This window comes from Pseudomonas guariconensis (genome assembly GCF_024127895.1).
In the GTDB taxonomy this organism is placed as follows: domain Bacteria; phylum Pseudomonadota; class Gammaproteobacteria; order Pseudomonadales; family Pseudomonadaceae; genus Aquipseudomonas; species Aquipseudomonas guariconensis_B.
The window spans coordinates 1-111,998 of record NZ_JAMYBK010000006.1; the positions used below are offsets into that span (position 1 = coordinate 1).

Here is a 111,998-nt window from a genome sequence, read left to right on the forward strand (position 1 = left end):
GCGACCACACATGATGCGGTTTGCACGGACAGTGTGGGAGCCGGCTTGCCGGCGATGGGGCGCGAAGCGGCCCCAAATGACAACTGAAAGTCTTAACTGACCGGCATTGGGCTGCGGGGGCTTACTGCTCACCCTCGTGAGTCAGCTCCAGCACCCGGTCCACCAGCTTGTAGATCCCGCTGGCCGCCTCGCTGATCGACTGGGCGAGCATGTACGCCGGGGTGGTCACCAGCTTGCGCTGGGTGTCCTCGACGATGTCGTGCACATCGCATTCCTCGTGGGTGGCGCCCATCTTCACCACGGCTGCGCTGGTGTCGGCATCGGTACCGATGGTGCAGACCACGCCTGGGCCATAGATCTTCGCCGCCAGGGCCGGCGAGATGCAGATCAGGCCGACTGGCTTGCCGGCCTCGGCGAAGGCTTCGGCCAGGGCCAGCACGTCAGGGTTGACGGTGCAGTTGGCACCCTCGACGGCAAAGTTGGACAGGTTCTTCGCTGCGCCGAAGCCGCCCGGCACGATCAGCGCGTCGAAATCCTCGGCCTTGGCCTCGCGGATGTCCTTGACCTCGCCACGGGCGATGCGGGCCGACTCGACCAAAACATTGCGCGACTCGGGCATCGGCTGACCGGTCAGGTGGTCGATCACGTGCATCTGCGCGATGTTCGGCGCGAAGCACTGCACCTGCGCGCCGCGCTGGTCGAGGCGCAACAGGGTGATCACGCTTTCATGGATCTCGGCGCCGTCGTACACGCCACAGCCGGAAAGAATCACCGCAACTTTTTTCGTCATGCTCATTACTCCAGTGTCGAGGCGCTAAATGTCCTCTAGTTTGGCAGATGTCGCCATAGGGTTCTCTGTGGGCAGCGCCTAATCTTCGTGGACCACCCTGGAGATCGTTGCCCATGGACCTGATCCTGCTGGCCGTACCGTTCTTCTTCGTGCTGATCGCCGTGGAACTGCTCGCCGACCGTGTGCGCGGCCAGCGCAACTACCGCCTGGCCGACTCGATCAACAGCCTGAGCACCGGCGTGCTGTCGACCAGCACGGGGCTGCTGACCAAGGGGGTGGGGCTGGTGACCTATGCCCTGGCCTGGGAGCACCTGGCGCTGCTGCCGCTGCCGGGTACGGCCTGGTGGGTGTGGGTGCTGGCCTTCGTGCTCTACGACCTGTGCTACTACTGGCTGCATCGCTTGGGCCATGAGCGCAACGTCCTTTGGGCCGCGCATTCGGTGCACCACCAGAGCGAGGAATACAACCTCACCACGGCCCTGCGCCAGACCAGCAGCGGCTTCATCTTCTCGTGGATCTTCTACCTGCCGCTGGCGCTGCTCGGCGTGCCGCCGCTGGTCTTCGTCACCGTGGCTTCGCTGAACCTGCTGTACCAGTTCTGGGTGCACACCCGGCATGTGCCCAAGCTGGGCTGGCTCGAGTGGGTATTGATCACGCCGTCCAACCATCGCGTCCACCATGCGCAGAATCCTGTGTACTTGGATCGCAACTACGGCGGCGTGTTCATTATCTGGGATCGCCTGTTCGGCACCTTTCAGGAAGAAGACCCGCGCGAGCCGGTGGTGTTCGGCGTGACCACACCCCTGGCCAGCTGGAACCCGCTGTGGGCCAACTTGCAGTTCTATGCCCAGCTCTGGAACGACGCCCGGCGCACGCGCCGCTGGCGCGACAAACTGCGCATCTGGTTCATGCCCACCGGCTGGCGCCCGGTGGATGTGGCGACACGTTATCCACAGGCCAAGCCCGACCTGGCGCGCTTTCGTAAATTCGAGATTCCCCTCGGGCGGGCGCAGCAGGTCTATGTGACGGCGCAGTTCGCCGCCTACGTCGCCTTGGGCAGTTACCTGATGGACGTGGACGGGCAGGTGCCGGCGGCGGCCCTGGTGCTGGGCTGGGCGGTGATGGTGTTCGGCTTGTTCGCGCTCGGCGCGGCGCTGGAGAACCGGCCCTGGGCCACGCGCCTGGAGCTGCTGCGCCTGGCGTCGAATGCGCTGGCGCTGTACCTGGCCGGCGCCCTGGGGCTAGGGACGGTCACGCTCCTGGCCTGGGCCCTGCTGCTGGGCTACAGTCTGCTCAGCCTCTGGGCCCTGGCCCTCTGCCGCCGCTTTGCGCTCCGCGCGCAGGGTGCGGAAACGCCGGCGCAGCCAGAGCAGGCCGCCCAGCACCAGCAGGCCACCGAGCACCCATAGCTCGTATTTCTTCACGTTGCCCAGCAGGCCTTCGAGGATGGCGCCGAAATGGTAGGCGGCTACGCCCAGGGCCAAGGCCCAGACCGCGGCGCCGATGCCGTTGAGCAGCAGGTAGCGGCGCGGTGAGTAGCCTGACAGGCCGATGGCCACGGGCATCACCGTGCGCAGGCCGTAGACGAAGCGAAAGCTCAGTACCCAGATGTCGGGATGGCGGCGGATATGGTCCAGCGCCCGGTCGCCCATTGCCTGCCAGCGTGGCTTGCGCGCGAGGATGGCGCGGCCGTGGCGGCGGCCCATGAAGTACCAGAGCTGGTCGCCGGCATAACTGCCGAAGAAGGCTGTCAGCACCACCAGGTTGATGTCCATGTATCCGCGGAACGCAAGGAAGCCCGCGAGAACCAGGATGGTCTCACCTTCAAAAAACGTGCCGAGAAAAAGGGCAAAGTAGCCGAAATCCTGCAGGAATTGTTGAAGCATTTTCTGGGGTGCTGGCGAAATGAACGCGCAGCCTACTCCGTCATGCGCGTTCGGGAAAGTGTCCAAATGTGTCTCGACGTGAACAATTCCTACAAGGACAATGGCTGCGGCCACGGGTCACAGGGTTGCCCCAGCCTGTCATCCAAGCGTCATAATGGCCGCTTATAACTGTCGCGCTAGCCCGCCTGCGCGGGCTCAGGAGTCTGCCGTGAGCTTTACCCCCGCCAACCGCCTGTTTCCTGCCACCCGCCTGCGTCGCAACCGCCGGGACGAATTCTCCCGTCGGCTGGTTCGCGAGAACACCCTGACCGTCGATGACCTGATCCTGCCGGTGTTCGTGCTCGATGGCCAGAACCGTCGCGAAGAGGTGCCGTCCATGCCGGGCGTCGAGCGCCTGTCCATCGACCTGCTGCTGGAGGCCGCGCAGGGCTGGGTCGAGCTGGGGATCCCGGCGCTGGCGCTGTTCCCGGTCACCCCGGTGGAGAAGAAGTCCCTCGACGGTGCCGAGGCCTGGAACCCGGACGGCATCGCCCAGCGCGCCACCCGCGCCCTGCGTGCACGCTTCCCGGAGCTGGGTGTGATCACCGACGTTGCTCTCGACCCGTTCACCACCCACGGTCAGGACGGCATCCTCGATGAAGAAGGCTACGTGCAGAACGACATCACCGTCGATGCGCTGGTACGCCAGGCCCTGTCTCACGCCGAGGCCGGCGCCCAGGTGGTCGCCCCCTCGGACATGATGGACGGCCGCCTGCAGGCGATCCGCGAGGCCCTGGAACTGGCCGGCCACGTCAACGTGCGCATCATGGCCTACTCCGCCAAGTACGCCAGTGCCTACTATGGCCCGTTCCGCGACGCGGTCGGCTCGGCGCTGAACCTGGGCAAGGCCAACAAGGCTTCCTATCAGATGGACCCGGCCAACAGCGACGAGGCCCTGCACGAAGTGGCCACCGACCTGGCCGAAGGCGCCGACATGGTCATGGTCAAGCCGGGCATGCCGTACCTGGACATCGTTCACCGGGTGAAGGCCGAGTTCAAGGTGCCGACCTTCGCCTACCAGGTCAGCGGCGAATACGCCATGCACATGGCCGCGATCCAGAACGGCTGGCTCAGCGAGGCCGTGATCCTCGAGTCCCTCACTGCTTTCAAACGGGCAGGCGCCGATGGCATCCTGACCTACTTCGCCGTCCGTGCCGCTCAATTGTTGAGAGGGCAATAAGGCCCTCCAGGAACGTCAGATGAATAATGAAGTGCTAACCCCTGTCGAGATCAAGGACGCCCAGGCGATCCCCGAGGAGATGGTACAGACGCCGCCGGACCTGCCGACGGCTCCGGAGCCCGCCCCCGAGGCACCGGCGCCCGCACCGGCTCCGGCGATCGCCATCCCGAGCCTGGACGACAGCAGCCTGTACATTCATCGCGAGCTTTCCCAGCTGCAGTTCAACATCCGCGTGCTGGAACAGGCGCTGGACGAGTCCTACCCGCTGCTCGAGCGTCTGAAGTTCCTGCTGATCTTCTCCAGCAACCTGGACGAGTTCTTCGAGATCCGCGTCGCGGGCCTGAAGAAGCAGATCACCTTCGCCCGCGAGCAGGCCGGCGCCGACGGCTTGCAGCCGCACCAGGCCCTGGCGCGGATCAGCGACCTGGTGCATAGCGAGGTGGAGCGCCAGTACGCGATCCTCAACGATGTGCTGCTGCCGGAGCTGGAGAAACACCAGATCCGCTTCATCCGCCGTCGCTACTGGACGCCCAAGCTCAAGACCTGGGTGCGCCGCTTCTTCCGTGACGAGATCGCGCCGATCATCACCCCGATCGGCCTCGACCCGACCCACCCGTTCCCGTTGCTGGTCAACAAGAGCCTGAACTTCATCGTCGAACTCGAGGGTGTCGATGCCTTCGGCCGTGATTCGGGCCTGGCCATCATCCCGGCGCCGCGCCTGTTGCCACGGGTGATCCGTGTGCCGGAGGAGGTCGGTGGCCCGGGCGATAACTACGTGTTCCTGTCGTCGATGATCCACGCCCATGCCGACGACCTGTTCCAGGGCATGAAGGTCAAGGGCTGCTATCAGTTCCGCCTGACCCGTAACGCCGACCTGGCGCTGGATTCGGAAGATGTCGAGGACTTGGCCCGAGCCCTGCGCGGCGAGCTGTTCTCGCGCCGCTATGGCGACGCCGTGCGCCTGGAGGTGGCTGACACCTGTCCGAAACACCTGTCCGACTACCTGCTCAAGCAGTTCAGCCTGAGCGAGAGCGAGCTGTACCAGGTCAACGGCCCGGTCAACCTGACCCGCCTGTTCAGCATCACTGGCCTGGACAGCCATCCGGAGCTGCAGTACACCCCGTTCACCCCGGGCATCCCCAGGCTGCTGCAGAACGCCGACAACATCTTCAGCGTGGTGAGCAAGCAGGACGTGCTGCTGATGCACCCGTTCGAGTCCTTCACCCCGGTGATCGACCTGCTGCGCCAGGCCGCCAAGGATCCGCACGTGCTCGCCGTGCGCCAGACCCTGTACCGCAGCGGCGCCAACTCGGAAATCGTCGACGCCCTGGTGGATGCGGCGCGCAACGGCAAGGAGGTCACCGCGGTGATCGAGCTGCGCGCGCGTTTCGACGAAGAGTCCAACCTGCAGATGGCCAGCCGCCTGCAAGCGGCTGGCGCGGTGGTGATCTACGGTGTGGTCGGCTTCAAGACCCACGCCAAGATGATGCTGATCCTGCGCCGCGAGCAGGGCGAGATCGTGCGCTACGCCCACCTGGGCACGGGTAACTACCACGCCGGCAACGCCCGCCTGTATACCGACTACAGCCTGCTCACCTCCGACGATGCCCTCTGCGAGGACGTCGGCAAGTTGTTCAGCCAGCTGATCGGCATGGGCAAGACCCTGCGCATGAAGAAGCTCCTGCACGCCCCCTTCACCCTGAAGAAGGGCATGCTCGACATGATCGCCCGGGAGACCCAGTTCGCCCAGGAAGGCAAGCCGGCGCACATCATCGCCAAGTTCAACTCGCTGACCGACGCCAAGGTCATCCGTGCGCTGTACAAGGCCAGTCAGGCCGGCGTGCGCATCGACCTGGTGGTGCGTGGCATGTGCTGCCTGCGGCCGGGCATCCCCGGGGTGTCGCACAACATCCAGGTGCGCTCGATCATCGGCCGCTTCCTCGAGCACACGCGGGTGTTCTACTTCCTCAATGGCGGCGAAGAACAGATCTTCCTGTCCAGCGCCGACTGGATGGAGCGCAACCTCGACAAGCGTGTCGAGACCTGCTTCCCGGTGGAGGGCAAGAAGCTGCTGCTGCGGGTCAAGAAGGAGCTGGAAAGCTACCTGACCGACAACACCCACGCCTGGATCCTGCAGCCGGACGGCCGCTACGTGCGCAGTACGCCGACCGGCAACCAGAACCCGCGCAATGCCCAGGCGACCCTGTTGGAGCGCCTGAGCAACCCGGTCCTCAACGTACGCTGAGGACGAAGCCGACCCGGTCCAGCCACTGCGCCTCGTTGGCGAAGTCGGCCTGGGTCAGCGGGTGCTGTTCCAGCCAACCGTCGGGGAAAACCACGTCCAGGCTGCCTTCGCCGGCCTGCAGCACGACCTTCGGCATCTGCTGGGTACCGCGGATGTGGTGGAAGAGGATGGCGAAGCGCAGCAGCACGCACAGGCGGATCAGCTGGATGCCTTCGTCGCCGAACTCGGCGAACCGGTCCTTGGGGATGTTGCGGCGGTGGCCGCGTACCAGCAGGGCCAACATCTGCTGGTCCTCGCGGGAGAAACCGGACAGGTCGGAGTGCTCGATCAGGTAGGCGCCGTGCTTGTGGTAGTGGTAGTGGGCGATGTCCAGCCCCACTTCGTGGACTTTCGCCGCCCAGCTCAGCAGGTCACGCCAGTTGCCTTGCTCCAGCCCCCAGGCCTCGGCGACCTGGTCGAAGGCATGCAGGGCCTTGCGCTCGACCCGCGCCGCCTGGCCCTGGTCGACGTGATAGCGCTCCATCAGCGAATTGAGTGTGCGCTCGCGCACGTCCTCGTGGTGGTGACGGCCCAGCAGGTCGTACAGCACGCCTTCGCGCAGGGCGCCCTCGCAGTGATCCATGCGTTGCAGCTCGAGGGCGTCGAAGATCGCCTCGAGGATCGCCAGGCCCGCCGGGAAGATGGCGCGGCGGTCTGGCTTGACGCCGTCGAAGTCGATCTTGTCGGTCTCGCCGAGCTTGAACAGCTTGCGCTTGAGCCAGACCAGGCCTTCGGCATTGACCTCGCCGTTGCCCAGGCCACCGGCCTTGATGGCGGCGCCGATGGCACGAATGGTGCCGGAAGAGCCGATGGCCTCGTCCCAGGTCAGGCGGTGCAGGGCGTTCTCGATGCTCATCAGTTCCAGGCGTGCGCAGGTGTAGGCCTGGGCGTAGCGCGCCGGGGTGATCTTGCCGTCGCGGAAATAGCGCTGGGTGAAGCTGACACAGCCCATCTGCAGGCTTTCGCGCAGCAACGGCTCGAAGCGCTGGCCGATGATGAACTCGGTGCTGCCGCCGCCGATGTCGGCGACCAGGCGCTTGCCAGGGGTATCGGCCAGGGTGTGCGACACGCCCAGGTAGATCAGGCGCGCTTCCTCGCGACCGGAGATGACCTCCACCGGGTGGCCGAGGATGGCTTCGGCGCGCTGGATGAATTCGTTGCGGTTGCGCGCCTCGCGCAGGGCGTTGGTACCGACGATGCGCACGGCGCCGGCGGGCAGGCCGTTGATCAGCTGGGCGAAGCGCTTGAGGCACTCGAGGCCGCGTTGCATGGCTTCTTCGCTGAGCTGGCGCTCCTCGCTGATGCCGGCGGCCAGCTGAACCTTTTCCCCCAGCCGCTCGAGAATGCGGATCTCGCTGTGGTGGGCCTTGGCCACGACCATGTGGAAGCTGTTGGAGCCAAGGTCGATGGCGGCGATCAAAGACAGGTTCTTCGCGGTGGTATGCGGCATGATCTCGATGTTCTCGGTCGATAACCCGGCAATCGTGCCACGATCGTGGACGGACGCCAACGCATGGCATTGCAAGGCTTGATGCAAGGCAAGGTGTGTTGGAATGCTATGACAGCCGTGTGACAGTTTCGATTCGCGGTGTCTTGCACAACTATAGTTACACTCAATCGGCCGTGACTTCCTGTAGGGCGTAGGTGCGGCTATGATGGGCAACGTTTTTTATTGCTTACGACCTTGGAGATTTCCATGAGCGACAAAATCAAACATGTCACCGACGCCAGCTTCGAAGCCGACGTTCTGCAGGCTCAAGGCCCGGTGCTGGTCGACTACTGGGCCGAATGGTGCGGCCCATGCAAGATGATCGCTCCGGTCCTGGACGACATCGCCGCCACCTACGAGGGCAAGCTGACCGTCGCCAAGCTGAACATCGACGAGAACCAGGAAACCCCGGCCAAGCATGGCGTGCGGGGTATCCCGACCCTGATGCTGTTCAAGAACGGCAACGTCGAGGCCACCAAGGTCGGTGCCCTGTCCAAGTCGCAGCTGGCCGCGTTCCTCGACGCCCACCTGTGATGTGAAAAGGCCCCGCAACTGCGGGGCTTTTCTTTTTCCGAGCACTAGACGCCGAAAAAAGCAAGTGTTACATTCGGCCTCGCACTGTTCCTTCAGTGCCCTCTGCACGCCGTCGCCGACGCACTCCTAATTCGAATCAGTACGCGATCCTGTCGCCATCTCGCGGCGCGGCTTCATTAAGCCAGAAGCTTAATTCTCCCTTCTTACATGATTACGTCACTCCCCTTATGAACCTGACTGAACTCAAGCAAAAGCCGATTACCGATCTGCTGGAAATGGCCGAACAGATGGGCATCGAAAACATGGCCCGTTCGCGCAAGCAGGACGTGATTTTCGCCCTGTTGAAGAAACACGCGAAAAGCGGCGAAGAGATCTCGGGTGACGGCGTGCTGGAGATTCTCCAGGATGGTTTCGGTTTCCTGCGTTCGGCGGATGCATCCTATCTGGCCGGCCCTGACGACATCTACGTCTCGCCCAGCCAGATCCGTCGCTTCAACCTGCGCACCGGCGACACCATCGTCGGCAAGATCCGTCCGCCGAAGGAAGGGGAGCGCTACTTCGCCCTGCTGAAGGTCGACACCATCAACTTCGACCGCCCGGAAAACGCCAAGAACAAGATCCTGTTCGAGAACCTGACGCCGCTGTTCCCCAACGAGCGCCTGAAGATGGAAGCCGGCAACGGTTCCACCGAAGACCTCACCGGCCGCGTCATCGACCTGTGCGCCCCGATCGGCAAGGGCCAGCGCGGCCTGATCGTCGCCCCGCCGAAAGCCGGCAAGACGATCATGCTGCAGAACATCGCGGCCAACATCACCCGCAACAACCCCGAATGCCACCTGATCGTGCTGCTGATCGACGAACGTCCGGAAGAAGTGACCGAGATGCAGCGCACCGTGCGCGGCGAAGTGGTCGCCTCGACCTTCGACGAGCCGCCGACCCGCCACGTGCAGGTCGCCGAGATGGTGATCGAGAAGGCCAAGCGCCTGGTCGAGCACAAGAAGGACGTGGTCATCCTGCTCGACTCCATCACCCGCCTGGCCCGTGCCTACAACACCGTCATCCCGAGCTCCGGCAAGGTGCTGACCGGTGGTGTCGACGCCCACGCCCTGGAGAAGCCCAAGCGCTTCTTCGGTGCCGCCCGCAACATCGAGGAAGGCGGTTCGCTGACCATCATCGCCACCGCGCTGGTCGAGACCGGCTCGAAGATGGACGAGGTGATCTACGAAGAGTTCAAGGGCACCGGCAACATGGAGCTGCCGCTGGACCGCCGCATCGCCGAGAAGCGCGTGTTCCCGGCCATCAACATCAACAAGTCCGGTACCCGCCGCGAAGAGCTGCTGACCGCCGACGACGAACTGCAGCGCATGTGGATCCTGCGCAAGCTGCTGCACCCGATGGACGAAGTCGCTGCCATCGAGTTCCTGGTCGACAAGCTCAAGCAGACCAAGACCAACGACGAGTTCTTCCTGTCGATGAAGCGCAAATAAGCACCACCGCACAGTGAACTGGGGCTGCTTCGCAGCCCTTCGCGGGCAAGCCCGCTCCCACAGGGATCGCACGAACCTGGGGGAGCGGGCTTGCCTGCGAAGGGCGCGAAGCGGCCCCAAGTCATTTTTGGCCATTGGGCCCTGAACGGCGCTACACTCTGCAACCCCGACCGATACGGCCAACCACGAGGCTCATGCATGCAGTATCGCGACCTGCGCGACTTCATCCGAGGCCTGGAGCAGCGCGGTGAACTCAAGCGCATCCAGGTTCCGATCTCCCCCGTCCTGGAAATGACCGAAGTCTGCGACCGCACCCTGCGCGCCAAGGGCCCGGCGCTGCTGTTCGAAAAGCCCACGGGCTTCGACATACCCGTGTTGGGCAACCTGTTCGGCACCCCGGAGCGGGTGGCCATGGGCATGGGCGCCGAGTCGGTCGACGAACTGCGCGAGATCGGCAAGCTGCTGGCCTTCCTCAAGGAGCCCGAGCCGCCGAAAGGGCTGAAGGATGCCTGGTCGAAGCTGCCGATCTTCAAGAAGGTCGTGTCCATGGCACCGAAGGTAGTCAAGGACGCGGTGTGCCAGGAGGTGGTGGTCGAGGGCGAGGACGTCGACCTGACCCAGCTGCCAATCCAGCATTGCTGGCCGGGCGACGTGGCGCCGCTGATCACCTGGGGCCTGACCGTCACCCGTGGCCCCAACAAGGACCGCCAGAACCTGGGTATCTACCGCCAGCAACTGATTGGCCGCAACAAGGTCATCATGCGCTGGCTGAGCCACCGTGGCGGCGCCTTGGACTACCGTGAATGGTGCGAGAAGCACCCCGGCCAGCCGTTCCCCGTGGCGGTGGCGCTGGGGGCTGACCCGGCGACCATCCTCGGTGCCGTGACCCCGGTGCCGGACACCCTGTCCGAATACGCCTTCGCCGGGCTGCTGCGTGGCAACCGCACCGAGCTGGTCAAGTGCCGCGGCAGCGACCTGCAGGTGCCGGCCACTGCCGAGATCATCCTCGAAGGCGTGATCCACCCGGGCGAGACCGCACCGGAAGGCCCCTACGGCGACCACACCGGCTATTACAACGAGGTCGACACCTTCCCGGTGTTCACCGTCGAGCGCATCACCCACCGCCGCAAGCCGATCTACCACAGCACCTACACCGGGCGTCCGCCGGATGAGCCGGCGATCCTCGGCGTGGCGCTGAACGAAGTGTTCGTGCCGATCCTGCAGAAGCAGTTCCCGGAGATCGTCGACTTCTACCTGCCACCTGAGGGCTGTTCCTACCGCATGGCGGTGGTGACCATGAAGAAGCAGTACCCGGGTCACGCCAAGCGTGTGATGCTGGGCGTGTGGTCGTTCCTGCGACAGTTCATGTACACCAAGTTCGTTATCGTCACCGACGATGACATCAACGCCCGTGACTGGAACGATGTGATCTGGGCCATCACCACGCGCATGGACCCCAAGCGTGATACGGTGATGATCGACAACACGCCGATCGACTACCTGGACTTCGCGTCGCCGGTATCGGGGCTGGGGTCGAAGATGGGCCTGGACGCGACGCACAAGTGGCCGGGCGAGACTACACGCGAATGGGGCCGCGCCATCGTCAAGGACGAGGCCGTCACCCGCCGTATCGATGAGCTGTGGGATCAGTTGGGAATAGATTGATGCAGGTAACCTTGCAGCCGTCCGGAGCGGTACTGGCACTCGAACCCGGGGAAAGGATTCTGGATGCGGCACGGCGCCTGGGCTATGACTGCCCGAGCAGTTGCCGCAACGGCAACTGCCATGCCTGTGCGGCGTTGTTGGTGGAAGGGCGCGTGCGCCAGGATGGCCAGGTCCGCGATCATGGCGAGCTGTTCACCTGCATCGCCGAGCCGCTGGAAGACTGCGTGCTGCTCTGGGACGGTGTGCTGGCCCTGGGCGAGCTGCCGGTGCGCACGTTGGCCTGCACTCTGAGCGAGTGCGTGGAGGTGGGCGGCGATGTCTGGCGCGTGCGGCTGCGCACTCCAGCCGGCAAGCCACCACGCTATCACGCCGGGCAGTACCTGTTGATCGAGCGTGAGGGCGCGGGCAAGGCGGCCTTCTCCCTGGCTTCGGCCCCGCACGCCGGGCGCGAGCTGGAGCTGCATGTGCTGGTGCGGGAGAACAGTGCCCGCCAGTTGATCGAGCAACTGCAGCGTGACCGCGTGGCACGTATCGAACTGCCCTTCGGTGATGCCCACCTGGCCGAGCTGCCCGATGGCCCGCTGGTGCTGATCGCCGCTGGCACCGGCATGGGCCAGATGCACAGCCTGGTCGAGCACTGCCGCGCCCAGGGTTTCAAGCACCCGGTGCACCTGTACTGGGGGGTGCGACGGCCTGAGGACTTCTACCAGATCGAGCACTGGGACGAGTGGGAGCGCCTGCCGAATCTCTTCCTGCACAAGGTGGTCAGCGACCTGTGCGGTTGGGAAGGGCGCTGCGGCTTGCTGCATGAAGCCGTCTGCGAGGACATCGGCGACCTGAACCAGGTGCATGTCTATGCCAGCGGTTCACCGACCATGGTCTACGCCACTCTCGATGCCCTGGTCGAGGCTGGCATGGATGCCCACCGCATGCGTGCCGACGTATTCGCCTACGCGCCGCGCGGTTGAAGATGAACGGCTCGCCGCAATGGCGTGCCGTGCTTAATAACCAAAGTTGCCAGCGAAGAGTATAAGCCGCTTATTGTTGCTGCGCGGGTTAATAACTTTCACGCGGCTCGAAACAATCGGCACCAATGGTCGGAAGTGTGCACTAAACTTGTGGCGAGGGCTTGAAGTGTCGATGGCGTCTGTCTTACGTTACAGACCAGTTCTCGACGCAGCTCCCATGGCGCCAGGCTCGCCCGCATCCGGGCGAGAGCCGGCATGCCGCGAAACATGGCTTTCTGAATGTCCAGGAGTTGCAGGGCAGCACTTCGATAGTTCACGTTGAATAATGGCGGCAGCGCATGTCGGCACTTGAAAGTTCACCCTGGCAGATCACCTATCCACCGTCGCTCGATTTCGGCCAGCAACTGACCCGCGAGCAATTGCTCAACTCCATGAGAATGACCATGGCGCGCCACGAAGGCGGCCCGGTGTGGTTGTTCGCCTATGGTTCGCTGATCTGGCGGCCGGAATGCAATGCGGTCGAACGCCAGCGAGCCCGGGTGCATGGCTATCATCGCGGCCTGTACCTGTGGTCGCACGAACATCGCGGCACGCCGGAGTGCCCAGGGTTGGTGTTCGGACTCGACCGTGGCGGCTCGTGCAGCGGGTTCGCCTACCGCCTGGACGAGAACGGCCTGGAGGACTCGTTGCTGGCCCTGTGGCAACGGGAGATGCCCTACCCCGCGTATCGGCCTCATTGGCTCAATTGCCGGCTGGGCGATGGCAGCAAGGTCCAGGCCCTGGGCTTCGTCCTGGAGCGGCATCTGCCGTGCTATGCCGGTAATCTGCCGGATACCCTGTTCAGCCAGATCCTGGCCAGTGCCAAGGGCCGCTTCGGCAGTACCCGCGAGTATGTCGAGCAGACCTTGAACGCCTTGCGCCACCACCAGATGCCGGATCGCAACCTAGAGGCGCGGTTTCGACGCTGCCATAACCTGCGCGAGGTCTGACAGGCCGCTTTGCGGCCCGTCGCCGACAACTGAAGGCCCCAGCGCTCAGCGGGTCAATACCACCAGCTTGCCCACCGCCTGCCGTTGCCCCAGCCGCTCGATGGCCGTTCCGGCCTCGGCCAGCGGATAGGTCTGCGACACCAGTGGCTTGAGCTTGCCCTCGGCATGCCAGACGAACAACTGGCGGAAGTTGGCAGCATTGTCCTCGGGCTGGCGCTGGGCGAAGGCCCCCCAGAACACCCCCACCACCGAAGCCCCCTTGAGCAGCGCCAGGTTCACCGGCAAATGCGGAATGGTCCCGCTGGCAAACCCCACCACCAGCAGCCGGCCGTTCCAGGCCAGGCCGCGCACGGCTTGGTCGAACAGCTCGCCACCGACCGGGTCGTAGATCACGTCCACGCCCTGGCCGCCGGTCAGGCGCTTGATCTCGTCCTTGAGGCTCGCCTGGCCGTAGTCGATCAGCTCGTCGGCGCCAGCGGCCTTGGCCACGGCGAGCTTTTCGGCACTGCTGGCGGCGGCGATCACCCGCGCACCCATGGCCTTGCCGATTTCCACTGCCGCCAGGCCGACGCCACCGGAGGCGCCGAGCACCAGCAGGGTCTCGCCGGCCTTGAGCTGGCCGCGTTGTTTCAGCGCATGCATCGAAGTGCCGTAGGTCATGCCGAAGGCGGCGGCGGTGGTGAAGTCCATGCCCTCGGGAATGGGCAGCACATTGTAGAAGGGCACGGCCACCTGTTCGGCGAAGGCGCCCCAGCCGGTCAGGGCCATGACCCGGTCGCCAACCTTGAAGGCGCCGGCCTTCTCGCCCACGGCGGCGACCACTCCGGCAGCCTCGCCACCCGGCGAGAACGGCAGGGGTGGCTGGAACTGGTACTTGCCTTCGATGATCAGGGTATCGGGAAAGTTGACCCCGGCGGCGTGCACGTCGAGGAGGACTTCGTTCCTCTTCGGCTCCGGGCTCGCCACCTCTTCCAGGGCCAGGTCCCGCGCCGGGCCCAGGGTTTTGCACAATACGGCTTTCATCGGGGCTATTCCTTTGCGTGTGGTGGCCGATAAGTGTAGGAGGGGCAGGTGCCCGGTCAACGAGCATGGCCCGCCCTGATGGGCCGACATAAGCCCCGCATCGGTTCGACATTGACCTGAAGGGCAAGCATGAGCCGGGGGCCAGGGCTGCCAAGCAGCGGCTTGGGTTTGGACGATGTGCTGGGTAAGCTGGCGCCAACTGTATTGAGGAGCGAATTCGTGAAAGCGTGGATCTTGATGGTGCTGGCCTTGCTGCTGCCAGCTGCGGCCCTGGCCGAGGACGCCAAGGATGGGCAGCCCAAGGTTTCCTATATCAGCCTGAGCCCGCCCTTCGTCGGCAACTACGCCCTCGACGGCAGCCCCAGGCTGCGTGTGTACAAGGCCGATGTGGCCCTGCGCGTGTCCGGCGATGCCGCAGCGGCGGCGGTCAAGCACCACGAGCCGCTGATCCGCAACCAACTGGTGGCGTTGTTCACCCAGCAGGGCGTGGACAACATGAACAGCGTCGAGGCCAAGGAGCAGCTGCGCCAGGAAGCGCTCAGGCAGGTCCAGCAGGTCATGGAGGCCGAGGAGGGCAAGCCGATCGTCGAGGACCTGCTGTTCAACAACCTGATCGTGCAGTGATCAGGAGGTCAGGCTGCGGCGAAAGCGTGCCAGGGCCACGCTGAAGAACACCAGGCCGATCACAGCCAGGGCCAGGACATCCGGCCACACCACCGCAAGCCCGGCATCGCGGAACAGGATTGCCGCGCCGAGGCTGACGAAGTGGGTCGAGGGCGAGCCCTGCATGACCCACTGTAGCCACTGCGGCATGCTATCCAGCGGTGTGCTGCCGCCGGAGAGCAGCAGCATCGGGATGATCACCGGGATCGCCAGCAGGCCGAACTGCGGAGTCGAGCGCGCCAGGGTGGCGAGGAAAATGCCCAGTGCCGTGCTGGCGAACAGGTACAGGGCGGTCACGCCCAGGAACAGGCCCATGGACCCGGCCAGCGGCACGCCCAGCGCCCCCTTGACCACCACCTCGAGCGATACCCAGGTGCACAGCACGACCACCAGGGCGTTGCTGCCGATCTTCGCCAGCATGATTTCCAGCGCTGTCAGCGGCAGCACCAGCAGGTGGTCCAGGGTGCCATGTTCGCGCTCGCGCAGCAGTGCGGTGCCGGTGAGGATGATGGCCAGGATGGTGATGTTGTTGACGATCTGGATCACCGCCAGGAACCAGCCACCTTCCAGGTTGGGATTGAACAGCGCCCGCGGGCTGATCGTCGCCGGGCTGGCTGCGGCGGTGCCGCCGGCGTAGTCGAGCAGTTCGCGCTCGAAGATCCGGCCGATGTAGCCCGCCCCCATGAACGCCTGGCTCATGGCCGTGGCATCGACGTTGATCTGCAGCTCGGGCGAGCGCCCGGCCAGCAGATCGCCCTGGAAGTTCACCGGCACGTTGATCACGAAGGTGTACTGGCCGCTGTCCATGGCCTGGTCGAGGCGGTCCAAGGCCAGTGGCACGGCGGGCTGGAACTCGGGCGGTTGCAGCGATTCGGCCAGTTTGCGCGAGACCTGGCTGCGATCCTCGTCGACCACCGCCACGCTGGCGTTGTGCACGCCGATCACCGAGCCGGCCGCCGGCATGTAGATCGCCACGCTGAAGGCGTACAGCAGAAACAGCAGCAGCACGCTGTCGTGGCGCAGGCTGGTCAGCTCCTTCAGGCCCAGGCGCAGGGTATGGTGCAGGCGGTGCATGTCAGGCTTCCTGCTTCTTCAGCATGGCCAGGCTCAGGCCGCTGAAGGCGACGAAGAAGCCCAGCAGGGCCAGGCACTGTGGCCATAGCTCGCGCAGGCCGAGGGCCTTGGTGAAGGTGCCGACGGCAATGTCGAGGAAGTAGCCGGCCGGGAACAACTGGCCCATCAGCGCCGCGGCGCCATCGAGCGACGAGCGCGGCACGATCAGCCCGGAGAACTGGATGGTCGGCAGGCTGGTGATGATCATGGTGCCGAGGATCGCTGCGATCTGCGTGCGGGTGAAGGCCGAGATCAGCAGACCCAGGCTGGTGGTCGCCAGCAGGTACAGGAAACCGCCGCAGGCCAGGGCCGGCAGGCTGCCCTTGAGCGGTACGCCGAACAGCCAGCGGTTCATCGCCACCAGCAGCGCCAGGTTGACCAGGCTCACCGCCAAGTAGGGGGCCTGCTTGCCGAGCAGGAACTCCAGGCGAGTCAGGGGCGTGGCGTAGAAGTTGGTGATCGAGCCCAGTTCCTTTTCCCGGACGATGCCCAGGGCCGTGAGCATGGCCGGGATGAACGCCAGGATCAGCGCCATGACGCCAGGGCCGATGGCGTTCACGCTGACCACGTCCTGGTTGTAGCGAAAGCGTGTCTCCAGCCTGACCGGCGCCTGCCGAGGCTGCGGTTGTGAGCTCAGCGCAGCGAGTTGCTCGAGGTTGGCCTGGTGCACCGCCTCCACGTAGTTGCGGCTGGTCTCGGCGCGAAACGGCATGCCACCGTCGAGCCAGGCTGCCACCACCGGCTGGCGGCCGGCATGCAGGTCGCGGCCGAAGCCGGGTGGGATCTCCAGGGCGAGCTTGATCTCCGAGCGCTGCAGGCGTTGGTGCAATTGGGTGGCATCGCGGATCGGCGCCTGCTCGGCGAAGTAGCGCGAGCCGCGAAACGCTTCCAGGTAGGCGCGGCTCTGCGGGCTCTGGTCCTGGTCATAGACGGCGAAGGCAAGGTTTTCCACATCCAGGGAAATGCCGTAGCCGAAGATCACCATCATGAACAGCGCACCCAGCAAGGCGAAGGCCAGGCGGACCTTGTCGCGCAGCAGTTCCTTGCCCTCGCGGCTGGCCACCGCCAGCAGCCGGCGCAGGCTGAAGCCCTGGCGCAACGGGCGTGTGGCGTCCTCGGCCTGCTCCAGGGTGGCATTGGTCGATGCCTGCTGGCCTTGTTCCTGGGCCTGCTCCAGGCAGCGGACGAAGGCGTCCTCCAGCGTCGCGCCGGCGAACTGCGCCTGCAAGGTGGCAGGCGTGTCGCAGGCCAGGACCCGGCCGGCGTGCATCAGCGAGATACGGTCGCAGCGCAGGGCTTCGTTCATGAAGTGGGTGGACAGGAAGATAGTCACGTCCTGCTCTCGCGACAGCTCGACCAGCAACCGCCAGAAGTCATCGCGGGCGGCCGGATCGACGCCGGAGGTCGGTTCGTCGAGGATCAGCACCTCGGGCCGGTGCAGCACCGCCACCGCCAGCGACAGGCGCTGGCGCAGGCCCAGGGGCAGGGCGCCGGAGGGCTGGTCGGCGATGGCCTGCAGGCCGAAGCGCTGTAGCAGTTCGGCGATGCGCGGGGTGCTGTCGGCCTTGGGCAGGTCGAACAGGCGGGCGTGCAGCTCGAGGTTTTGTCGGGCGCTCAGCTCGCCATACAGGGAAAAGGCCTGGGACATGAAGCCGACCCGCTTGCGGGTGGCCAGGTCGCGGGCGTCCACCGGCCGGCCGAGCAGGTTAGCGCTGCCTTCGCTGGCCGGCATCAGGCCGGTGAGCACCTTCATGGTGGTGGTCTTGCCGCAGCCGTTGGAGCCGAGGAAGCCGAAGATCTCGCCACGGCCGATAGCGAAGCTGACCTTGTCCACGGCGGTGAAGTCGCCGAAGCGCAGGGTCAGGCCGTGGGCTTCGATGGCGACCGGCCCATCGTCCGCCTGGCGGGGCGGAATGCTCAAGGGCTCGGCCGTCTCGCCTTTGCCGTCCTGGAAATAGGTGAAGGCATCGTCCAGCTTGCCGCTGGCGGTCACCGCGGCCAGTTCGCGGCTGGGGCCGGCGGCCAGCAGGCGACCGCCGTCGAGCATCAGGCAATGTTCGAACTGCTCGGCTTCCTCCATATAGGCCGTGGCCACCAGCAGGGTCAACTGCGGGCGCTGCGCGCGGACCTGCTCGACCAGCTCCCAGAAGCGCCGGCGGGACAGCGGGTCGACGCCGGTGGTCGGTTCGTCGAGGATCAGCAGGTCGGGCTCGTGGATCAGCGCGCAGCACAGGCCGAGCTTCTGCTTCATGCCGCCGGACAACTTGCCCGCCGGGCGATCGGCGAAGCGCTCCAGGTCGGTGGCGCGCAGCAGGTTGGCCATGCGTTGTTCGCGCTGGGCGCGGCCCAGGCCGAAGAGGGTGGCGAAAAAGCGGATGTTCTCGCGGATCGACAGCTCCGGGTACAGGTTGTTGCCCAGGCCCTGGGGCATGAAGGCGACCCGTGGATAGAGCTGGTTGCGGTGGCGACGTCGGCGGATCGGGCCGCCCAGCACCTGCAACTCGCCCTGCTGCAGGCGCTTGACCCCGGCGATCAGCCCTAGCAGCGTGGACTTGCCGGCACCGTCTGGGCCGATCAGGCCACAGCGGGTGCCGGCCGGTAGGCTGAAACCCAGGGTTTGCAAGGCGACCAGGTCGCCGTAGCGGTGGCTGATGCCCTCGGCCACCAGCGCCGGAGCACTCATTGCAGGTCGGCCGGCCAGTTCACGTCGGCCGTGCGCACGTAGCCGGCGCCCGGCATGCCTGGCTTGGCCTGGGGCACGGCGCTGGGCTCGGTCAGGCGCAGCTTGACCCGAAACACCAGCTTTTGGCGCTCGTCACGGGTTTCCACCTGCTTGGGGGTGAACTGCGCCTTGGCCGCGACGAACGCTACCTTCGCCGGCAAGGCTTGCCCCGGCAGGGCATCGAGCACGATTCGCGCCGGGTCGCCGACGGTCAGGCGACCGGTGGTGGAGGCGGGCAGGTAGAGGTTCATGTACTGGTCGCTCGGGTCGATCAGCATCAGCACGCGGCCGCCGGCGCCCAGCACTTCGCCGGGCTCGGCCAGGCGCAACTGGATGATGCCGTCGATGGGCGCGCGCAGGCTGCTGTCGTCGATTTCGCTGGTGAGCTGTGCCACCTGGGCCTCGGCGGCACCGATGGCGGCCTTGATCGCCGCCAGCTGGGCGCGGGCGGCGACGACTGCGGCGTTGGCGGTGTCGTAGCGGGCCTGCTGCTGGTCGAGTAGTTGCTGGCTGGCGAACTTGCGCTGGTAGATCTCACGGACCCGCTTGAGCTCCTGGCTGGCCAGCAACCGCTCGCTCTGGCGCAACTGCACGTTGGCCACGGCGGCGGCATGGTTCTCCCGCGCCCGCAGCACTTCGGCCTCGGCCTGGCTGCGCTGGGCCTCCAGCGTGCGGGTATCGATGCGTGCCAGCAGTTGGCCGCGGGTCACCCTGTCGCCTTCATCGACCAGCACTTCGGCCAGGCGCCCCGGGACCTTGCTGGCGATCTGCACTTCGGTGGCCTCGAGGCGGCCGTTGCCCATGCTCACGCCTTCGGGCAGGCGATCGTGCAGGGATTTCCAGTAACCCAGGCCGCCCGCCGCCAGCAACAGGGCGAGCAGGGCAGTGGCAAAGAGTTTCGGTGCGTATCGGCTCATCGAGGCTGCGTCCCTGCTGTATTGCACACCCGATAGTGACGCAGGGCCGCGCCGTGCGCCTTGATGTTGGTCAAGCCACTGACGATAGTCGCAGGTTCAGCCCAGCGCGAGGATGGCCGCCCACTGCTGTGGGGTGACCGGCATCACCGACAGGCGGCTGCCTTTTTGCACCAGCGGCAGTTCGGCCAGGGCGGCCTGTTGCTTGAGCAGGCCCAGGCCCAGAACCTGGCCGAATGTCTTCACGTGGGCCACGTCCACTGCGCTCCAGGGGTTCTTGTCGGCACTGGCCTTGGCATCGAAGTAGGGGCTCTGCGGGTCGAGCGCGGTGGGGTCGGGGTAAGCCGCGGCGATGATCCGGGCGATGCCGGCGATACCCGGTTGCGGGCAACTGGAGTGGTAGAAGAAGAACTCGTCGCCTATGCTCATGGCCCGCAGGAAATTGCGCGCCTGGTAGTTGCGCACCCCGTCCCAGCGTGCCTGCCCGAGGCGTGCCAAGGCGTCGATGGAGAGCTCGTCGGGCTCGGATTTCATCAGCCAATAGGCCATGGATGCTGCTCCTGACAAAATTTGAAATAACCTGGCCCACTAAACCGACGGTCGGTTGGCGTCAACGTTTGCGTGTCGTCGCACGTTGTCGGAAAATGCGCCGATTTTAAAGCTAGACGCTCCGGCAACACCAAGAAGGTTGCCGAGCCTGAACAGTTTGCCTTAGGGGGGCATTCATCGATGAACCAACGCAAACCGGATTTGCTCTGGATCCTGGTCTTCATCTTCGGCCTGGGTGTCGTCACCACCGGTTATGCGCAGAGTTTCTGGGAGCGCAAGATGGACGCTGCCTACCAGATGCCGGTCGATCCCGCCCAGCAGCAACGCTGACCCCCTTCGCTGGCGCCGCTCAGTTCGGCGCCAGGTACCAGCCACGGTCCGAGACCGTTCCCTTGAGCGGCACATCCCAACTGGCCTGGGCCAGCCGCTCGACCTTCTGGCATTCATGGGCCAGCCCCAGCAGCAACGGTTTCTTCCACGCCTTGCGCCGCGCCTGATAGGCCAGGCTGCGGTCGTAGAAGCCACCGCCCATGCCCAGCCGGCCGCCTACTTCGTCGAAGCCCACCAAGGGTAGCAGGATCAGGTCCAGTGACCAGATCGGTCGTTGGCGCTTGCGATCGGTCAGCGGCTCGGGGATGCGGAAGCGGTTGGGGCGCAGTTTTTCTCCACGCTCGAAACGCTGGAACACCATGCGCGTGCGCGGCCAGGCGTGCAGCACCGGAAGGTAGGTACGCTTGCCGCGCCGCTGGGCCTCGCGCAGCAACAGGCGCGGGTCGATCTCGCCGTCGTTGGGTAGGTACAGGGCGATGTGCCGGGCACGGCGGAACAGTGGATGCTGGGCCAGTTGGCGGTACAGGCCAAGGGAGGCCTGGCGCTGTTGGGCCGGGGTGAGAGCGCGGCGGGCATTACGGAGCAGGCGACGGAGTTGAGGGCGGGTGAGCGGCGCGGTGTCGGTCATGGCACAGGCGTTCCCAGAGGTGCCGGCCGCCGCTGCGGCCAGACGAATTGCCCGCCGGGAAGGCGGGCAAGGCGGAATTCAGGCTCCCCGATGGAACCGCTGTCGGTGTAGCCCTTGAACCCGAAAGTTCAAGGTGGAGATTGCAGGGGGCGTTAAGGCTTTCCGTCGAGCGGACATGCACACCTGCCCCAGCGTGCAACCCCCGTGGTTGTGCGTATCGGCTCAGGGACATAACCGACTGGCGCATCCCCCAGGGAGTGGCGCCAGTATACCAATCTCAGCCGATTTTGGTATCCGCGTCGTCGGACAGTGCCTGGTCGACCCGCTCCAGCAGGTCGCGTACCTGCTCGCGGGTGGTGCCGTTGCCGGCCACGTCCGGGCGCTCCTGGCGGTGCAGCAGTTCGTGGGTGATGTTCAGCGCCGCCATGACCGCGATGCGGTCGGCACCGATCACCTTGCCGCTGCTGCGGATCTCGCGCATCTTGCCGTCCAGGTAGCGCGCGGCGCTGACCAGGTTGTTGCGTTCCTCGGGCGGGCAGATGATCGAATATTCCTTGTCGAGGATCTGGACGGTGACGCTATTGCTTGAACTCATGAGTCTTGCTCCAGGGCCTTGAGGCGCAGGATCATCGATTCGACCTTGCGCTTCGCGATCTCGTTCTTTTCGATGAGGTGGGCGCGCTCCTCGCGCCAGGATTTTTCCTGAGCTAGTAGGAGTGCATTTTGCCGTTTTAGTTGCTCGACACGCTCGATCAGCAACTCGAATCGGCTCATCAGCGCTTGCAGGTCGTTCTCTTGCGTGGGTTGCACTCGATTCGCTCCATCGTGGACTCACCAGGCGATCATGCCTCTCCCTGGGCCGCGGCGGCCAGTGCCGATGGTCTTGGCGCGCCTGCCGGTGCTAGGATACAAGGTCTTCATTCTAGTCATTGCGCCGTCTGGCGCCTAGCTGCCCATGCCCAATACCCAATCGCCCTACACCGCCTTCGCCACGCTGCTCGCCAGCAATGGACATCCTGTTTCCCCGGCCGAGCTGCACGGCCTGCTGATTGGCCGCAGCTGTGCCGGCGCAGGGTTCGATGCCGACGCCTGGCTGGCCGACGCCGCCGGCCTGCTGGAGAACGATGCCGAGGACGCCGTGCGCAACGCCCTGATCGGCCTGCAGGAAATGGTCAGGGCCGAGCTGACCGGCGAGGACATCACCCTGGTCCTGCTGCTGCCCGGCGACGAGGCACCGCTGGCCGAGCGCGCCGCGGCCCTGGGCCAGTGGTGCCAGGGCTTCATCACCGGCTTCGGCCTGAATGCCGGCGGCAAGGAACTCTCCGGCGAGGCCAAGGAAGTGCTGCAGGACCTGGTGGCCATCTCCCAGGTCCAGGATGCCCTCGAGGAGTCCGAGGACGGCGAGAGCGATTACATGGAAGTCATGGAGTACCTGCGCGTGGCGCCCTTGCTGCTGTATACGGAGCTGGCCAAGCCGGCCGCACCCGCGCCCAAGCCATCGCTGCACTGACACCTGGGGGTAGTCCTGCCCATGAGCCACATCCCGAAGGCCGAGTATGCCCGTCGGCGCAAGGCGCTGATGGCGCAGATGGTCCCCAACAGCATCGCCATCCTGCCGGCCGCTGCAGTCGCCATCCGCAACCGCGACGTCGAGCACGTGTACCGCCAGGACAGCGATTTCCAGTACCTCAGCGGTTTTCCCGAGCCCGAGGCGGTGATCGCCCTGATCCCGGGCCGTGAACACGGCGAGTACGTGCTGTTCTGCCGCGAGCGCAACCCCGAGCGTGAGCTGTGGGACGGCCTGCGGGCCGGCCAGGAGGGCGCGGTGCGCGACTACGGCGCCGACGATGCCTTCCCGATCACCGATATCGACGAGATCCTGCCGGGCCTGATCGAGGGACGCGACCGGGTCTATACGGCCATGGGCAGCAACCCCGAGTTCGACCGCCGGCTCATGGAGTGGATCAATGTGATCCGCTCCAAGGCGCGCCTCGGTGCCCAGCCGCCGAACGAATACGTTGCCCTGGATCATCTGCTGCACGACATGCGCCTGTATAAATCGGCAGCGGAAGTGAAGGTGATGCGCACCGCTGCGGCGATTTCCGCGCAGGCCCATGTGCGGGCCATGCAGGCCTGCCGCGCGGGGCTGCACGAATACAGCCTGGAAGCCGAGCTGGACTACGTGTTCCGCAAGGGCGGGGCGAAGATGCCGGCCTATGGTTCGATCGTCGCCGCCGGGCGTAACGCCTGCATCCTGCATTACCAGCAGAACGACGCCCCGCTCAAGGACGGCGACCTGGTACTGATCGATGCCGGCTGCGAGATCGACTGCTACGCCAGCGACATCACCCGCACCTTCCCGGTCAGTGGGCGCTTCTCGCCGGAGCAGAAGGCCATCTATGAGCTGGTGCTCAAGGCCCAGGAGGCCGCGTTCGCCGAGATCGCGCCAGGCAAGCACTGGAACCACGCCCACGAGGCGACCGTGCGGGTCATCACCGAGGGCCTTGTGGCGCTGGGGTTGCTCAAGGGCGAGGTGCAGGCGCTGATCGACAGCGAGGCCTACCGCGCCTTCTACATGCACCGCGCCGGGCACTGGCTGGGCATGGATGTGCATGACGTGGGCGACTACAAAGTCGGCGGCCAGTGGCGAGTGCTCGAGCCGGGCATGGCGCTGACCGTCGAGCCGGGCATCTACATTGCCCCCGACAACCAGAACGTCGCGAAGAAATGGCGCGGCATCGGCGTAAGGATCGAGGACGACGTGGTAGTGACCAGGCAAGGCTGTGAAATTCTGACCACGGGCGTCCCCAAGACCGTCGCCGAGATCGAGGCGCTGATGGCTGACGCACGCAGGGACGTGGCATGAGCCGGGTCAACCTGGCGATCATCGGCGGTGGCCTGGTCGGTGCCAGCCTGGCCCTGGCCCTGCAGGCCGGGGCCAAGGCCCGGGGCTGGAAACTCCTGCTGATCGAACCCTTCGCCCCCGGCCACAGTTTCCAACCCAGCTACGACGCGCGCTCTTCGGCGCTGTCGTTCGGCACCCAGCAGATCTACCAGCAGCTCGGCCTGTGGCCGGTCATCAGCCAGCGTGCCGAGCCGATCAGCCAGATCCAGGTGTCCGACCGTGGCCGCTTCGGCGCTACCCGACTGGATGCCCGCGAAGAAGGCGTGCCGGCGCTTGGCTACGTGGTGGAGAACGCCTGGCTCGGCCAGTGCCTGTGGCAGGCCCTGGACACCGAGGTGGTCAGCTGGCGCTGCCCCGCCGAGGTCAAGGCCATGCAGGCCATCGCCGGCGGCTACCGCCTGCAACTGGACGACGACACTCACCTGGAGTGCGACCTTGCAGTGTTGGCCGACGGTGGTCGCTCCGGCTTGCGCGAGCAACTGGGTATCCATGTGCGCCGCATCCCCTACGACCAGAGTGCGTTGATCGCCAACATCACCCCTGGCGAGGCCCATGGTGGCCAGGCGTTCGAGCGCTTCACCGAGCAGGGCCCGATGGCCCTGCTGCCGCTGCCGGAAAACCGTTGCGCGCTGGTCTGGACACGCCAGGGGATGGACGCCCAGCGTCTGGTGGAGACCGATGAACGTCGCTTCCTGCGTGAGCTGCAGGACGCCTTCGGTTACCGCCTGGGCGCCCTGCGCCAGGTCGGCGTGCGCCACCTGTACCCGTTGGCGCTGGTCGAGGCCGAAGAGCAGGTGCGCCCTCACCTGGTGGTGTTGGGCAACGCTGCCCACAGTCTGCACCCGATCGCCGGGCAGGGCTTCAACCTGTCCCTGCGCGACGTGCAGTCCCTGGCCGATGCCCTGCTGGATGGCCCTGCGCTGCCAGGTGACCTGGCCACCCTGCAGGCCTATCACCAGCGCCAGCGCCTGGACCAGGCCCTGACCATCGGCTTCTCCGACCAGGTCACTCGCCTGTTCGGCAGCAGCCAACCGTTGCTGGCGGCCGGGCGCAACATCGGCCTGCTCGGCCTCGACCTGCTGCCGCCGGCGAAAAGCTGGTTCGCCCGTCAGGCCATGGGCCTGGGCACCCGTCCAGACCTGCGGGGCAGGGCATGAGCGATTCGCACAGGCTCGCCCGCAAGGCTCGCATGCTGCGGTGGCTGCTCAACCTCTACCCGCCCTACCTGGGTGCCGGCATCCGTGTGCAGCACATCAGCCCGGACATGCGCAGCATCAAGGTGCGCATGAACCTGACCCGCTGGAACCGCAACTACGTCGGTACCCAGTTCGGCGGCAGCCTGTACTCGATGGTCGATCCGTTCTACATGCTGCTGCTGATCGAGCGCCTGGGGCGCGAATACATCGTCTGGGACAAGGCCGCCAGCATCGATTTCATCACGCCGGGCAAGGGCCCGGTGTTCGCCGAGTTCCACGTCGACGATGCGTTGCTGGAGGAGATCCGCCAGCAGACCGCCAGCGGCAAGAAATACCTGCCCCGTTTGCAGGTCGATATCCGCGACGGCACTGGCGAGCTGGTGGCGCGGGTCGATAAAACCCTTTACGTGCGGCTCAAGCCGCAAGCGAGGCACGCCTAAGGCATGGAAATGCGCGCAGATCTGTTGATTGTCGGTGCCGGTATGGTCGGCAGCGCCCTGGCCCTGGCGTTGCGCCATAGCGGCCTGGAGATTCTCCTGCTCGACGGCAGCCCGCTGTCGGTCAGGCCCTTCGACGCCGAGGCGCCGTTCGAACCGCGGGTCAGCGCCCTGTCGGCGGCCAGCCAGCGCATCCTCGAGCGTCTGGGCGCCTGGGAAGGCATTGCCGGGCGACGCGCTTCGCCCTATACGGACATGCGGGTGTGGGACGGCAGTGGCACCGGTCAGATCCATTTCTCGGCGGGTAGCGTGCATGCTCCGGTGCTGGGCCATATCGTCGAGAACCGGGTGGTGCAGGATGGCCTGTTGGAGCGCCTGCACGACAGCGACGTCGGCCTGTTGCCCAACGCCCGCCTGGAGCAGATGCGCCGCTCCGGCGACGAGTGGCTGCTGACCCTGGCCGACGGCCGGCGCCTGCGCTCGACGCTGGTGGTGGCTGCCGATGGCGCCAACTCCGCGGTGCGCCGCCTGGCCGGTTGCCAGACACGCGAATGGGATTACCTGCACCACGCCATCGTCACCAGCGTGCGCTGCAGTGAGGCGCACCGGGCCACAGCCTGGCAGCGCTTCACCGACGAGGGGCCGCTGGCGTTCCTGCCGCTGGCCCGTGATGGCGGGCAGGCGTGGTGCTCGATCGTCTGGTCGACCACTCCGGAGCAGGCCGAGCAGCTCATGGCACTGGATGACCAGGCCTTCTGCCAGGCCCTGGAACGGGCCTTCGAAGGCCGCCTGGGCCAGGTCCTGCAGGCCGACCCTCGACTGTGCGTGCCATTGCGCCAGCGACACGCCAAGCGCTATGTCGACGAGGGCCTGGCGCTGATCGGCGATGCGGCCCATACCATCCATCCGCTGGCCGGGCAGGGCGTCAACCTGGGGTTCCTCGATGCCGCGGTGCTGGCCGAGGAGCTGGAGCACGCCTGCGAGCGTGGCGAACGCCTGGCCGATGTGAAGGTGCTGAGCCGTTTCGAGCGCCGTCGCATGCCACACAACTTGGCGCTGATGGCGGCGATGGAAGGGTTCGAACGGCTGTTCCAGGCCAACCCACTGCCATTGCGCTGGTTGCGCAACAGCGGGCTGAAGTTGGTCGAGCAGATGCCAGAGGCCAAGGCGCTGTTCGTGCGCCAGGCGCTGGGGCTGTCGGGCGACTTGCCGGAGCTGGCGAAAGCCTGAGGCCATTCTCGGGCACGCCCCAATGGCCGTCAGTCAAGCGGTGCTATGTCGTCTTGGGGCTGCTTTGCAGCCCATCGCCGGCAAGCCGGCTCCCACAGGGTCCGAGTCGATCACGAATGATGCCGGCTGCACGGCCATGTGGGACTGGCTTGCCGGCGAAGCGGCCCCAAATGGCGGCTCTTGTCCGCGAACAGATCCATTCTGGAGCATGGGTGTATGACAGGGGCTTTGGGATGCCGTTCAAGAGGCGGGAGCCGTGAAGTGGAACACAACATAGAAGAGCGCGCACAAGGCTAGGCCTGTATACATCAGCAGGCGCCCTGCGTGAGCGCGAAGTTTCAAGGGCTGAGGGAAAACGTCCAAGTCCTCAGCGAATGAACATCCTCAAGCGTGATATGGAAACACGGGACGGAGATAGGACTCCGTATCCATAAGCTTGAGCGTCATGCCTTGCTCAGCTTCACCAATATAAAGCTGGTCACCATCCAAGCTGATCCAGCCACGGTTAGCCACGAAGAGATCAACAATTTTCTCTTTAGCTTTGCGGGAAAGTGGCGCAGCTCATCAGCATCCAACAGCCCTTTTCGTATATGAAGGCCTGCGAACAAGAGCAGACCGCAAACACAACAAACGAGCATCCAGCGGGACCTGACACTGGATGTACCCCAAGATCGTTTTTGCTGTTCAAGCCATGGACTACTCTTAATGACTCCAAGCATGATGTGAAACTCATGAGTGCATGCGACTTGGAGTTTGATAGCGACACCAAGCAAACCTGTGGCGAGGGGGCCTATAAGGAAAACAAGCTGCACCGGGAGCGGCCAGCCGTTAAAGTCAATCATGACTGAACTCATAGATCCATTCACCGGCCAACTCGCCAAGCTCATTCCCAATCAGTCCTCCGGCCAATGAACCACCGCCGACCAGTACGATGCCGCATACCGGAGCTCCGAAGCCGCTAGTTGCAACTGAGAACACGCCACATAGGCCGGCAGTGGCCAGTACGCCAAGCTCAGCGCCGAGTGCCCCACCCCCGAGTCCTCCAGTGAAGTTACCTGCCTCGGTCAGTCGAATCCGCTTACACTCTTCCGTTTCCCCTGCACGACAGACGTCTTGCACTTTCAAATATGAAGCGGTGCCGCCCAATCCAATGGCTATATTGCCGCCGTACTTGAGGTACTTCGCGGCTCTGGAAACTTCGTCCAGATGTGTCGCATAACCCGGTATCTGCCCCGGCCCGCCCGCCTTCGACCAGTGATGGACCAGGCTCTTGGTAGAAATGCCCAACTCCCGCCGGAGCCTCTCGTAACTTCCCAGTTTCAATTGCTTGTTGAGGAAAGCCGCCTTCAACTGGCCATCCAACTGCTTTAGCAAGCGCTGGCGAGCCGCGAAGAACTCGTTGCTGCGAAGGTGACCATGCTGGGCGAATTGCTGCTGGTGCAGCCGTTCGATGCTCACTAGCGTCTCCCTGACCTGAGCCAGTCCATGCGACAGCATGTCCTTGCCTACGCCCATGGACTGACTGGCACCGTTGAGCAAACCGGCGATTTCAGGCTGATGCCGCATCATGAAATCAGCTTCATCGAGCTCCAGTATTGCCAGCTTTTCCCGCGCCCGCTCTGCGGCGTCCATCAACTGGGCTTCCTCACGGGTGCAGGCATCACCCTTGTCCGGGTCGCCGATGACGAAGATCTCTCCCGCCTTGAACCCCTCCTCGAACGTGGGGTTGAGCATTTGCAGCCGAGAGATCGGCAAGGTGTTGTCATGCTCGGCCAGCTCAAGCAGCACCTGGGAAAAGGACATGTTGCGCGGCACGATGTAGAAACCGGGCTCGAGGGTGCCGGGCAGCGCGCTGGCGTAATGCCGCGAAGCGCCGTCGAGCGCAGGGTTCCAGGCTTGGGCAGGGGGCGTACTGGCTCGCGCCGTGGCCTGCTGCGAGGCCTGCGGAGACGGCGGCGGGCTGAAGAGCGGCGCCACCACACGGTTGCTCCCGCTAGGGCACCCGCAGGCCACCAATGCCCCGTCCATCACCACGGGTCGGCCATCGGAAATGAAGAAGGGGTACCCGGCCAACCTCGCCACACAACGGACAGGGTGTCGTGGCGTCGCCCTCTCGAAGGACCATGCGTCCGCCGGAGAAATAACCCGCGCCCGTACCGATACAGGTTGCGCCCGTGGTGGTGAGGTCGCCATCGACCGCCTGCCCTTTGCCATCCAGACTCACACGCATGTGCCAGCTCCTTGTGCTTGGTCAAGCCAAGGAACCTAGCAGCTCAGGCTGGGGCTTTTTCCCTGCATGCGGCGCAATAGACGCTTCCTACAAGCAATGCAGAAATTTCCGTCATGCTGTCGCACTGAGTAAAAAGAGCTGGCCTCGACGCCTCTCCGATCTCGTTTCGCCTGTCATGGGTGGGCTGCAACATTCAGTAACCTCTATGCGGGTGAGAGGAAAAATGGGATTCACTACCATTCGTACCTATAAACCCATCGAGGAGTGCCTTCCATGTTGCCCCGCAAGCCCCTACTGGCCGCCCTGGCCCTGACCCTGTTCGGCGGCACCGCTCAGGCGGCGGACGAAGTGGTGGTGTACTCCTCGCGCATCGACGAGCTGATCAAGCCGGTGTTCGACGCCTACACCGCCGAAACCGGCGTGAAGATCAAGTTCATCACCGACAAGGAAGCCCCGTTGATGCAGCGCATCAAGGCCGAGGGCGAGAACGGCGTCGCCGACCTGCTGCTCACCGTGGATGCCGGCAACCTCTGGCAGGCCGAGCAGATGGGTATCCTGCAGCCGATCAAGTCGGACGTCATCGACCAGAACATCCCCTCCCAATACCGTGCCTCGTCCCATGACTGGACGGGCCTGAGCCTGCGTGCGCGGACCATCGTCTACTCCACCGAGCGGGTCAAGCCCGAGGAGCTGAGCACCTACGAGGCCCTGGCCGACAAGCAGTGGGAAGGCCGCCTGTGCCTGCGTACCGCGAAGAAGGTCTACAACCAGTCGCTGACCGCCACCCTGATCGAGAACCACGGCGAGGCCAAGACCGAAGAGATCATCAAGGGCTGGGTCAACAACCTCTCCACCGACGTGTTCTCCGACGACACCGCCGTGCTCCAGGCCATTGAGGCCGGCCAGTGCGACGTGGGCATCGTCAACACCTACTACTACGGCCGCCTGCACAAGGAGAAACCCAGCCTGCCGGTCAAGCTGTTCTGGCCCAACCAGGCTGACCGCGGCGTGCACGTGAACCTGTCGGGCATCGGCCTGACCAAGCACGCACCGCATCCGGAGGCCGCGAAGAAGCTGGTCGAGTGGATGACCGGCGAGCGCGCGCAGAAGCTGTTCGCTGACGTCAACCAGGAGTTCCCGGCCAATCCGAAGGTCAAGCCTTCCGATGAAGTCGCCGCCTGGGGCAGCTTCAAGGCCGACAGCATTCCGGTCGAAGTGGCTGGCAAGCGCCAGGCCGAGGCGATTCGCCTGATGGATCGGGCTGGCTGGAACTAAGCGGCAGGCCTTATCCTTTGGGGCCATTCAGGCCCTGATTCGCGGCGGTTCGGCGCCCCGACAAGCCCGCTCCCACATGGCCGGGTACATCACATTGTGTGATCGACTCGGCCCCTATTGGGCGCGGGCTTGCCGGGGCGCCGAACCGCCGCGATGCGGTCGCCACGTCACCGAGATTTCAGCTTTGTCCCACGCCCCCCAACGCCGTTGGTACCTTCCGGTCTTCCTCATCGCCGCCCTGGTACTCCTGCCCCTGAGCGTCCTTGTGCTCTCGTGGCAATCGATCGACACGCAGATCTGGTCGCACCTGCTCGACACCCAGATGACCCGGCTGCTGAACAACACCCTCACCCTGGTGCTTGGCGTGGGCATCGGCGTGACCTTGCTGGGCGTGAGCCTGGCCTGGCTCACCAGCCTCTGCGAGTTCCCTGGACGGCGCTGGCTGGACTGGGCACTCATGCTGCCCTTCGCCATCCCGGCCTATGTGCTGGCGTTCGTTTTCGTCGGCCTGCTCGACTTCGCCGGCCCCGTGCAGACGGCGCTGCGCGAGGTATTCGGGCCCATGCGGCTACCGCGGGTACGCTCCACCGGTGGCGTGATCATCGTTCTGGTGCTGGTGTTCTATCCCTATGTCTACCTGCTGGCGCGGACCGCCTTCCTGGCCCAGGGCAAGGGCCTGATGGAAGCGGCGCGGGTCCTGGGCCTGTCGCCGCTGCAGGCGTTCTGGCGGGTGGCCTTGCCGATGGCGCGTCCGGCCATCGGAGCCGGCATCGCCCTGGCGCTGATGGAGACCCTGGCGGATTTCGGCGCCGTGGCCGTGTTCAACTTCGATACCTTCACCACGGCCATCTACAAGACCTGGTACGGCTTCTTCAGCCTGTCCAGCGCTGCCCAGCTGGCCAGCCTGCTGCTACTGGCCGTGATGCTGGTGCTGTATGGCGAGCGCCGTGCCCGTGGTGCGACCCGAATCGGCAACGAGCGGCCCCGGGGCCAGGCGCTCTATCACCTGCGTGGCTTCAAGGCGTTGGCGGCCAGTGGCTGGTGCCTGCTGGTATTCGCCTGCGCCTTCGTCATCCCGCTGCTGCAACTGCTGGCGTGGTTCTGGCAGCGCGGCCGGCACGACTTCGACGAGCGTTACGTCGGGCTGGTCCTGCACACCCTGTACCTGGGCGCCATGGCGGCTCTGATCACCGTCTGCGTGGCCCTGCTGCTGGCTTTCGCCCGGCGCCAGGCGCCGACCGGTGGCGTGCGGGCCGGTGTCGGCCTGGCCAACCTGGGCTATGCCTTGCCCGGCTCGGTACTGGCGGTGTCGATCATGTTGGCCTTCAGTTACCTCGACAACCAACTGGTGGTGCCCCTCTCCAAGTGGCTCGGTGGTGCCGGCAAGCCACTGCTGCTGGGAGGCCTCTCGGCGTTGCTGCTGGCCTACCTGGTGCGTTTCATCGCCGTGGCCTACGGCCCGCTGGAAAGCAGCCTCGAGCGTATCCGTCCCTCGCTGCCGGAGGCATCGCGCAGCCTTGGCGTCGGCGGGGCGAGATTGTTTTTCAAGGTGTATCTACCGCTGCTGGTGCCCGGTGCGCTGAGCGCCGCCTTGCTGGTGTTCGTCGACGTGCTCAAGGAAATGCCGGCGACCTTGCTGATGCGTCCGTTCGGTTGGGACACGCTGGCAGTCCGGGTCTTCGAGATGACCAGCGAAGGCGAGTGGGCACGGGCTTCGTTGCCAGCGCTGACCCTGGTGCTGGTCGGCCTGTTGCCGGTCATCGGCTTGATCCGCCGCTCGGCCCGGCGCCCGGGGCACCCTCGCTGAGGGTGCCAGGCTTCGCCCTTGCAGCTACAATGCGCGGCATTCGCTGCAGCGGGCCTTACAAGATCGGATGACGGACAGACGTCGCCCCCCACCGCTGCTTCGCCACGCCCGGAAGGAGAAACCCATGGGACAGCGTACGCCTCTGTATGACCTGCACCTGGCGCTTGGCGCCAAGATGGTCGATTTTGGCGGTTGGGACATGCCCCTGCACTATGGTTCGCAGGTCGAGGAGCACCACCAGGTGCGCAGCGACTGCGGCGTCTTCGATGTCTCCCACATGACGGTGATCGACGTCGATGGCGTTGCCGCCACCCCTTGGCTGCAGCACCTGCTGGCCAACGACGTAGCGCGCCTGGACGGCCCCGGCAAGGCATTGTACAGCCCGCTGCTCAACGCGCAGGGTGGCGTCATCGACGACCTGATCGCCTACCGTACCGAAAGCGGCTACCGGCTGGTGGCCAACGCCGCCACCCGCGACAAGGTCCTGGCCTGGCTGCAGGCGCAGAGCGCCGGCTTCGCGGTCGGGTTCGTGGAGCGGCCGGAGCTGGCCATCCTGGCTATCCAAGGCCCCCATGCGCGGGAAAAGGTCGCCGACCTGCTCAGTGCCGCGCGCGCCGCGCTGATCCGCGAGCTGCGCCCGTTCGAGGGCGTCGCCGAGGGCGACTGGTTCATCGCCCGCACCGGCTACACCGGCGAGGACGGCCTGGAAATCATCTTCCCCGGCCAGCAGGCGCCGGCCTTCTTCAACGACCTGGTCGGCGCCGGCATCGCGCCGAGCGGCCTGGGCGCCCGCGACACCCTGCGCCTGGAAGCCGGCATGAACCTCTACGGCCAGGACATCGACGAAAACCATACTCCGCTGACGTCCAACCTGGGCTGGAGCGTCGCCTGGGAGCCGGCCGGGCGCGACTTCATCGGCCGTACCGGGCTGCTGGCGGAAATCGAGCACGGCGTGCAGGAGAAACTGGTTGGCCTGGTGCTCGAGGAGCGCGGCGTGCTGCGTGCCCACCAGGTGGTGCGGGTGGCCGGGATTGGCGAAGGGGAGATCACCAGTGGTAGTTTCTCGCCTACGCTGAGCAAGTCCATCGCCCTGGCGCGCGTGCCCATGGCCACCGGCGATCGCGCCGAGGTGGAGATCCGCGGCAAGTGGTACCCGGTGCGGGTGGTCAAGCCGACCTTCGTGCGCCACGGCAAGATCCTGATCTGAACAATTACCGGCGGGCCGACCGCTGAGCCAATCGAGGAATACAAGACATGAGCAATATCCCCGCCGAACTGCGTTTTGCCGAAAGCCACGAGTGGGCGCGCCTGGAAAGCGATGGCAGCGTGACCGTAGGTATCAGCGACCATGCCCAGGAAGCCCTGGGTGACGTGGTCTTCGTCGAGCTGGCGGAAGTGGGCAAGGTGTTCGCCGCAGGCGACGCCGCGGGCGTCGTCGAATCGGTCAAGGCCGCGTCGGACATCTACGCGCCGGTGGGGGGCGAAGTCATCGCCGTGAACGAAGCGCTGGCGGACAGCCCCGAAGAGCTGAACAACGACCCTTACGGTGCCTGGATCTTCAAGCTCAAGCCAAGCAATCCTGCTGAACTTGACAGCCTGCTGGACGCCGCCGGTTATAAAGCCGCCATAGGCGAGTAAGTTTTCCCACGGTATTGGCGATCCCTTCCTAGACTTATAAGTCTCCATGAGACCTGGTCTAGGAAGAGAGCGTCGCCATGTCCCAGTCGCCATCCCTGAGTCAACTGCAAGAGCTCAACCCCTTCCTGCATCGTCACCTGGGGCCTGACGCCTCGGAGCAGAAGGCCATGCTCGACGCCCTCGGCGTCGCCAGCCGCAGCGAACTGATCGAGCAGACCGTCCCGCCAGGCATTCGCTTCGATCGCCCTCTCGACCTGCCGCCCGCCCTGGATGAACAGGCAGCACTGGCCAGGCTGGCCGAGTACGCCGGGCAGAACCAGGTCTGGACCAGCCTGATCGGCATGGGCTACCACGGTACCGTCACGCCGACCGTCATCCTGCGCAACGTGCTGGAGAACCCAGGCTGGTACACCGCCTATACGCCCTACCAGCCGGAGATCGCCCAAGGGCGTCTGGAGGCGCTGCTGAACTTCCAGCAAATGGTCATCGACCTCACCGGCCTGCCCCTGGCCAACGCTTCGCTGCTCGACGAGGCGACGGCCGCCGCTGAGGCCATGGCCCTGGCCCGGCGCGTGGCCAAGAGCAAGAGCAACGCATTCTTCGCCGACGAGCACTGCCATCCGCAGACGCTCTCGGTGCTGCGCACCCGCGCCGAGGGTTTCGGCTTCGAACTGATCGTCGACTCCGTGGATAACCTGGGCCAGCACTCGGTGTTCGGCGCCTTGCTGCAATACCCCGACACCCATGGCGAGGTGCGCGACTTGCGGCCTCTGATCGACCAGTTGCACGGCCAACACGCCCTGGCCTGTGTCGCCGCGGATATCCTCAGCCTGGTGGTGCTCACGCCGCCAGGCGAACAGGGTGCCGACGTGGTGCTCGGCTCGACCCAGCGCTTCGGCGTGCCCATGGGCTACGGTGGCCCTCACGCGGCCTATTTCGCCTGTCGCGACGAGTTCAAGCGGGCCATGCCAGGGCGCATCATCGGCGTGTCCCGCGATGCCCGTGGCAATACCGCCCTGCGCATGGCCCTGCAGACCCGCGAGCAGCATATCCGCCGTGAGAAGGCCAACTCGAACATCTGCACCGCCCAGGTGCTGCTGGCCAACATCGCTGGTTTCTACGCGGTCTACCACGGCCCCGAGGGGCTGCGACGGATCGCCCAGCGGGTGCACCGGCTGACCTTCATCCTCGCCGCCGGGCTGGAGGCAAAGGGCATCAAGCGGCTGAATGCGCACTTCTTCGACACGCTGACCCTCGACGTGGGCGGCACCCAGGCGGCCATCATCGAGAGCGCCGAGGCTGCGCACATCAACCTGCGCATCCTCGGCCGTGGCCACCTGGGCGTCAGCCTCGACGAGACCTGCACGGAAAAAACGGTGCTACGCCTGTTCGACATCTTCCTCGGCGTCGACCACGACCTGGACATCGCCGAGCTGGACCACAAGGCCCTGCCCGAAGGCATTCCCGCAGCTCTGGTGCGCCGCACACCTTTGCTCGAGCACCCGGTGTTCAACCTGCACCACAGCGAAACCGAGATGCTGCGTTACCTCAAGCAACTGGAGAACAAGGACCTGGCGCTGAACCAGTCGATGATCCCGCTGGGTTCCTGCACCATGAAACTCAACGCCACCAGCGAGATGATTCCCATCACCTGGCCGCAGTTCGCCCAGTTGCACCCCTTCGTGCCAGAGGCCCAGGCCCAGGGTTACAAGGCGATGATCGACGAGCTGGAACGCTGGTTATGCGCCATCACCGGTTTCGATGCCATCTGCATGCAGCCGAACTCCGGTGCCCAGGGTGAATACGCCGGGTTGATGGCGATCACCCGCTATCACCGCAGCCGCCACCAGCCCCAGCGCACCTTGTGCCTGATCCCGTCGTCGGCCCATGGCACCAACCCGGCGTCGGCGCAGATGGCGGGGATGGAGGTGGTGATCGTCGAGTGCGACGACGATGGCAACGTCGATATCGACGATCTCAAGGCCAAGGCCCATGCCGCCGGGGACAGGCTTTCCTGCCTGATGATCACGTATCCGTCGACCCACGGTGTGTACGAGGAAGGTATCCGCGAGATCTGCGAGGTGGTCCACCGGCAGGGGGGACAGGTCTACATGGACGGCGCCAACCTCAATGCCCAGGTCGGCCTGGCGCGGCCGGCGGACATCGGCGCCGACGTCTCGCACATGAACCTGCACAAGACCTTCTGCATCCCCCATGGCGGTGGTGGCCCAGGCATGGGGCCGATCGGCGTGCGCGCCCATCTCCAGCCATTCGTCGCCAGCCACCCGGTGGTACCGGTGCCGGGCCTGGACCCGAACAACAGCGCGGTCAGCGCCGCACCCTGGGGTAGCGCCAGCATCCTGCCGATCAGCTGGATGTACATTGCCATGATGGGGCCGCAACTGGTCGACGCCAGCGAGGTGGCGATCCTCTCGGCCAACTACCTGGCCAGCCAGCTGGGCGGGGCTTTCCCGGTGCTCTATCGTGGGCGCAACCAGCGCGTGGCCCACGAGTGCATCCTCGACCTGCGGCCGTTGAAGGCGCTGACCGGCATCACCGAGGAAGACGTGGCCAAGCGCCTGATGGACTACGGCTTCCATGCGCCGACCATGTCGTTCCCGGTGCCGGGTACCTTGATGGTCGAGCCGACCGAGAGCGAGTCCAAGGCCGAACTGGACCGTTTCGTCGAGGCCATGCTGGCGATCCGCGCCGAGATCGGCGAGGTGCAAGAGGGCAACTGGCCCGCCGAGGACAACCCGCTCAAGCATGCGCCGCATACCCTGGCCGACGTGCTGGCGCCGTGGGAGCGGCCGTACAGCCTGGAGCAGGGCGTTGCGCCCAGCGCTCACGTGCGCCAGCACAAGTACTGGCCGGCGGTGAACCGGGTCGACAATGTGTATGGGGACAGGAACCTGTTCTGTGCGTGCGTGCCGGTGGAGGCGTATCGCTGAGGGAGTGGCTTTGGGGCTGCAAAGCAGCCCCAGGATTACAACGCGCCTACAGGGTGAGCGACCTCGAAGCTCGCCCGAGGAGGTTTATTCGACGACGGCATTCTTGGCCAGGATCGCGTTGGCCAGTTCCATGTCGCTGGCTTGCACACCCGGATTGTCGGCACGCACCTGACGGATCGCCGCCTCCAGGAACGGCCCGCGGATCGCGCCGTCGCTGGCGACGAAGCTGCCGGCGTCGTCCTGGGCGGCAACGATCAGCTTGTGGTCCTTGAACGTCAGGTAAGTCGATGCCGTGGTCGCGCCTGACGAGATGATATTGCGCCAGAAGGTGTCGGCCAGGGCAGAGCCAAAGGGTAACGAGAGCAGGGCAGTGACTGCGATGGCGGTTTTAAGACGCATGATGGTTTCACCTCGGTTGGTGAGGGCTGTGGATGACCGCTTTGAGCGTGTCGCGATGACGTAAGTTCCCTGTATACAAGGGGTTTTCCTCAGGAACAGACCCGTAGCACTTCCGCTGGGCTGGTCAGGCCGCGAGCCACTTTTTCGTCCCCGCAGCGCCGCAGATCGCGCAGTCCCTCGGCCAGGGCCAACTGGCGCAAGGCGGCGAGGTCCGTGCCGGGGCCGATGCTGGCGCGCAGGCGCTCGCCCGGCAGCAGCAGCTCGAACAGGCCGGTGCGGCCGTGATAGCCGGTGCTCCGGCAGGTCCGGCAGGAGGCTGCCCCGTGCTGGGCACTGCCCCGGCAGTCCTGGCATAGGGTGCGTACCAGGCGCTGGGCCATGACGCCGATCAGGGTGGCCTTGATCAGGTAGTCGGCTACGCCAAGCTCCTGCAGGCGGGTCACTGCGCCGCAGGCATCGTTGGTGTGCAGGGTCGAGAGCACCAGGTGCCCGGTGAGGGCGGCCTGGACTGCGACCTGGGCGGTCTCGCGGTCGCGTATCTCGCCGATCATGATGATGTCTGGGTCCTGGCGCAGCAGGGCGCGCACGCCATTGGCGAAGCCCAGGTCCAGCGCAGGCTGGACCTGCAACTGGTTGAAGGCTGGCTCCAGGCGTTCGATGGGGTCTTCGATGGTGCACAGGTTGACCTGCGGCGTGGCCAGTTGCTTGAGGCTGGCATAGAGCGTGCTGGTCTTGCCCGAACCGGTCGGGCCGGTGACCAGGATGATGCCTTGGCGCTGGCGCAGCAGGGCCTGCCAGCGTTGCAGCAGTTCGCCATCCAGGCCCAGGTTGTCGAAGTCTTCGTGCAACTGTTGCGGATCGAACAGGCGCAGCACCAGTTTCTCGCCGAAGGGCGTCGGCAGGGTGGACAGGCGCAGTTCCACTTCGCTTCCACCGGGCAGGCGGCTTTTCAGGCGGCCGTCCTGGGGGCGGCGTTTTTCGGCTACGTCCATGCGCCCCAGGTGCTTCAGGCGGCTGACCAGCGCCAGGATGACCCCGGCGGGGAAGGCGTAGACGGTGTGCAGCAGGCCGTCGATGCGATAGCGCAGGCGGCCCTGCTCGCGGCCGGGTTCGAGGTGGATGTCGCTGGCGCGCTGCTCGATGGCGTACTGCAGGATCCAGTCGACGATGTGCGCGATATGGGCATCGTCGGCGCTGGCTTCGGCCTGGCGCTTGCCAAGCTCCAGCAGTTGCTCCAGCTCCCCCAGGCCAGTGGCCTGGTATTGCGCGCCCTGTACCGAGTGGGCCAGGCGCACGAAGGTCTGGCCCAGTTGGCGGATCTGCACCGGGTTGGCCAGCACGCGACGGATCGGCTTGCCCAGGCTGCGGGCCAGGTCGATTTCCCAGTCGCGCTGGCAGGGTTGTGCGCTGGCCACGGTGACGCCGTGTTCATCGACCGCCACGGCGAGGATGCCATGGCGCTGGGCGAAGGCAGGGGAGATCAGCCCGGCGACCTGCGACAGCTCCAGTTGCAGCGGGTCGAGGCGCAGGTAGGGTTGGCCCACCTTGCCGGCCAGCCACTGGCCCAGGCTGTCCAGGTCCAGGCGCTGGCCGGGCTGCTGGCGATCGTCCAGGGCCAGGCTGGCGAGGGTTTCCAGGGGATGTTCGTCGGGGTGGCTGGCGGCCCGTTCGAGCACGCGCATGACGTCGTTGGCGTCCAGGCGTCGCTCGGCCAGCAGGGCGTCGAGCAGGCGATTAAGGTCCAGGGCATGGTGTTGGTCGGTATACATGGCGGCGTCCGTGCCAGGTGTAGGTGTCCTGGGGAAGGCTAGCCGGGGGGAAGCAGATGCGCGCTGGCAAAGGGTTTCCGGATCTTGCGGCACGGGCCTTGCGCGATGAGTTCAGCCCACCGCGAGTTCGACCATCTTCGGCATGTTCTCCAGGCTGACGTCACCCACGCACACTAGGTTGCGCAGCTTCTGCGCGATCACCTCGGCCCGGTGCCAGCTCAGGCCGTCGACGCCCACTTCGATGTCGAGCAGGTCATCCCGCTGGTTGACCTGGACGCGATGTGGCGTGAGGAACTGCAAGGCGAACAGGTTGAGCACCCGGCACAGGCTGTCTGGCTCGGCTTCGGCCTGCAGGCGGTAGTGCACGGTGCAGTGGACGGCGCTGGCGGCCCAGGTGTCGGTGCGGTGCGGGGTGTCGGGCCGTTCGAGTGCGTTCATGCCGGTCTCCATCGGTGAGGGAGAAATTCTTGCACGCCTTGGCGGGTATTTTTTCGCTATGATTCCATCAATTTGCCTATTAGGCAGATAGATCTATTCGCCATTAGGCAGATTGGAGAATCATTCATGCAAGGTGAGCTGGACGCCTACGACCGACGCATCCTGGCGCTGCTGCAAGAAGACGCCTCGCTGTCCAGCGCGCAGATTGCCGAGCGCGTGGGCCTGTCGCAATCGCCGTGCTGGCGGCGTATCCAACGGCTCAAGGAGGAAGGGGTGATCCGTGGCCAGGTGACCCTGCTCGATCGCAAGAAGGTCGGCCTGAACACGCAGATATTCGCCGAAGTGAAGCTCAACGCCCACGGGCGCTCCAACTTCACCGAGTTCACCGAGGCGATCCGGGGCTTTCCAGAGGTGCTGGAGTGCTATGTGCTGATGGGGTCGGTGGACTTCCTGCTGCGCATCGTGACCTCGGACATCGAGGCTTACGAGCGTTTCTTCTTCGAGAAACTGTCGAATGTGCCGGGGATCCAGGAGGTCAACTCGATCGTCGCGTTGTCGGAGATCAAGTCCACGACCAGCTTGCCGCTGGGGCGGTGATGCCGCCAGTTGGGACTGCAACGCAGCCCCAATATCGCTTCGGCGGCCCCGGGTGGCTCAAGCCTTGAGCAGGTGCTTCCAGGCGCGGCTCTTGTCCACCAGACGTGCCTGCTCGACGCGGGCTTCCAGCAACTCATCCGACAGTGGCCGTTCGGCCAACTGGTGCAGCTTGTTCAGCTCACCATAGAGACGGTCCAGCTGCGGCGCCTCGACCACCTGGCGGGCATGGTGCAGCCAGGCCTGCAGGCGCTCGATACGTGGCAGTTGCTCGGCCAGGTCTTCCGGGCGCTGGGCATACAGTGGCAACTGCAGGGCGCGGGCTTCCTCGGCGAGCAGGTGCAGCAGCCAGCTGGCCAGTTGCGCCTTGCCCTGGCGCTCGCCGCGGCCGGTGCGTTCGGCGGTCCAGGCGCGAGCCAGCAGCCAGCGCGAGGTCTCCAGGGAGAACTGGCCCCAGCGGGTGTCTTCCAGCTCCTCGGCGAACTGCTCCGGGGCGGCGCGGCGCACGTCCTCGTCGTCGTTGCCGGCGTGTACCAGTGGACGCCAGTCTTCCAGCAGGGCATCGAGGCTGGTGCGCAGGGTGCGGGTGCTGGCCCGTGGCGCAGCCTGGCCCAGGCTGCCGACCAGGGCACGCAGTTCGACCAGGCAGCCGACCCAGTCCTGCAGCAGGCGCCAGTGGCCGTTGTGGCGGTATTGCTCGGCCAGGCGCTGGCTGCTGCCCAGCAACTGCCAGGCGAGGGCGGCGAAGGCGTCGTCCAGCGCCATCTCGGCGTCCAGCTGGGTGCTCGGCAGGCTCAATTCGTAGCTATCGGGCTCGAGCAAGCGGTAGCCGCGCTCGGCCTTGCTGATGTCGCAAGGCATCAGCGGCAGGCTGGCGGCCAGCTCCGCCGCGAGCTCCAGCAGGGCTTCGGGGGCGCCTTCACGCAGTTCCAGCTCCAGTTCGCTGATCGCTTCCTTGCGCTTGCCGGCGATGACGAAACCCTGGTCGAGGGCGGCCTCGATCACCACCTTGGCCTTGCCGCGGCCCCAGGCGATCTCGGCATATTCGCGGGTGAAGTCGGTGGTGAACAGCGGCTTGATGGTCTTCTTGTCCAGGTCGGCCAATTGCGCCGGCCAGCAACTGTCGTCGAGCTTCTTCAGGTCGAGCTTGACCTTGTCCAGGTACCATTCGTACTCGTTGCGCTCGGACAGGCCGGCCACGCTCTGGCCACGGCACTTGAGGGTCTGGATGATCACCTCGCCGTCGCGGCGCAGGCGCAGGGCGACGCGGGCGGCGGCGAGGTCGCGGGCCGGGGTGTCGAAGTACTGGTTGAGCAGCTCGCGGGTCTGCCAGCCGGACTTGTTGCGCTTTTTCAGCAAGGGGTGCTCGCGCAGCGCGGCGAGGGTTTCGCGGCTGGCACGGAGCTTGAGTTCGGTTTCTTTGTGCATCGCAGGCTCGAAGGAGAGGGCATCGTTGCCAGGCAGTTTACAGGAGTCGCTTGCGCACTGTGGGTTTACTGCTGGGGGCGGGCCGTCAGCTTGCCCGGGGACGGGCGTGCGTTGCTATGATGGGCAACGATTCCGAGGAGAACGTGCATGCCCTTGCCGTCGCTGAAAGACCAGTTCGCCGCCCTGATCGCCGCCCCCTCGGTCAGTTGTACCCAGCCTGCGCTGGACCAGTCCAACCGCCAGGTCATCGATCTGCTGGCCAGCTGGCTGGGCGACCTGGGGTTCGCCTGCGAAATCCGCCAGGTCACGCCGGGCAAGTTCAACCTGCTGGCCAGCCGTGGCAGCGGCCCGGGCGGCCTGGTGCTGGCCGGACACAGCGATACCGTGCCTTGCGACCCGAATTTGTGGGCCAGCGACCCGTGGACGCTGACCGAAGTCGATGGCCGTTGGATAGGTCTGGGCAGTTGCGACATGAAAGGCTTCTTCGCCCTGGTCATCGAGGCGGTCAGGCCCTTGCTGGAGCATGGCTTCAAGCGACCGCTGCTGATCCTCGCCACCTGCGACGAAGAAAGCTCCATGTCCGGCGCCCGCGCCCTGGCCGAGGCCGGGCAGCCTCTGGGGCGTGCGGCAGTGATCGGCGAGCCTACCGGCCTGCGGCCGATCCGCATGCACAAGGGGATTCTCATGGAGCGCATCGAGGTCCTTGGTCGCAGTGGCCACTCGTCGGACCCGAGCCTGGGCCGCAGCGCCCTGGAAGCCATGCATGCGCTGATGGGCGAGCTGATGGGGCTGCGCCAGCAATGGCAGCAGACCTATCGCAACCCGCAGTTCACGGTACCGACGCCGACGATGAATTTCGGTTGCATCCACGGTGGCGACAACCCCAACCGTATCTGCGGCCAGTGTGCCCTGGAGTTCGATCTGCGCCCCTTGCCGGGCATGGACGCCGAGCAGTTGCGTGCGGCGATCCGCGAGAAGCTGGTGCCGGTGGCGGAGCGTTTCGAGGTGCAGATCGACTATGCGCCGCTGTTCCCCGAGGTGCCGCCGTTCGAGCAGGCCGCCGATGCCGAGCTGGTGCAATTGGCCGAACGTCTGACCGGCCATCGCGCCGAAGCGGTGGCCTTCGGCACCGAAGCGCCTTATCTTCAGCAACTCGGTTGCCAGACCATCGTGCTCGGTCCCGGTGACATCGCCTGCGCCCACCAGCCGGGCGAATACCTGGAAATGTCACGAATCGAGCCTACCGTACGTCTATTGCGTGACCTGATCCGGCATTATTGCCTGAGCTAAACGCCCATTGACCTGATTCGTTCCTGCCTAGAGGAGAGCGCGCGTGACCGCAAGCCTGTTCCGACGATGATTTTGAACCGCGTCCGTTTCGCCGTTCTCCGTTCACTTATCCACAGGCCCCGTCATGCCCGAATACGTCAACTGGCTACGTCATGCCTCCCCGTACATCAATGCCCATCGCGACTGCACCTTCGTGGTCATGCTGCCCGGCGATGGGGTGGCGCATCCCAATTTCGGCAACATCGTCCATGACCTGGTGCTGCTGCACAGCCTCGGCGTGCGGCTGGTGCTGGTGCATGGCTCTCGTCCACAGATCGAGAGCCGCCTGGCCGCCCGCGGGTTGACCCCGCACTACCACCGCGGCATGCGCATCACCGACGCGGCGACCCTCGAATGCGTGATCGATGCGGTGGGCGCCCTGCGCATCGCCATCGAGGCGCGCCTGTCCATGGACATGGCGGCGTCGCCCATGCAGGGCTCGCGCCTGCGGGTGGCCGCCGGCAACCTGGTCACCGCCCGGCCGATCGGCGTGCTCGAAGGGGTCGACTATCACCACACCGGCGAGGTGCGGCGGATCGACCGCAAGGGCATCAACCGCCTGCTGGACGAGCGCTCCATCGTGCTGCTGTCGCCCCTGGGCTATTCGCCCACCGGCGAGATCTTCAACCTGGCCTGCGAGGACGTGGCGACCCGCGCCGCCATCGAGCTGGGAGCCGACAAGCTGCTGTTGTTCGGTGCCGAGTCGGGCCTGCTCGACGAGCACGGCAAGCTGGTGCGCGAGCTGCGTCCGCAGCAGGTCGCACCGCACCTGCTGCGCCTGGGCAGCGACTACCAGGGCGAGTTGCTGGACGCTGCGGCCGAGGCCTGCAAGGGCGGCGTGGCGCGCAGCCATATCGTCAGCTATGCCGAGGACGGTGCGCTGCTCACCGAGCTGTTCACCCGTGATGGCGGCGGCACCCTGGTGGCCCAGGAGCAGTTCGAGATCGTCCGCGAGGCGTCGATCGAGGATGTCGGCGGCCTGCTGGAGCTGATCAGCCCGCTGGAAGAGCAGGGCATCCTGGTGCGGCGTTCGCGCGAGGTGCTGGAGCGGGAGATCGAGCAGTTCAGCGTGGTCGAGCGTGACGGCATGATCATCGCCTGCGCGGCGTTGTACCCGATCGCCGATTCCGAGGCGGGGGAGTTGGCGTGCCTGGCGGTGAACCCGGAGTATCGCCATGGTGGGCGGGGGGACGAGTTGCTCGAGCGGATCGAGAGCCGGGCGCGCAAGCTTGGGCTCAAGACCTTGTTCGTGCTGACGACCCGTACCGCCCACTGGTTCCGCGAGCGTGGCTTCGCGCCCAGTGGCGTGGAGCGGCTGCCGGCGGCGCGGGCGTCGCTGTACAACTACCAGCGCAATTCGAAGATCTTCGAGAAGCCCCTGTAAGTAGCCTGTAGCGCGGTTTCTGTGTGGGAGCGGCCTTGTGTCGCGAAAGGCCGCTCCCACATCTGGGGGCGGCGTTTTCGTTTACACGGTATGCAGGTACCAGTTGTACTCGAGGTCGGAGATCGAATGCTCGAACTCCTCCAGCTCGCTCTCCTTGCACGCGACGAAGATGTCGATGTACTTCGGATCGATGTACTTGTTCAGGATCTCGCTGTCGTCCAGCGTACGCAGGGCATCGCGCAGGTTGTTCGGCAGGCTCTGCTCCAGCTGCTCGTAGGCGTTGCCTTCGATCGGAGTGCCTGGGTCGACCTTGTTGGTCAGGCCATGGTGCACGCCGGCCAGGACAGCGGCCATCATCAGGTACGGGTTGGCGTCGGCGCCGGCCACGCGGTGCTCGATGCGCACGGCGTCCGGGGTGCCGGTCGGCACGCGCAGGGCCACGGTACGGTTGTCCAGGCCCCAGCTCGGCGCATTCGGCACATAGAACTGCGCACCGAAGCGGCGGTAGGAGTTGACGTTCGGGCAGAGGAACGCCATGGACGCGGGCAGGGTCTCGAGCACACCGCCGACCGCGTGACGTAGCGCGGCGTTCTGCTCGGGATCCTCGCTGGTGAAGATGTTGTTGCCATCCTTGTCCAGCACGGAGATGTGTACATGCAGGCCGTTGCCTGCCTGGCCCGGGTAGGGCTTGGCCATGAAGGTGGTGTCCATCTCATGGTCGTAGGCGATGTTCTTGATCAGGCGCTTGAGCAGCACCGCGTAGTCACAGGCCTTGAGCGGGTCGGCGACGTGGTGCAGGTTGACCTCGAACTGCGCCGGGGCGCTTTCCTTGACGATGGCGTCGGCCGGGATGCCTTGTTCCTTGGCGCCTTCGAGGATGTCCTGGAGGCAGTCGGCGTATTCGTCGAGGTCGTCGATCAGGTAGACCTGGGTCGACTGCGGGCGCTTGCCGGAGATCGGCGAGCGCGGCGGCTGCGGACGGCCATTCACGTTCTCCTGGTCGATCAGGTAGAACTCCAGCTCGAACGCCGCGCAGATGGTCAGGCCCATGTCGGTGAACTTGCTCACCACCTGGCGCAGCACTTCGCGCGGGTCGGCGAAGAACGGCTCGCCTTCGAGCTCGTGCATGGTCATCAGCAGCTGGGCGGTGGGGCGCTTCTGCCAGGGTTCGTTGGACAGGGTGCCGGGGATCGGGTAGCAGATGCGGTCGGCATCGCCGATGTCCAGGCCAAGGCCTGTGCTCTCGACGGTGGAACCGTTGATATCCAGGGCGAAGAGGGAGGCGGGCAGGTTGATGCCTTTCTCGTAAACCTTGTGGAGGCTGGTGCGTTCGATGCGTTTGCCACGCACCACACCATTCATATCTGCAATCAGAAGGTCAACGTAGAGAACCTCGGGATGTTCCTTAAGGAACGCGTTCGCTTCGTTAAGCTGAACGGCACGCGGGGGTACCGACATGATGCAACACCTTTGTTGTTAAAAATATCAATCAAGGGGGGCTTGCAAGCCCAGTCAATCCGAAAGACCAGGTGAAGTCAAGCCAGCCCCATGATGCCCTGAAATGGCACATCGACGGCAGATTTGCTGCATATAGGGGCGTGCCATTATCCGCTATTTTGCCGTGGAAGGGCTATCTCGGGCTTAACGTGTTTTATTTTTTACAGAGGTGTTGTGTAAAAAAATGAACAAGGCTAAGCTCGGTCTCAACCCAGAACACAATAATACGAGGGTCACATGGTCCGCCTGCCGCGACCTGAAAGCGCCGCCTGCGCCGCGCAGTCAGGTATTTCCGTCACTTGCCGCAAGGGCTTCGCACGCATCGCCGATCGCGTGAGCGCTCTGGCCGCAATAATTGACGGCGGGTACAGCCCATCCTCCTTTCGTAGCAGTTTACTGCACGCTTTTTCGCTCATCTGCCCTTCGAGTTCTGCCCGGACGCACTCCACTGGCGTGTATCCACTGTCGTCCTGCGCGGGGGTTTTTGCTTTAGCAATCCACTCCATCCAGAATCAAGGCACGGGTCTGCCGCGGCCGTTCGGGTCGCACGGCAACCCCCTTGACCGACGCCAGGCGTCAGCGGCGCCCGGCTTTCGCCGGCCGGGCCACATTACCTCCTGAGGTATTTATGAGTAACAACCTCGACCAGCTCACCGATTGGTTGAAAGAGCACAAGATCACCGAAGTCGAATGCCTGATCAGCGACCTGACCGGCATCACCCGCGGCAAGATCTCGCCTACCAACAAGTTCATCGCCGAAAAAGGCATGCGCCTGCCCGAGAGTGTCCTGCTGCAGACCGTGACCGGCGACTACGTCGACGACGACATCTATTACCAACTGCTGGACCCGGCCGACATCGACATGATCTGCCGCCCCGACGAGAACGCGGTGTTCCTCGTGCCTTGGGCGATCGAGCCGACCGCCCAGGTGATCCACGACACCTACGACAAGAAGGGCAACCCGGTCGAGCTGTCGCCGCGCAACGTACTCAAGAAAGTCCTCAAGCTCTATGCCGACAAGGGCTGGCAGCCGATCGTCGCGCCGGAGATGGAGTTCTACCTGACCAAGCGCAGCGAAGACCCGGACTTCCCGCTGCAACCGCCGGTGGGCCGCTCCGGTCGTCCGGAAACCGGGCGCCAGTCGTTCTCCATCGAGGCCGCCAACGAATTCGACCCGCTGTTCGAGGACGTCTACGACTGGTGCGAGCTGCAGCAGCTGGACCTCGACACCCTGATCCATGAAGACGGCACGGCGCAGATGGAGATCAACTTCCGTCATGGCAACGCCCTGCACCTGGCCGACCAGATCCTGGTGTTCAAGCGCACCATGCGCGAGGCCGCGCTCAAGCACAACGTGGCGGCCACCTTCATGGCCAAGCCCATGACCGGCGAGCCGGGCAGCGCCATGCACCTGCACCAGAGCGTGGTCGACGTCGCCACCGGCAAGAACATCTTCGCCAACGAGGACGGCAGCATGAGCGAGCTGTTCCTCAACCACATCGGCGGCCTGCAGAAGTTCATTCCCGAGGCGCTGCCGCTGTTCGCCCCCAACGTCAACTCGTTCCGCCGCTTCCTGCCAGACACCTCGGCACCGGTGAACGTCGAATGGGGCGAAGAGAACCGCACCGTCGGCCTGCGCGTACCGGACGCCGGCCCGCAGAACCGCCGCGTGGAGAACCGCCTGCCGGGCGCCGACGCCAACCCCTACCTGGCCATCGCCGCGAGCCTGCTGTGCGGCTATATCGGCATGGTCGAAGGCATCGGTGCCAGCGCGCCGGTCCAGGGGCGGGGCTACGAGCGGCGTAACCTGCGCCTGCCGCTGACCATCGAGGATGCGCTGGAGCGCATGCAGAACTGCCGGGCCCTGGACCAGTACCTGGGCAAGAAATTCATCACCGGCTATGTCGCCACCAAGCGGGCGGAACATGAAAACTTCAAACGGGTAATCAGCTCCTGGGAGCGCGAGTTCCTGCTGTTTGCCGTCTGATCAACCCTGGGGCCGCAGGAGCGCGGCTGTCGGATAACGGAGAAGCACATGAGCGTCAACAACCCGCAAACCCGTGAATGGCAAACCCTGAGCGGTGAGCACCACCTGGCTCCCTTCAGCGACTACAAGCAGCTGAAGGAGAAGGGGCCGCGCATCATCACCAAGGCCCAGGGCGTGCATTTGTGGGACAGTGAGGGCCACAAGATCCTCGACGGTATGGCGGGCCTGTGGTGCGTGGCGGTCGGCTATGGCCGTGAAGAGCTGGTGCAGGCGGCCGAAAAGCAGATGCGCGAACTGCCGTACTACAACCTGTTCTTCCAGACCGCCCACCCGCCGGCGCTGGAGCTGGCCAAGGCGATCACCGACGTGGCGCCCAAGGGCATGACCCATGTGTTCTTCACCGGCTCCGGCTCCGAGGGCAACGACACCGTGCTGCGCATGGTGCGCCACTACTGGGCGCTCAAGGGCAAGCCGGGCAAGCAGACCATCATCGGCCGGGTCAACGGCTACCACGGCTCCACCGTGGCCGGCGCCAGCCTCGGTGGCATGAGCGGCATGCACGAGCAGGGCGGCCTGCCGATCCCAGGCATCGTGCACATCCCGCAGCCGTACTGGTTCGGCGAAGGGGGCGACATGACTCCGGACGAATTCGGGATCTGGGCCGCCGAGCAGTTGGAGAAGAAGATCCTGGAAGTCGGCGAGGACAAGGTCGCCGCCTTCATCGCCGAGCCGATCCAGGGGGCTGGCGGTGTGATCATCCCGCCCGAGACCTACTGGCCGAAGATCAAGGAGATCCTCGCCAAGTACGACATCCTGTTCGTCGCCGACGAAGTGATCTGCGGTTTCGGCCGCACCGGCGAGTGGTTCGGCTCCGACTACTACGACCTGCAACCCGACCTGATGACCATCGCCAAGGGCCTGACCTCCGGTTACATCCCCATGGGCGGTGTGATCGTGCGTGACACCGTGGCCCAGGTGCTCAGCGAGGGCGGCGACTTCAACCACGGCTTCACCTACTCCGGTCACCCCGTGGCGGCCGCGGTGGGCCTGGAAAACCTGCGTATCCTGCGCGACGAGAAGATCGTCGAGCGTGCCCGCACGGAAACGGCACCCTATTTGCAAAAGCGTCTGCGTGAGCTGCAGGACCACCCGCTGGTGGGCGAGGTACGCGGCCTGGGCCTGCTCGGCGCGATCGAGCTGGTCAAGGACAAGGCGACCCGCAGCCGCTACGAAGGCAAGGGCGTGGGCATGATCTGCCGTAATTTCTGCTTCGAAAACGGCTTGGTCATGCGTGCGGTGGGCGACACCATGATCATCGCACCGCCTCTGGTGATCAGCCGTGAGGAGGTCGACGAGCTGGTGGAAAAGGCGCGCAAATGCCTGGACCTGACGCTCGAAGCGGTCCGGTGACCGCCTGCTACGCTAGCGAAGTGACATTAAGCGGTTACAAGGCCCTGCTTTCCTTGAAACAGCGCCTTGTAACTTGCCAGACTAGCGGCTGTTTCAGTCGCCCAGCGCTGCACCGTGGGATCTTGGCTGCTGAACAGATGGCTTGATAATAAATTCTGGAGCATTACGCATGAAGAAAATGGGCAAGACGCTGCTGGCCACGGCCCTGATGGGTGTCATGGCGACCGCTGTTCAGGCTGACGACAAGGTGCTGCACGTCTACAACTGGTCGGACTACATCGCCCCGGACACCGTGGCCAAGTTCGAGAAGCAGAGCGGCATCAAGGTGGTCTACGACGTCTTCGACAGCAACGAGACCCTCGAAGCCAAGTTGCTGGCGGGCAAGTCCGGCTACGACGTGGTCGTGCCATCGAACAACTTCCTGGCCAAGCAGATCAAGGCCGGCGTCTACCAGGAGCTGGACCGCTCCAAGCTGCCGAACTGGAAGAACCTCGACGAAGACCTGCTCAAGGCCGTCGGTGATGCCAGCGACCCGGGCAACAAGTACGCCTTCCCCTACATGTGGGGCTCCATCGGCATCGGCTACAACCCGGAGAAGGTCAAGGCCGCGCTGGGCGTGGACAAGATCGACTCGTGGGATGCCGTGTTCAAGCCGGAGAACATCGCCAAGCTCAAGAGCTGCGGCGTGAGTTTCCTCGATGCTCCGACCGAGATGATCCCGGCGGCCCTGCACTACCTGGGCAAGCCGACCGACAGCAAGGACAAGCAGGACCTGAAGGCCGCCGAGGAGCTGTTCCTGAGCGTCCGGCCGTCGATCACCTACTTCCATTCCTCCAAGTACATTTCCGACCTGGCCAACGGCAACATCTGCGTGGCCGTCGGCTACTCGGGCGACTTGGAGCAGTCCAAGGCCCGTGCCCACGAGGCCGGCGACAAGGTCAAGCTGGAATACGTCATTCCGAAGGAAGGCGCCGGTACCTTCTATGACATGGTCGCCATCCCCAAGGACGCCACGAACGTCGAAGGCGCCTACAAGTTCATGGACTTCCTGATGCAGCCGGAAATCATGGCCGAGATCACCAATGCCGTGCGCTTCCCGAACGGCAACAAGGCGGCCACCCCGCTGGTGGACAAGGAAATCTCCGGCGACCCGAGCATCTACCCCTCGGATGACGTGAAGAAGCAGCTGTATGCGATCAGCGACCAGGATGCAGGCACCCTGCGTCTGATCACCCGCAGCTGGACGAAGATCAAGTCGGGCAAGTAAGCCCGTCGCGGGCCCTCTGGGCCGGGGCTTCCCGGCCCAGAGGCGATGTGAGGCAAATAAGTTTGCGGCATCGATGCCGCGAAGGTAAGTTGCGCGCCGGTTTTGCGTGTACGGCCGCTTCGCGCCGTCACAGGCACTGATTGAGAGGACCACCCACTTGTCTATTTCCATATTTCGCAAGGCCATGATGGCTGGAGCGGGTCTGACGCTGGCATTCGGCGTCCAAGCAGCGCCTACGGTGCACATCTACAACTGGTCCGACTACATCGGCCCGACGACCCTTGCCGACTTCCAGAAGGAAACCGGTATCGCGGCCAAGTACGATGTCTTCGACTCCAACGAAACCCTGGAAGGCAAGTTGCTGGCCGGCCGTACCGGCTACGACGTGGTGGTGCCGTCCAACCATTTCCTCGGCAAGCAGATCAAGGCGGGCGCTTTCCAGAAGCTCGACAAGAGCCTGCTGCCCAATTATTCCAACCTGGATCCGGCGCTGATGAAGCGCCTCGAGAAGAACGATCCGGGCAACCAGTACGCCGTGCCTTACCTGTGGGGCACCAACGGTATCGGCTACAACGTCGAGAAGGTCAAGGCCGCGCTGGGCACCGACACGATCGACTCCTGGGCGGTGTTGTTCGAGCCGCAGAACATGGAAAAGCTCGCCAAGTGCGGCGTGGCCTTCCTCGATTCGGCCGACGAGATGCTGCCGGCGGTCCTCCAGTACCTGGGCCTGGACCCCAACAGCACCGACCCCAAGGACTACCAGAAGGCCGAGGAGAAGCTCCTGGCCGTGCGTCCCTACGTGACCTACTTCCATTCTTCCAAGTACATCACCGACCTGGCCAACGGCGACATCTGCGTCGCCGCCGGCTTCTCCGGCGATGTATTCCAGGCCAAGGCCCGCGCCGAAGAGGCCGGCAAGGGCGTGAAGCTGGCCTACGCCATTCCCAAGGAAGGCGGCAACCTCTGGTTCGACGTGCTGGCCATCCCCAAGGATGCCAGCAACGCCAAGGAGGCCCATGCCTTCATCAACTACTTGCTGAAGCCTGAGGTTATCGCCCAGGTCAGTGACTACGTCGGTTATGCCAACCCCAACCCCAAGGCTGGCGACCTGATGGACCAGGATGTGAGGACTGACGCTGCGGTTTACCCACCGCAGGAAGTACTGGACAAGATGTTCGTCAATGCCGAGTTGCCACCCAAGGTACAACGTTTGATGACCCGCAGCTGGACCAAGGTCAAGTCGGGCAAATAACAATCCAGAGCCGCCGCGCGCCCTGCAGCGACAGGGTGTGCGGGCATAAAAATCTTGTTGGGAGTTTCATTCATGGCAGTTGCCTCCGGAGCCTATAAGAAAGCCCTCGAGGGTAGCCAGCAGCCCAAGCAGGTGCTGGTCAAGATCGATCGGGTCACGAAAAAGTTCGACGAAACGGTAGCTGTGGACGATGTGTCCCTGGAAATCAGCAAGGGCGAGATCTTCGCCCTGCTGGGTGGCTCCGGCTCCGGCAAATCGACCTTGCTGCGCATGCTGGCGGGCTTCGAGCGCCCGACCGAAGGGCGGATCTTCCTCGATGGCGTCGACATCACCGACATGCCGCCCTACGAGCGGCCGATCAACATGATGTTCCAGTCCTACGCCCTGTTCCCACACATGACCGTGGCGCAGAACATCGCCTTCGGCCTGCAACAGGACAGGATGCCCAAGGCCGAGATCGACGCCCGCGTGGCCGAGATGCTCAAGCTGGTGCACATGACCCAGTACGCCAAGCGCAAGCCGCACCAGCTCTCCGGTGGCCAGCGCCAGCGTGTGGCCCTGGCCCGTTCGCTGGCCAAGCGGCCGAAGCTGTTGCTGCTCGACGAACCCATGGGCGCGCTGGACAAGAAGCTGCGCTCGCAGATGCAACTGGAACTGGTCGAGATCATCGAGCGGGTCGGCGTGACCTGCGTGATGGTGACCCACGACCAGGAAGAGGCCATGACCATGGCCCAGCGCATCGCCATCATGCACCTGGGCTGGATCGCCCAGATCGGCTCGCCGGTGGACGTCTACGAGACCCCGACCAGCCGTCTGGTCTGCGAATTCATCGGCAACGTCAACCTGTTCGAGGGTGAAGTGGTCGACGATGCCGAGGGCCACGCGCTGATCGCCTCGCCGGAGCTCGAGCGCAACATCTATGTGGGCCATGGCGTCACGACCTCGGTCGAGGACAAGCGCATCACCTATGCCCTGCGGCCGGAGAAGCTACTGGTCACCACCGAGCAGCCGACCTGCGAGCACAACTGGTCGCGCGGCAAGGTCCACGACATCGCCTACCTGGGCGGCCACTCGGTGTTCTACGTGGAACTGCCCACCGGCAAGGTCGTCCAGTCGTTCGTCGCCAACGCCGAGCGCCAGGGTACCCGGCCGACCTGGGGCGACGACGTGTACGTCTGGTGGGAAGACGACAGCGGCGTGGTACTGCGCTCATGAACATCCGCAAGCTCAAGCGAGCACTCAACAAGGTCACCCCGCAGGGGCGCCACCTGGTGATCGGTGTGCCGTTCATCTGGCTGTTCCTGTTCTTCATGCTGCCGTTCTTCATCGTCCTGAAGATCAGCTTCGCCGAAGCCGACGTGGCGATCCCGCCCTACACGGAGATCTACAGCTACGTCGAGGACAAGGTGCAGCTGGTGCTGAACCTGGCCAACTACGGCTTGCTGACCGAGGACGAACTGTACATCTCGGCCTACCTGGGCTCGTTGAAGATCGCTTTCTTCAGCACCCTGCTGTGCCTGTTGATCGGCTACCCCATGGCCTACGCCATCGCCAATGCACGCAAGGAAACCCAGACCGTACTGTTGCTGCTGATCATGATGCCGACCTGGACCGCGATCCTGATCCGCGTCTATGCCTGGATGGGCATCCTCAGCAACAACGGCTTGCTCAACAGCTTCCTGCTGTGGCTCGGGGTGATCGACCAGCCGTTGCAGATCCTCAACACCAACCTGGCGGTGTACATCGGCGTGGTCTATTCGTACCTGCCGTTCATGATCCTGCCGTTGTACGCCAACCTGGTGAAGCACGACCCAAGCCTGCTCGAGGCCGCGTCGGACCTGGGTTCGAGCACCTTCAACAGCTTCTGGAAAATCACTGTGCCGCTGTCGAAGAACGGCATCATCGCCGGCTGCATGCTGGTGTTCATCCCGGTGGTGGGCGAGTTCGTCATCCCCGAGCTGCTCGGCGGCCCGGAAACCCTGATGATCGGCAAGGTGCTGTGGCAGGAGTTCTTCAACAACCGTGACTGGCCGGTGGCGTCCGCCCTGGCGGTGGTGATGCTGGTGATCCTGATCGTGCCCATCCTCCTGTTCAACCGCAGCCAGGCCAAGGAAATGGAGGGCAGGGCATGAAGCGTTTCAGTTTCTCCACATTGATGCTGGTGCTCGGCTTGCTGTTCATCTACCTGCCGATGCTGATCCTGGTGATCTACTCGTTCAACGCCTCCAAGCTGGTGACGGTCTGGGGCGGCTGGTCGGTGAAATGGTACGTCGGCCTGCTCGACAACTCCCAGCTGATGGGTTCGGTGATGCGCTCGCTGGAGATCGCCTGCTACACCGCGGTCGCCGCGGTGGCGCTGGGGACCCTGGCGGCGTTCGTGCTGACCCGGGTGACCCGCTTCAAGGGCCGCACGCTGTTCGGCGGCCTGGTCACCGCGCCGCTGGTGATGCCCGAGGTGATCACCGGTCTGTCGTTGCTGCTGCTGTTCGTGGCCATGGCCCAGATGATCGGCTGGCCCCAGGAGCGTGGCATCGTCACCATCTGGATTGCCCACACCACCTTCTGCGCGGCCTATGTGGCGGTGGTGGTGTCGGCGCGCCTGCGCGAGCTCGACCTGTCCATCGAGGAAGCGGCCATGGACCTGGGGGCCAAGCCGTGGAAGGTGTTCTTCCTGATCACCATCCCGATGATCGCCCCGTCGCTGGCGGCGGGCGGCATGATGTCGTTCGCCCTGTCGCTGGACGACCTGGTACTGGCCAGCTTCGTGTCCGGTCCGGGCTCGACCACCCTGCCGATGGAAGTGTTCTCTGCCGTGCGCCTGGGCGTGAAGCCTGAGATCAACGCGGTGGCCAGCCTGATCCTGCTGTCGGTATCGCTGATGACCTTCCTGGTCTGGTATTTCAGCCGCCGCGCCGAAGAGCGTCGCCGCCGGGCGATCCAGCAGGCGATCGAGGAGAGTGCCGCCGGCGAGTGGCGCCAGCCAGAGGGCCAGCGCCCACCGGCTGCGGCATCCGCCTGATCCACTTCCTGGGGCCGCTTCGCGGCCCCAGGATGACAACGTCCCCGCCTGACTGCCCCACCTCGCCTCGAACACACCGCCCCAGTGCTGTTTATCGAACCCTGATCTACGCTAATAGTCGCATCCCTCGAATCATTGCGCGCAAACAAGGAGCCTGCATGACGTTGACGCGTCTGCTGTTGGTCGTTTGCCTGGTGCTGCCGTACATGCTGTCGGGCTGTAGCAGGGAAGAGAGCACGCCAGCGCTGCCCAGGGTCGGTGTCCTGCGGGTCGAGCCCACCGATTTCGCAGCCCGGGTGACCTTGACCGGCGATGTCCAGGCGCGGGTCCAGACCGACCTGTCGTTTCGCGTGGGCGGCAAGATCATTTCCCGCAGTGTCGATGTGGGCGACCACGTCAAGGCCAACCAGGTGCTGGCGCGCCTGGACCCGAAGGACCTGCAGAACAACGTCGACTCGGCCAAGGCCGAGGTGTTCGCCGAGCAGGCGCGGGTCACCCAGGCCAGCGCCGCCTTCGTGCGCCAGCAGAAACTGCTGCCCAAGGGCTATACCAGCCAGAGTGAATACGACGCCGCCGAAGCCGCCCTGCGCAGCAGCCAGAGCGCTCTGAAGGCCGCCCAGGCGCAGTTGGCCAACGCTCAGGAGCAACTGGGCTATACCGCGTTGGTTTCCGAGGCGGACGGCGTGATCACCGCGCGCCAGGCCGAGGTCGGCCAGGTGGTGCAGGCGACCATGCCGATCTTCAGCCTGGCCCGCGACGGCGATCGCGACGCGGTGTTCAACGTCTACGAGTCCCTGCTGGTGGCGCCGGCGAGCGATGAGGGCGTGATCGTCAGCCTGCTGGACGATCCGCGGGTCCGTGCCGAGGGGCATGTCCGCGAGATCACCCCGACCGTTTCCGCCCAGAGCGGTACGGTGCAGGTCAAAGTGGGCCTGCGCAACGTGCCGCCGGGCATGCGCCTGGGCTCGCCGGTGACCGCCACGGCCAGTTCCCAGGGGCGGCCGAGCGTCGAGCTGCCCTGGTCGGCCCTGACCAAGGCGCTGCACGAGCCTGCGGTATGGGTGGTGGGCGAGGGCGACAAGGTGGAGCTGCGCAAGGTCCAGGTGTCGCGCTACCTGACCGGCAAGGTGGTGATCGCAGGGGGCCTCAAGAGTGGCGAGACCGTGGTGGTCCGTGGCGGCCAGTTGTTGCATCCGGGCATGCAGGTGGAAAAGGTCGACACCCAGGATGAAGGGGGCGAGCCATGAAGCGCCTGCTGCCGATGTTCTGCGCTGCCTTGCTGCTGGCCGCGTGCAGCAGCGATGAGCAAAACACCGAACCGGTGCGCCCGGTGCTGTCCACGCTCGTCGAACCCCAGGTACAGGCGCAATTGGGGCGCTTCGCCGGCAGCATCCAGGCGCGCTACGAAAGCACCCTGGGCTTTCGCGTGTCCGGGCGCATCGCCCGGCGCTGGGTGGACGTGGGCACCCAGGTGAAGCCAGGCGACACCCTGGCCACCCTCGACCCGACCGACCAGCAGAACCAGTTGCGCGCCGCCGAGGGCGACCTGGCCAGGGTCCAGGCGCAGTGGATCAATGCCCAGGCCAACGCACGCCGCCAGCAGCAGTTGTACGACCGTGGCGTCGGTGCCCAGGCCCAGCTGGACATCGCCCAGACAGACCTGAAGACCACCGGTGCCTCCCTGGAGCAGGCGCGCTCGGCAGTCAGCCAGGCCCGCGACCAGCTCGACTACAGCACCTTGCGCTCCGACCACGCGGCGGTGGTGACGGCCTGGCAGGCCGAGGCCGGGCAGACGGTCAGCGCCGGCCAGGCGGTGGTCACCCTGGCGCGGCCGGACGTCAAGGAGGCCGTGATCGACCTGCCGATCCACCTGGCCGAACAGTTGCGCAAGGACCTGACCTTCACCGTCGCCTTGCAGCTCGAGCCCAGCATCCACACCACCGCGACCTTGCGCGAGCTGGAGCCCCAGGCCGACGCCACCACCCGTACCCGGCGCGCCCGCCTGACCCTGGCCAGTACCCCCGATGCCTTTCACCTGGGCACCGCGATCAGCGTCACCCTGACCTCAACGGTTTCCCCTCGCAGCGAACTGCCGAGCACCGCGCTGCTCGAGCGCGACGGCAAGACCCAGGTGTGGGTGGTCGACCCGCAGCAAAAGACCGTGGCCACCCGTGACGTCACCCTGATCGAGCGCAGCGCCAAGCGTATCGTCCTGGCCTCCGGCGTGCAGCCGGGCGAGCGGGTGGTCACCGCCGGCGTCAACAGCCTCAAGCCTGGCCAGAAGGTCACCTTCGACGAGGACGCGCGATGAAAGGAAGCTTCAACCTGTCCGAATGGGCCCTCAGGCACCAGTCCTTCGTCTGGTACCTGATGTTCGTCAGCCTGCTGATGGGTGTGTTCTCCTACTTCAACCTGGGCCGCGAGGAAGACCCCTCGTTCACCATCAAGACCATGGTGATCCAGACCCGCTGGCCCGGTGCGACCCAGGACGAGACGCTCTACCAGGTCACCGACCGCATCGAGAAGAAGCTCGAGGAGCTGGATTCGCTCGACTACGTCAAGAGCTACACCCGCCCGGGCGAGTCCACCGTCTACGTCTACCTGCGCGACACCACCAAGGCCGAGGACATTCCGGACATCTGGTACCAGGTGCGCAAGAAGATCCAGGACATCCGTGGCGAGTTTCCCCAGGGCATCCAGGGGCCGGGTTTCAACGACGAGTTCGGCGACGTGTTCGGCTCGATCTACGCTTTCACCGCCGACGGCCTGACCCTGCGCCAACTGCGCGACTATGTGGAGCAGGTGCGTGCCGAGGTCCGCGATGTCCCCAACATCGGCAAGATCGAGCTGATCGGCACCCAGGACGAAGTGCTCTACCTGAACTTCTCGACCCGCAAGCTGGCGGCCCTGGGGATCGACCAGCGCCAGGTCATGCAGGCGCTGCAAGCGCAGAACGCGGTGACCCCGGCGGGGGTGATCGAGGCCGGGCCCGAACGCATCTCCGTGCGCACCACCGGCCAGTTCGCCTCGGAGAAAGACCTGGAAGGCGTCAACCTGCGCATCAACGACCGTTTCTTCCGCCTGGCCGACATCGCCGACATCGAGCGAGGCTATGCCGATCCACCGTCACCGATGTTCCGCTACAACGGCCAGACCGCGATCGGCCTGGCCATCGGCATGAAGGCCGGCGGCAACATCGAGGTGTTCGGCCAGTTGCTCAAGACGAAGATGGACAGCGTCATCGGCGAGCTGCCGGTAGGGATTGGCGTGCACACGGTGTCCGACCAGGCGGTGGTGGTCAAGCAGGCAGTCGGCGGCTTCACCAGTGCGCTGTTCGAGGCGGTGGTGATCGTCCTGGTGGTGAGCTTCGTCAGCCTCGGCATTCGTGCCGGCCTGGTGGTGGCCTGCTCGATCCCGCTGGTGCTGGCCATGGTCTTCGTGTTCATGGAGTACAGCGGCATCACCATGCAGCGGATTTCCCTGGGCGCGCTGATCATCGCCCTGGGCCTGTTGGTGGACGATGCGATGATCACCGTGGAGGTGATGGTCACCCGCCTGGAGATGGGTGAGAGCAAGGAGCAGGCGGCGACCTTCGCCTACACCTCCACCGCCTTTCCCATGCTCACCGGCACGCTGGTGACCGTGGCCGGCTTCGTGCCGATCGGGCTCAATGCCAGCTCAGCGGGCGAGTACACCTTCACCCTGTTCGCGGTGATCGCCGTGGCATTGCTGGTGTCCTGGGTGGTGGCGGTGTTCTTCGCCCCGGTGCTGGGCGTGCATATCCTCAGCACCCAGGTCAAACCCCACGCGGCGGAGGCGGGGCGGGTCGGCAAGGCGTTCGAGCATGGCCTGCTGTGGTGCATGCGCCATCGCTGGCTGACGGTGATCGGCACCATCGTGCTGTTCGCCCTGTCGGTGGTCAGCATGCGTTTCGTGCAGAACCAGTTCTTCCCGTCCTCGGACCGGCCGGAGATCCTGGTGGACCTCAACCTGCCGCAGAATGCCTCGATCGAGGAAACCCGCAAGGTGGTCGATCGCCTGGAGGCGACCCTGAAGGGCGACCCGGACATCGAGCGCTGGAGCACCTATATCGGCCAGGGCGCGATTCGTTTCTACCTGCCGCTGGACCAGCAGTTGCAGAACCCCTACTACGCCCAGTTGGTGATCGTCAGCAAGGGCCTGGAGTCCCGTGGCGCGCTCATGGCGCGCCTGCAGGAGCGCCTGCGCAAGGACTTCGTCGGCATCGGCACCAACGTCCAGTCGCTGGAAATGGGCCCGCCGGTGGGCCGGCCGATCCAGTACCGGGTCAGCGGCAAGGACATCGACCAGGTGCGCCGTCATGCCATCGAGTTGGCCACGCTGCTCGATGGCAACCCGCATATCGGCGAGATGATCTACGACTGGAACGAGCCGGGCAAGGTGCTGCGGGTGGAGATCGCCCAGGACAAGGCGCGCCAGTTGGGGCTGTCGTCCGAGGATGTGGCCAACGTGATGAACAGCATCGTCAGCGGCGTGCCGATCACCCAGGTCAACGACACTATCTACCTGGTCGACGTGATCGCACGCGCCGAGGACAGCGAGCGTGGCTCGCCCGACACCCTGCAGAACCTGCAGATCGTCAGTCCCAACGGCACGTCCATCCCGCTGCTGGCCTTCGCCACCGTGCGCTACGAACAGGAGCAACCATTGGTCTGGCGGCGCGACCGCAAGCCGACCATCACCATCAAGGCTTCGGTCAACGGCGACATCCAGCCCACCGACCTGGTGGCCCAGCTCAAGCCCAGCATCGACGCGTTCGCCAGCCAGTTGCCGGTCGGCTACGAGGTGGCCACCGGTGGTACGGTGGAGGAGAGCAGCAAGGCCCAGGGGCCGATCGCCAAGGTCATCCCGCTGATGCTATTCCTCATGGCGACCTTCCTGATGATCCAGCTGCACAGCGTTCAGAAGCTGTTCCTGGTGGTCAGCGTGGCGCCGCTGGGGCTGATCGGCGTGGTCCTGGCGCTGGTGCCCACGGGGACGCCGATGGGCTTCGTGGCGATCCTCGGGATCCTCGCGCTGATCGGCATCATCATCCGCAACTCGGTGATCCTGGTGACTCAGATCGACGAGTTCGAGGCGCAGGGGTACGCCCCCTGGGATGCGGTGATGGAGGCGACCAACCACCGGCGTCGGCCGATCCTGCTCACGGCAGCGGCGGCCAGCCTGGGCATGATCCCGATCGCCCGGGAGGTGTTCTGGGGGCCGATGGCCTACGCCATGATCGGCGGCATCATCAGTGCAACGCTGCTGACGCTGCTGTTCCTGCCGGCGTTGTACGTGGCCTGGTACAAGATCCGCGAGCCAGAGACGCAAGGCTGAAGACCGGCCAGGGCTGCAAAACAGCCCAGGCCTCTCACATCCAATGACGGTTGGTTATATAAAAATTCTCAAACAGTATTTTTCAGAATAAATACCGCTCTCTAAGATTGCCCTCAAGCCAGGCGCAAACCCCTTCCTCTGCCCGGCGCCCTCATTCACAGGAGAACGAGCATGAGTGCATCTGTGCGTAGCATCGACGGCCAGGACGAAGCCACCATTCTGCGTGAGATCCAGAGCGCACTGCGGGATCTGCGTTTCGGCGCGGTGGAGATCACCGTACATAACGCCCAGGTGGTGCAGATCGAGCGCAAGGAGAAGTTCCGCCTGCAACAGCCGGGCAACAAGTCCGGCTGACACCGCATCACTTCCAACTAGAAAAAATGCCAATCGGGAGCTTCACCATGTCCATCCGCCGTTATGCCCTGGCCGCCCTGGCCAGTGCCGTTTTTGCCGGTTCCGCGATCGCCAAGGACTACGAACTGCTGAACGTGTCCTACGACCCGACCCGCGAGCTGTACCAGCAGTACAACGCCGAATTCATCAAGCACTGGCAGCAGTCCCACCCGGGTGACAAGGTGAAGATCCAGCAATCCCATGGCGGCTCCGGCAAGCAGGGCCGTGCCGTGATCGACGGCCTGCGTGCCGACGTGGTGACCCTGGCCCTGGCCGGTGACATCGACGAGATCGCCAAGCTCGGCAAGACCCTGCCGGAGGACTGGCAGAAACGCCTGCCGGACGCCAGCACGCCCTACACCTCGACCATCGTGTTCCTGGTGCGCAAGGGCAACCCCAAGGGCATCAAGGACTGGGGCGACCTGGTCAAGCCGGACGTCTCGGTCATCACCCCCAATCCCAAGACCTCCGGCGGCGCCCGCTGGAACTTCCTCGCCGCCTGGGCCTACGGCCTGAAGACCGGCGGCAGCGAAGAAAAAGCCAAGGAATACGTCCAGGAACTGTTCAAGCACGTGCCGGTACTGGACACCGGCGCCCGTGGTTCGACCATCACCTTCGTCAACAACGGCCAGGGCGATGTCCTGCTGGCCTGGGAGAACGAGGCCTTCCTGGCACTGAAGGAAGACGGTGGCAACGACAAGTTCGAGATCGTCGTGCCGTCCCTGTCGATCCTCGCCGAACCGCCGGTGGCGGTGGTCGACAAGAACGCCGAGAGAAAAGGCAACACCGAGATCGCCACCGAGTACCTCAAGCACCTGTACAGCCCCGCCGGGCAGAAGATCGCGGCAGAGAACTTCTACCGTCCGCGTGACGAGAAGGTCGCCGCCGAATATGCCAAGCAGTTCCCGAAACTCGAACTGGTGACCATCGACAAGGACTTCGGTGGCTGGAAGACTGCACAACCGAAATTCTTCAATGACGGTGGCGTGTTCGACCAGATCTACCAGGCACAGTGATATTGTTGCCCGACACGAGCTTCACCCTTCAGTAGCCTGCATGGGCCCAGGACGCGTCCCGGGCTTCGTGCGTTCAACCAGGGACCTTTATGTCACGTCGTATTTCCCCCGTCATACCCGGCTTCGGGCTGACACTGGGCTACACCTTGGTGTATCTCAGCCTGATCGTGCTGATACCACTGGCCGCCATGTTCGTGCATGCCGCGCAGCTCACCTGGGAGCAGTTCTGGAGCATCGTCAGCGCACCACGGGTGCTCGCCGCGCTCAAGCTGAGCTTCGGCACCGCCCTGGCCGCCGCCCTCATCAATGGCGTGATCGGCACCCTGCTGGCCTGGGTGCTGGTGCGCTATGACTTCCCCGGGCGCAAGATCATCGACGCGATGATCGACCTGCCGTTCGCCCTGCCCACCGCCGTCGCCGGCATCGCCCTGACTGCCTTGTACGCGCCCGCCGGCTGGGTCGGCCAGTTCGCCACCGACCTTGGCTTCAAGATCGCCTACACGCCGCTGGGCATCACCCTGGCGCTGACCTTCGTCACCCTGCCGTTCGTGGTGCGCACGGTGCAGCCGGTACTCGCCGACATCCCCCGCGAGGTCGAGGAGGCCGCCGCCTGCCTGGGGGCCAGGCCATTGCAGGTGTTCCGCCACGTGCTGGCACCGGCGCTGCTGCCGGCCTGGCTGACCGGCTTCGCCCTGGCCTTCGCCCGGGGTGTCGGCGAATACGGCTCGGTGATCTTCATCGCCGGCAACATGCCGATGAAGACCGAGATCCTGCCGCTGCTGATCATGGTCAAGCTGGACCAGTACGACTACACCGGCGCCACCGCCATCGGCGTGCTGATGCTGGTGGTTTCCTTCATCCTGCTGCTGCTGATCAACCTGCTGCAGCGGCGCATCGAAACCCCTTGAAGGAGGCCCGGTAATGTCTTCGTCATCCCTTGGCGCCGCCACCGCGGCCAATGCCGCCCGCCGTAGCAGCGCCACTTCGCGGCGCGTACTGGTCGGCCTGGCCTGGCTGGTGTTCGCGCTGTTCTTGCTGTTGCCGCTGTTCATCGTGGTGTCCCAGGCTTTGAAGAACGGCTTTGGCACCTTCTTCGAGGCGATCTTCGAACCCGACGCCCTGGCGGCGCTCAGGCTCACCTTGCTCGCGGTGGTCATCTCGGTGCCGTTGAACCTGGTGTTCGGTGTCTGCGCCGCCTGGTGCGTGAGCAAGTACGACTTTCGCGGCAAGAGCGTGCTGGTCACCCTGATCGACCTGCCGTTCTCGGTCTCGCCGGTGATCGCCGGCCTGGTCTACGTGCTGATGTTCGGCGCCCAGGGCCTGCTCGGGCCATGGCTGCAGGACCACGACATCCAGATCGTCTTCGCCCTGCCGGGCATCGTCCTGGCGACCATCTTCGTCACCGTGCCCTTCGTCGCCCGCGAGCTGATCCCGCTGATGCAGGAGCAGGGCACCCAGGAAGAAGAAGCCGCACGCCTGCTCGGCGCCAACGGCTGGCAGATGTTCTGGCACGTGACCTTGCCGAACATCAAGTGGGGCCTGATCTACGGCGTGGTGCTGTGTACCGCTCGGGCCATGGGCGAGTTCGGCGCGGTGTCGGTGGTATCCGGACATATCCGTGGCGTCACCAACACCTTGCCGCTGCACGTCGAGATTCTCTACAACGAGTACAACCACGTCGCGGCCTTCAGCGTGGCCAGCCTGCTGCTGATCCTGGCGCTGTTCATCCTGCTGCTCAAGCAGTGGAGCGAATCCCGTATTGACCGCCTGCGCCACGGCGCAGCGGAGGAATAATTCATGTCGATCGAAGTTCGTAACGTCAGCAAGCGCTTCAATACTTTCCAGGCCCTGGACAACATCAACCTGGACATCAACAGTGGCGAGCTGGTGGCCCTGCTTGGCCCCTCCGGTTGCGGCAAGACCACCCTGCTGCGCATCATCGCCGGCCTCGAGACCCCGGACCAGGGCAACATCGTGTTCCATGGCGAGGATGTCTCCGGCCATGACGTGCGTGACCGCAACGTCGGTTTCGTGTTCCAGCACTACGCCTTGTTCCGCCACATGAGCGTGTTCGACAACGTCGCCTTCGGCCTGCGCATGAAGCCCAAGGGTGAGCGCCCGCGCGAGAGCAAGATCGCCGAGAAGGTGCATGAGCTGCTGAACATGGTCCAGCTCGACTGGCTCGCCGACCGCTACCCCGAGCAGCTTTCCGGTGGCCAGCGCCAGCGCATCGCCCTGGCCCGCGCCCTGGCGGTGGAGCCCAAGGTACTGCTGCTCGACGAGCCGTTCGGGGCTCTCGACGCCAAGGTGCGCAAGGAGCTGCGCCGCTGGCTGGCGCGGTTGCACGAGGACATCAACCTGACCTCGGTGTTCGTGACCCACGATCAGGAAGAGGCGATGGAAGTGGCCGACCGTATCGTGGTGATGAACAAGGGCGTGATCGAGCAGATCGGCTCGCCCGGCGAGGTGTACGAGAAGCCGGCCAACGACTTCGTCTATCACTTCCTGGGCGATTCCAACCGGTTGAGCCTGAGCGACGACCATCATGTGCTGTTCCGTCCCCACGAGGTGTCGCTGTCGCGCCATGAGACCGAAGGCCACCATGCCGCCGAGGTTCGCGACATCCGCCCGCTGGGGGCGACTACCCGGGTCACCCTCAAGGTGCCGGGGCAGAGCGAGCTGATCGAAGCCGAGGTGGTCAAGGACCATGACAGCCTGACGGGGCTGGCGCGCGGAGAGACCTTGTTCTTCCGGCCGAAGGTCTGGCAGAAGGTGGTGGATATTTGATCGACCGTCAGGTTGAGAGGGCCAGGGGCTGCTTTGCAGCCCTTCGCTGGCAAGCCAGCTCCTCACCAGTTCCTCTCGCCGGCATCGATGCCTTGCATGAATATTTCGCATGCCCACGCTGCATCGCGATTCCGCTGCCCCGCTGCAGCCCTTGAATGACGCGGCTCAGCGGTAAATCATGAAAATTAATATTCAATAAAGTTCTATTTTTAAGTTTAAACATTACTTTCAGAGATAAGCCTCTGGCACCGATGATTCAGCCATGAATCAACACCCCAGGAGTGTGATCGATGGGTAATGTCCAGACGGCCGTCAGGGCCTACGACCAGCCGTGGCGCCCGGCGCCAGGCGACCTGGTCGAGCTTGGACGGGCGCTTCGTCTGCCACTGGCGCACGCGCGCCTGCAACGCACACCGGTCAGCGGCCTCAAGCGTCGCGACAAGCTGGCGCTGGGGCTGCTGGTCCTGGCCCTGCACGGTGCCGCCGCCTACTGGATCAGCCAGAAGCCGATAACGCAGCTGCCGGTGGTGCCGCCGCAGGTTCCCCCCATGACCATCGAGTTCGCCGCACCTGCGCCGCCCGTGGTCGAACCACCACCGCCCGCACCGGCCCCGGCGGTCGTCGAACCGCCACCACCGCCGGTGGTCGACGAGCTGGCGGCCAAGCCTGCAGCCAAGCCCAAACCGAAGCCTGCACCCAAGCCGGTGGCCAAGCCCCAACCCAAGCCCAAGCCGGTCGAGGCACCTCCTGCCCCGCCCGTGGCGGCCCCCGCGCCGCCGGCGCCGCCCGCACCGGCACCGGTCACGCCGCCGTCGGCCAACGCCGCCTACCTGAAGAATCCGGCGCCGGAATACCCGCAGATGGCCTTGCGTCGTGGTTGGGAGGGCACCGTGCTGCTGCGCGTCGAGGTACTGGCCAGCGGCAAGCCCGGGCAAATCCAGGTGCAAAAGAGCAGTGGTCGCCAGGCACTGGACGCCGCCGCCCTGGCTGCCGTGAAGCGCTGGAGCTTCGTGCCGGCCAAGCAGGGCGATGTGGCCCAGGCCGGCTGGGTCAGCGTGCCCATCGATTTCAAGCTTCGTTAACCCGCGTCCCTCGGCCGAACATAGGAAGACATCATCATGAGCCTGTTGGCATCCCCCCTCGAATCCGTTGAAAGCGCAGTCATCTGGCTGCTGGTCGGCTTCTCCGTCGTCACTTGGGCGTTGGCCCTGGTCAAGGTGGCGCAGTTCGTGCGCCTGAAGAACCAAGACAGGCGCTTCCATGCGCAGTTCTGGGCGGCCTCCAGCCTGGACTCGGCTGCGCCGACCAGTCATGAACTGCCAGGCCCTGCCGCCCGTGTGGCCCAGGCCGGCTACGCTGCCATCGCCGTTGGCGAGCCGGGCCAGGCCAACGACCTGAGCCACGCCATCAATCACCAGGACCGCCTCGAGCGTGCCCTGCGCCAGCAGATCGTTCGCGAGCGTCGCTCTCTGGAGACTGGCCTGGCGGTGGTTGCCAGTATCGGCAGCACCTCGCCCTTCATCGGCCTGTTCGGCACCGTGTGGGGCATCATGGAAGCGCTCAAGGGCATCAGCGCGGCAGGCTCGGCCAGCCTGGAGACCGTCGCCGGCCCGATCGGCGCAGCCTTGGTGGCCACGGGCGTGGGGATCGCCGTCGCGGTGCCGGCGGTGCTGGTCTACAACTACTTCCTCCGGCGCCTCAAGCTGACCGCTGCCGACCTCGACGACTTCGCCCACGACTTCTACAGCCTGGCCCAGAAGAGTGCCTTCCGCGTGCTGGTGCACCCGACCGCGCACAAGCCCCAGGCCGGTTTCACCCAGCCGGTGAAGGAGGCCTCCTGACATGGCGTTCTCGACCCAGGACAGCGACGAAGTCCTCAGTGAAATCAACGTCACGCCGCTGGTGGATGTCATGCTGGTGTTGCTGGTGGTGTTCATCGTCACGGCGCCACTGCTGACCAACGCTATCCCCATCAACCTGCCCAAGACCGAGGCCGTGGCGCCGGTGGAGCAGAAGGACCCGCTGGTGGTGAGCATCGACGGCGATGGCAAGTTGTTCATCAACAAGGACGAGATCCAGCCCGACCTGTTGGAAACCCACCTCAAGGCCGCCAAGGACAAGGACGCCGAGCTGCGTGTGCAGCTGCAGGCCGATGACGGCGTGAACTACGGCGAGGTGGCGCGGGCGATGGCGGCCATCGAACGCGCCGGGATCACCAAGCTGGCGGTGATTACCGCGCGCTGATCCGCCCACCCCTCTTCAGGCAAGTGCTTCAGGGCCATATCTCTTGGCAGGGGATGGCCTAATGCCGGTCAGTTAAGACTTTCAGTTGTCATTTGGGGCCGCTTCGCGCCCCATCGCCGGCAAGCCGGCTCCCACATTGTCCGTGCAAACCGCATCATGTGTGGTCGCCGCGGTCCCTGTGGGAGCCGGCTTGCCGGCGATGGGCTGCAAGGTAGCCCCAAAAATGACAAAGCGCCGCTTAACTGACCGGCATTAGGGGATGGCCCTTTTTTTTAGCTGCACGCTTTCAGGCAAAAAAGTTATTAATAAATAGCTTCTTATTCCTTTACGAATATATTCGCCTCCCTATACTGGTCCCAAGCACGCAAACTTCCAGGAGGCGTCCCCATGCGCAATGAGTCGATTCGTTATCTGATTGTGCCGGGCTGGCAAGGATCGCCAGACAACCATTGGCAGAGTCACTGGCAGCGTACGTTGCCCAACAGTGCGCGCGTCGAGCAGCAGGACTGGCTGACACCGCAGCGGCACGACTGGGTGCAGGCGTTGGAGCAGGCGATTGCCGCCGAACGCTCGCCAGTGATCCTCATCGCCCATAGCCTGGGCTGCGTTACCGTTGCCCATTGGGCTGCCCAGGCCTCCCCAGCCTTGTTGCGCCGCGTACGCGGGGCCTTGCTGGTGGCGCCGGCAGATGTCGAGCGGCCAACCTGCGCGCCGGCCCTGCGCAACTTCGCACCTATTCCGCTGCAGGCCTTGCCGTTCCCCAGCCAGGTGGTCAGCTCCGACAACGATCCGGCAGTGAGCGTACCGCGGGCGCTGTACCTGGCCCGGGCCTGGGGCGCCGAGGCGGGTCTTTTGGCCAACGCCGGGCACATCAACGTCAAGTCCGGCCACGAACGCTGGGAGCAGGGCTTCGCCTACCTCTATCGCCTGCAGGGCCGGATCGAACAGCGCGCGCTGCGTCGCGCCTGATCCGGCGATTATCCATCGAATGCCTTGACGCCCGGCCGGCAACGGCCCTGGGCGGGAGTTCGTCATGACATTTCACAACACCTTCGGCCAGCCCTTGCTGACCTTTCCTGAACTGGATAAAAGCCCCCTGAGCATCCGTGCCAAGGCGCTGGTGTTCATCGATCCGCGCTCGCAGCAACTGCGCGAGGCCCTCGAGCACCTGGCGCCGCAGCCATTGCCGGTGCTGATCCGCGGCGAGACCGGCACCGGCAAGGAGCTGCTGGCCCGCCAGGTGCATCGCGCCAGCGACCGCAGCGGGTTGTTCGTCTCGGTGAGTTGCGCGGCGATCAGCCCGACCTATGCCGACGCCGAACTGTTCGGCTACAGCGCCGGAACCCACGGCGGTACTGCCAGCAGCCGGGCTGGCTGGTTCGGCTCGGCCAATGGCGGCACCCTGTACCTGGACGAGATCGCCGACCTGCCACTGGTGATCCAGGGCAAGCTGCTGGCGGCGCTGGAAAACCGTGAAGTCACCCGGGTAGGCGCCCAGCGTCCGCAGCCGGTGGATGTACGGCTGGTCGCCGCCACCAGCATCGACCTGGCCCAGGCCGTGCGTGCCGGGCGTTTCAACGAGCGACTATACCTCTACCTGCGCGAAGGCGAACTGGAACTGCCGGCCCTGCGCGAGCGGGTGGGCGACATCCTGCCTTTGGCCGAATACTTCGTCGGCATCTACAGTGCGCGCCTGGGCCGCGCGGTGCCGTTGATCAGCGAGCTGGCCCAGCAGGCCCTGGAAGCCCATGCCTGGCCAGGCAATACCCGCGAGCTGGAAAACGTCATCCATTTCGCCCTGCTGGTGAGCGACGGCGAGCAGATCCTGCCCGAGCACCTGGACCTGCCGGACACAACGCCCTTGGCCAGCCTGGCCGGCCAACTGGCGCAACTGGGGCGCAGCCGCGAACCGGAAACCCTGGCGACCCTGCGCCAGATCCTGCTGGCATCCCTGGCCAGCCTGGAGGAACCCGCGCGCTAGAGCGGCGCGAAGTCGGTCATAAGCAAAAGCCGTAATGGCTTTTTGTTTTTGGAATAAGCAGCTAAGCAAAAGATATTGTTACGGAATAAAAATTCCCGGTATCGTCCGCTTCACGCTCCTGCAGATAGCGGTGAGCAACCGACTTCGCCATCCCCGATGGCCCCAGCTTGATACAAGGATCGCCATGAAGAAAACCCTGCTGACCACCGCCCTGGCTGCCGCCCTGTCGTTGACTGGCCTGGCCCAGGCGGCCGAGAAACTGGTGGTGGCTGCCACCCCCGTACCCCACGCCGAGATCCTCGAGCTGATCAAGCCGACCCTGGCCAAGGAAGGGGTGGACCTGCAAGTGAAGGTCTTCACCGATTACGTCCAGCCCAACGTGCAAGTCGACCAGAAGCGCCTGGACGCCAACTACTTCCAGACCTTGCCGTACCTGAAGAACTTCAACGAGGGCAAGGGCACCCACCTGGAAACCGTGATCGGCGTGCACGTCGAGCCTTTCGGTGGCTACTCGAAGAAGGTCAAGAGCCTGGACGAGCTGAAGGAAGGCGCCACCGTCGCCATCCCCAACGAAGGCAGCAACAGTGGCCGTGCCCTGCTGCTCCTGCAGAAGGCTGGCCTGATCACCCTGAAGGATCCGAAGAATGCCCTGGCCACGCCCAAGGACATCGCCGAGAACCCGAAGAAGCTGAAGTTCCGCGAGCTGGAATCGGCCATGCTGCCGCGCGTGCTGGACCAGGTCGACCTGGACATGATCAACACCAACTACGCACTCGAAGCCGGCCTGAACCCGGCCAAGGATGCCCTGGTGATCGAAGGCAGCGACTCGCCTTACGTGAACTTCCTGGTGGCCCGCCCGGACAACAAGGACAGCGACGCCATCCAGAAGCTGGCCAAGGCGCTGACCAGTCCGCAAGTGAAGGCATTCATCGAGAAGAAGTACAGCGGTGCGGTACTGCCGGCGTTCTGATCGCCACGGCATTGCCCATCAAAGAACGCCGACGCATTTGCGTCGGCGTTTTCGTTTGTGCGGTGCACAGAACAGCAGGGCTGCAACGCAGCCCCAGTTCAGCGCTGCTCCCCAAGGGCCTTGCGCAAGGCCAGCAACCACTGGAGTTGTTCGTTCGAAGCCGGTGTGCTGGGGCTGTTCATCGCTATCGTCCTGGTTGCTCTTGGATGGGCCATGCAGGCCACAGTTCGAAAACTGTTTGAGGCGGCTTTTGCAGGAAAAATCCCGAGCAAACAAAGGAAATTTGCGGTTACCCGTCGGTGCAGGCGCTCGACATGCATATGCAAGGAATTGAGCGAGGGTACCAAGCCTGGGAGCGTAGGGCCGGAGACAGGGGATGTTCCCCGGGGGCTGCAAAGCAGCCCCAGTGGATCAACCGCTAGCGATTGCGTGGCAACCAGTTCAGCAGGAAATCACTCACGACCTGCGGGTTCTCCAGGCAGGAGATATGCCCGGCGCATGGAATTTGCGCCGCCAGGCAATCGATGAGCCGCGCCATCTCGTTGGACTCATGCGCCGGCCTTGGAATGTCCTGGTCGCCGCAGAGCACGATGGTACGCTCGGCCGCTAGCTCGCCCAAGCGAGACAACAGGTCCGGGCGCCCGAAGATCACCCGGCCCAGCGGATCGAGGCTGTTGCGGATGGCTTCGGCGCTACTGGCCTTGAGCTCGGCACGGAAGCGTTCGCGGATGTGTGGAACGGTCTGCCCACCGGCATGGAAGAAGATCGGCACGATGATGTCGAGCAACTGATCGGTGAACTCACCCGCCGCGCTGGCCATGTCGAGCAGCGCGAAGTACTTCTGCCGGGTCTCCTCCGGTTCGGCACCCAGGTAGGTGTCCATCAGCACCAGTCGATCGATCCGCTCGGCATGTTCGATGGCCAACGGCGCGCCCCACATGCCGCCGACCGACAGGCCCACCAGGTGGCATCGCTGGATGTCCAACGCATCGAGGAAGGCCACGTGCTGACGGGTGAGCGCGCTCATGTCGGTGGTCGTGGCCGGTGGCGCCTCCGAGTCGCCATGGCCCCAGAGTTCAGGCACCAGGACCCGGAAGTGCTTTGACAGTTGTTCGATCTGCGGCGCCCACATGGCGGCCGACCACAGGTAGCTGTGGCCTAGCACCACGGGGAAGCCTTGGCCTTGGTCGACGTAGCTCATCCTGGCTCCGTCGATTTCTACGAATTGCTTGCGCATGGACGCTTCCTTACTGAGAGAGGGGAAGAAGGAAAAGTAGCCGTACCGCTGCGCCACGGCTACTGGTAGAAATGACAGTCATCGTCAGGCGATTCCCAGGGTAAGGCTTCACTGCCCGGACGCCGCCCCTGCCGTCGGCACCAGCCGCAAGGTGCTGTGCGCCGGGATCGGCCCCAGTCGGGCCTTGTGGTAACGCCCTTCGATGTAGGCCTCGGCCTGGTCGTCGTAGTGCCTGTCGAAGGGCACACCGCTTTGCCCGACCGGGTTGATGGTCAGTGCCTGGCCTGCGTCGGCGAAGTCGATCAGGCGGCGGGTCGAGGGGCCATAGTTGACCGGCCAGGGCGCCGGGCCGATCTTCGCCGACAGGTTGTTCGGCACCTCGTGGGTGCCCGGCGCGGCGAAGGGGCCGACGTTGAACAATAGGTGCAGTGGCTTCTTCGCCCCCAGCGGGTGATTGTGGGTGAGGGTATGCGCCTTGCCCCACTGCCAACGGGTCGGGTCCTTGCCCATGCTGTCGCGCAGGTGGGCGAGGCTGCGTTGCCAGGCCAGGCGCACGATGGCCTGGCGATCGCTTCGCTCGTTGGCGCCCCGCAGGTTCCACCAGGGCGAATCCGGGTTGGCGGCCAGCCTCGGCAGGGCGGCATCGATGGCACGGGTGCCGATCAACACCGGGAACCAGGTATCGCCCAGCTCATCGTGCAGGGCGGCGAACGCCAGCTCGTAGAGGAACTGGTTGAACAGTGTGGCGCTGGTGGAGTCCAGTGGATAGTCGCCGCGCCAGGCTGCCAGTTGCTCGACCAGCTCGCGCTCCTCGTCGTTCGCGGCGACCGTGCGCAGGGTGCCGAGCAGTGGTGCCAGGGTGCGGGGGCCATAGTCGGTGGCGGTATCCAGTTGCAGGGCCTGGCTGTTCTGCGTGTCCCATTTCACTTGCGGGTCGGCCAGGTGACGATCGAGCTGGCGGCCACGGTCGGGCAGGTTGTAGTAGCCCGGCACCGGGATCACGGCTGGCGGCTGGTAGTTGGCCGAGACGATATAGCCACTGGCTGGGTTCTCCTGCTGCGGATTGACGCTGAACGGGTAGAAACCGAGCTTGTCGGCCTGGGCGCTGCTGCCGTCGAGGATGAACGCCGGATCGACCCCATCGGGGCGGATCGGCAGTTGCGCCGCGGCCCACCAGCCGATGTCGCCCTGGGCGTTGGCCCAGACCAGGTTGAGCCCAGGTGCCTGGATCTTCGCCGCGGCCTCGCGCATCTTGTCCAGGGTGTCGGCGCGGTTGAGCTGGTGGAAGCCGTCCAGGATCGGATTCTCGGTTTCCAGGAATGCCCACCACATGGCGATCGGCGTGGGGCCGGCCGTCTCGCCGAGCACCTCGTTGACGACAGGGCCATGGGGCGAGCGGCGCAGGGTGATGCTGACCGGCGCCTCGCCCTTTACCGCGATTCGTTGCGTGGTCTTTTCCAGCGTTCGCCATTGGCCATCGACCCTGACTTGGTCGGGGTCCTGTGGATTGACCTGTTCCGCGACCAGGTCGACGTCGTCGTTCTGGAACATGGTCAGGCTCCAGCCGAAGTCACGGTTGTGGCCCAGCAGGGCGAAGGGGTTGAGGGCCTGGAAGTAGCCATACAGCTCGAAGCCCGGCGCCGACAGCTCGGCCTCGTACCACACCGCCGGCACGGCGAAGCTGATGTGTGGGTCGCCAGCCAGCAGGGGCCTGCCGCTGCGGGTCCGGCTGCCGGCCACCGCCCAGGCGTTGCTGCCTTCGAACTGGGGCAGGGCGGCATTGCCCAGGGCTTCGTGGCTCAGGCGTGCCAGGTGCTCGAGGCTGCGCCAGTCGGCATCGGCCAGGGGCGTGGAGAGGGCGCCGTCGGGTTGCCAGCCGAGGTCGAAGATCTCCAGGTATTCAGGGCCCAAGCGGTCACGGATGTAGGTCAGTGCAGGCTCGGTGCGAAAGGCCGCGGCGAAGCTGTAGGCCAGGTAGCCGGCGATGCTCAGGGTGTCCTCGGCGGTGAAAGGGCGCGGGGCGATGCCCAAAAGATCGAACTCCACGGGCTTGGGGTGGCTGGCCTGCCAGGCGTTGACGCCCTCCAGGTAGGCCTGCAGGGCGAGCCAGGCGGGGGATTGCCGGTCCTGGCGCGCCAGCATGCGTTCGGCCTGCTCACCGATGCGCAGGCTGCGGAACAGGGTATCGGTGGGCAACAGCGTGCTGCCGAGGACCTCGGCCAGCTCGCCCCGGGCCAGGCGGCGCATGATCTCCATCTGGAACAAGCGATCCTGGGCGTGCACGTAGCCCAGGGCGCGGTACAGGTCAGGTTCGTTGCGTGCCTGGATATGCGGCACGCCGCGATCGTCGTAGCGCACGCTGACCGGCGCTTGCAGCCCCGCCAGCGCCACCTCGCCATCCCGCTGTGGCAGCTTGCCCTGCACGTACCAGTAACCGGTGCCGGCGGCCACTGCGATCACCACCGCCAGCAGGGTCAGGCTGCGCTTCATTGAAACTCCTTGTGCATTCGGGCAGAAATTGTGGTCCGATCATCGGCGCAATCGCGAACTGAGACTAGTCCTGAAAGGAGTTTGCATGGCTCTCAGCGAAAAACAGAAGATGCTCAGCGGCCAGCTCTATCACGCCAGCTGTCCTGAACTGCAGGCAGAACAGATCGCCAACAAGCATTGGATGCACCGTTACAACGCCAGCGTCGAGCTGCTCAACGACGCGCGCCATGGCCTGTTGGTCGAGCATTTCGCCCAGGTTGGCGAAGGGGCGGTGATCCGCCCGCCATTCTATTGCGACTACGGCTACAACATCAGTGTCGGTGCCAACACCTTCATGAACTTCAACTGCGTGATCCTCGACGTGCTGCCCGTGCGCATCGGTGCCGACTGCCAGATCGGCCCGGCCGTACAGATCTACACCGCCGATCACCCGCTCGACCCTGAGGTACGCCGCACAGGGTTGGAAAGCGGGCGGCCGGTCACGATCGGCGACAACGTCTGGATCGGTGGCGGGGCGATCATCCTGCCGGGTGTGACCATCGGCGACAACGCCGTGGTCGGCGCAGGGAGCGTGGTCACTCGCGATGTGCCGGCCGGAGCCGTCGTGGTGGGCAACCCCGCACGGGTGCGTCAGCCGGCCCAGGGGCAGTAGCAGCCTACCGCCAGGGTGTTGGAGGCATTGACCTGGCGGCCGTCGATGAGCGCCTTGAGGATTGGCTCGACGAAGCTGTTGCTGGCATTGCACACGGCACCCTCGCTGTAGGGGCCGAAGTAGGCCAGGCGACCCTGGTGATCCCAGATGGCCACGGCGGGGCTGGCGGGCAGGCGCTCGCTGCCGGGCAGTTGCGTCAGGGGCTGCAAGGCGCCCAGGTCGGCCGGTGGTTGGCCATGGCTGCCGGGCTTGGACAGCACGTGGAAGGTGACACCCTGGGCGGCGAAGCGCTCGACCAACTCGCCCAGGTGCTGCTGGTTGCCGACGTTGCACGGGCAGCCTGGGTCCCAGAAGTGCACCACGCGGATCGGGCCCGGGCCGGCCAGCTCGGCGGGCAGGCGCAATTGGCTGCCGTCGAACAGCGTGGCCTGGCTGTCGAAAGGGCGCAGGTAGCGGGACTGGAAGCTGTCGTAGGCCCACCAGAGGGCGGCGGCGCAGAGCAGAACGGCGAGCAGGGTCAGTAGTCGTTTGAGGGGTCGTGGAGCCATGAGTTGTCCGCAAGGGCCTGGGGCCCGGCCTGTCTTGCTCGTTGCAAAGGTGCTCCAGCTTGCCACGACGAGGCCCAGAGCTGAATATCGCAGATCAATACTCGCTCCGGATGTACCGATGCCCGCCTCATTCCACCCCGATCTGCTGCGCGCCAGCCTGTCTCCCCTCGCGCATCGCCAACCCCTGTCGGCCCAGGCCGGCGACTACCAGCGCTACTACGGCCTGGACCTGCCGGCACAGAGCTGGCTGGGCAGCTTCCGGGCCGCGGGGTTCGAGCTGGTCGGGCAAGTCTGGTTGCCTGAGGCGCCGGTGGCGACCTTGTTCCTGCTGCACGGCTACTACGATCACATGGGCCTGTACCGTCATGTGATCGAGTGGGCCTTGCAGCAAGGTTTCGCGGTAATCAGCTGCGACCTGCCAGGCCATGGGCTGTCCAGCGGCGAGCGTGCCAGCATCGCCGACTTCGGCCTCTACCAGCAGACGCTCGATGCCCTGTTCGAACAGGCACGCGACCTCGACCTGCCACGCCCCTGGCACCTGTGCGGGCAGAGTACCGGCGGCGCGATCGCGGTGGATCATCTCCTGCACCGTGGCGAACAGAGCCCGGTCGATGGCCAGGTGATCCTGCTGGCCCCCTTGGTGCGGCCACGGGCCTGGTACTGGTCGAAATTCAGCTATTGCGTGCTGCGCCACTTCGTCAATGGCATCGAGCGGCGTTTCACCGACAACAGCAGCGACCCGGCCTTCCTGCCCTTCCTCGAGGCCGACCCGCTGCAGCCCAGGCGCCTGCCGACCGCCTGGGTCGGGGCGCTGGTGGCCTGGGTCAAGCGTATCGAGGCGGCGCCGCATAGCCTGCGCCGGCCTTTGATCGTGCAAGGGGAAGCGGACGCCACGGTGGACTGGCCCTACAACCTCAAGGTACTCAAGGCCAAGTTCGCCGAACCGCAGATCCTCATGCTGCCCGAGGCACGCCACCATCTGGCCAACGAGCTGCCGGGCATCCGCCAGCGCTACTTCAGTTTCATCGACCAGCGCCTGGGCTGATCACTGCAGGTCGGCGGTGCTCTGGCCTACCGCCAGGCCTGCGCGTACCGCCGCCAGGGCCGCCTTGTAGTAGGCCTGGCCCTCCGTGGATTCGGCAAAGGTGGCGAACGCCTCCAGCTCGGTATCGGACAGATCCCGGTAGACGTACAGCAGGGTATTGTTCAGGTCTTCGCCGATCTGCTGCATCAAGCGCTGGCGCTGGCCATCGAGCAGGCCCTGGGCCTGGCCTGCGCCGAACAGGCCGGGGATCATCGAGCTGAGACTGTCGGCCGCCACGCCGGCGATCGCCAGGCTGACCTCGGCACCGGCTTCGCGGGCCGGCAGGGCCTGGGCCAGGTGACCGATGATCAGCAGGCGGTCGTCGCTGGCCTGGACCTTCGGCAGCCCCTTGGCGTGCTTGGCCAGTTGGTCCTTGCGGGTGGCCAGCAGCTCGGCGGCCACCACCTTGCGGCCGAGCGGCGACTGGAAGAACGCCAGGGCGGGCGTGGGATTCGCCAGGTTGGCGCGCAGTTGCGCCTGGGCGCGACGGTCCATGGCCTGGGGCTGGAAGCGTTGGTTGCTGTTGCTGACCAGCGCCTGGTAGACCGCAGGTGGCAGGCTGTTGCGGTAGCGCTGCTGGGCGGCGTTCACGGCATCGATGAAATGGGCGCGCTGGTCGGGCCAGCCGGCGGCCTTGTACAACTGGTCGAGGGTGTCTGCCCAGACAGGCATGGTGCAGATCATCAGCAGAAGCAGGGAAAACAAGCGGCGCATTCAGGACTCCTGTCGGCAGGTCGCTATTGTCCTTGGCGTAGCGGGGCTTTGTCGAGACGCAATGGCGACCGTCGGCCAAGTGGCGCTGGAGGGCTTCGGGGCGAGTGGCTATCATGCGCGCCATGCACACTTCATCCGAACATCCCCTGCGTTGGGCCATCGTCGACGACCTGGCGTCCCGTGGCTGGAGCCGGCAGGACGCCGTCCTGCCGCCAGGCCTGCTGCGCCAGCTTGCCGCCGAGTGCCGTCAACGCGAACTGAGCCCGGCCAGCGTCGGCCGTGGCGCCGGCCAGGAGGTCCGCGAAGCGATCCGTGGCGACCGCATCCAATGGCTCGAAGCGGGCCAGTCCGAGGCCTGCGACCAGTATCTGGCGGCCATGGACGATCTGCGTCAGGCGCTGAACCAGGGCCTGTACCTGGGCCTGGAGGACTTCGAGTGCCATTTCGCCCTGTATCCGCCGGGTGCGTTCTACCGTCGGCACCTGGACCGCTTCCGCGATGACGACCGACGCACCGTTTCGGCGATCCTCTACCTCAACGAAGACTGGCAGCCCGAGGACGGTGGCCAGTTGCGCATGTTCCTCGCCGACGAGGTGGTGCACGACGTGCAGCCGCAGGCCGGGTGCCTGGTGGTGTTCCTCTCCGGCGACATCCCCCACGAAGTCCTGCCGGCCGGGCGTGAGCGCCTGTCGCTGACCGGCTGGTTCCGCCGCCGTGGCAACGATCCGTTCTGACCTGCCGAAGGTCCTGGTCAGCGCGTGCCTGCTGGGCCAGCCGGTGCGCTACGACGGGCGTGACAGTGGCCATCCGGGCCTGCTGCAACGCTGGCAGGCCGAGGGGCGCGTGGTGCCGCTCTGCCCGGAGGTGGCGGGCGGCTTGCCGACGCCGCGTCCGCCTGCGGAGATTCTGGGCGGGCAGGGCGCGCAAGTGCTGGAGGGGCAGGTACAGGTGCTGACGGTCGGTGGCGAGGATGTCAGCGAGGCCTTTCTCGCCGGTGCCCGGCAGGCCCTGGAGCTGGTGCGCCGGTATGGGATCCGGGTGGCGGTGCTCAAGTCCGGCAGTCCGTCCTGTGGCAATCGGCTGACCTACGACGGTAGCTTCAGCGGCGTGAAGGTGGCGGGTGAAGGGGTGACCACGGCGTTGTTGCGACGGGAAGGGGTGCAGGTGTTCAGCGAGCTGGAGCTGGAAGCGGCGCAGCAGGTGCTGGATGGGATAGCCCTGTAGCTGGGGCCGCTTTGCAGCCCCAGCGCTGGAACGCCGAAAGCCTACGGTTCATTCGCTGCCCGCCCCTCGAGCCACTTCTGCTCCAGCGCCGCCAGCCGTCCATCCGCCTCGATCCGCTGCAGGGCGTTGTTCACCGCGCTCTCGAAGGCCGGGTTGTCTTTCTGGAAAGGAATCACCAGGCTCTCGCGGCCATAGGGCTGGCTGAGGTCCAGTGCGCCGTCGGTTTTCTGTTCGGCGCCTGTCTGGTTGAGGGCGATGTCGTACTTGCCGTTCTCCACGCCCGGCAGCATGTCATCGGCGGTCGTTTCGATGAACTCCACGCGCACGTCCAGCTCGTTGGCCAGGGCCTGGCCAAGCTCGATCTCGAAACCGGTCAGGTGCTCGTTTTCCCTGTAGGCATAGGGCGGCGTGTCGGCCTGTACGGCAATGCGCAGCTCGCCCCGGTCATTGACCTCGTCTATCAGTTCGGCCTGGGCCAATGGGCTGATCAGTGCTGCCAGCAGTACGCCAATGGTCAAACGCATGGATGCTCCCTTTCCTGTGCGGTGGGTGAATGGCCTTCGCCGCGACGCAGGCTATGACCTCGACACCTTGGCGATGTTTAGGCCTTGCGGAAATATTTCTGGCGGCGCCGAAGGACACCTTTGGCCACAATTGGACTATGTTGAACTACCGCTGCCATTCGTTAAACCGGTAGCGGTCAATGAAGTGAATCACAGGAGAAGTGAATGAACAGCCTATTTTCGCGTGCTGCCGTTGCCGGCCTGCTGATGGGGGCGTCGGTGTTCGCCAGCGCCGCGGATGCCCTGAAGAGCCAGGAGCCGCCGGAGGGCGCCAAGGTCTTCATCGTTTCCCCCGCCGACGGTGCGACGGTCGAGAAGACCTTCACGGTCAAGTTCGGTATCGAGGGCATGGACCTCAAGCCTGCGGGTGATGCGACCCCTCATACTGGCCACCATCACCTGCTGGTGGACGTGAACGAGGCGCCTGCCGCCGACCAGCCGTTGCCCACCAGCCTGATGCCGGAGAACAACCAGCCGCTGCCGGCTGGTCCGCAAGTGCTGCACTTCGGCAAGGCGCAGACCGAAGCGACCATCACCCTGGCGCCGGGCAAGCACACCCTGCAATTGGTGCTGGGGGATCTGTACCACGTGCCGTTCAAGCCGAGCGTGGAATCGCAGAAGATCACCGTCGACGTCAAATAATGCTGATGGGGGCGCTCGGCGGTATTAGGGGCCGCTGAGCGCCCCATCGCCGGCAAGCCGGCTCCCACAAGGTGGCGCCACTCTTGAGATCGGCGCCCAACCTGTAGGAGCTGGCTTGCCAGCGATGGGCTGCAACGCAGCCCTTGGGATCAGAACAGTACGCGGGAGCGGATGGTGCCCTTGACGTGCTGGAGTTTCTCCTGGGCCAGATCGGAGTACTCGGCATCCACGTCGATGACCACGTAACCCACTTTCTCGTCGGTCTGCAGGAACTGGCCGGAGATGTTGATGCCGTTTTCGGCGAACACCTTGTTGATTTCGCTGAGCACGCCCGGGATGTTCTGGTGAATGTGCAGCAGGCGGTGCTTGCCCGGGTGCGCCGGCAGGGCCACTTCCGGGAAGTTGACCGACGATACCGAGGTACCGTTGTCGCTGTACTTGACCAGCTTCTCGGCCACTTCCAGGCCGATGTTGGCCTGGGCCTCGGCGGTGGAACCACCGATGTGCGGGGTCAGGATCACGTTGTCCAGGCCACGCAGTGGGCTTTCGAACTGCTCGTCGTTGGAGCGCGGCTCGACCGGGAACACGTCGATGGCAGCGCCGATCAGGTGCTTGTCCTTGATCGCGGCGGCCAGGTGGTCCAGCTCGACTACGGTGCCACGGGCGGCGTTGATGAGGATCGAGCCCTTCTTCATCGCGCGGATTTCCTTCTCGCCGATCATCCACTGGGTGGAGGGCAGCTCAGGCACGTGCAGCGAGACGATGTCGGCCAGGCCCAGCAGTTCGTGCAGGCTGGTCACCTGGGTGGCGTTGCCTAGCGGCAGCTTGGTCAGCGGGTCGTAGAAGTAGACCTGCATACCCAGGCTTTCGGCCAGGACCGACAGTTGGGTGCCGATCGAGCCGTAGCCGACGATGCCCAGCTTCTTGCCACGGATCTCGAAGGAGTTGGCCGCGCTCTTGATCCAGCCGCCACGGTGGCAGGAGGCGTTCTTCTCGGGGATGCCGCGCAGCAGCAGGATGGCTTCGGCCAGCACCAGCTCGGCGACGGAGCGGGTGTTGGAGTAGGGCGCGTTGAACACGGCGATGCCGCGCTCGCGGGCCGCGTTGAGGTCGACCTGGTTGGTACCGATGCAGAAGCAGCCGACCGCGACCAGTTTCTTCGCGCAGTCGAAGATCTCTTCAGTCAGTTGGGTGCGCGAGCGGATGCCGATGAAATGGGCATCGGCGATCTTTTCCTTCAGCTCGGCTTCCGGCAAGGAACCAGTGAGGTACTCGATGTTGGTGTACCCGGCAGCCTTGAGGGTATCGACCGCATTCTGGTGGACACCTTCAAGAAGAAGGAACCTGATCTTGCTCTTTTCGAGAGAAGTCTTGCTCATCTGCGTAAACCTGTATCCCGGAGAAAAAATGGCAGGGGGTGAAGCGGCGCGGCGTCGGCCTTAGCACGAACAGCGGGAGGGCTATGCTAGCATACGCGACACAATCTGAGCTTATCCCGACAGGTGAAGAGTGCTCAGGGTGACTATGAATAGTTCGAGAGTTCTACCGATGACCCAAGCCGCGGTACTTGATGAGCTGATGACCCTGGTCGACCCTGGCAAGGTCCTCACCGACCCGGCCTCGCTGGAGGCCTACGGCAAGGATTGGACCAAGCATTTTCCGCCCGCACCCAGCGCCATCGTCTTCCCCAAGACCATCGAGCAGGTGCAGGCCATCGTCCTGTGGGCCAACCGGCACAGGGTGGCGCTGGTGCCTTCGGGCGGGCGCACCGGCCTGTCGGGAGCCGCGGTCGCCGCCCATGGCGAGGTGGTGGTGGCCTTCGACTACATGAACCGGATCCTCGACTTCAACGCCTTCGACCGCACCGTGGTGTGCGAGCCGGGCGTGGTCACCCGCCAGTTGCAGCAGTTCGCCGAGGACAACGGCCTTTATTACCCAGTGGATTTCGCCTCGTCCGGTTCGAGCCAGATCGGCGGCAACATCGGCACCAATGCCGGTGGGATCAAGGTCATTCGCTATGGCATGACCCGCAACTGGGTCGCCGGCCTCAAGGTGGTGACCGGCAAGGGCGAACTGCTGGAGCTGAACAAGGACCTGATCAAGAACGCCACCGGCTACGACCTGCGCCAGCTGTTCATCGGCGCCGAGGGCACCCTGGGCTTCGTGGTCGAGGCGACCATGCGCCTGGAGCGCACCCCGCGCAACCTCACCGCCATGGTGCTGGGCACGCCGGACTTCGACTCGATCATGCCGGTATTGCATGCATTCCAGGGCCGGCTCGACCTGACCGCCTTCGAGTTCTTCTCCGACAAGGCCCTGGCCAAGGTCATGGGCCGCGGCGACGTGCCGCCGCCATTCGACACCGCCTGCCCGTTCTACGCCTTGCTGGAGTTCGAGGCCAGCACCGAGCAGGTGGCCAATGAAGCCCTCGCCACCTTCGAGCACTGCGTCGAGCAGGGCTGGGTGCTCGACGGCGTCATGAGCCAGAGCGAGACCCAGCTGAAGAACCTGTGGAAGCTGCGCGAGTACATCTCCGAGACCATCTCCCACTGGACGCCCTACAAGAACGACATTTCAGTCACCGTGTCCAAGGTGCCGGCGTTCCTGCGCGACATCGATGCTATCGTCGGCGAGCACTACCCGGACTTCGAGGTGGTCTGGTACGGCCACATCGGCGACGGCAACCTGCACCTGAACATCCTCAAGCCCGACGACATGGCCAGGGACGAGTTCTTCGCCCGCTGCGCGACGGTCAACAAATGGGTGTTCGAGATCGTCGAGCGCTACAACGGTTCGATCTCCGCCGAGCACGGCGTGGGCATGACCAAGCGCGACTACCTGGGCTATAGCCGCTCACCGGCGGAAATCGCCTGCATGAAGGCGATAAAGGCGGTATTCGACCCGAACGGCATCATGAATCCGGGTAAGATCTTCGCTCCTGAATAAAAAGCAGTGAGGAGTCGGCCATGAGTTACCAGCACCAGTACCTAGACGGCACACGCATCCACTTCCCCCTGGGCAAGGTGGTGTGCATTGGCCGCAACTATGCCGAACATGCCAAGGAGCTGGACAACCCCATTCCCAGCGAGCCGCTGCTGTTCATCAAGCCGGGTAGTTGCGTGGTGCCCCTGGACGATGGCTTCAAGATCCCGACCGACCGGGGCGCGGTGCACTACGAGGCGGAAATCGCCGTGCTGCTGGGCAAGCCGCTGTCCACGCACCCGACCGAAGAGGAAGTGCGCGATGCCATCTCCGGCTTCGCCCCGGCGCTGGACCTGACCTTGCGCGAGGTCCAGGCCAAGCTCAAGGAAAAGGGCCTGCCCTGGGAGCTGGCCAAGAGTTTCGATGGCGCCTGTGTGTTGCCGCCTTTCGTGGTCGCCGACTGCTTCGAGGACCTGGCCGACATCGGCATCCGCCTGTCGATCAACGGTGAAGTCCGCCAGGATGGCAACAGCGCGATGATGCTCAACCCTATCGTGCCGATCATCCAGCACATCGCCGCGCACTTTTCCCTGCAGCCGGGCGACGTGATTCTCACCGGTACCCCGGCCGGCGTCGGCCCACTGAATGTGGGCGATGAGCTGGTGCTGGAACTTCCGGGCGCGAGCCGGTTCGAAAGCCGCGTGCTCTGATCTTGTGGCGACGGCAGCCCTAGGGCTGCCATCGTGCGCCGTGCCCGCCTGGCGGTGTTTTGCCGTTTTTTTCACAAATGATCCGGATAATGCACGCGATAACGTCCATTCGCCGGTGTTAGGGAGAACTCGGCCAGCCTCCAGGAACTACCTTAAATGGCATTTTCTTCCAGTGCTTCCCTTCCTCCGCTGCGCAAGCGTGGCGTTCTCCTGCGTTGGCAATTCTGGCTGCTCCTGGCCGTGGTGGTGGGCTATGGCTTGTCCGTGGCCATGCACTGGGACGATCGTGGCCTGCTGTGGGTGCAGGAACGTTTCGAAAGCACGCTCGAGCGCCGCGAAAGCGTGTGGCTGCCGGACTACGTGGCGGACATCGACGCCAAGGTCCTGCCGGGGATGGAAGACGACGAGGCCTCCGACCTGGCCTTCAACCCGCATACCCGTACCCTGTTCGCGGTCATGGGCAAGAACCCCTTCCTGGTCGAGCTGAGCCTCGACGGCGATGTGCTGCGCAAGATGCCGCTGGTCGGCTGGAGCAATCCGGAAGGGGTCGCCGTCATGCAAGACGGGCAACTGGCGATCGTCGACGAGCGTGAGCACGACCTCACCCTGGTGACGGTGGATGCCCACACCACGTCGCTGAAGTACGCCGATTTCCAGCACTACGACCTGGGCGAGTCGGTGAAGAGCAACAAAGGGTTCGAAGCGGTCGCCTGGGACCCGCAGCAGCGGCGCCTGGTGATCGGCGAGGAGCGGCCGCCGAAGCTGTTCACCTGGGGTGTGGATGAGCGTGGTGCGCTCAAGGGCGAGAAACAGGTGCTGCCCAATGACGAGCTCGACCTGCGCAATCTTTCTGCCTTGAGCGTCGATCCGCGCACGGGCCACCTGCTGGTGTTGTCGGCCGATTCCAACATGCTGCTGGAGCTGGACGAGAAGGGCGAGCAAGTCAGCTTCATGACGGTGCTGGGTGGCTTCAACGGCCTTAAGGAAACTATCCCACGGGCCGAGGGCGTCGCCATGGACGACCGCGGCAACCTGTACATGGTGAGCGAACCCGATCTTTTCTATCGTTTCAGGAAGCACTGACGCCATCATCCGGTTTTCGATGCTGGCATTTAAGCTTTACTTCAGCTGTTCGTGGTTAGATTCGTGCCTCCTTTGTCGAGTCTGCCTTCATGCGCCGTCCATCACGTCTTACCCGGTTGGTTGTTTTCCTGGCCCTGGCCGTCCTGCTTCTGCTGGGCGTGGCGGCCCATGAGTTTCGCTTGTTCGAGCGCGGCTGGTTCAATCTCAAGACCTGGTGGCAGCCTGCCGAGCAGAGCATCGGTCTGGATCGCTATCGCGCGGTGATCCAGGCCCAGCCCATAGAAGGGCTGGACGACGATATCTCGGCGCTGACCTACGACCCTGATCGCAAGACCCTGTTCACCGTTACCAACCAGCGCGCGGAGCTGATCGAGCTGTCGCTGGACGGGCGCATCCTGCGCCGGGTGCCGCTGACGGGGTTTGGCGACCCGGAGGCGGTGGAGTATGTCGGACCCAACAGCTACGTGATCACCGATGAGCGCCAGCAGCGGTTGATCCGAGTGCATCTGGACGACGACACCCTGTTTCTCGACGCCAAGGATGCCGAGCAACTGACCCTCGCTATCGGTCGCAGCGGCAACAAGGGCTTCGAGGGCCTGGCCTACGATTCGGCGGGCAAGCGCCTGTTCGTGGCCAAGGAGCGCGACCCGATGATGATCTACGAGATCCATGGTTTTCCCCACGACAATGCCGGGCAGCCCTATGCCGTGCACGTGGTGCAGGACCGCAAGCGTGATTCGCGGCTGTTCGTGCGGGACCTGTCGAGCCTGCAGTTCGACGAGCGCAGCGGGCACCTGCTGGCGCTGTCGGACGAGTCTCGGCTGGTGGTGGAACTGGATGTGAAGGGCAAGCCGTTGAGCACCCTGTCGCTGAACAAGGGGTTCCAGGGCTTGGAACGCAGCGTGCCGCAGGCGGAGGGGATCGCCATGGACGATGCCGGGACCATCTACCTGGTCAGTGAACCGAACCTGTTCTACGTGTTCCGCCAGCCGGCCGATTGAGGCGGGGCCTGGGCTGGCCAATTCGCCGGCAAGCCCCTACTGGCTCGAGGGCAACGGTGAACCTGTGTGGGGCTGCTTGCCGGCGATGGGCTGCAAGGCAGCCCTAATTCAAGTGACTGGCTTACTCGGCCGTGAGGGTCTTCACGCCTTCGGCGGTGCCCAGCAGCAGCAGGTCGGCCGGCCGTGCCGCGAACAGGCCATTGGTCACCACGCCGACGATGGCGTTGATCTGGCGCTCCAGGCCTACCGGGTCGGTGATCTGCAGGTTGTGCACATCGAGGATGACGTTGCCGTTGTCGGTCACCACGCCTTCGCGGTACACAGGATCGCCCCCCAGCTTGACCAGTTGGCGCGCCACATGGCTGCGGGCCATCGGGATCACCTCGACCGGCAGCGGGAAGGCGCCCAGTACCGGGACCAGCTTGCTGGCATCGGCGATGCAGATGAAGGTCTTGGCCACCGCCGCGACGATCTTCTCGCGGGTCAGGGCCGCGCCGCCACCCTTGATCAGGTTCAGGTGCGCGTCGCTTTCGTCGGCGCCATCGACGTAGAACTCCAGCTCGCTGACGCTGTTCAGCTCGTAGACCGGGATGCCATGGCCCTTCAGGCGTTCGGCGGTGGCCTCGGAGCTGGCGACGGCGCCGTCGAAGGCGGTCTTGTGCTTGGCCAGGGCGTCGATGAAGAAGTTGGCGGTCGAACCGGTACCGACGCCGACGACGCTTTTCTCATCCAGCTTGGGCAGAATGAAGTCGACGGCGGCCTGGGCGACGGCCTGTTTGAGTTGGTCCTGGGTCATGCGGGCTCCGGGAGGGGCGGGGGCGGTTGGAAATTCGCCTAGTATAACGGCTCGTACGGCTTTGCTGTGGTCGCCCGACGCAGCGCTGGGGTAGACTCCCTGGCCTTGTCCCGCGGCCCAGTGATGCTTTCCCGATGCTCGAACAGTACGTCAAGAAGATCCTCACCTCGCGCGTCTACGACGTCGCGGTCGAAACCCCGCTGCAGAGCGCCAGCCAGCTGAGCAAGCGGCTGGGCAACCAGGTCCTGCTCAAGCGCGAGGACCTGCAGCCGGTGTTTTCCTTCAAGATCCGCGGGGCCTACAACAAGCTGGCGCAACTGAGCCCGGAGGAACTGGCCCACGGCGTGGTCACCGCATCGGCTGGCAACCATGCCCAGGGCGTGGCCCTGGCGGCGCGCGAGCTGGGTATCAAGGCGACCATCGTGATGCCCAAGACCACCCCGGAGATCAAGATCGAGGGCGTTCGCTCCCGGGGCGGCAAGGTGGTGCTGCATGGCGACTCCTTCCCCGAGGCGCTGGCCTACTCGCTGAAGCTGGTCGAGGAAAAGGGCTACGTCTACATCCATCCCTATGACGATCCACACACCATCGCCGGGCAGGGCACCGTGGCCATGGAAATCCTGCGCCAGCACCCGGGCCGATTGGACGCGATCTTCGTGCCGGTCGGCGGTGGCGGCCTGATCGCCGGTATCGCCGCCTATGTGAAGTACCTGCGCCCGGACATCAAGATCATCGGCGTCGAGCCGGACGACTCCAACTGCCTGCAGGCCGCCATGGCTGCCGGCGAGCGCGTGGTGCTGCCGCAGGTGGGGCTGTTCGCCGATGGCGTGGCGGTGGCGCAGATCGGCCAGCACACCTTCGACATCTGCAGGCACCATGTGGACGAGGTGGTGACCGTCAGTACCGACGAGATCTGCGCGGCAATCAAGGATATCTACGACGATACCCGCTCGATCACCGAACCTGCCGGCGCCTTGGGCGTGGCCGGCATCAAGCGCTACGTCGAGCTCCACGGCGTGACGGGGCAGACCCTGGTGGCCATCGACTCGGGGGCCAACGTCAACTTCGACCGCCTGCGCCACGTGGCCGAGCGCGCCGAGCTGGGCGAAAAGCGCGAAGCGATCATCGCCGTGACCATCCCCGAGCGCCCGGGCAGCTTCAAGGCCTTCTGCGAGGCCATCGGCAAGCGCCAGATCACCGAGTTCAACTACCGCTACCACGCCGACAAGGAGGCGCATATCTTCGTCGGCGTGCAGACCCACCCGGAAACCGACCCGCGGGCGGCGCTGGTGCAGCACCTGATCGATCAGGGTTTCCCCGTCACCGACCTGACCGACAACGAACTGGCCAAGCTGCACATCCGCCATATGGTCGGCGGCCACTCCGCCAGCGTCAGCGACGAAATCGTGCTGCGCTTCGAGTTCCCCGAGCGGCCGGGTGCGCTGTTCAACTTCCTCAACAAGCTGGGCGGGCGCTGGAACATCTCCATGTTCCACTACCGCAACCACGGCGCGGCCGATGGCCGTGTGGTCGCGGGCCTGCAGGTGCCGGACGACGAACGCCACCTGGTACCGGCGGCCCTGGCCAAGATCGGCTATCCATACTGGGACGAGACCGACAACCCGGCTTATACGCTGTTCCTGGGTTGAGTAGCTAAGCTTGGCGTAACGCTCAAGGACGTGAAGACATGGAATACCTGACCACGCTCAAGACCCTGCATATTCTCAGCACCGTGCTGCTGCTCCTCGGTGGCCTGGGGCTGGCCGTCTGGACCTGGCGTGCGCGCCGGCGCGGCGATGTCGAGGCCTATGGCAAGTTGCTGCGCCGGCCGTTGTTGTTCGTCTGGTTGGTGATGGGGGTGTGCCTGGTGAGCATGCCGTTCACCGGCTGGTGGCTGGTGCACCTGATCGGCTGGCCCCTGGGGCAGACCTGGGTGTTGGCGTCCAGCGTCATCTACACCCTCGGAGCCTTCAGCGCCTGGTGGTTGTTGGTGCGGCTGAACCGGCTGCGCAAGGCTGAGCCTACCGGGTTGCGCTTCACCTTGGCGCTGGCGGTGTTCAGCGGGGTGTGCTTCCTCTCCATCGCCGGGCTGATGGGCGCCAAGCCGGTCTAGATCCTTGGGGCTGCCAGGCCGCCCCAAGGCCATGCTCGATGATCCGATGCCCCAGACACATTCCGGCCACCTGTTCGGCATCCCGGGGATGCCCGTGCAACACCGACCTTCCACCTCGCCGCACATAAGCTCGGCGGGCGCGTTGCTGCGCTCGTGAGCTTTGTGGAACAATGCGTTGACATGCGTTTGCGAGGTTGCTGCCGTGATCGACCCGGATGGTTTTCGCCCCAATGTCGGGATCATTCTCACGAATGATGCCGGGCAGGTGCTATGGGCTCGGCGGATCAACCAGGATGCCTGGCAATTTCCCCAGGGTGGCATCAACCCTGACGAGACGCCGGAAGACGCCCTGTACCGCGAGCTGAACGAAGAAGTTGGCCTGGAACGCGAGGATGTGGAAATACTTGCCTGCACCCGTGGCTGGTTGCGTTATCGTTTACCCCAGCGCCTGGTGCGCACCCACAGCCAGCCGCTGTGCATCGGCCAGAAGCAGAAGTGGTTCCTGCTGCGCCTGGTGACCAACGAGCAGCGGGTGCGCATGGACCTGACCGGCAAACCGGAGTTCGACGGCTGGCGCTGGGTCAGCTATTGGTATCCGCTGGGCCAGGTGGTGACCTTCAAGCGCGAGGTGTACCGGCGCGCCCTGAAAGAGCTAGCCCCGCGCCTGCTGACGCGCGACTGAAGACGGAGTCCGACCCCGAGCCATGCTCAATACGCTGCGCAAGATCGTCCAGGAAGTGAACTCCGCCAAAGATCTCAAGACGGCGCTGGGGATCATTGTCTTGCGCGTCAAGGAAGCCATGGGCAGCCAGGTCTGCTCGGTGTACCTGCTCGACCCGGACACCAACCGTTTCGTGCTGATGGCCACCGAGGGCCTGAACAAGCGCTCCATCGGCAAGGTCAGCATGGCCCCCAACGAGGGCCTGGTCGGCCTGGTCGGGACCCGGGAAGAGCCGTTGAACCTGGAGAACGCCGCCGCCCACCCCCGTTACCGCTACTTCGCCGAGACCGGCGAGGAGCGCTTCGCCTCCTTCCTGGGTGCGCCGATCATCCACCACCGCCGTGTGGTCGGGGTGCTGGTCATCCAGCAAAAGGAGCGCCGCCAGTTCGACGAGGGCGAGGAAGCCTTCCTGGTCACCATGAGCGCCCAGCTCGCCGGCGTCATCGCCCATGCCGAGGCCACAGGCTCGATCCGTGGCCTCGGTCGCCAGGGCAAGGGCATCCAGGAGGCGCGCTTCGTCGGCGTGCCGGGCTCGCCGGGCGCGGCCGTCGGACGGGCCCTGGTCATGCTGCCGCCGGCCGACCTGGAGGTGGTCCCGGACAAGACCGTCGATGACATCGACACCGAACTCAAGCTGTTCAACAACGCCCTCGAGGGTGTGCGTGCCGACATGCGCAAGCTGTCGGCCAAGCTCGCCACCCAGTTGCGCCCGGAAGAACGGGCGCTGTTCGACGTCTACCTGATGATGCTCGACGATGCCGCCCTGGGTGGCGAGGTGATCGAGGTCATCAAGACTGGCCAGTGGGCCCAAGGCGCCCTGCGCCAGGTGGTTGGCGAGCACGTCAACCGCTTCGAGCTGATGGACGACGACTACCTGCGCGAGCGCGCCTCGGACGTCAAGGACCTGGGCCGGCGCCTGCTAGCCTATCTTCAGGAAGCCCGCTCGCTGTCGCTGGTGTACCCGGACAATACCATCCTGGTCAGCGAGGAGCTGACCCCGGCCATGCTCGGCGAGGTGCCGGAAGGCAAGCTGGTGGGCCTGGTCTCGGTGCTCGGCTCGGGCAACTCCCACGTGGCGATCCTGGCCAGGGCCATGGGTATCCCCACGGTCATGGGCGTGGTCGACCTGCCGTATTCGAAGGTCGACGGCATCGAGATGATCGTCGACGGCTACAAGGGCGAGGTGTTCACCAACCCGGGCGAGGTATTGCGCAAGCAGTACAGCGACGTGGTCGAGGAGGAGCGCCAGCTGGCCCAGGGCCTGGACGCCCTGCGCGAGTTGCCGTGCGTCACCCCGGATGGCCATCGCATGCCGCTGTGGGTCAACACCGGCCTGCTCGCTGACGTGGCCCGCGCCCAGCAGCGTGGCGCCGAGGGCGTCGGCTTGTACCGCACCGAAGTGCCGTTCATGATCAACCAGCGCTTCCCCAGCGAAAAGGAGCAGTTGGCGATCTACCGCGAGCAACTGGCGGCGTTCCACCCGTTGCCGGTGACCATGCGCACCCTCGACATCGGCGGCGACAAGGCGCTTTCGTACTTCCCGATCAAGGAAGAGAACCCGTTCCTGGGCTGGCGTGGTATCCGCGTCACCCTCGATCACCCGGAGATATTCCTGGTCCAGACCCGCGCCATGCTCAAGGCCAGCGAGGGGCTGAACAACCTGCGCATCCTGCTGCCGATGATTTCCGGCATCCACGAACTGGAAGAAGCCCTGCACCTGATCCACCGTGCCTGGGGCGAGGTGCGCGACGAGGGCACCGACGTGCCGATGCCGCCGGTCGGGGTGATGGTCGAGATCCCCGCCGCGGTCTACCAGACCCGGGAACTGGCGCGGCAGGTGGACTTCCTCTCGGTCGGTTCCAACGACCTGACCCAGTACCTGCTGGCCGTCGACCGCAACAACCCACGGGTCGCCGACCTGTACGACTACCTTCATCCGGCGGTGCTGCAGGCCCTGTTGACGGTGGTCCGCGAGGCCCACGGCGAAGGCAAGCCGGTGAGCATCTGTGGCGAGATGGCCGGCGACCCGGCGGCGGCCGTGTTGTTGATGGCGATGGGGTTCGACAGCCTGTCGATGAACGCCACCAACCTGCCCAAGGTCAAGTGGATGCTGCGCCAGATCAACATGAGCAAGGCCAAGGAGCTGCTGACCGAAGCCTTGGCCCATGACAACCCGCAGGTCATCCACAGTTCATTGCAACTGGCGCTGAAGAACCTGGGGCTGGCGCGAATGATCGGGCCTGGGGCCAACAAGACGCTGTAGGCATCGTTGGGGCTCTGTATGCTGGGGCTGCTTTGCAGCCATCGCCGGCAAGCCGGCTCCCACAGGGACGTGCAAACCGCATCATTCGTGATCGACTCGACCTTGTGGGAGTCGGCTTGCCGGCGATGGGGCGCGAAGCGGCCCCGAATGGCAGCAGAAAAGCTAACTGACCGGCACCGGCTCAGACCAGTAGCTCCACTTCCCCGAGGTGCCCGCCAAAGGGCCCGAAGCTGCGTTCGATGATCCGTCTTTTCCCCTGGTCATCGACGATCAACACGGTACTGGCCCGCGTCCCATAGTTCTGGCTGGCGATGAACACGCTCGACAACAGCTTCTCCGTGGCCAGGCCCACCCCGGTTTCCGGCAATTCCGTCTCCGCTGCAGGCTCAGCATCGGCCAGCAATGCCAGCAGCCGCTGCGGCTCGGGCGACCCGAGCAAGCCCTCCAGCCCGCTGCGTGCCTTGAGCAGCTTGGGCCACGGCGTATCCAGCCCGGCATTGGACAGCCCGTACACCCCAGGGCCCAACAAGCGCGGCGCGGCCTCGCGGGCATGCAGGTAACCCAGGCGTTCGCCATCGCCCACCAGCAGGTTGAAGCCGGAATACTGGGTGCTGCGGCTGGCCACCTGATCGAGATACGCCTCCATGCCCGAGTCGCCGCGCAGGTAGCCCGCCACCAGCTCGCCCCGTGAACGAGGCCCCGGGGGCGAACTGGGGTCACGAATGTTGGTCAGGGCGGCGAAGCGCCCGCCGGGCCCGACGCCGAGCCAGGTCCCGCCGGCCTCCAGATCGCGTCCGGCATGTACGCCCGGGGCGTCCTCCCAGGCGGCCAGGGCCTGGGTCGGCCGGGCATAGAACTCGTCACGGTTGGCCGCGACGATCAGCGGCAGGGCATGCCCTGGCCGCCAGGCGAATACGATCAGGCACATGGCATGGCCTCGTTGTTTTCCGCCACTCTACCCATTGCGCCTGCCTCTATCCATCATCTGACACAGACTTCACTAGAGCCCTGGGGTCGGCTTCCGTTACCATGCCGGATTGTTTTCCTGGGGGGCGACGAATGGAGTTCGTACTCTATCTGCTGTTGGGCGCATGCGCCGGCGTGCTGGCCGGGCTGTTCGGCGTGGGTGGCGGCATCATCATCGTGCCGGTGCTGGTGTTCAGCTTCACCTTGCAGGGCTTCGACCCCGCCGTGCTGACCCACCTGGCGGTCGGTACCTCGCTGGCGACCATCGTCTTCACCTCGATCAACGCCGTGCTGGAGCACCAGCGCAAGGGCGCGGTGCGCTGGCCGATCTTCGCCTGGATGACCCTGGGCATCCTCATCGGTGCCGGCATCGGTGCCAAGACCGCCTCGTTGATCCAGGGCCCCATGCTGCAGAAGATCATCGGCGTGTTCGCCTTGGTCATCGCCGCGCAGATGGCCCTCGACCTCAAGCCCAAGGCCAGCCGCGGTATCCCCGGCAAGCCGATGCTGGCCGCCGCCGGTGGGGTGATCGGCTGGGCCTCGGCGATCTTCGGCATCGGTGGCGGCTCGCTGACCGTGCCGTTCCTGACCTGGCGCAGCCTGCCGATGCAGCAGGCGGTGGCCACGTCCTCGGCCTGCGGCCTGCCGATCGCCCTGGCCAGTGCCCTGGGCTTCATGTGGCTCGGCTGGCACGAGGCGCACCTGCCGGCCCACAGCCTGGGCTACGTCTACCTGCCGGCGCTGGTCGGCATCGCCGTGACCAGCATGTTCTTCGCCCGCTTCGGCGCGCGCCTGGCGCACAGGCTGTCGCCGCGGCTGCTCAAGCGCCTGTTCGCCGCGCTGCTGTTCTGCGTTGGCCTGAGCTTCTTGATCTAGCTTCCTGATTCGAACCGAGAGGACCCTACATGCTGCCTTACCCGCAGATCGACCCCGTGGCCATCGCCATCGGGCCGCTGAAAATCCACTGGTACGGCTTGATGTACCTGATCGGCATCGGCGGTGCCTGGCTGCTCGCCTCGCGCCGGCTGAAGCGCTTCGACCCCACCTGGAACCGCGAGAAGCTCTCCGACCTGGTGTTCTGGTTGTCGATGGGGGTGATCGTCGGCGGGCGCCTGGGCTACGTGCTGTTCTACGACTTGCACGCCTACCTGGCCAACCCGACGCTGATCCTCGAAGTGTGGAAGGGCGGCATGTCATTCCACGGTGGCTTCATCGGCGTGATGTTGGCGGCGCTGTGGTTCGGCAAGCGCCACAACAAGTCGTTCTTCGAGCTGATGGACTTCGTCGCCCCGCTGGTGCCGATCGGCCTGGGGGCCGGGCGCATCGGCAACTTCATCAACGCCGAGCTGTGGGGCAAGCCGACCGACGTGCCCTGGGCGATGATCTTCCCGCCGTTCAGCGACCCCGCCCAATTGCCGCGCCACCCGTCGCAGCTGTACCAGTTCGCCCTGGAAGGTGTGGCACTATTCCTGATTCTCTGGGCGTTCTCGCGCAAGCCGCGTCCCACCATGGCGGTGTCGGGCATGTTCGCCCTGTTCTACGGCATCTTCCGCTTCATCGTCGAGTTCGTCCGGGTACCGGATGCCCAGCTCGGCTACATCGCCTTCGGCTGGCTGACCATGGGCCAGTTGCTCTGCGTGCCGATGATCCTTGGTGGCATCGGCCTGATCTGGTGGGCCTATCACCGTACACCCACGGCCAAGGCCGCCGCTTGAATCCATGCGGCAGGGGCGATCCCCCTGCCGTCCTTGCTACAGGTAAGCCATGAAACAGTATCTAGATCTGGTCCGTGACGTCATCGAGAACGGCACCCTGCAGGAGAACCGCACCGGCATCCGCACCATCAGCCTGCCGGGCGCCATGCTGCGCTTCGACCTGCAGAAGGGCTTTCCGGCCATCACCACGCGCAAGCTGGCGTTCAAGTCGGCGATCGGCGAGATGGTCGGTTTCTTGCGCGGCGTGAAGAACGCCGGGCAGTTCCGTGAGCTGGGCTGCAAGGTCTGGGACCAGAATGCCAACGAGAATGCCCAGTGGCTGGCCAACCCGTTCCGCCAGGGGCATGACGACCTGGGTGAGATCTACGGCGTGCAATGGCGCCAGTGGCCGGGCTACAAGCGCATTCCGCTGAGCAATCCGGCGGCCATCGCGATGGCCGAGGGGCAGGGCTTTCGCAAGATCGCCCAGGACGAGGAAGACGGCCAGGCGTTCGTCATCCTGTACAAGGCCATCGACCAGGTGCGCCAGTGCCTGGACACCATCGCCAACGACCCGGGCAGCCGGCGCATCCTGTTCCATGGCTGGAACTGCGCCCAGCTCGACGAGATGGCCCTGCCGCCGTGCCACCTGCTGTACCAGTTCCACCCGAATGTCGAGACGAAGGAGATTTCCCTGACCCTCTACATCCGTTCCAACGACCTGGGCCTGGGCACGCCGTTCAACCTCACCGAGGGTGCGGCATTGCTGTCGCTGTTCGGCCGCCTGACCGGCTACACGCCGCGCTGGTTCACCTACTTCATCGGCGATGCCCATGTGTACGAGAACCACCTGGAGATGCTCAACGAGCAGCTCAAGCGCGAGCCGCTGGCGGCGCCGAAGCTGGTGATCAGCGATCGCGTGCCGGCGTTCGCCGAGACGGGCAAGTACGAACCTGAGTGGCTGGAGAAGATCGAGCCAAGCGATTTCAGCCTCGAGGGGTATGAGCACCATGCGCCGATGACGGCGCCGATGGCGGTCTGACGGATCGCATTGGGGCTGCAAGGCAGCCCACTGGCGGCAGAAAGTCTCGACTGATCGGCGTGCCCCGCGCCTACATTCGCAGGCCAGGGCTCAATGCCCGTGACTGCGCCCCACGTGCGAATGCTCCGCCTCCGGTACGGTCACCGCGCCGTTCGTCTCCAGCCGCTGCAGGATCGCGCACTCCGACCCCTGCGCATTGCAGCGTTGACGCAATTCCACCAGTTGCGCCTGCAGCGCCATCAAGCCATCGATCCGTGCCTGCACATGCTCGATATGCTCGTCGATCAGCGCATTGACGCTGCCGCACGCGCCTTCGGGGCTGTCGCGCAGGCTCAGCAGGCTGCGGATTTCGTCCAGGGTCATGTCCAGGGTGCGGCAATTGCGGATGAACGTCAGGCGCTCCACGTGGGCCTGGGTGTAGAGCCGGTAGTTCCCTTCGGTGCGAGCCGGTGCCGGCAGCAGTTGCTCGCGCTCGTAGTAACGGATGGTCTCGACGGGGCAGTCGGTGGCCTTGGCCAGTTCTCCGATCTTCATTGGCAATCTCCACGGGTGGGCTTGACCCTATAGTGGCTACAGGGTGTTCACTTGGCAACAGGCTCACCTAAGGATTGAAACCATGAACCAGCCTGTCAGCCACGAACATAAGCATGACCACGGCCAGGAAGGCCATTGCCATGACCATCCTGCGCACAGCTGCTGCGCCGCTGCGCCAGCGCCTGCCCTGGTGCAACTGAGCGAATCGGCCAGCGACAGCGCGCGGCTCAGCCGCTTTCGCATCGAGGCCATGGACTGCCCCACCGAGCAGGGCCTGATCCAGGACACGCTGGGCAAGCTGGCCGGTATCGAGCAACTGGAATTCAACCTGATCAACCGGGTGCTTGGCGTGCGCCATACCCTGGACGGTACCGCTGCGATCGAGCGTGCCATCGACAGCCTGGGCATGCATGCCGAGCCCTTGGCCGACGAGGACGATGGCACCAGCACCGCTCCCCACGCCAGCAAGACCCGGTGGTGGCCGCTGGCCCTGTCCGGCCTGGCGGCGATCATGGCCGAGGTCGTGCATTTCGGCGCATTGGCACCTGAGTGGGTCGTGGCTGCATTGGCGCTGGCGGCGATCCTTGGCTGCGGCCTGGGTACCTACAAGAAGGGCTGGATCGCCCTGAAGAACCGCAACCTCAACATCAATGCGCTGATGAGCATTGCCGTGACGGGTGCGGTGCTGATCGGCCAATGGCCGGAGGCGGCCATGGTGATGGTGCTGTTCACCGTCGCCGAACTGATCGAGGCCCGCTCCCTGGACCGGGCGCGCAATGCCATCAGCGGGCTGATGCAGCTCAGCCCGGACATGGCCACGGTGCGGCAGGCCGATGGCCAGTGGCGTGAGGTCGAGGTGCGCGCGGTGCCCATCGGCGCCCTGGTGCGGGTGCGCCCAGGCGAGCGCATCGGCCTGGACGGCGAGGTGGTCATGGGGCAGTCCAGTGTCGACCAGGCGCCGATCACTGGTGAAAGCCTGCCGGTGGAGAAGGCCCCCGGCGACAAGCTGTTCGCCGGCACCATCAACCAGGCCGGTGCCCTGGAGTACCGTGTCACTGCCGCTGCCGGGCAATCGACCTTGGCGCGGATCATCAAGGCGGTGGAACAGGCCCAGGGCGCCCGGGCGCCGACCCAGCGCTTCGTCGACCGCTTCTCGCGCATCTACACCCCGGCAGTGTTCGCCGTCGCCCTGGCCGTGGCGATCGTCCCGCCGTTGTTCATGGCCGGTGCCTGGTTCGACTGGATCTACCGCGCCCTGGTGCTGCTGGTGGTGGCCTGCCCCTGTGCATTGGTGATCTCCACCCCGGTGACCATCGTCAGCGGCCTGGCTGCCGCGGCGCGCAAAGGCATCCTCATCAAGGGCGGGGTGTACCTGGAGGGTGGGCGCAAGCTGGACTTCCTGGCCCTGGACAAGACCGGCACCCTCACCCACGGCAAGCCGGTGCAGACTGACAGCAACGTGCTCGATCCGCTGTTCGAAGGCCGCGCCCAGGCGCTGGCCGCTAGCCTCGCCGCCCGTTCCGACCATCCGGTGTCGGGGGCCATTGCCCAGTATGCGAGGGCGCAAGGCCTGGCCTTCGACGACGTCGGTGAGTTCGCCGCCCTCGCCGGGCGCGGCGTGCGCGGTGAGGTGGACGGTGAGCTGTATCACCTGGGCAACCACCGCCTGGTCGAGGAACTGGGCCTGTGCTCGCCGCAGTTGGAAGCCGAGCTGGACCAGTTGGAGCGCCAGGGCAAGAGCGTGGTCCTGCTGATTGGCCGCACGGGGCCTCTGGCGCTGTTCGCCGTGGCCGACACGGTCAAGGACAGCAGCCGCCAGGCCATCGCCGAGCTGCATGAGCTGGGTATCAGGACTGTCATGCTGACCGGCGACAATCCGCACACGGCCCAGGCCATCGCCGGCCAAGTCGGCATCGACCGCGCTGAAGGCAACCTGCTGCCGGCAGACAAGCTCACGGCCATCGAGGACCTGTACGCCGAGGGACACCGGGTCGGCATGGTGGGCGACGGTATCAACGACGCACCGGCCCTGGCCCGCGCCGAGATCGGTTTCGCCATGGCCGCCGCCGGTACCGACACGGCCATCGAGACCGCCGACGTGGCCTTGATGGACGACGACTTGCGGAAAATCCCGGCGTTCGTCAGGCTGTCGCGCCAAAGCGCGGCGATACTCACCCAGAACATCGTCCTGGCCCTGGGCATCAAGGCGATTTTCCTGGCGATCACCTTTGCCGGCATGGCCACCATGTGGATGGCGGTGTTCGCCGACATGGGCGTGAGCTTGCTGGTGGTGTTCAACGGCTTGCGCCTGTTGCGCAAGTAGCGGCTGCAGCTTCAAGTTGACCGAGGTGACAGTGAGTTGGATGAATGTGCACGGCCCTGCTTTTACTTGCAGCTTGCCGCTTGAAGCTTGCCGCTGCGGCCCCAAACCATGCTGAGCGCCGAACTCAAGGCTTTCTATATGGTGGCCCGGCTGGGCAGTATCACCCTGGCGGCGAAGAAGCTCGGGCTCAGCCAGCCCACGGTGACCACGCAGATCCGCAACCTGGAGAACCAGTATGCGGTGGAGCTGTTCTACCGTGGCGGGCGGCGGTTGGTGCTGAGCGACGAAGGCGCGCGCCTGCTGCCGATGGTCAAGGCGCTGCTGCAGCAGGAGGCCGATATCGAGTTCGAGTTGCGCAACAGCGGCCAGGCCCAGGGCAGCTTGCGCATCGCCGCCACTGCGCCGTACTACGTCCTCGACCTGGTGAAGATCTTTCGCGAGCGCCTGCCCCAGGTCGAGGTGGCGGTGGAGATCGGCAACTCCCAGCAAGTGCTGGAAATGCTCGAGGACTACCGGGTCGACATCGCCGCCTCGTCGCAACTGGTGGAAGACACCCGGCTGGTGCGTCGGGTGCTGGGCAGCGACCCACTGGTGGTGGCGGTGCACCGCAACCATCCCCTGGCCCATCGCCAGGTGGTTGCCATCGACGCCCTGGCCGGGCATTGCCTGTTGATGCGCGAGCAGGGCTCGACCACACGCAAGCTGACCGAGCGGATGCTTTCGCAAGCCAAGGTGCAGATGGGCGCGCTGCTGGAGATCGGTAGCCGCGAGTCGATCCGCGAGGCGGTGCTGCGCAATATCGGCATCAGCATCATTGCCCGCCACGAGGCGCCGCATAACTCGGAGCTGCGGGTGCTGGAGCTGGAGGATGCGCCGGTGATGCACGAGTACCTGTATTGCCTGAAAGAGCGGCGCCAGGCGCGATTGCCGGCGGCATTCCTGGGGGTGGCGCAGGAGGTGGCGGGGTCGCAGTTCTGATCGTTCTATCGGTGGCGTCTGTCCAAGCGGCTGGCGCTGCCTTGCAGCCCATCGCCGGCAGGGCCAATCCAAAATCCATGAATATCACTATCGGCAGCTTTTGCCTCTCAGCCACATAACCTTCGTATTGCCTCCCTAGCATGGCCTCCATCTCTTCGATGAGGCCCTGTCATGAACAACGCCATCGCAACCCCGGGCGCACAAATGAAAGTGCGCGGTATCCACAAGCGTTTCGGTGCCTTCACGGCGCTGAACGATGTTTCCCTGGACATCGCCGCCGGCGAGCTGGTCTGCCTGCTCGGCCCCTCGGGCTGCGGCAAGACCACCCTGCTGCGCTGCATCGCCGGCCTGGAGCGCCAGGACCGTGGCGAGCTGTACATCGGCGAGCGCAACATCTCCGACCTGCCGCCCCAGGCCCGCGATTATGGCATCCTGTTCCAGTCCTACGCGCTGTTCCCCAACCTCACCGTCGAGGCCAACATCGCCTACGGCCTGACCGGCAGCAGCCGCGACGAGGCCCGCCAGCGCGTGGCCGAGATGCTCGAGCTGGTCGGCCTGTCGGGCAGCGAAAAGAAATACCCCGGCCAGCTCTCCGGCGGCCAGCAACAGCGTGTGGCCCTGGCCCGCGCCCTGGCGCCATCGCCGTCGCTGCTGCTGCTCGACGAGCCGATGTCGGCCCTCGATGCGCGGGTCCGTGAGCACCTGTGCACCGAGCTGCGCCAACTGCAGCGGCAGTTGGGCATCACCACCCTGATGGTCACCCACAACCAGGACGAAGCCATGCTCATGGCCGACCGCATCGCCGTGATGAACAACGGCCAGGTCGAGCAGTACGCCACGCCCCAGGAAATCTACGACCAGCCGGCCACGCCATTCGTTGCCGAGTTCGTCGGCCAGGGCAACTGGTTGCCGTTCCAGCGCAGCAGTGACAGCCATGCCCAGGTCGGTGGCATGAGCATGCGCCTGGCGTCCGGGGCGGTGCGCGCCAGCAGTGGCCGGCTGTTCTGCCGTCCGGAGGCGATCACGGTCAACCCGCCGGTGCATGAGGAAAACCTGTTCCCGGCCATGGTCCGCGAGATCACCTTCCTCGGTAACCGTTGCCGCATGAGCTTCGAGCTCAAGGCCCTGCCGGGTCATGCCCTGCTCGCCGAGCTGGCGCCGGAAGCCATGCCGCGCCTGGGTTCCCAGGATATCTGGGTGGCCCTGCCGCCGCGCAGCCTGCAGGTCTTTGCCTGAGATGGCCGCGCCAATGTCCGTATCGATCGCCCAGGCCAGGGCCGTGCCACGCAGTGGTGTCGCCCTGGGGGACCGTCTCTTCGTCGTCGGCGGCAAGAGCCTGCTGCTGGTTTTGCTCATCCTCGCCGTGCTGATGCCCTTGCTGGCGATCTTCTGGCGCGGTTTCAGTGGCGACGCCGGCCAGGGTGGCGGCCTGCTGGCTGCCCGCGAGCTGTTCGCCAGCGCGAATTTCCACTGGTTGCTAGGCAACAGCCTGAGCGTGGCCTTCAGCGTCGCGGCCATCGTCGTGCCGCTGGCCTACCTGTTCGCCTATGCCTTGCAGCGTACCCTGATCCCAGCCAAGGGCCTGTGGCGGGGCATTTCCCTGCTGCCGCTGCTGGCGCCGTCGATGCTGCCGGCGATCGCCCTGGTGTACCTGTTCGGCAACCAGGGCCTGTTGCGCGGTTTGCTCAGCGACAACATCTATGGCTTCTGGGGCATCGTCCTCGGCGAGGCCATCTACACCTTCCCGCATGCCCTGATGATCCTGCTCTCGGCACTGTCGCTGGCCGATGCCCGTCTGTTCGATGCCGCGTCGAGCATGGGCGCCGGCCCCTGGCGGGCGTTTCGCAGCATCACCTGGCCGGCCACGCGCCAGGCGGTGTTCGCTGCCTTCTGTCTGGTGTTCACCTTGACCATCACCGACTTCGGCGTGCCGGTCGTGGTGGGGGGCGACTACCAGGTTCTGGCGCTGGAAGCTTACAAGGCTGTAGTCGGCCAGCAGCAGTTCGGCCGTGGCGCGCTGATCGGCATGGTCCTGTTGGTGCCGGCACTGCTGAGCTTCGCCGTCGACGCCTGGCTGCGCCGCCGTCAGGGCGAGGCCATGAGCGGCCGCGCCCAGGTGTTCCAGCCCAAGCCGTCGCGTCGCCGCGATGCCTGCTTCCTGGCCATCGTGCTGCTGGTCTGCGCAGTGCTGCTGCTGGTCGTCGGTATGGCGGTGTACTCCTCGCTGGTCAAGTTCTGGCCCTACAACCTGTCGCTGTCGCTCAAGCACTACATGTTCGAGGACACCGCCGGCGGCGGCTGGCTGGCCTACCGCAACAGCGTGACCATGGCCCTGGGCACGGCGCTGGTCGGCAGCATCGTGATCTTCACCTGCGCCTACCTGATGGAGAAGACCCAGGGCCAGCGCTTGCTCAACCAGGCCTTGCGCCTGCTGAGCTTCATCCCCATGGCGGTACCGGGGTTGGTCCTGGGCCTGGGCTACGTGTTCTTCTTCAACCTCAGCGGCAACCCGTTGCACGTGTTCTACGGTGGCATGACCTTGCTGGTGGTATGCACCATCGCCCACTACCTGACCACCGCGCAGATGACCGCGACCACCGCCCTGCGCCAGCTCGACGGCGAGTTCGAGGCTGCCGCGCTGTCGCTCAAGGCGCCGCTGTACCGGCACTTCCTGCGGGTCACCGTGCCGATCTGCCTGCCGGCGCTGCTGGACATCGTCCGCTACCTGTTCGTCTCGGCGATGACCACGGTATCGGCGGCGATCTTCCTGTACAGCCCCGACACCATCCTCGCCGCCGTCGCCGTGCTGAACATGGACGACGCCGGCAACGTGGGCGGCGCCGCCGCCATGTCGACCCTGATCCTGTTGACCAGCGCGGCCGCCTCGCTGCTGCTGGCCGGTGCTTCCCGCGGCCTGTTGCGCCGCTCCCAGGCCTGGCGCCAGCGCGCCGCCGACCACTGACTGACTGCCAACCCTGTAAGGAACCGCACCATGTTCAAGCCCCTGGTACTTGCCGCTGCCGTATCCGCCGTGTTCAGCCTGCAGGCTTCGGCCGCCGAGACCCAACTGACCGTCTATACCGCCCTGGAAGCCGAGCAGCTCAAGAGCTACAAGCAGGCCTTCGAGAAGGCCAACCCGGACATCGAGATCAAGTGGGTGCGCGACTCCACCGGCATCATCACCGCCAAGCTGCTGGCCGAGAAGGATCGCCCGCAGGCCGACGCGGTGTGGGGCCTGGCCGCCTCCAGCCTGGCCATCCTCGACCAGAACGGCATGCTCGAAGCCTATGCGCCGAAGGACCTGGCGAAGATCGGCGAACACTACCGTGATGCGGCCAATCCGCCGGCTTGGGTCGGCATGGACGTGTGGGCCGCGACCATCTGCTTCAACACCATCGAGGCCGAGAAGCAGGGCCTGAGCAAGCCGGTGAGCTGGCAGGACCTGACCAAGCCTGAATACAAGGGCAAGATCGTCATGCCCAACCCGGCCTCGTCCGGTACTGGCTTCCTGGATGTCAGCGCCTGGTTGCAGACCTTCGGCGAGCCCCAGGGCTGGGCCTACATGGACGCTTTGCACCAGAACATCGGCCAGTACGTCCACTCCGGTTCCAAACCGTGCAAGCTGGCGGCTGCGGGTGAGTTCCCGATCGGCATCTCCTTCGAATACCCGGCCGTGCAGCTCAAGCGCCAGGGCGCACCGCTGGACATCGTCCTGCCCAAGGAGGGCCTGGGCTGGGAGATCGAGGCGACCGCGGTGATCAAGGGCACGCCCAAGGCCGAGGCCGCCAGGCGCCTGGCCGACTTCTCCGCGAGCCCCGCTGCCATGGAGTTGTACAAGGAAAACTTCGCCGTGCTCGCCGCGCCGGGTATCGCCAAGCCGCAGACCGAATTGCCGGCGGACTACGAGCAGCGCCTGATCAAGAACGACTTCAACTGGGCCTCGCAGAACCGTGACCAGATCCTGGCCGAGTGGCGCAAACGCTATGACGGCAAGTCGGAGAAGGTTGCCCAGCAGTAAGTGTCTTCAGTTGTCATCTGGGGCTGCAAAGCAGCCCCAATACCGCTTGGCTGACTGGCCTGGGGGCTTGTTTAGAGTTCTGCCACCAAGGCTTCGAGCTGCTCCTGACGTTCTGCCTGGTTGATCCGCGCCCCGGCATTGAGCGACGACCATTGCGGATGCGCCCGCGCCCGTTTCAGCGCCTCGGGCAGCTTGCCTTCGCGCCAGGTCTTCTCATCCAGCTCGCCCAGGCGCACCCTGTCCTGTGCGGCATGCCCGCGATTATCCAATGCTGCCATCAACTGCTGTTGGCGCAACGCCAGCAAACGCAGTACCGCGTCGTCCACGGTCAGCTCGCGCTGGCCCTTCAGCTTGCCCATCAACCTGGCGCCATAGTTGCGCGCGGTTTGTAGCGCACCACCGGCGATGGCGCCTGCCAGCGCCGCAGCGCCGAGGGTCAGCCCGCCCACCAGCAGATCGACCCCCGCCCCGGCAGCGGCACCGGCCGCGACCCCGCTACCCAGGCGCACGCCAAGCAGTTTCAGTGTCTCGGGGTTGAACAGGTCGTCGCCCCAGCGCCCGTCCAGCAGCGGCAGGTCGCCAGCGTTGGCGTCGTCGTGGCGGAAGGCGTACAGCTTGAGCAGCGCCTCGACGCAACGTTGCTCGCGCTGGCGCACCTCCTGGCGCAAGGCTTCGATGGCCTTGGCTTCGGCGGCTGGCTCGGCCTCGACGCTGCGTCGGCAGGCGGCGCAGTCGAGCAGCAGCTCGGCGATCAGGCGCTTGCCGCTTTGCTGGCGGGCCTGGCGCTGGGCCTGCTGGTCGTCGATCAGCCGCTGCAGGGCAGGGCGGGCGTCTTCGAGCAGCAGGGCGAGGCTTTCGTACAAGCGCCGCTCGCCATCTTCCGGCGGGGCCACGCTGTCGAACCGCACCAGTGCATGCAGGCCCAGGCGGGCCAGGGCCTCGCGCCATTGCGGCTCGCGGTGCTGGCTGCTGGCGACGAAGTTGAGCACCGGCAGCAACGGCTTGCCGCAGCCGGCCAGCACTTCCAGTTCGTCACGGTACTTGGCCAGCACCGGTTCGCGGGCGTCGATCACATAGAGCCCGGCATCGCTGGACAGCAACTGGCGCAGCACCTTGGCCTCCTGCTCGAAACGCTGGCGCGCCTCGCTGCCCTGGAGAAAGCGCTCCAGCCGGGCCGGGCCATCCAGGCGTTCGCCGGGGCGTTCCAGACGTTCCAGGTAGTCGAGCAGGGCGATGGCATCCTCCAGGCCCGGCGTATCGTACAGTTCCAGCAAGGGCTCGCCGTCCACCGACAGGCGTGCCCCTTCCACGTGGCGGGTGGTGCTGGGGCGATGAGAGACCTCGCCGAAGCCGACATCGCGGGTCAGGGTGCGTAGCAGGGAGGTCTTGCCGACGTTGGTGTGGCCGACCACGGCCAGTTTCAGCGGCTCAGTCATGGCCATGCTCCAGCCAGGTCAGCGGCGAGGTGTCGGCGTGCGGCAGGCCGAGGCGGTCCAGGGCGTCGTGCCAGTCGCCCAGGCGGGCGGCATCCAGCGCCTGGCCCGGCAATGCCTGGAGCAGCCAGATGCGGGTGGCACCGGCGTTGCGCGCCAGTTCGGCGAGCAGCGCCAGGCTGCCGCGGTCCGGCGAACGGCGGGGGTCGCAGGCGATGGCCAGGCGCGCCGGGGGGAAGCGGCTCAATTGCTCCAGCAGCTTGTGGCGCGACTCGCGGCTGTCCAGTACACCGGCATCCATCACCGCCTTCGGCAGGGCCGGAGGCCAGGGGCGCTGGTCGTCCAGCTCCAGGCCCACCAGCAACGCCCCGCCGTGCTGTGCATCCACCTGGCCGGATTCGAAATGCGGCAGGGTAGCCGGGGCGGCATCTTGCACGCCAAGCCGTTCGCTGCTGGGCATCAGGGCGTCGCGCAGTTGGCTGTAGCCGGGCAGGCTCAGGTCCAGGGCCAGGCGCGCTCGGCCCTGGCGCCAGCGCCACAGGCACATGGCCGCCAGCAACAGGCGCGGCAGCAGGCCGTAGACCAGCACCACGCCGAGCAGCCAGCTGGCCCAGGCCTGGCGCGCCAGGTCGAGTGCGGGAAGGGTATCGCCGCTGGCGCGGATCATGGCTTCGTCAGGCACGGCGAAACCGAGCAGCGAGGGCAGGGCGCCGAGGGCCTGGGTCAGGGTGATGAAGGGTTCGGCAGCGAGCAGGGTGGTCTCCCAGACGAAGCCATAGCGGCGGGCGGCCAGCAGCGCCAGGAGCATGCCCAGCGCCGCGGCCATCGCCAGCGACCACAGGCCATGCACCAGCAGGCCGAGCAGCCAGCGGTTCAGGCGCTGGCGCTGCAGCATCACCAGCAATGCCGGGGCCAGGTGCGCAGCCTTGGCGTCGCGGGCGAAGCGTTCGCTCAGCCATAGCCACAGGCGTCCGAGGCTGGCGCCGTGTTCGCCGCTCAAGGCGAAGCCGATTGCCCAGCCCAGCAGCATCAGCAGGTTCAGCCCGAGCAGGCTGCCCAGGGCCCAGAACACGTTCACCGAGCGCTGGCCGTCGCCCAGGGCGGCGAGGCCCAGGCCGGCGCCGCTGAGCACGGCCAGCACCAGCAGGGCCAGCAGCGCCAGGCGCGCGCCCTGCTTCCAGTGGTGCAGGGCGGCGGTCATGCCGTCGCGTTCGGCCAGCCACAGGGCGCGGGTTTCGATACGCGCCGCCAGTTCGCCGCCCTGCTGTCGGGCGCGGCGGTTGGCCTCCTGGTCCTCGAGGGGGCCGGCGTGCTCCTCGCGCAGGCGCACCGCTTCGGTGAGCCAGCGTTTGTCGAATGGGGTCGGTGCAGTCACAAGGTCTTCCATTGCACAAGTCAGGGCAAAGCATAACCCAGGCGACGAGTGCTATCCTCGCCCCCATGAATACATCACTTCCCCTCAGCCTGATCGCGGCCCTCGCCGAGAACCGCGTGATCGGCATCGACAACTCCATGCCCTGGCACCTGCCAGGGGATTTCAAGTACTTCAAGGCCACTACCTTGGGCAAGCCGATCATCATGGGGCGCAAGACCTGGGATTCGCTGGGCCGGCCATTGCCGGGCCGCCTGAACCTCGTGGTCAGCCGCCAGCCGGGCCTTGCGCTTGCGGGGGCCGAGGTCTTCGCTTCGCTGGAGCAGGCGCTGGTGCGTGCCGAGCAGTGGGCCCGGGAGCAGGGTGTCGACGAGCTGATGCTGATCGGTGGGGCGCAGTTGTATGGGCAGGCGCTGGAGAAAGGGCTGGTCAGCCGTATGTACCTGACCCGCGTGGAGCTGTCGCCGGAGGGGGATGCCTGGTTCCCGGAGTTCGACCAGGCGCAGTGGGCGTTGACGTCGAGTGTGCCGCAGGCGGGCGAGGGTGAGGGGCCTGCGTATCGCTTCGAGGTCTGGGACAAGGTTTGAGACTGTTGGGGCCGCGCAGCGGCCCCAGGCGCTCAGGAGTGGCTCAGCTCGGCATGCTGGTCATCGGCCAGCACCTCTTTGTCGGTCTCTTTCAGCAACTGGCTGGTCACCACGCCCGCGGTCATCGAGCCGTTGACGTTCAGCGCGGTGCGGCCCATGTCGATCAGTGGCTCGACCGAGATCAGCAACGCCACCAGTTCCACCGGCAGGCCCATGGCCGGCAGCACGATCAGCGCGGCGAAGGTCGCACCACCGCCCACGCCGGCGACGCCCGCCGAGCTCAGGGTGACGATGGCCACCAGGGTAGCGATCCACAGCGGGTCGAAGGTGTCGATGCCCACCGCCGGGGCCACCATCACCGCCAGCATGGCCGGATACAGGCCGGCGCAGCCGTTCTGGCCGATGGTCGCGCCGAACGAGGCGCTGAAGCTGGCGATGGACTGCGGCACGCCCAGGCGGCGGGTCTGCGCCTCGATGTTCAGCGGGATGCTGGCGGCGCTGGAGCGGCTGGTGAAGGCGAAAGTCAGCACCGGCCAGACCTTGCGCAGGAAGCGCAGCGGGCTGACGCCGGAGATCGTCAGGATCACCCCGTGAACCACGAACATCAGCCCCAGGCCGAGGTACGACACCACCACGAAGCTGCCCAGCTTGAGGATGTCCTCCAGGTTGGAGCTGGCCACCACCTTGGCCATCAGCGCGAGCACGCCGTAAGGGGTGAGTTTCATCACCAGGCGTACCAGGCGCATCACCCAGGCCTGCAAGGTGTCGATGGCCGCCAGGGCGCGCCCGCCCTTGTCGCTGTCGTCCTTGATCAACTGCAGCGCGGCCAGGCCCAGGAACACGGCGAAGATCACCACGCTGATGATCGAGGTCGGCTTGGCCCGCGCAAGGTCGCCGACAGGGTTGCTGGGGATGAACGACAGCAGCAGTTGTGGCACGTTGAGGTCGGCGACCTTGCCCGCGTAGTCGCTCTGGATCGCCTGCAGGCGCGCGGTTTCCTGGGCTCCGGCCACCAGCCCTTCGGCGCTCAGGCCGAACAGGTTGGTCAGGGCGATGCCGATCAGCGCGGCGATGGCGGTGGTCAGCAGCAGGATACCGATGCTCAGCACGCTGATCCGCCCGAGGGACGAGGCGTTGTGCAGGCGCGCCACGGCACTGAGGATCGAGGCGAACACCAGCGGTATGACGATCATCTGCAGCAGGCCCACGTAGCCGTTGCCGACCAGGTCGAGCCAGCCGATGGTGGCCTTGAGCACCGGGTGGCCGGCGCCATAGAACGTGTGCAGGGCCAGGCCGAACAGCACGCCCAGGCCAAGGCCCAGCAGGACTTTCTTCGCCAGGCTCCAGTCGGTACGGCGGGTTTGCGCCAGGCCCAGCAGCAAAGCCAGGAACACCAGCAGGTTGAGTGACAGCGGCAGGTTCATTGAAGCTCCAGGATAAAGCAGAAAGGGCGTCGCCTCTGGTGAGCGATTGCGAACATAAATGCTAACAGTCTGAAAACAAACGAATTTATATCCAAATGGAATTTGGATAGTCGTAAATGGAATAACACCTTGTCGTTCCTGGCAATGAACACGGCGTTTGCAGCTGCGTGGAGGTCGTTGTCAGGGGGGCGATGGCAGGGTTGTTTGGCTAGCGTTCCAAGGCCACTTTTCAGGAGATTCGCACATGATCGCTCCGAAAGTCCTCGCCGGCGGCCTGGCCTTGGCGCTCAGCTTCACTACCTGGGCCGTCGAGCTCAAGCATTGGCCGCAGGATGCCGCCAGGCAGCTCGACCAGATGATCGCGGCCAATGCCAACCAGGGCAACTACGCCGTCTTCGACATGGACAACACCAGCTATCGCTTCGACCTGGAAGAAGCCTTGCTGCCCTTCATGGAGAACAAAGGGCTGATCAGCCGCGACACGCTCGACCCCTCCCTGAAGCTGATCCCGTTCAAGGACACTGCCGAGCACAAGGAAAGCCTGTTCAGCTATTACTACCGTTTGTGCGAGATCGATGACATGGTCTGCTACCCCTGGGTGGCCCAGGTGTTCTCCGGCTTCAGCCTCAAGGCGCTGAAGGCCCAGGTCGATGAACTGATGGCGTCCGGCAAGCCCGTCCCCGCCACCTATTACGACGGTGAGCAGGTCAAGCGCATGGAGGTGCCGCCGCCCAAGGTGTTCACTGGGCAGACCGAGCTGTTCAACAAGCTGATGGAGAATGGCATCGACGTCTATGTGATCTCCGCTGCGTCGGAGGAGCTGGTACGCATGGTCGCCTCCGACCCCAGGTACGGCTACAACGTGAAGCCCGAGAACGTCATCGGCGTCAGCCTGCTGCTCAAGGACCCCGCCACCGGTCAGTTGACCACCGCGCGCAAGCAGATCAGCGAAGGCCGCTACGATCCCAAGGCCAACCAGGACCTGGAGCTGACCCCTTACCTATGGACCCCGGCCACCTGGATGGCTGGCAAGCAGGCGGCCATCCTCACCTACATCGACGAGTGGAAGAAGCCGGTGCTGGTGGGAGGCGATACGCCGACCAGCGATGGCTACATGCAGTTTCATGGTGTCGACGTGGGCAAGGGTGGCATCCACCTGTGGATAAACCGCAAGGCCAAGTACATGGCGCAGATGAACGGGATGATCGCCAAGCAGGCCGCGGCCCAGGCGAAGGAAGGAGTGCCGGTGACGGCGGACAAGAACTGGGTGATCGTGACGCCGGAGCAGATCCAGTAGGGTTGTTTCAGATGAAAACTGAGCGACAGCTACGACCGCTGGCAGAAGTGGATCCAATGGCTATGGTTGATAGCTACTGGCTACCATTTCTGCGTGAGGTCATCAGTGGCTATTCGAGATCAGCAATTCATTTATCACCTGACCAGTGTCCACAATGTGCCTTCAATCATGCAGCGAGGGCTGATCCCTAGAGCTCAGCTGAATGGAGATTTCGCGGATATCGCTGATCCTGAGATCATTGAAGGGCGGTGTAGTGAGGCTCTGGAACAGTTTGTGCCATTTCACTGGTTTGCCAGGAACCCCTTTGATGGCAGGGTGCATCAGGACAGACCAGATGAGAGCTTTGTGCTGATTGCAGTGGAAAGATCTTTAGCGCGTCGGTGCAATTGGTGGGTGATTCCACGGCATCCACTGGCGGGTGGGGCTTTCGAGTTACTCGACTACGAGAGGGGGTTCGCGGCGATAGATTGGGATATGATGGATCGCCGAGATTACCGTGACCCACTTTGCAAACACGTCTGCATGGCGGAATGTCTATCTCCTGGGCCCGTGCCCGCAGCGCAGTTTGCAAAGATCTATACCCCATCGGCAGAGATCGAGCGAACCGTGCTTCAAGCGGCGCGGCAGTCGGGGTATAGCCGCCTGTGGGTTGACTCGAATCCGAATATGTTTCCACCTCGATGATCTATACCAGCCTCAACCCCTCCAAAGCGCTCATTTGGCGAATTGTCCATCGCGACAATCTTCCTTGGCTTTTGGATAACGGTTTGCACTCGGTTTCTTCCGGGAGGCTTTCCAGCGCCTACGTCGGTATCGGTAATCCAGATCTGATCAGCAAGCGGGCGCAGCGCTATGTGCCCATCGAGCCACGAGGTACATTGGCCGACTACGTACCGTTCTATTTCACCCCGTTTTCGGTGATGATGAAGAACATCCATTCGGGCTGGAGCGTACAGCAGCGCCGGAACGAAGAGATCGTGATCTTGGTCTCAAGCCTGTACCATGCGCGATCTCTTGGCCTGCGCTTCGTCTTCACCGACGCCCATGCCTACCCGCATTGGGCAGGCTACTACAGCGAGCTGCAGCATCTGGACAAGATCGATTGGGGGATCCTGCAGCGCAGGGACTTTAAGCGCGATCCTGACGATCCAAGAAAAATGGAGCGCTACCAGGCTGAGGCCTTGATCCACAGGCATGTTCCGACAGCTGGTCTTTTGGGTATTGTCTGCTACAACGAAGCTTTGAAACGTCGTGTTGACATGGAGGTTCAGCAGCGTCAGCTGAACCTTCCCGTGCATGCTCGACCCGGGTGGTACTTCTGATGATCCGCTTTACACAAGGTAACCTGCTGGAGGCGAAGGCTGAAGCGCTGGTTAACACAGTCAACACCGTAGGGGTGATGGGAAAAGGCATTGCGTTGATGTTCAAGGAACGCTTTGCCGAGAACTATCGCCTGTACGCGGCTGCCTGCAAAGCGGACGAGGTGGTCACCGGGAAGATGTTCGTCACCGAGGTCCGAGAATTGGAAGGGCCGCGATGGATCGTGAACTTCCCAACCAAACGGCATTGGCGCTCTCCCTCACAGATCGCCTGGATCATCGAAGGCCTGCACGATCTGCGCAGATTCGTTATCGAGAACAAGGTGATTTCCATCGCCATTCCTCCCTTGGGTGCAGGTAATGGAGGATTACCTTGGGCGTCCGTACGTGAGCAGATCGAAGCGATCCTGGGGGATCTGGAGGCGGATGTCCTGGTTTTCGAACCCACGGGCAAGTATCAGAACGTCTCCAAGCGCAGCGGTGTAGAAAAGCTGACGCCGGCCCGGGCGCTGATTGCGGAGCTTGTGCGCCGCTACTGGGTTCTCGGTATGGAGTGCAGTTTGCTAGAGATCCAGAAGTTGGCCTGGTTCCTTGAGCGTTCGATAGAGCGGTTCACGCCTGAGGATAATCCTCTGGATCTGAAGTTTTCTGCCCATAAGTACGGTCCTTATGCCAACCGGCTTGAGCACCTGCTGGACAATCTGGATGGGAGCTATCTCCATTGCGGCAAGCGCATCAGCGATGCGGGGCCGATGGACGTCATCTGGTTCGACGAAGGCCGAAAGGCTTTTGTCCAGGCGTACCTGAACAGTGAGGCCAAAGCATATCTGCCAGCCCTGGAGTTCACTACCAGCCTGATTGACGGTTTCGAATCGCCTTTCGGCATGGAGCTTCTCGCCACCGTGGATTGGCTACTGCATCGAGATGGTATTGAGCCGGATGTGTCCTCGATTCGCCGAGGATTGAAAGCCTGGTCCGGGGGGGCAGGTGCTGCAGCCCGAAAAAGCAAACTGTTCGACGACGAATCCCTCAGCATCGCCTTGAATAAGCTGTCTGTATTCAGGACGAGTCCAATCCCTGTCAGTGCAGTAAATTAGTCGTTCACTCTCAAGAATAAAAACCGGCGCACAGGGCGCCGGTTTTTATTTGCCGCGAGCCTTACAGCCCTTCGAGCATCGCCTTGTTGCGCACCGCGCCCTTGTCGGCGCTGGTGGCCAGCAGGGCGTAGGCCTTCAGGGCGGTGCTGACCTTGCGTGGGCGGGCTTCGGCCGGTTTCCAGCCTTTCTTGTCCTGCTCCACACGGCGAGCGGCCAGTTCCTCGTCGCTGACCAGCAGGTTGATCGAGCGGTTGGGGATGTCGATGAGGATCTTGTCGCCATCGCGCACCAGGCCGATGGCACCGCCTGCGGCGGCTTCCGGCGAGGCGTGGCCGATCGACAGGCCCGAGGTGCCGCCGGAGAAGCGGCCATCGGTGAGCAGGGCGCAAGCCTTGCCCAGGCCCTTGGACTTCAGGTACGAGGTCGGGTAGAGCATCTCCTGCATGCCTGGGCCGCCTTTCGGGCCTTCGTAGCGGATGATGACCACGTCGCCGGCTTTCACTTCGTCGGCGAGGATGCCGCGCACGGCGCTGTCCTGGCTCTCGAAGATCTTCGCGCTGCCCTCGAACACCAGGATCGACTCGTCGACACCGGCGGTCTTCACCACGCAGCCATCCTGCGCGATGTTGCCGTACAGCACGGCCAGGCCACCCTCTTGCGAGTAGGCGTGCTCGACGCTACGGATGCAGCCTTCGGCGCGGTCCAGGTCCAGGCTCGGCCAGCGGGTCGACTGGCTGAAGGCGGTCTGGGTCGGGATACCGGCGGGGCCGGCCTTGAAGAAGGTGTGCACCGCCTCGTCATCGGTCTGGGTAATGTCCCACTTGGCGATGGCTTCCTCCATGCTGCGGCTGTGCACGGTCGGCAGGTCGGTGTGCAGCAGGCCGCCACGGGCCAGCGAACCGAGGATGCTGAAGATGCCGCCAGCGCGGTGGACGTCCTCCATGTGGTACTTCTGGATGTTCGGCGCCACCTTGCACAGCTGTGGCACTTTGCGCGACAGGCGATCGATGTCGCGCAGGTCGAAGTCCACCTCGGCTTCCTGGGCCGCAGCCAGCAGGTGCAGGATGGTGTTGGTCGAACCACCCATGGCGATGTCGAGCATCATGGCGTTCTCGAACGCCTTGAAGTTGGCGATACTGCGCGGCAGGACCGAGGTGTCGTTCTCGCCGTAGTAGCGCTTGCACAGCTCGACGATGGTGCGCCCGGCGCTGAGGAACAGTTGTTCGCGGTCGGCGTGGGTGGCCAGGGTCGAACCGTTGCCTGGCAGGGCCAGGCCAAGGGCTTCGGTCAGGCAGTTCATCGAGTTGGCGGTGAACATGCCGGAGCACGAACCACAGGTCGGGCACGCGCTGCGCTCGTACTCGGCGACCTTCTCGTCGCTGGCGGACGAGTCGGCGGCGATGACCATGGCGTCGACCAGGTCCAGGCCGTGGTTGGCCAGCTTGGTCTTGCCGGCTTCCATCGGGCCGCCGGAGACGAAGATCACCGGAATGTTCAGGCGCAGGGCGGCCATCAGCATGCCGGGGGTGATCTTGTCGCAGTTGGAGATGCACACGATGGCGTCGGCGCAGTGGGCGTTGACCATGTATTCCACGGCGTCAGCGATGATCTCGCGGCTCGGCAGCGAATAGAGCATGCCGTCGTGGCCCATGGCGATGCCGTCGTCGACCGCGATGGTGTTGAATTCCTTGGCCACGCCACCGGCGC

99 protein-coding genes, 1 other RNA gene and 2 pseudogenes (1 of these 102 running past the window's edge) are annotated in these 111,998 nt (G+C 65.0%); 70 read left to right on the forward strand and 32 right to left on the reverse strand.

Annotated elements, in window-relative coordinates; genetic code table 11:
- Positions 1-121: 121 nt before the first annotated feature.
- Positions 122-790 (reverse strand): isoprenoid biosynthesis glyoxalase ElbB, encoded by a 669-nt coding sequence (gene elbB / locus NJF35_RS09205; RefSeq protein ID WP_225787673.1) that lies wholly within the window; start codon positions 788-790, stop codon positions 122-124.
- 113 nt (positions 791-903) lie between these two features.
- Here elbB and NJF35_RS09210 point away from each other — a divergent pair.
- Positions 904-1,530 (forward strand): annotated as a pseudogene (locus NJF35_RS09210) (sterol desaturase family protein); the annotation flags it as partial.
- Positions 1,531-2,031: 501 nt separating this feature from the next.
- Here NJF35_RS09210 and NJF35_RS09215 read toward each other — a convergent pair.
- A complete protein-coding gene (locus NJF35_RS09215; protein WP_225787672.1) occupies positions 2,032-2,676 on the reverse strand; it encodes a DedA family protein in 645 nt (214 codons plus the stop codon).
- Between the two features lie 208 nt (positions 2,677-2,884).
- On the opposite strand from NJF35_RS09215, the gene hemB reads away from it, so the two are divergent.
- Both hemB and ppk1 read left to right on the forward strand, forming a co-directional pair.
- The gene (gene hemB, locus NJF35_RS09220) at positions 2,885-3,895 is read left to right on the forward strand and encodes a porphobilinogen synthase (protein ID WP_225787671.1); all 1,011 of its coding nucleotides are present in this window, start codon (positions 2,885-2,887) and stop codon (positions 3,893-3,895) included.
- A gap of 19 nt (positions 3,896-3,914) precedes the next feature.
- Positions 3,915-6,140, forward strand: coding sequence for a polyphosphate kinase 1 (ppk1, locus tag NJF35_RS09225; RefSeq protein WP_225787670.1), 2,226 nt, complete (start codon positions 3,915-3,917; stop codon positions 6,138-6,140).
- On the opposite strand, the gene ppx is transcribed toward ppk1, so the two are convergent.
- Complete coding sequence (gene ppx / locus NJF35_RS09230; RefSeq protein WP_225787669.1) at positions 6,127-7,629, reverse strand: exopolyphosphatase; 1,503 nt, start codon at positions 7,627-7,629, stop codon at positions 6,127-6,129. The two genes, ppk1 and ppx, sit on opposite strands and share 14 nt — an antisense overlap.
- 246 nt (positions 7,630-7,875) lie before the next feature.
- Between ppx and trxA the strand changes: the two genes are divergently transcribed.
- The 5 genes from trxA (at position 7,876) to NJF35_RS09255 (ending at position 13,311) form a co-directional block, all read left to right on the forward strand.
- Positions 7,876-8,202: a thioredoxin TrxA gene (trxA, locus tag NJF35_RS09235; RefSeq protein WP_012274768.1), complete on the forward strand. Its 327-nt coding sequence runs from the start codon at positions 7,876-7,878 to the stop codon at positions 8,200-8,202.
- Positions 8,203-8,429: 227 nt separating this feature from the next.
- A complete protein-coding gene (rho, locus tag NJF35_RS09240) occupies positions 8,430-9,689 on the forward strand; it encodes a transcription termination factor Rho (RefSeq protein WP_043212134.1) in 1,260 nt (419 codons plus the stop codon).
- A 198-nt stretch (positions 9,690-9,887) separates the two neighbouring features.
- A complete protein-coding gene (gene ubiD / locus NJF35_RS09245) occupies positions 9,888-11,354 on the forward strand; it encodes a 4-hydroxy-3-polyprenylbenzoate decarboxylase (RefSeq protein ID WP_225787668.1) in 1,467 nt (488 codons plus the stop codon).
- Positions 11,354-12,322, forward strand: a complete 969-nt coding sequence (locus tag NJF35_RS09250; protein ID WP_253081684.1) for a CDP-6-deoxy-delta-3,4-glucoseen reductase — start codon at positions 11,354-11,356, stop codon at positions 12,320-12,322. The genes ubiD and NJF35_RS09250 overlap by 1 nt, the downstream gene beginning before the upstream one ends.
- A 338-nt stretch (positions 12,323-12,660) precedes the next feature.
- The gene (locus NJF35_RS09255; RefSeq protein ID WP_225787666.1) at positions 12,661-13,311 is read left to right on the forward strand and encodes a gamma-glutamylcyclotransferase; all 651 of its coding nucleotides are present in this window, start codon (positions 12,661-12,663) and stop codon (positions 13,309-13,311) included.
- A 45-nt stretch (positions 13,312-13,356) separates the two neighbouring features.
- Here NJF35_RS09255 and NJF35_RS09260 read toward each other — a convergent pair whose 3' ends face one another.
- Positions 13,357-14,334, reverse strand: coding sequence for an NADPH:quinone oxidoreductase family protein (locus tag NJF35_RS09260; RefSeq protein WP_253090964.1), 978 nt, complete (start codon positions 14,332-14,334; stop codon positions 13,357-13,359).
- Positions 14,335-14,553: 219 nt separating this feature from the next.
- Between NJF35_RS09260 and NJF35_RS09265 the strand changes: the two genes are divergently transcribed.
- Positions 14,554-14,958 (forward strand): flagellar basal body-associated protein FliL, encoded by a 405-nt coding sequence (locus NJF35_RS09265; RefSeq protein ID WP_225787664.1) that lies wholly within the window; start codon positions 14,554-14,556, stop codon positions 14,956-14,958.
- Here the strand turns inward: NJF35_RS09265 and NJF35_RS09270 are convergent, their stop codons facing one another.
- The 4 genes from NJF35_RS09270 to NJF35_RS09285 all read right to left on the reverse strand — a co-directional run bounded on the left by NJF35_RS09270 (position 14,959) and on the right by NJF35_RS09285 (position 20,295).
- Entirely contained in the window at positions 14,959-16,071 is a 1,113-nt protein-coding gene (locus tag NJF35_RS09270) for an ABC transporter permease (RefSeq protein ID WP_253081682.1), read from the reverse strand. It abuts the gene before it with no gap.
- 1 nt (position 16,072) lies between these two features.
- Complete coding sequence (gene rbbA / locus NJF35_RS09275) at positions 16,073-18,793, reverse strand: ribosome-associated ATPase/putative transporter RbbA (protein WP_225787662.1); 2,721 nt, start codon at positions 18,791-18,793, stop codon at positions 16,073-16,075.
- Entirely contained in the window at positions 18,790-19,749 is a 960-nt protein-coding gene (locus NJF35_RS09280; protein ID WP_225787661.1) for an HlyD family secretion protein, read from the reverse strand. The genes rbbA and NJF35_RS09280 overlap by 4 nt, the downstream gene beginning before the upstream one ends.
- 96 nt (positions 19,750-19,845) lie before the next feature.
- Positions 19,846-20,295, reverse strand: coding sequence for an EVE domain-containing protein (locus NJF35_RS09285; protein WP_225787660.1), 450 nt, complete (start codon positions 20,293-20,295; stop codon positions 19,846-19,848).
- 180 nt (positions 20,296-20,475) lie between these two features.
- On the opposite strand from NJF35_RS09285, the gene NJF35_RS09290 reads away from it, so the two are divergent.
- Entirely contained in the window at positions 20,476-20,625 is a 150-nt protein-coding gene (locus tag NJF35_RS09290; RefSeq protein ID WP_225787659.1) for a hypothetical protein, read from the forward strand.
- A 19-nt stretch (positions 20,626-20,644) separates the two neighbouring features.
- On the opposite strand, the gene NJF35_RS09295 is transcribed toward NJF35_RS09290, so the two are convergent.
- The 4 genes from NJF35_RS09295 to NJF35_RS09310 all read right to left on the reverse strand — a co-directional run bounded on the left by NJF35_RS09295 (position 20,645) and on the right by NJF35_RS09310 (position 22,027).
- On the reverse strand, positions 20,645-21,253 hold the full coding sequence (locus NJF35_RS09295) for a 5-formyltetrahydrofolate cyclo-ligase (protein WP_225787658.1): 609 nt from the start codon (positions 21,251-21,253) through the stop codon (positions 20,645-20,647).
- A gap of 80 nt (positions 21,254-21,333) precedes the next feature.
- A non-coding RNA gene (ssrS, locus tag NJF35_RS09300) (6S RNA) lies at positions 21,334-21,513 on the reverse strand.
- Positions 21,514-21,530: 17 nt separating this feature from the next.
- Positions 21,531-21,848 (reverse strand): cell division protein ZapA, encoded by a 318-nt coding sequence (locus tag NJF35_RS09305; protein WP_225787657.1) that lies wholly within the window; start codon positions 21,846-21,848, stop codon positions 21,531-21,533.
- Complete coding sequence (locus NJF35_RS09310) at positions 21,845-22,027, reverse strand: TIGR02449 family protein (RefSeq protein WP_041166806.1); 183 nt, start codon at positions 22,025-22,027, stop codon at positions 21,845-21,847. The genes NJF35_RS09305 and NJF35_RS09310 overlap by 4 nt, the downstream gene beginning before the upstream one ends.
- 181 nt (positions 22,028-22,208) lie before the next feature.
- Between NJF35_RS09310 and NJF35_RS09315 the strand changes: the two genes are divergently transcribed.
- Genes NJF35_RS09315 through NJF35_RS09335 form a run of 5 tightly spaced genes read left to right on the forward strand, consistent with a single transcriptional unit; the run spans position 22,209 to position 27,021 of the window.
- The gene (locus NJF35_RS09315; protein WP_225787656.1) at positions 22,209-22,763 is read left to right on the forward strand and encodes a YecA family protein; all 555 of its coding nucleotides are present in this window, start codon (positions 22,209-22,211) and stop codon (positions 22,761-22,763) included.
- A gap of 21 nt (positions 22,764-22,784) precedes the next feature.
- The gene (gene pepP / locus NJF35_RS09320) at positions 22,785-24,119 is read left to right on the forward strand and encodes a Xaa-Pro aminopeptidase (protein ID WP_225787655.1); all 1,335 of its coding nucleotides are present in this window, start codon (positions 22,785-22,787) and stop codon (positions 24,117-24,119) included.
- Entirely contained in the window at positions 24,116-25,315 is a 1,200-nt protein-coding gene (ubiH, locus tag NJF35_RS09325) for a 2-octaprenyl-6-methoxyphenyl hydroxylase (RefSeq protein ID WP_253090965.1), read from the forward strand. Before pepP ends, ubiH begins: the two co-directional genes overlap by 4 nt.
- Positions 25,312-25,794 (forward strand): DUF4442 domain-containing protein, encoded by a 483-nt coding sequence (locus tag NJF35_RS09330; protein WP_225787653.1) that lies wholly within the window; start codon positions 25,312-25,314, stop codon positions 25,792-25,794. Before ubiH ends, NJF35_RS09330 begins: the two co-directional genes overlap by 4 nt.
- 9 nt (positions 25,795-25,803) lie before the next feature.
- The gene (locus tag NJF35_RS09335; protein ID WP_225787652.1) at positions 25,804-27,021 is read left to right on the forward strand and encodes a 2-octaprenyl-3-methyl-6-methoxy-1,4-benzoquinol hydroxylase; all 1,218 of its coding nucleotides are present in this window, start codon (positions 25,804-25,806) and stop codon (positions 27,019-27,021) included.
- A gap of 443 nt (positions 27,022-27,464) precedes the next feature.
- Here the strand turns inward: NJF35_RS09335 and NJF35_RS09340 are convergent, their stop codons facing one another.
- Together NJF35_RS09340 and NJF35_RS09345 are read right to left on the reverse strand one after the other, a co-directional pair.
- Positions 27,465-27,863 carry a hypothetical protein gene (locus NJF35_RS09340; RefSeq protein ID WP_225787651.1) on the reverse strand — a complete coding sequence of 133 codons (399 nt, stop codon included), beginning with the start codon at positions 27,861-27,863 and terminating at the stop codon, positions 27,465-27,467.
- Positions 27,856-29,251 (reverse strand): annotated as a pseudogene (locus tag NJF35_RS09345) (PAAR domain-containing protein). The gene NJF35_RS09340 and the pseudogene NJF35_RS09345 overlap by 8 nt, the downstream one beginning before the upstream one ends.
- Before the next feature lie 273 nt (positions 29,252-29,524).
- Between NJF35_RS09345 and NJF35_RS09350 the strand changes: the two are divergent.
- The 5 genes from NJF35_RS09350 to gcvP all read left to right on the forward strand — a co-directional run bounded on the left by NJF35_RS09350 (position 29,525) and on the right by gcvP (position 36,922).
- Positions 29,525-30,526 (forward strand): extracellular solute-binding protein, encoded by a 1,002-nt coding sequence (locus NJF35_RS09350; protein ID WP_253090966.1) that lies wholly within the window; start codon positions 29,525-29,527, stop codon positions 30,524-30,526.
- A 184-nt stretch (positions 30,527-30,710) separates the two neighbouring features.
- Positions 30,711-32,333 carry an ABC transporter permease gene (locus NJF35_RS09355; protein WP_225787649.1) on the forward strand — a complete coding sequence of 541 codons (1,623 nt, stop codon included), beginning with the start codon at positions 30,711-30,713 and terminating at the stop codon, positions 32,331-32,333.
- 124 nt (positions 32,334-32,457) lie between these two features.
- A complete protein-coding gene (gene gcvT / locus NJF35_RS09360; RefSeq protein WP_225787648.1) occupies positions 32,458-33,540 on the forward strand; it encodes a glycine cleavage system aminomethyltransferase GcvT in 1,083 nt (360 codons plus the stop codon).
- Between the two features lie 47 nt (positions 33,541-33,587).
- Positions 33,588-33,971, forward strand: coding sequence for a glycine cleavage system protein GcvH (gcvH, locus tag NJF35_RS09365; RefSeq protein WP_225787647.1), 384 nt, complete (start codon positions 33,588-33,590; stop codon positions 33,969-33,971).
- Positions 33,972-34,048: 77 nt separating this feature from the next.
- The gene (gene gcvP, locus NJF35_RS09370; protein ID WP_253090967.1) at positions 34,049-36,922 is read left to right on the forward strand and encodes an aminomethyl-transferring glycine dehydrogenase; all 2,874 of its coding nucleotides are present in this window, start codon (positions 34,049-34,051) and stop codon (positions 36,920-36,922) included.
- A gap of 84 nt (positions 36,923-37,006) precedes the next feature.
- Here gcvP and NJF35_RS09375 read toward each other — a convergent pair whose 3' ends face one another.
- The 3 genes from NJF35_RS09375 to NJF35_RS09385 all read right to left on the reverse strand — a co-directional run bounded on the left by NJF35_RS09375 (position 37,007) and on the right by NJF35_RS09385 (position 39,528).
- On the reverse strand, positions 37,007-37,321 hold the full coding sequence (locus NJF35_RS09375) for a DUF2388 domain-containing protein (RefSeq protein ID WP_225787645.1): 315 nt from the start codon (positions 37,319-37,321) through the stop codon (positions 37,007-37,009).
- An 89-nt stretch (positions 37,322-37,410) separates the two neighbouring features.
- Positions 37,411-39,090, reverse strand: a complete 1,680-nt coding sequence (locus NJF35_RS09380) for a GspE/PulE family protein (protein ID WP_225787644.1) — start codon at positions 39,088-39,090, stop codon at positions 37,411-37,413.
- Positions 39,091-39,201: 111 nt separating this feature from the next.
- Positions 39,202-39,528, reverse strand: coding sequence for a hypothetical protein (locus NJF35_RS09385; protein ID WP_225787643.1), 327 nt, complete (start codon positions 39,526-39,528; stop codon positions 39,202-39,204).
- 126 nt (positions 39,529-39,654) lie between these two features.
- On the opposite strand from NJF35_RS09385, the gene NJF35_RS09390 reads away from it, so the two are divergent.
- Positions 39,655-40,125: an Lrp/AsnC family transcriptional regulator gene (locus tag NJF35_RS09390; protein WP_225787642.1), complete on the forward strand. Its 471-nt coding sequence runs from the start codon at positions 39,655-39,657 to the stop codon at positions 40,123-40,125.
- 57 nt (positions 40,126-40,182) lie between these two features.
- Here NJF35_RS09390 and NJF35_RS09395 read toward each other — a convergent pair whose 3' ends face one another.
- On the reverse strand, positions 40,183-41,550 hold the full coding sequence (locus NJF35_RS09395) for an inorganic triphosphatase (protein ID WP_225787641.1): 1,368 nt from the start codon (positions 41,548-41,550) through the stop codon (positions 40,183-40,185).
- Between the two features lie 147 nt (positions 41,551-41,697).
- Here NJF35_RS09395 and argE point away from each other — a divergent pair, with 147 nt between their 5' ends.
- Both argE and argA read left to right on the forward strand, forming a co-directional pair.
- Complete coding sequence (gene argE, locus NJF35_RS09400; protein ID WP_253079834.1) at positions 41,698-42,840, forward strand: acetylornithine deacetylase; 1,143 nt, start codon at positions 41,698-41,700, stop codon at positions 42,838-42,840.
- A gap of 124 nt (positions 42,841-42,964) precedes the next feature.
- On the forward strand, positions 42,965-44,263 hold the full coding sequence (gene argA / locus NJF35_RS09405; protein ID WP_225787639.1) for an amino-acid N-acetyltransferase: 1,299 nt from the start codon (positions 42,965-42,967) through the stop codon (positions 44,261-44,263).
- Between the two features lie 81 nt (positions 44,264-44,344).
- Here the strand turns inward: argA and NJF35_RS09410 are convergent, their stop codons facing one another.
- On the reverse strand, positions 44,345-45,721 hold the full coding sequence (locus NJF35_RS09410) for a glutamine synthetase family protein (RefSeq protein WP_225787638.1): 1,377 nt from the start codon (positions 45,719-45,721) through the stop codon (positions 44,345-44,347).
- A gap of 667 nt (positions 45,722-46,388) precedes the next feature.
- On the opposite strand from NJF35_RS09410, the gene NJF35_RS09415 reads away from it, so the two are divergent.
- The 21 genes from NJF35_RS09415 to NJF35_RS09515 all read left to right on the forward strand — a co-directional run bounded on the left by NJF35_RS09415 (position 46,389) and on the right by NJF35_RS09515 (position 69,444).
- Positions 46,389-47,747: a glutamine synthetase family protein gene (locus NJF35_RS09415; protein WP_225787637.1), complete on the forward strand. Its 1,359-nt coding sequence runs from the start codon at positions 46,389-46,391 to the stop codon at positions 47,745-47,747.
- Positions 47,748-47,795: 48 nt separating this feature from the next.
- Complete coding sequence (locus tag NJF35_RS09420; RefSeq protein ID WP_225787636.1) at positions 47,796-49,157, forward strand: aspartate aminotransferase family protein; 1,362 nt, start codon at positions 47,796-47,798, stop codon at positions 49,155-49,157.
- Positions 49,158-49,326: 169 nt separating this feature from the next.
- Positions 49,327-50,424 carry a polyamine ABC transporter substrate-binding protein gene (locus tag NJF35_RS09425; protein WP_225787635.1) on the forward strand — a complete coding sequence of 366 codons (1,098 nt, stop codon included), beginning with the start codon at positions 49,327-49,329 and terminating at the stop codon, positions 50,422-50,424.
- Positions 50,425-50,581: 157 nt separating this feature from the next.
- Positions 50,582-51,676: a polyamine ABC transporter substrate-binding protein gene (locus tag NJF35_RS09430; protein ID WP_317235050.1), complete on the forward strand. Its 1,095-nt coding sequence runs from the start codon at positions 50,582-50,584 to the stop codon at positions 51,674-51,676.
- Between the two features lie 72 nt (positions 51,677-51,748).
- Positions 51,749-52,891, forward strand: coding sequence for a polyamine ABC transporter ATP-binding protein (potA, locus tag NJF35_RS09435; protein WP_225787634.1), 1,143 nt, complete (start codon positions 51,749-51,751; stop codon positions 52,889-52,891).
- Complete coding sequence (locus tag NJF35_RS09440) at positions 52,888-53,808, forward strand: ABC transporter permease subunit (RefSeq protein ID WP_225787633.1); 921 nt, start codon at positions 52,888-52,890, stop codon at positions 53,806-53,808. The genes potA and NJF35_RS09440 overlap by 4 nt, the downstream gene beginning before the upstream one ends.
- Positions 53,805-54,695: an ABC transporter permease subunit gene (locus NJF35_RS09445; RefSeq protein WP_225787632.1), complete on the forward strand. Its 891-nt coding sequence runs from the start codon at positions 53,805-53,807 to the stop codon at positions 54,693-54,695. Before NJF35_RS09440 ends, NJF35_RS09445 begins: the two co-directional genes overlap by 4 nt.
- 158 nt (positions 54,696-54,853) lie before the next feature.
- Positions 54,854-55,942 carry an efflux RND transporter periplasmic adaptor subunit gene (locus NJF35_RS09450; RefSeq protein ID WP_225787631.1) on the forward strand — a complete coding sequence of 363 codons (1,089 nt, stop codon included), beginning with the start codon at positions 54,854-54,856 and terminating at the stop codon, positions 55,940-55,942.
- The gene (locus NJF35_RS09455; RefSeq protein WP_225787630.1) at positions 55,939-57,006 is read left to right on the forward strand and encodes an efflux RND transporter periplasmic adaptor subunit; all 1,068 of its coding nucleotides are present in this window, start codon (positions 55,939-55,941) and stop codon (positions 57,004-57,006) included. Before NJF35_RS09450 ends, NJF35_RS09455 begins: the two co-directional genes overlap by 4 nt.
- Entirely contained in the window at positions 57,003-60,053 is a 3,051-nt protein-coding gene (locus NJF35_RS09460; protein WP_225787629.1) for an efflux RND transporter permease subunit, read from the forward strand. Before NJF35_RS09455 ends, NJF35_RS09460 begins: the two co-directional genes overlap by 4 nt.
- A 171-nt stretch (positions 60,054-60,224) precedes the next feature.
- Entirely contained in the window at positions 60,225-60,407 is a 183-nt protein-coding gene (oscA, locus tag NJF35_RS09465) for a sulfur starvation response protein OscA (protein WP_070092048.1), read from the forward strand.
- A gap of 47 nt (positions 60,408-60,454) precedes the next feature.
- Positions 60,455-61,462 carry a sulfate ABC transporter substrate-binding protein gene (locus NJF35_RS09470; RefSeq protein WP_225787628.1) on the forward strand — a complete coding sequence of 336 codons (1,008 nt, stop codon included), beginning with the start codon at positions 60,455-60,457 and terminating at the stop codon, positions 61,460-61,462.
- Between the two features lie 89 nt (positions 61,463-61,551).
- Positions 61,552-62,370, forward strand: a complete 819-nt coding sequence (gene cysT / locus NJF35_RS09475; protein WP_225787627.1) for a sulfate ABC transporter permease subunit CysT — start codon at positions 61,552-61,554, stop codon at positions 62,368-62,370.
- Positions 62,371-62,383: 13 nt separating this feature from the next.
- Positions 62,384-63,256, forward strand: a complete 873-nt coding sequence (cysW, locus tag NJF35_RS09480; protein ID WP_225787626.1) for a sulfate ABC transporter permease subunit CysW — start codon at positions 62,384-62,386, stop codon at positions 63,254-63,256.
- A 3-nt stretch (positions 63,257-63,259) separates the two neighbouring features.
- Positions 63,260-64,249 (forward strand): sulfate/molybdate ABC transporter ATP-binding protein, encoded by a 990-nt coding sequence (locus NJF35_RS09485; RefSeq protein WP_253090968.1) that lies wholly within the window; start codon positions 63,260-63,262, stop codon positions 64,247-64,249.
- A gap of 290 nt (positions 64,250-64,539) precedes the next feature.
- Positions 64,540-65,331 carry an energy transducer TonB gene (locus NJF35_RS09490; RefSeq protein WP_253090969.1) on the forward strand — a complete coding sequence of 264 codons (792 nt, stop codon included), beginning with the start codon at positions 64,540-64,542 and terminating at the stop codon, positions 65,329-65,331.
- A 36-nt stretch (positions 65,332-65,367) separates the two neighbouring features.
- Complete coding sequence (locus NJF35_RS09495; RefSeq protein ID WP_225787623.1) at positions 65,368-66,090, forward strand: MotA/TolQ/ExbB proton channel family protein; 723 nt, start codon at positions 65,368-65,370, stop codon at positions 66,088-66,090.
- A gap of 1 nt (position 66,091) precedes the next feature.
- Positions 66,092-66,493, forward strand: coding sequence for an ExbD/TolR family protein (locus NJF35_RS09500; protein WP_253090970.1), 402 nt, complete (start codon positions 66,092-66,094; stop codon positions 66,491-66,493).
- A gap of 387 nt (positions 66,494-66,880) precedes the next feature.
- Positions 66,881-67,462, forward strand: coding sequence for an alpha/beta hydrolase (locus NJF35_RS09505; RefSeq protein WP_253090971.1), 582 nt, complete (start codon positions 66,881-66,883; stop codon positions 67,460-67,462).
- A gap of 64 nt (positions 67,463-67,526) precedes the next feature.
- Positions 67,527-68,474 (forward strand): sigma 54-interacting transcriptional regulator, encoded by a 948-nt coding sequence (locus NJF35_RS09510; RefSeq protein WP_253090972.1) that lies wholly within the window; start codon positions 67,527-67,529, stop codon positions 68,472-68,474.
- Positions 68,475-68,658: 184 nt separating this feature from the next.
- Entirely contained in the window at positions 68,659-69,444 is a 786-nt protein-coding gene (locus NJF35_RS09515) for a MetQ/NlpA family ABC transporter substrate-binding protein (protein ID WP_225787619.1), read from the forward strand.
- 418 nt (positions 69,445-69,862) lie between these two features.
- Here NJF35_RS09515 and NJF35_RS09520 read toward each other — a convergent pair whose 3' ends face one another.
- Together NJF35_RS09520 and NJF35_RS09525 are read right to left on the reverse strand one after the other, a co-directional pair.
- Positions 69,863-70,681 carry an alpha/beta fold hydrolase gene (locus tag NJF35_RS09520; RefSeq protein WP_225787618.1) on the reverse strand — a complete coding sequence of 273 codons (819 nt, stop codon included), beginning with the start codon at positions 70,679-70,681 and terminating at the stop codon, positions 69,863-69,865.
- 108 nt (positions 70,682-70,789) lie between these two features.
- On the reverse strand, positions 70,790-73,171 hold the full coding sequence (locus NJF35_RS09525) for a penicillin acylase family protein (RefSeq protein ID WP_225787617.1): 2,382 nt from the start codon (positions 73,169-73,171) through the stop codon (positions 70,790-70,792).
- An 85-nt stretch (positions 73,172-73,256) separates the two neighbouring features.
- On the opposite strand from NJF35_RS09525, the gene NJF35_RS09530 reads away from it, so the two are divergent.
- Positions 73,257-73,823: a sugar O-acetyltransferase gene (locus NJF35_RS09530; protein WP_225787616.1), complete on the forward strand. Its 567-nt coding sequence runs from the start codon at positions 73,257-73,259 to the stop codon at positions 73,821-73,823.
- On the opposite strand, the gene NJF35_RS09535 is transcribed toward NJF35_RS09530, so the two are convergent.
- Positions 73,802-74,371 (reverse strand): DUF6436 domain-containing protein, encoded by a 570-nt coding sequence (locus NJF35_RS09535; RefSeq protein ID WP_225787615.1) that lies wholly within the window; start codon positions 74,369-74,371, stop codon positions 73,802-73,804. The genes NJF35_RS09530 and NJF35_RS09535 overlap by 22 nt on opposite strands.
- 118 nt (positions 74,372-74,489) lie before the next feature.
- On the opposite strand from NJF35_RS09535, the gene NJF35_RS09540 reads away from it, so the two are divergent.
- On the forward strand, positions 74,490-75,416 hold the full coding sequence (locus tag NJF35_RS09540) for an alpha/beta hydrolase (RefSeq protein ID WP_225787614.1): 927 nt from the start codon (positions 74,490-74,492) through the stop codon (positions 75,414-75,416).
- Here the strand turns inward: NJF35_RS09540 and NJF35_RS09545 are convergent, their stop codons facing one another.
- A complete protein-coding gene (locus tag NJF35_RS09545; RefSeq protein WP_225787613.1) occupies positions 75,417-76,169 on the reverse strand; it encodes a DUF2059 domain-containing protein in 753 nt (250 codons plus the stop codon).
- 113 nt (positions 76,170-76,282) lie between these two features.
- Here NJF35_RS09545 and NJF35_RS09550 point away from each other — a divergent pair, with 113 nt between their 5' ends.
- Both NJF35_RS09550 and NJF35_RS09555 read left to right on the forward strand, forming a co-directional pair.
- Positions 76,283-76,903, forward strand: a complete 621-nt coding sequence (locus NJF35_RS09550; RefSeq protein ID WP_225787612.1) for a 2OG-Fe(II) oxygenase — start codon at positions 76,283-76,285, stop codon at positions 76,901-76,903.
- Positions 76,893-77,393, forward strand: coding sequence for a DUF523 domain-containing protein (locus NJF35_RS09555; protein WP_253079871.1), 501 nt, complete (start codon positions 76,893-76,895; stop codon positions 77,391-77,393). Before NJF35_RS09550 ends, NJF35_RS09555 begins: the two co-directional genes overlap by 11 nt.
- Positions 77,394-77,434: 41 nt before the next feature.
- Here the strand turns inward: NJF35_RS09555 and NJF35_RS09560 are convergent, their stop codons facing one another.
- Positions 77,435-77,917 carry a transporter substrate-binding domain-containing protein gene (locus NJF35_RS09560; RefSeq protein ID WP_253079841.1) on the reverse strand — a complete coding sequence of 161 codons (483 nt, stop codon included), beginning with the start codon at positions 77,915-77,917 and terminating at the stop codon, positions 77,435-77,437.
- A gap of 204 nt (positions 77,918-78,121) precedes the next feature.
- Here NJF35_RS09560 and NJF35_RS09565 point away from each other — a divergent pair, with 204 nt between their 5' ends.
- On the forward strand, positions 78,122-78,598 hold the full coding sequence (locus NJF35_RS09565) for a DUF4399 domain-containing protein (protein WP_225787610.1): 477 nt from the start codon (positions 78,122-78,124) through the stop codon (positions 78,596-78,598).
- Between the two features lie 149 nt (positions 78,599-78,747).
- On the opposite strand, the gene serA is transcribed toward NJF35_RS09565, so the two are convergent.
- Positions 78,748-79,977: a phosphoglycerate dehydrogenase gene (serA, locus tag NJF35_RS09570; protein ID WP_225787609.1), complete on the reverse strand. Its 1,230-nt coding sequence runs from the start codon at positions 79,975-79,977 to the stop codon at positions 78,748-78,750.
- Between the two features lie 169 nt (positions 79,978-80,146).
- On the opposite strand from serA, the gene NJF35_RS09575 reads away from it, so the two are divergent.
- The 4 genes from NJF35_RS09575 to NJF35_RS09590 all read left to right on the forward strand — a co-directional run bounded on the left by NJF35_RS09575 (position 80,147) and on the right by NJF35_RS09590 (position 84,314).
- Positions 80,147-81,544 carry an FAD-binding oxidoreductase gene (locus NJF35_RS09575; protein WP_253079842.1) on the forward strand — a complete coding sequence of 466 codons (1,398 nt, stop codon included), beginning with the start codon at positions 80,147-80,149 and terminating at the stop codon, positions 81,542-81,544.
- Positions 81,545-81,564: 20 nt separating this feature from the next.
- Positions 81,565-82,230 carry a fumarylacetoacetate hydrolase family protein gene (locus tag NJF35_RS09580; RefSeq protein ID WP_225787607.1) on the forward strand — a complete coding sequence of 222 codons (666 nt, stop codon included), beginning with the start codon at positions 81,565-81,567 and terminating at the stop codon, positions 82,228-82,230.
- Positions 82,231-82,386: 156 nt separating this feature from the next.
- Positions 82,387-83,313 (forward strand): SdiA-regulated domain-containing protein, encoded by a 927-nt coding sequence (locus NJF35_RS09585; protein ID WP_253079843.1) that lies wholly within the window; start codon positions 82,387-82,389, stop codon positions 83,311-83,313.
- An 89-nt stretch (positions 83,314-83,402) separates the two neighbouring features.
- Positions 83,403-84,314: an SdiA-regulated domain-containing protein gene (locus NJF35_RS09590; protein ID WP_225787605.1), complete on the forward strand. Its 912-nt coding sequence runs from the start codon at positions 83,403-83,405 to the stop codon at positions 84,312-84,314.
- A 121-nt stretch (positions 84,315-84,435) separates the two neighbouring features.
- On the opposite strand, the gene rpiA is transcribed toward NJF35_RS09590, so the two are convergent.
- Positions 84,436-85,110 carry a ribose-5-phosphate isomerase RpiA gene (gene rpiA, locus NJF35_RS09595; RefSeq protein ID WP_225787604.1) on the reverse strand — a complete coding sequence of 225 codons (675 nt, stop codon included), beginning with the start codon at positions 85,108-85,110 and terminating at the stop codon, positions 84,436-84,438.
- Positions 85,111-85,244: 134 nt separating this feature from the next.
- Between rpiA and ilvA the strand changes: the two genes are divergently transcribed.
- The 4 genes from ilvA to ptsP all read left to right on the forward strand — a co-directional run bounded on the left by ilvA (position 85,245) and on the right by ptsP (position 90,207).
- Positions 85,245-86,759, forward strand: a complete 1,515-nt coding sequence (gene ilvA / locus NJF35_RS09600) for a threonine ammonia-lyase, biosynthetic (protein ID WP_253090973.1) — start codon at positions 85,245-85,247, stop codon at positions 86,757-86,759.
- Between the two features lie 38 nt (positions 86,760-86,797).
- On the forward strand, positions 86,798-87,223 hold the full coding sequence (locus NJF35_RS09605; protein WP_253079844.1) for a DUF2269 domain-containing protein: 426 nt from the start codon (positions 86,798-86,800) through the stop codon (positions 87,221-87,223).
- Positions 87,224-87,425: 202 nt separating this feature from the next.
- Complete coding sequence (locus NJF35_RS09610) at positions 87,426-87,905, forward strand: RNA pyrophosphohydrolase (RefSeq protein ID WP_225787601.1); 480 nt, start codon at positions 87,426-87,428, stop codon at positions 87,903-87,905.
- Positions 87,906-87,927: 22 nt separating this feature from the next.
- Positions 87,928-90,207, forward strand: a complete 2,280-nt coding sequence (gene ptsP / locus NJF35_RS09615) for a phosphoenolpyruvate--protein phosphotransferase (RefSeq protein ID WP_225787600.1) — start codon at positions 87,928-87,930, stop codon at positions 90,205-90,207.
- Between the two features lie 181 nt (positions 90,208-90,388).
- On the opposite strand, the gene NJF35_RS09620 is transcribed toward ptsP, so the two are convergent.
- On the reverse strand, positions 90,389-91,135 hold the full coding sequence (locus NJF35_RS09620; protein WP_225787599.1) for an NRDE family protein: 747 nt from the start codon (positions 91,133-91,135) through the stop codon (positions 90,389-90,391).
- A gap of 131 nt (positions 91,136-91,266) precedes the next feature.
- On the opposite strand from NJF35_RS09620, the gene NJF35_RS09625 reads away from it, so the two are divergent.
- The 3 genes from NJF35_RS09625 to NJF35_RS09635 are packed head-to-tail and all read left to right on the forward strand — an operon-like array spanning position 91,267 to position 93,909.
- Entirely contained in the window at positions 91,267-92,049 is a 783-nt protein-coding gene (locus tag NJF35_RS09625; RefSeq protein WP_225787598.1) for a sulfite exporter TauE/SafE family protein, read from the forward strand.
- A 29-nt stretch (positions 92,050-92,078) separates the two neighbouring features.
- The gene (gene lgt / locus NJF35_RS09630; RefSeq protein ID WP_225787597.1) at positions 92,079-92,888 is read left to right on the forward strand and encodes a prolipoprotein diacylglyceryl transferase; all 810 of its coding nucleotides are present in this window, start codon (positions 92,079-92,081) and stop codon (positions 92,886-92,888) included.
- Positions 92,889-92,937: 49 nt separating this feature from the next.
- Positions 92,938-93,909 (forward strand): thymidylate synthase, encoded by a 972-nt coding sequence (locus NJF35_RS09635; RefSeq protein ID WP_225787596.1) that lies wholly within the window; start codon positions 92,938-92,940, stop codon positions 93,907-93,909.
- A 90-nt stretch (positions 93,910-93,999) separates the two neighbouring features.
- Here the strand turns inward: NJF35_RS09635 and cadR are convergent, their stop codons facing one another.
- Positions 94,000-94,443 carry a Cd(II)/Pb(II)-responsive transcriptional regulator gene (gene cadR / locus NJF35_RS09640; RefSeq protein WP_225787595.1) on the reverse strand — a complete coding sequence of 148 codons (444 nt, stop codon included), beginning with the start codon at positions 94,441-94,443 and terminating at the stop codon, positions 94,000-94,002.
- Between the two features lie 82 nt (positions 94,444-94,525).
- Here cadR and NJF35_RS09645 point away from each other — a divergent pair, with 82 nt between their 5' ends.
- The 5 genes from NJF35_RS09645 to NJF35_RS09665 all read left to right on the forward strand — a co-directional run bounded on the left by NJF35_RS09645 (position 94,526) and on the right by NJF35_RS09665 (position 101,762).
- Positions 94,526-96,766, forward strand: a complete 2,241-nt coding sequence (locus tag NJF35_RS09645; protein ID WP_253079845.1) for a heavy metal translocating P-type ATPase — start codon at positions 94,526-94,528, stop codon at positions 96,764-96,766.
- Positions 96,767-96,874: 108 nt separating this feature from the next.
- Entirely contained in the window at positions 96,875-97,744 is an 870-nt protein-coding gene (locus NJF35_RS09650) for a LysR family transcriptional regulator (protein ID WP_253090974.1), read from the forward strand.
- Positions 97,745-97,915: 171 nt separating this feature from the next.
- Positions 97,916-98,980, forward strand: a complete 1,065-nt coding sequence (locus tag NJF35_RS09655; RefSeq protein ID WP_253079846.1) for a putative 2-aminoethylphosphonate ABC transporter ATP-binding protein — start codon at positions 97,916-97,918, stop codon at positions 98,978-98,980.
- A gap of 1 nt (position 98,981) precedes the next feature.
- Positions 98,982-100,706 carry a putative 2-aminoethylphosphonate ABC transporter permease subunit gene (locus NJF35_RS09660; RefSeq protein ID WP_225787591.1) on the forward strand — a complete coding sequence of 575 codons (1,725 nt, stop codon included), beginning with the start codon at positions 98,982-98,984 and terminating at the stop codon, positions 100,704-100,706.
- A 30-nt stretch (positions 100,707-100,736) separates the two neighbouring features.
- Positions 100,737-101,762, forward strand: a complete 1,026-nt coding sequence (locus NJF35_RS09665; protein ID WP_225787590.1) for a putative 2-aminoethylphosphonate ABC transporter substrate-binding protein — start codon at positions 100,737-100,739, stop codon at positions 101,760-101,762.
- A gap of 71 nt (positions 101,763-101,833) precedes the next feature.
- Here NJF35_RS09665 and NJF35_RS09670 read toward each other — a convergent pair whose 3' ends face one another.
- Both NJF35_RS09670 and NJF35_RS09675 read right to left on the reverse strand, forming a co-directional pair.
- A complete protein-coding gene (locus NJF35_RS09670; RefSeq protein WP_225787589.1) occupies positions 101,834-103,198 on the reverse strand; it encodes a GTPase/DUF3482 domain-containing protein in 1,365 nt (454 codons plus the stop codon).
- The gene (locus NJF35_RS09675; RefSeq protein ID WP_225787588.1) at positions 103,191-104,582 is read right to left on the reverse strand and encodes a DUF2868 domain-containing protein; all 1,392 of its coding nucleotides are present in this window, start codon (positions 104,580-104,582) and stop codon (positions 103,191-103,193) included. Before NJF35_RS09675 ends, NJF35_RS09670 begins: the two co-directional genes overlap by 8 nt.
- A gap of 53 nt (positions 104,583-104,635) precedes the next feature.
- Between NJF35_RS09675 and NJF35_RS09680 the strand changes: the two genes are divergently transcribed.
- A complete protein-coding gene (locus NJF35_RS09680) occupies positions 104,636-105,154 on the forward strand; it encodes a dihydrofolate reductase (protein ID WP_225787587.1) in 519 nt (172 codons plus the stop codon).
- A gap of 32 nt (positions 105,155-105,186) precedes the next feature.
- Here NJF35_RS09680 and NJF35_RS09685 read toward each other — a convergent pair whose 3' ends face one another.
- Positions 105,187-106,578 carry an L-cystine transporter gene (locus NJF35_RS09685; protein ID WP_225787586.1) on the reverse strand — a complete coding sequence of 464 codons (1,392 nt, stop codon included), beginning with the start codon at positions 106,576-106,578 and terminating at the stop codon, positions 105,187-105,189.
- Positions 106,579-106,822: 244 nt separating this feature from the next.
- Between NJF35_RS09685 and NJF35_RS09690 the strand changes: the two genes are divergently transcribed.
- The 4 genes from NJF35_RS09690 to NJF35_RS09705 all read left to right on the forward strand — a co-directional run bounded on the left by NJF35_RS09690 (position 106,823) and on the right by NJF35_RS09705 (position 110,291).
- The gene (locus NJF35_RS09690) at positions 106,823-107,875 is read left to right on the forward strand and encodes a haloacid dehalogenase-like hydrolase (protein ID WP_225787585.1); all 1,053 of its coding nucleotides are present in this window, start codon (positions 106,823-106,825) and stop codon (positions 107,873-107,875) included.
- 105 nt (positions 107,876-107,980) lie between these two features.
- Positions 107,981-108,559 (forward strand): DarT ssDNA thymidine ADP-ribosyltransferase family protein, encoded by a 579-nt coding sequence (locus NJF35_RS09695; protein WP_225787584.1) that lies wholly within the window; start codon positions 107,981-107,983, stop codon positions 108,557-108,559.
- Positions 108,556-109,197: a DUF4433 domain-containing protein gene (locus NJF35_RS09700; protein WP_225787583.1), complete on the forward strand. Its 642-nt coding sequence runs from the start codon at positions 108,556-108,558 to the stop codon at positions 109,195-109,197. The genes NJF35_RS09695 and NJF35_RS09700 overlap by 4 nt, the downstream gene beginning before the upstream one ends.
- Positions 109,197-110,291: a macro domain-containing protein gene (locus NJF35_RS09705; protein WP_225787582.1), complete on the forward strand. Its 1,095-nt coding sequence runs from the start codon at positions 109,197-109,199 to the stop codon at positions 110,289-110,291. Before NJF35_RS09700 ends, NJF35_RS09705 begins: the two co-directional genes overlap by 1 nt.
- Positions 110,292-110,352: 61 nt before the next feature.
- Here NJF35_RS09705 and ilvD read toward each other — a convergent pair whose 3' ends face one another.
- Positions 110,353-111,998 carry the 3' portion of a dihydroxy-acid dehydratase gene (gene ilvD, locus NJF35_RS09710; RefSeq protein WP_225787581.1) on the reverse strand. The gene runs 196 nt beyond the window's last position, so only the last 1,646 of its 1,842 coding nucleotides appear in the window; its start codon lies off the right edge, out of view; its stop codon occupies positions 110,353-110,355.

What these genes read in the sequence shown, in the direction of transcription:
- elbB (WP_225787673.1), bottom strand. Translation starts at nt 790, where the DNA reads ATGACGAAAAAAGTTGCGGTGATTCTTTCCGGCTGTGGCGTGTACGAC.
- NJF35_RS09215 (WP_225787672.1), bottom strand. Translation starts at nt 2,676, where the DNA reads ATGCTTCAACAATTCCTGCAGGATTTCGGCTACTTTGCCCTTTTTCTC.
- ppk1 (WP_225787670.1), top strand. Translation starts at nt 3,915, where the DNA reads ATGAATAATGAAGTGCTAACCCCTGTCGAGATCAAGGACGCCCAGGCG.
- ppx (WP_225787669.1), bottom strand. Translation starts at nt 7,629, where the DNA reads ATGCCGCATACCACCGCGAAGAACCTGTCTTTGATCGCCGCCATCGAC.
- trxA (WP_012274768.1), top strand. Translation starts at nt 7,876, where the DNA reads ATGAGCGACAAAATCAAACATGTCACCGACGCCAGCTTCGAAGCCGAC.
- rho (WP_043212134.1), top strand. Translation starts at nt 8,430, where the DNA reads ATGAACCTGACTGAACTCAAGCAAAAGCCGATTACCGATCTGCTGGAA.
- ubiD (WP_225787668.1), top strand. Translation starts at nt 9,888, where the DNA reads ATGCAGTATCGCGACCTGCGCGACTTCATCCGAGGCCTGGAGCAGCGC.
- NJF35_RS09250 (WP_253081684.1), top strand. Translation starts at nt 11,354, where the DNA reads ATGCAGGTAACCTTGCAGCCGTCCGGAGCGGTACTGGCACTCGAACCC.
- NJF35_RS09255 (WP_225787666.1), top strand. Translation starts at nt 12,661, where the DNA reads ATGTCGGCACTTGAAAGTTCACCCTGGCAGATCACCTATCCACCGTCG.
- NJF35_RS09260 (WP_253090964.1), bottom strand. Translation starts at nt 14,334, where the DNA reads ATGAAAGCCGTATTGTGCAAAACCCTGGGCCCGGCGCGGGACCTGGCC.
- NJF35_RS09270 (WP_253081682.1), bottom strand. Translation starts at nt 16,071, where the DNA reads ATGCACCGCCTGCACCATACCCTGCGCCTGGGCCTGAAGGAGCTGACC.
- rbbA (WP_225787662.1), bottom strand. Translation starts at nt 18,793, where the DNA reads ATGAGTGCTCCGGCGCTGGTGGCCGAGGGCATCAGCCACCGCTACGGC.
- NJF35_RS09280 (WP_225787661.1), bottom strand. Translation starts at nt 19,749, where the DNA reads ATGAGCCGATACGCACCGAAACTCTTTGCCACTGCCCTGCTCGCCCTG.
- NJF35_RS09285 (WP_225787660.1), bottom strand. Translation starts at nt 20,295, where the DNA reads ATGGCCTATTGGCTGATGAAATCCGAGCCCGACGAGCTCTCCATCGAC.
- NJF35_RS09290 (WP_225787659.1), top strand. Translation starts at nt 20,476, where the DNA reads ATGAACCAACGCAAACCGGATTTGCTCTGGATCCTGGTCTTCATCTTC.
- NJF35_RS09295 (WP_225787658.1), bottom strand. Translation starts at nt 21,253, where the DNA reads ATGACCGACACCGCGCCGCTCACCCGCCCTCAACTCCGTCGCCTGCTC.
- NJF35_RS09305 (WP_225787657.1), bottom strand. Translation starts at nt 21,848, where the DNA reads ATGAGTTCAAGCAATAGCGTCACCGTCCAGATCCTCGACAAGGAATAT.
- NJF35_RS09310 (WP_041166806.1), bottom strand. Translation starts at nt 22,027, where the DNA reads ATGAGCCGATTCGAGTTGCTGATCGAGCGTGTCGAGCAACTAAAACGG.
- NJF35_RS09315 (WP_225787656.1), top strand. Translation starts at nt 22,209, where the DNA reads ATGCCCAATACCCAATCGCCCTACACCGCCTTCGCCACGCTGCTCGCC.
- pepP (WP_225787655.1), top strand. Translation starts at nt 22,785, where the DNA reads ATGAGCCACATCCCGAAGGCCGAGTATGCCCGTCGGCGCAAGGCGCTG.
- ubiH (WP_253090965.1), top strand. Translation starts at nt 24,116, where the DNA reads ATGAGCCGGGTCAACCTGGCGATCATCGGCGGTGGCCTGGTCGGTGCC.
- NJF35_RS09330 (WP_225787653.1), top strand. Translation starts at nt 25,312, where the DNA reads ATGAGCGATTCGCACAGGCTCGCCCGCAAGGCTCGCATGCTGCGGTGG.
- NJF35_RS09335 (WP_225787652.1), top strand. Translation starts at nt 25,804, where the DNA reads ATGCGCGCAGATCTGTTGATTGTCGGTGCCGGTATGGTCGGCAGCGCC.
- NJF35_RS09340 (WP_225787651.1), bottom strand. Translation starts at nt 27,863, where the DNA reads ATGATTGACTTTAACGGCTGGCCGCTCCCGGTGCAGCTTGTTTTCCTT.
- NJF35_RS09350 (WP_253090966.1), top strand. Translation starts at nt 29,525, where the DNA reads ATGTTGCCCCGCAAGCCCCTACTGGCCGCCCTGGCCCTGACCCTGTTC.
- gcvT (WP_225787648.1), top strand. Translation starts at nt 32,458, where the DNA reads ATGGGACAGCGTACGCCTCTGTATGACCTGCACCTGGCGCTTGGCGCC.
- gcvH (WP_225787647.1), top strand. Translation starts at nt 33,588, where the DNA reads ATGAGCAATATCCCCGCCGAACTGCGTTTTGCCGAAAGCCACGAGTGG.
- gcvP (WP_253090967.1), top strand. Translation starts at nt 34,049, where the DNA reads ATGTCCCAGTCGCCATCCCTGAGTCAACTGCAAGAGCTCAACCCCTTC.
- NJF35_RS09375 (WP_225787645.1), bottom strand. Translation starts at nt 37,321, where the DNA reads ATGCGTCTTAAAACCGCCATCGCAGTCACTGCCCTGCTCTCGTTACCC.
- NJF35_RS09380 (WP_225787644.1), bottom strand. Translation starts at nt 39,090, where the DNA reads ATGTATACCGACCAACACCATGCCCTGGACCTTAATCGCCTGCTCGAC.
- NJF35_RS09385 (WP_225787643.1), bottom strand. Translation starts at nt 39,528, where the DNA reads ATGAACGCACTCGAACGGCCCGACACCCCGCACCGCACCGACACCTGG.
- NJF35_RS09390 (WP_225787642.1), top strand. Translation starts at nt 39,655, where the DNA reads ATGCAAGGTGAGCTGGACGCCTACGACCGACGCATCCTGGCGCTGCTG.
- NJF35_RS09395 (WP_225787641.1), bottom strand. Translation starts at nt 41,550, where the DNA reads ATGCACAAAGAAACCGAACTCAAGCTCCGTGCCAGCCGCGAAACCCTC.
- argE (WP_253079834.1), top strand. Translation starts at nt 41,698, where the DNA reads ATGCCCTTGCCGTCGCTGAAAGACCAGTTCGCCGCCCTGATCGCCGCC.
- argA (WP_225787639.1), top strand. Translation starts at nt 42,965, where the DNA reads ATGCCCGAATACGTCAACTGGCTACGTCATGCCTCCCCGTACATCAAT.
- NJF35_RS09410 (WP_225787638.1), bottom strand. Translation starts at nt 45,721, where the DNA reads ATGTCGGTACCCCCGCGTGCCGTTCAGCTTAACGAAGCGAACGCGTTC.
- NJF35_RS09415 (WP_225787637.1), top strand. Translation starts at nt 46,389, where the DNA reads ATGAGTAACAACCTCGACCAGCTCACCGATTGGTTGAAAGAGCACAAG.
- NJF35_RS09420 (WP_225787636.1), top strand. Translation starts at nt 47,796, where the DNA reads ATGAGCGTCAACAACCCGCAAACCCGTGAATGGCAAACCCTGAGCGGT.
- NJF35_RS09425 (WP_225787635.1), top strand. Translation starts at nt 49,327, where the DNA reads ATGAAGAAAATGGGCAAGACGCTGCTGGCCACGGCCCTGATGGGTGTC.
- potA (WP_225787634.1), top strand. Translation starts at nt 51,749, where the DNA reads ATGGCAGTTGCCTCCGGAGCCTATAAGAAAGCCCTCGAGGGTAGCCAG.
- NJF35_RS09440 (WP_225787633.1), top strand. Translation starts at nt 52,888, where the DNA reads ATGAACATCCGCAAGCTCAAGCGAGCACTCAACAAGGTCACCCCGCAG.
- NJF35_RS09445 (WP_225787632.1), top strand. Translation starts at nt 53,805, where the DNA reads ATGAAGCGTTTCAGTTTCTCCACATTGATGCTGGTGCTCGGCTTGCTG.
- NJF35_RS09450 (WP_225787631.1), top strand. Translation starts at nt 54,854, where the DNA reads ATGACGTTGACGCGTCTGCTGTTGGTCGTTTGCCTGGTGCTGCCGTAC.
- NJF35_RS09455 (WP_225787630.1), top strand. Translation starts at nt 55,939, where the DNA reads ATGAAGCGCCTGCTGCCGATGTTCTGCGCTGCCTTGCTGCTGGCCGCG.
- NJF35_RS09460 (WP_225787629.1), top strand. Translation starts at nt 57,003, where the DNA reads ATGAAAGGAAGCTTCAACCTGTCCGAATGGGCCCTCAGGCACCAGTCC.
- oscA (WP_070092048.1), top strand. Translation starts at nt 60,225, where the DNA reads ATGAGTGCATCTGTGCGTAGCATCGACGGCCAGGACGAAGCCACCATT.
- NJF35_RS09470 (WP_225787628.1), top strand. Translation starts at nt 60,455, where the DNA reads ATGTCCATCCGCCGTTATGCCCTGGCCGCCCTGGCCAGTGCCGTTTTT.
- cysT (WP_225787627.1), top strand. Translation starts at nt 61,552, where the DNA reads ATGTCACGTCGTATTTCCCCCGTCATACCCGGCTTCGGGCTGACACTG.
- cysW (WP_225787626.1), top strand. Translation starts at nt 62,384, where the DNA reads ATGTCTTCGTCATCCCTTGGCGCCGCCACCGCGGCCAATGCCGCCCGC.
- NJF35_RS09485 (WP_253090968.1), top strand. Translation starts at nt 63,260, where the DNA reads ATGTCGATCGAAGTTCGTAACGTCAGCAAGCGCTTCAATACTTTCCAG.
- NJF35_RS09490 (WP_253090969.1), top strand. Translation starts at nt 64,540, where the DNA reads ATGGGTAATGTCCAGACGGCCGTCAGGGCCTACGACCAGCCGTGGCGC.
- NJF35_RS09495 (WP_225787623.1), top strand. Translation starts at nt 65,368, where the DNA reads ATGAGCCTGTTGGCATCCCCCCTCGAATCCGTTGAAAGCGCAGTCATC.
- NJF35_RS09500 (WP_253090970.1), top strand. Translation starts at nt 66,092, where the DNA reads ATGGCGTTCTCGACCCAGGACAGCGACGAAGTCCTCAGTGAAATCAAC.
- NJF35_RS09505 (WP_253090971.1), top strand. Translation starts at nt 66,881, where the DNA reads ATGCGCAATGAGTCGATTCGTTATCTGATTGTGCCGGGCTGGCAAGGA.
- NJF35_RS09510 (WP_253090972.1), top strand. Translation starts at nt 67,527, where the DNA reads ATGACATTTCACAACACCTTCGGCCAGCCCTTGCTGACCTTTCCTGAA.
- NJF35_RS09515 (WP_225787619.1), top strand. Translation starts at nt 68,659, where the DNA reads ATGAAGAAAACCCTGCTGACCACCGCCCTGGCTGCCGCCCTGTCGTTG.
- NJF35_RS09520 (WP_225787618.1), bottom strand. Translation starts at nt 70,681, where the DNA reads ATGCGCAAGCAATTCGTAGAAATCGACGGAGCCAGGATGAGCTACGTC.
- NJF35_RS09525 (WP_225787617.1), bottom strand. Translation starts at nt 73,171, where the DNA reads ATGAAGCGCAGCCTGACCCTGCTGGCGGTGGTGATCGCAGTGGCCGCC.
- NJF35_RS09530 (WP_225787616.1), top strand. Translation starts at nt 73,257, where the DNA reads ATGGCTCTCAGCGAAAAACAGAAGATGCTCAGCGGCCAGCTCTATCAC.
- NJF35_RS09535 (WP_225787615.1), bottom strand. Translation starts at nt 74,371, where the DNA reads ATGGCTCCACGACCCCTCAAACGACTACTGACCCTGCTCGCCGTTCTG.
- NJF35_RS09540 (WP_225787614.1), top strand. Translation starts at nt 74,490, where the DNA reads ATGCCCGCCTCATTCCACCCCGATCTGCTGCGCGCCAGCCTGTCTCCC.
- NJF35_RS09545 (WP_225787613.1), bottom strand. Translation starts at nt 76,169, where the DNA reads ATGCGCCGCTTGTTTTCCCTGCTTCTGCTGATGATCTGCACCATGCCT.
- NJF35_RS09550 (WP_225787612.1), top strand. Translation starts at nt 76,283, where the DNA reads ATGCGCGCCATGCACACTTCATCCGAACATCCCCTGCGTTGGGCCATC.
- NJF35_RS09560 (WP_253079841.1), bottom strand. Translation starts at nt 77,917, where the DNA reads ATGCGTTTGACCATTGGCGTACTGCTGGCAGCACTGATCAGCCCATTG.
- NJF35_RS09565 (WP_225787610.1), top strand. Translation starts at nt 78,122, where the DNA reads ATGAACAGCCTATTTTCGCGTGCTGCCGTTGCCGGCCTGCTGATGGGG.
- serA (WP_225787609.1), bottom strand. Translation starts at nt 79,977, where the DNA reads ATGAGCAAGACTTCTCTCGAAAAGAGCAAGATCAGGTTCCTTCTTCTT.
- NJF35_RS09575 (WP_253079842.1), top strand. Translation starts at nt 80,147, where the DNA reads ATGACCCAAGCCGCGGTACTTGATGAGCTGATGACCCTGGTCGACCCT.
- NJF35_RS09580 (WP_225787607.1), top strand. Translation starts at nt 81,565, where the DNA reads ATGAGTTACCAGCACCAGTACCTAGACGGCACACGCATCCACTTCCCC.
- NJF35_RS09585 (WP_253079843.1), top strand. Translation starts at nt 82,387, where the DNA reads ATGGCATTTTCTTCCAGTGCTTCCCTTCCTCCGCTGCGCAAGCGTGGC.
- NJF35_RS09590 (WP_225787605.1), top strand. Translation starts at nt 83,403, where the DNA reads ATGCGCCGTCCATCACGTCTTACCCGGTTGGTTGTTTTCCTGGCCCTG.
- rpiA (WP_225787604.1), bottom strand. Translation starts at nt 85,110, where the DNA reads ATGACCCAGGACCAACTCAAACAGGCCGTCGCCCAGGCCGCCGTCGAC.
- ilvA (WP_253090973.1), top strand. Translation starts at nt 85,245, where the DNA reads ATGCTCGAACAGTACGTCAAGAAGATCCTCACCTCGCGCGTCTACGAC.
- NJF35_RS09605 (WP_253079844.1), top strand. Translation starts at nt 86,798, where the DNA reads ATGGAATACCTGACCACGCTCAAGACCCTGCATATTCTCAGCACCGTG.
- ptsP (WP_225787600.1), top strand. Translation starts at nt 87,928, where the DNA reads ATGCTCAATACGCTGCGCAAGATCGTCCAGGAAGTGAACTCCGCCAAA.
- NJF35_RS09620 (WP_225787599.1), bottom strand. Translation starts at nt 91,135, where the DNA reads ATGTGCCTGATCGTATTCGCCTGGCGGCCAGGGCATGCCCTGCCGCTG.
- NJF35_RS09625 (WP_225787598.1), top strand. Translation starts at nt 91,267, where the DNA reads ATGGAGTTCGTACTCTATCTGCTGTTGGGCGCATGCGCCGGCGTGCTG.
- lgt (WP_225787597.1), top strand. Translation starts at nt 92,079, where the DNA reads ATGCTGCCTTACCCGCAGATCGACCCCGTGGCCATCGCCATCGGGCCG.
- NJF35_RS09635 (WP_225787596.1), top strand. Translation starts at nt 92,938, where the DNA reads ATGAAACAGTATCTAGATCTGGTCCGTGACGTCATCGAGAACGGCACC.
- cadR (WP_225787595.1), bottom strand. Translation starts at nt 94,443, where the DNA reads ATGAAGATCGGAGAACTGGCCAAGGCCACCGACTGCCCCGTCGAGACC.
- NJF35_RS09645 (WP_253079845.1), top strand. Translation starts at nt 94,526, where the DNA reads ATGAACCAGCCTGTCAGCCACGAACATAAGCATGACCACGGCCAGGAA.
- NJF35_RS09650 (WP_253090974.1), top strand. Translation starts at nt 96,875, where the DNA reads ATGCTGAGCGCCGAACTCAAGGCTTTCTATATGGTGGCCCGGCTGGGC.
- NJF35_RS09655 (WP_253079846.1), top strand. Translation starts at nt 97,916, where the DNA reads ATGAACAACGCCATCGCAACCCCGGGCGCACAAATGAAAGTGCGCGGT.
- NJF35_RS09660 (WP_225787591.1), top strand. Translation starts at nt 98,982, where the DNA reads ATGGCCGCGCCAATGTCCGTATCGATCGCCCAGGCCAGGGCCGTGCCA.
- NJF35_RS09665 (WP_225787590.1), top strand. Translation starts at nt 100,737, where the DNA reads ATGTTCAAGCCCCTGGTACTTGCCGCTGCCGTATCCGCCGTGTTCAGC.
- NJF35_RS09670 (WP_225787589.1), bottom strand. Translation starts at nt 103,198, where the DNA reads ATGACTGAGCCGCTGAAACTGGCCGTGGTCGGCCACACCAACGTCGGC.
- NJF35_RS09675 (WP_225787588.1), bottom strand. Translation starts at nt 104,582, where the DNA reads ATGGAAGACCTTGTGACTGCACCGACCCCATTCGACAAACGCTGGCTC.
- NJF35_RS09680 (WP_225787587.1), top strand. Translation starts at nt 104,636, where the DNA reads ATGAATACATCACTTCCCCTCAGCCTGATCGCGGCCCTCGCCGAGAAC.
- NJF35_RS09685 (WP_225787586.1), bottom strand. Translation starts at nt 106,578, where the DNA reads ATGAACCTGCCGCTGTCACTCAACCTGCTGGTGTTCCTGGCTTTGCTG.
- NJF35_RS09690 (WP_225787585.1), top strand. Translation starts at nt 106,823, where the DNA reads ATGATCGCTCCGAAAGTCCTCGCCGGCGGCCTGGCCTTGGCGCTCAGC.
- NJF35_RS09700 (WP_225787583.1), top strand. Translation starts at nt 108,556, where the DNA reads ATGATCTATACCAGCCTCAACCCCTCCAAAGCGCTCATTTGGCGAATT.
- NJF35_RS09705 (WP_225787582.1), top strand. Translation starts at nt 109,197, where the DNA reads ATGATCCGCTTTACACAAGGTAACCTGCTGGAGGCGAAGGCTGAAGCG.